The following is a 115,343-nucleotide window of genomic DNA, read 5'->3' as shown; positions in this document are numbered from 1 at the left end:
TGACAAGCACAATTTCACCCTGGTGTGCCGCGACCTGTCCGAGATTGCCACCTATGCGCGCATCGACAACCAGGACTACCGACTGCTGAAATCCCTGACGCCCGGACCCTATACCTTTATCTATCAGGCCACCAAGCAGGTGCCGCGCCGTCTGCTACACCCCAAGCGCAAGGCGATCGGCATCCGGGTACCGGACACCCCTATCTGCCGCGCCCTGCTCAGCGCGCTCGACGAGCCGATTTTAAGCACGACGCTCATCATGCCCGAGGATAGTGACCCCCTGACCGATCCTTACGAGATGCGCGAGATGCTCGGGCACTGTGTGGATTTGATCATCGACGGCGGCTTCTGCGGCACCGAACCGACTACAGTGGTAGACATGACCGGCGATACGCCCGCAATCCTTCGGGCGGGCAAGGGACCGGCTGAGGCGCTTGGTTTGTGACTTCAAGCAACAAACGAAATCGCGCCCATTTTGCCCAAGCCTCCAACTCTTGAAGATCAGCAAACTATCAGTAGCCACAATGCTTGGGGTTTGGGTCGGGTAACGTGCGCGGGGGTCTCGGCGGCAGGACGCCGCCGGGAAGCCTACAGGGATGTATTCACGGCGTCCCCCGCGCGCGTTACCCGACCCAAACCTGGCCCGACCCCATCGGTCACTGACACGAAGATCGATAGCTTATTCGTGCACAACAGCGAGAAGCATTAGCCAGAAACTGAGCCGGTTTGCATTCCCGTCGCCTGCTCCACAAAAACCCGAGTCTCGTCAATCAACTCCGCGAGCAATGCCGGCGGCAGCGCATCGCCGCTGTGCGCGAGCGACAGGGCGCGGGTCAGCAACGCCCCTTCGGCGGCGGACAAAACCCCGCTTGGCAACACCTCGGTATGCAACCAGACGCCGGCAGTCTGGGCGGTGGGCGCCTCCTCGCGGCCCGTGCGCAGACAGGCGGCTGCCAGCAGGGATTTCATCAGCAATTCCATCGCGGTAGCCATGCGGCCATGCTCAGCCAACACGCCAGATGCCTCGAGGTTGTCGCGCGCGCGCTTGACCAGAAGGGCACTGGCCGCATTCGGCTGTGATTGCGGCGGGGGCTCATAGAGCGGCTCGCTGTCGGCGACCGGCGAGGCGTCGCCCAGGCGATTTAAGCTGGCGAGCGTGCGTTTATCGATCAGTGCCACCGGCACCGCAGCCGGCAGTTCGGTCGTGATCTCGGCAGCAAGACGATCATCCTCGGCACTGACCTGATCGAGCACCAGCAGCAGGCCGCCGGCCAGCCCCTGACGCGGGCGGGTGCCGAGAATGCGCTCAATGCGAATGCCAAAACGCTGCTGCAAGCCGAGCACCGCCTGGCGCACCGCCTCGTTGTGCGCGGCATTCTCGCCGCTGCGTTGGCCTTGCGCCAAGTTCGGGGGTGCAGAATCTGCCAACTCGGCGGGTGCCTCGGGGGCCTGCTCCCCGGCTGTTTCCGCAGCTGATTCCGGACGCACATCCGGGTCGGCCTCCGCCGTGGTGGCCAAATCCTCGGCCAGTACCTCGGCCAGGCGCTTGGAGACACCAACCACTTCCTCGGTCGCGTCCGGATCGACCACATTGTCGAACAGATGGCGTTTGCCCTGCACCAGCGACAGCACATGCTCCTCATAAGAACCCGCCGCCACCAACAGCAGAATCTGAACCTTTTGCGTCTGACCGAGACGATGCACCCGGGCGATGCGCTGATCGAGCACGGCTGGGTTCCAGGGGATATCGAGATTCACCAGCACGGCGGCATTCTGAAGATTTAGCCCCACGCCGCCAGCGTCGGTCGAAAGGAACACCTGGACGCTATCATCCTCACGGAAGGCGTCCATCAGGGCACCGCGTTTCACCGTAGGCACACCGCCATGCAGGCGGACCGTACCCAGCCCCAGCGCGCGGGCGCGCCGCTCGGCCAGTGCAGTCATGCGTTCCCATTGCGAGAACACCACGGCTTTTAGGCCCGTGTTGACGCACAGCTCGGTCAAAATGGTTTCCAGCTCATCAAGCTTGGGCGAGCCGACACTGTGCTCATCCACTAGCTCCGCCGCATCGCAGGCCATGCGCGCACGCTGCAATGCGGCCATCATGCGGTTCTGTTCCGAGGGCGTCAGCGGCCGGCGCTTCATGATCTGCGCCAGACGCGCGGCGGCACTGACCGCATCATCATGAATGTCCTGCTGGGCTGCGGTCAGCTCCAGATCGATGCGGGTTTCGATGCGCTCCGGTAGCTGATCACGCACCAGGGTGCGGTCGCGGCGCAACATGACGGACTTGAGCCGCCGGCGCAGCTCGGAGAGATTGCGGTAGCCGAGCACCTTGCCGCGCTCGTCGGTGATGTGAAAATCCACCATGTAGCGCCAAAGAGGGCCTAGCACGCGCGCGTCAATCGCCTGCATCAGGCTGTAGAGATCCTCGAGCCGGTTCTCAAGCGGGGTGCCGGTCAGCACGAAGGCATAGCGCGAGCCGACACGCTTCACCGCCGAGGCGATCTTGGTGCGCCAATTCTTGATGCGCTGCGCCTCGTCGAGAATCAGCAGGTCCGGGCGCAGGCGCTCGTTGATGACGGTGAGGTCGCGCATGACCAGCTCATAGTTGACGACGAAAAAGCCGCGCCCGCCGCTATATTGAACCTGGCGCGAGCCGATTGGCCCCTGGATGATCCGCGCGCGCTCGCCAGTGAATTTCTCGATCTCCCGCGCCCATTGCAGCTTGAGCGAGGCAGGACAAACGATCAGCACCCGCTCGACCTGCTCGTGGCGATGCAGCCAATAGGCGGCGGCAATGGCCTGCAAGGTCTTGCCCAGACCCATGTCATCGGCCAGCAGCGCGCGTCCGTGGCCGGCCAGAAAGGCCACACCCTCAACTTGGTAGGGATAGAGCCGCGCCCGCACACCCGGCAGCTGGCCGCCACCGGCGCGAATCTGCTCACCGATCGCCCGCGCGCGCACCTCACGGCTAGCATCCTCGGCCAGGCGGCGCGCATAGCCGGCGGCATCATCGCCAATCAGTAAATCCGGGCGCTCACCCAAGCGCGCGGCAAAACGCGGAAAGTCTTCCGCCGGGCGGCCGCGAAAGTCGCCGCTGGCATCGAAATAGTCATCAAGCAGCGGCTCGAGTGCCGGATCGGTCGCCGCGCCCCGATGCAGGCGAATGCGCGGCGCGCGCTCTGCCTCCCAATCCAGATACACATAGCCCACCGGCGGCGGCTGGCGCTTGAGCTCATCGATACGCGGATGCAGCTTGTCGATGCGATGCACCACCGCCTCGATATGCTTGCAGGTGCCAAGCTGGTTGGTGGCAAAATCCGGGCAGGTGCAATAGTTGGCTCGCGCCGCGAGCGAGCGCACATGGACCCGGTAGCTGACCGGAAAGTGAGTGGTCGACTGCACCGAGCGCGCGCTCCAGGTGCCATAGACGGGAACCTCATCGAGCAGCTCCGCAGTCAGGGGCGCGACCTGTACCTCGGCGCGGCCACGTGCGATGCGTTCCTCCAATGCGGCAACCTGGGCATCGCGCACCAGCTGACCATCGACAGGCTCCTTGGCATGGTCGATCAGCAGCGCGAGGGCATGGACGCAGAGGCTGGACTCTTCGCCGCCCGGAGCCCCATCGGTCTCCTCGTGACCAGACACGCAATCGCAGGCGCTGGTCAGACCGGCATCGGCATCCCAGTGCAGCTCGACGCAATAAAGTTCGTCATCGGTTTCGTCCTCCACCTCCCCTTGCAGACTGGCCCCATCTCGCAGATTGGAGACCACCCGATGCGCATTAGCGTAACGCACCGCATTGCGCAGGGCCTTGCCCGAAGACAGGGCGGCAAGTTGGTCGTGATCGAGTAAAAATGGATCGCTGGGTTTCATGGCAAAGAATGCATCAGCGGCAATGAATTGGCATTGAGAGGAAACAGATAAAAACAGCAAGCCCGCGCCAGCGCTGCAACCATTTGCTGCAATCACAGACGCGAGCCAGCCGGTGGCAGTTCAACTCGCTATCTCACAAGACCAAAGCCCAACCTCATCGGACAATCCATTGGCGAGCCCCGATCAAGCCGAGAGGGTTTAGAGCCACCCCGCAAATTACATGGAACCTGGCTGCAGGCTGACCAAGGACGGGATCAACAACGCAGCCACAACACTGGCCAAACCCAAAACCAGAGCGATCAGCAGCAGAATGCCAAAAATCTTGAAGTAAGTCGCCAGCCGCTCGAGCGCCCCTTGCAATGCGGCCTCGCTGCCAAGGCGCTCGGCCTCGCCGATCTGGTCGCTCGCTTTGTACAGCAGCAATCCCATCCAGATTGGGAGCCAGGCGACCAAAATGCCCACGATGGACAAAGCCGTTATTCCTCCCTGAATCATCAGCAACACCCCAGCAAACTTCATCCAGCCGCGCGCCTTGGAAAGCGGCCCCACCAGGTGCATGATCACTTTCTCTGTCATGTCTTAAGCTCCTGTTATTCTCTGTGGAAATTGCAAACTCACGGGCTGGCGGTTACCCGGACCAACCTGCGTCAGTCGGTGTCGATAAGGTTTTCGCTCGGGATCAACACGAATCCGGCACCAGCATTAAAGGTAACCCTTCGCCGGAGTTCGTGCCGACATTTTTCCGCTCACGCCTGTTCGCTCCCGGTTACAGCGCCCGACCTGCGCCGCCAAGCATTTGCATCAAGGCATCCAGCACCCCGACCAGGCTTTCACCCGCCACCAGTCCGGCGGCGGCAACGATCAGGAAGCGTCGCTGCCAGTCAGGCGCCAGCGCACGGGCCAACACACCAAGCAGCGCACCCAGACAGAGCGCCAGGCTGATTGAGGCCGGAATCACAAAGGCAAAGCCGAGCGCTGGGGCGCTCGGCACCCAGTGGCGGCGTTCGGCCGGCACCAGCGCCTCGGCCACAGCCAAGGCAATACCTGCCAGAGCGGCGACTGCCATGGCCGCCACCGTGCCCTCGGGCAAAGTACTCAGACCGGCGGCCAGTACCTCAGCCACGGCTTTCCAGGTCGCCACCGCCGGCGCCGGCCATTCAGCAGTCAGCAGCATGGCCTGGGGATCGGGAATTAAAACCAAATAGGCTGCGCTGCCAGCCAGCGCGCCGGAGAGGATGCCAAAGACCTGCGCGATGCTTTGCAGGCGCAGCCGGGCACCGATCAGCTGGCCGGTTTTCAGGTCATGGAGCAGGTCGGAGCACTGCCCGGCCGCACCGCCGGTAACATTGGCCGCCATCAGATTAACCGTGGTATTGGCTGGCGCCAGCACGCCGAAGGTGACTTGGGTGATCTTGCCCAACGCGCCGATCGGCGGAATGCCAGTCTCGCCCGACACCCGCGCTGCCACAATGGCCAAGACAAAGGTCAAAAGCACCGCCAGCAGACCCAGACCAATGGGAATGGCAAAAATGGCATGCTGCGCCCAGATGGAGATCACCAACGCGATCGCCAGTCCGCCCCAGAACCAGCTCCAGGGGATGCTCAGGCGCGGGTCTTCGGCCTCGGGTGCATCGCGCTGTGGCCCGCGCCCTTGCGCCACCCAGCGCCGTGCCAGGCGAAACAGAGAAAAGCCAAAGGAGGTCAGGGACGCGACCAACATCAGCGTCACCCCAGGCCACAACAGCCAGTCGAGCAGTGGCGCGAACCAGGACGCTGTAGGGTCGGCCGGCCCCGGAGAAATCCATCCCTGGGCCACCACCCAGGGTCCAAGCCAGCCCCATGCAAGCAGCGCGCCGGCGAACATCGACAACCCCACGCGCGCGCCGACAATGGCGCCGAAGCCAATCATCATCAGCGAGGGCTCTAGCACAAAGCCCAGGTTTCGCAGACTAAGCTGGGTGACACCCTGAGCCGCCAGCCCCCAGGCCGCCGCCAAATCGACGCCCCAAGGGAAAGTGAGCGCCGGCAGTCGATGCCAGAAGGCATCCACCGCCTTGAGCCCACCAGCGGCCAGACCCGCACCGAGCAGCCAAGCGATGCGGGTCATGGCCTCGCGCCCGCGACCATAGATTTCGCGCAGAGTCTCGGCCGCCGCCACACCATTGGGAAAGGGCAGCTGCTCTTCGACGAGCATCTGCCGGCGCAGCCCGATGGCCATGACGATGCCGGTGAAGCTGACGGTAAACACCCACAGGGCCAGCAGCGGAAAGGCCAGCTCGCGCCCGGTGAGCAGGGTCAATGCCGGGATGGGCGCCACCAGACCGGCGGAGATGATCGACGCGGCCGATGAAGCCGTGGTCTGGTTGATGTTGTTCTCGAGCATCCCCCAGGGCCGCGCCAGCCCCAGGCGATGCAGGCCCGCCCAGAATCCGTAGCTCAACAGCGCCGCAGCAATGGACATATTGAACGACCAGCCGATCTTGAGCCCGCTGTAGATGTTGCAGGGCGCAAGCAAAGCGCCGAGCACAAAGCCCGTCAGCACGGCGCGCAGCGTCAGTTGTGGCGGGGAAGGTGCGGTCAAATGAATGGGCTCCTATAGCCGTCGGGATATCCTGTGTTTATTCTATTCCAATCATCCGTTTCAGTAATCGCTGGAGCAAGCAGTCCCGCTGCCAACGCCGGTGGTCGTGGATGCTTTGGTTAAAGAAGCGGGGCAACGCCTTTTATTCGGGTCAAATCAGATGCCAATACAGAATCCACAATTGCAACTGGCCCAGGCATTTGTCCGCGACACCAACCGTAGCATTTTTCTGACTGGCAAGGCCGGGACCGGCAAGACCACCTTTCTGCACAGCCTCAAGGCGGACCTGCCCAAGCGCATGGTGGTCACCGCGCCGACCGGGGTGGCGGCTATCAACGCCGGGGGCGTGACTCTGCATTCCTTCTTTCAGCTGCCATTTGGGCCTTTCGTGCCCGGCAGCGAGGCCCAGCGCCAGGCGGCGGAGCGGCGCTTTAACCGGCAAAAGCGCGACATCATCGCCAGCCTCGATCTGCTGATTATCGACGAGATCAGCATGGTGCGCGCCGACCTGCTCGACGCGGTCGACTTCATGCTGCGGCGTGAGCGGGCAACCGATGCGCCCTTCGGCGGCGTGCAACTGCTGATGATCGGCGATCTGCACCAGCTCGCGCCCGTGGTGCCAGATCAGGACTGGGCTATTTTGCGGGACTTCTACAGCTCCGGGTATTTTTTCAGCAGCCGGGCACTGGCGGCAATGGATGTGGTGCCCATCGAGCTTACGCACATCTATCGCCAATCCGATGCCGACTTTATCGCGCTGCTCAATGCCGTGCGCGACAACCGACTCGATGAGGCCGCGATGGCGCAGCTCAATGCCCGCTACCAGCCTGACTTCACGCCCAGGGAGGCGGATGGCTATATCACCCTGACCACGCACAACCGCGCCGCCGACCAGATCAACGACACCCGGCTGCGCGCCCTCGCCGCCAAGCCGCGCGAGTTCGAGGCGGAGATCGAGGACGACTACCCGGCCCACAGTTACCCAACCGCCGCCACCTTGACGCTGAAACAGGGCGCGCAAGTGATGTTTGTGCGCAACGACAGCGGCGAAGACAAGCGCTACTTCAACGGCAAAATCGGCACCGTCACTCGGCTCGAGCGCGAGCGCATCCTGGTGCGCTGCCCTGGCGATGATGGCGACATCACCGTCGAGCCCGCCACCTGGGAGAACATCCGCTACAACATCGACCCCGACACCAAGGCCATCACCGAGGAGGTCATCGGCAAGTTCACCCAATACCCGCTGCGCCTGGCTTGGGCCATCACCATTCACAAAAGCCAGGGCCTGACCTTCGAGCGCGCCATCATCGACGCCGCCGCGGCCTTCTCCCATGGCCAGGTCTATGTCGGCCTCAGCCGCTGCAAGACGCTCGAGGGTCTGGTGCTGAGCGCGCCCATCCCGCGCCACGCGGTCAAGACTGACCAGCGCGTCTCTCACTATGTCGACGAGGCCACCCGGCAACCGCCCACCCAGGGCCAGCTCGATGCCGCGCGCATCGACTACCAGCAGCGGCTGCTGCGCGAGTGCTGGGATTTCGACCAGCTCGGTGCTCGGCTGCGGCGGCTGCTTGGCCTGCTGCGCAGCAATCACAGAGTCATCGATCTGCGCTGCGATGGCGACGCCCAAGCCATTGAGTCGATCGACGCGCTGGAGCAGCAGACCATGGAAGAGGTCGTCACCGTCAGCACCAAATTCCGGCGTGAACTGCAAGCCCGTTTTCGCGCCGATCAGATTCCCGAGGATGATCCAGACTTGCAGGAACGTCTGCGCAAAGCCTCGGCCTATTTCTTCGGGAAGCTCGCCGAGGGACTCAGCCCCTGGCTCGAAGCTTTTGAGTTCGAGACCGACAACAAGGCCCTGCGCAAGACCCTCGGCCAGGCACTTGAGGAGCTGCGCAAGCTGCTGACCATCAAGACCGCCTGCATCGCAAGCTGCCGGGAAGGCTTCTCGGCCAAAACCTATCTGGCAGCGCTGGCCAAGGCAAAAATCGACGAACCTCATCTCAGGTCGCGACCAAAGAAGGGCTCAGGCGCGCAGACCGGGCATGGCAAGAACGACCCACTGCTTGAAGCCCTGCGCCACTGGCGCGAGCAGAAACAAGCCGACGAAGAGCGCACCGGCGAAACCCGCTATCGCATCCTGACCCGTGCCGTGCTGCGCGAGATCGCCGCCACCCGCCCCGACAGCCTGGATGCGCTGGCGGCCATCCGAGGCATCGGCATGCGCACCGCCGAGCGTTATGGCGCCGAGATCCTCCAGCTTGTCGCCCAGCATCCGCCCCCGGTTGCGCATCAGGGTCCATCAGGGGCCGACCCCAAGACCAAAGTCCAGCCCGGCGACAGTCGCCGGCTCAGCTATCGCCTCTACAGCGAGGGCCTGGGCATCGCCGAGATCGCCGCCGAGCGGTCCCTGAAAACCACCACCATCGAAGGCCATCTGGCCCACTTCATTGGCACCGGAGAGCTGGCAGTCACCGATTTTGTCGACCAGGACAAGCTCGCGCGCATCACCACCGTCTTCGCCGAGATGGGCACCGAAGCGCTGACGCCAGTCAAGGAGCACCTCGGCGATGACGTTTCTTACGGCGAACTCAAAATGGTGCAGGCGCATCTGACTTGCGAGCATGGCGGGCAGTCAAATCCGGTAGGAGCGACTGATCGCAACGCACCAAGCCGGTGATGTCGACAGGCTGGCGGCGCGAAAGCGGCGCGCGAACCAGCCGCTCTTGGTCATTGTGGACCACGGGAATGTTTCAACAGCAACCCCAAAAAAAGTGGTTCCTCATCAACCGCAGCACTTCTTGTATTTCTTGCCGCTACCGCAGGGGCGGAGACGAGCTTCACCAGCAATGGATAGGCGGCGCGTTCGCGAAATTGCGCAAGCAGGAACATCGCGTACAACGGCAGCAGCGAGTTATCGGTATCCACGAAACCCTGCGGATCATCCGCAGCGCGCTGCAAGCACTCCAACAATACGGGCGTGATCGCCTCGCGCTGCGCCATCGCCGCGCGCACTGCGGCCTCGGGAAATTTACGCTCGAAAGTCTCGAGTTTCTGTTTGATCTCATCAACATTCGTTGGTGGACTCCGTCACAAGATAGGAATTAATGGAGCCTGAATTAATGGAGCCTGGATCGGATTGTTGAGTCAGACGCTCGAGCATGGCGTCGAGGCCGGTGCGGAAGCGGCGCTCGACGTGCGGGCGGCGCAGTTCGGCGACAGAGATGGTCAGAGTCTGGCTGGGGGGGGGATGCCGTCGAAGCAGAAGGCCCAGCTTTCCTCGTCGCTCCAGTTGACAGTCGGGATCACTCGGCAACCACGCTCTTGCCAGAAGCGCGCAACCCAGCGGGCGCGGTAGGTCTGCCAGAGCTGCATCACCCTCGGCCAGGACGGGTAAAGGCTGAAGTCCGGGGTGCAGGTCGCCCAGTATTCGCTGACATGGCGCCAGCCGACCTCCGGGCGATTCCAGGTGGTCTCGAAACGGTAGTCGTCGAGGTAGAAGTGGCAGATGTCGCGGGCGCGGTCGAGCCGATCGATGCGGGAGCGGTAGGGGCGCAGGCGCGGGGTGCCGGGGAGGTCGAAGGTTTGGGGTGCGAGATCGGGGATGCCGAACGGGGAGCTGGCGGGGAAACGCCGGGCGGTGTTGAGCGGGTCAAAGCTGCCCGGCTTGGTGAGCCAGTTGCGGGAGCTGCGGGTCAAGAGTTGGGTTCGTCGTTGCCGCGGCCGCCGGTGGGGTGTTCGTGCATGGCGCGTCTCCGTTGGGTGGGCTTGACCGAAGTTTAGCGCAGGGTGGCGGATGTGGCGACCTTGTGAGCAGCATCGGGCGCTTTGCTCGATGCAAATGCGATGACGCCAGCATCAGTCGGCGCGCAATTCCTAAGAAATAAATCGAACCTGGACCCTTTAATTTTTCCATCTCAACCTCCTCGCTTCGAAAAGGGGCCGAGGATAGTGGATCGTGGTCCTGCGTCGCTTCCTGCCAGGGGTGGCCGAATGACCGTGGAATCAGTGGCCTGATGCCTCTGGAATGGGTGGCCGGATCAGCGTGGAATCAGTGGCCGGATAATCCTGGAATCGGTGGCCGGATGGGCGTGGAATCCGCAATCTGAACCCGCCACCGGGATTTTTAAGAGAAAGGGAGCCAGCCTGACTGGCAAAACCGATATCCCAAGCAGTACCATACCGTCATGCTCTTCCACACCTTTGCTCGCCGCGCCAACCGCTGCCGCGCCAAGCGCGAGCAGCTCCAAGCCCTGACTTGGCCGGCGGAACTGACCGCCGAGCGCGACGAATTGGACCAGCTACTGGGGAAATACCGCTTCAAGGACGCGGAGCATCTGATCGAGCGTGTGCACCAACAATTAACGGGGTAAAGGATGCTCAACCTGCGCAGACTTTCAATCACATGGGTGCTCGTCGCGCTCATCCTTATAACCATTCTGGTCTACGAGCTTGTCTCCGCCACCGTCGGTAAGAGGACGGAGCAACAGGCTGCGGAGCGCATCGCGAAGAAACAAGTCGAAGCCCTGTCCCTGGTGGTTGCTCAACACATTGAGGCGCGCATTCAGCTTGATCAAGAGACCAAAGGGCTCGGCACCTATATTACCGAGCTCGAGCAACTCCGCGATGGTCTTGAGATTCGCGTGTATCGCTCGGCATCGATCATCGAGCTATTTGGTAACGGTCACGAGCATTATCATCCGGGCGAAGGTTCCGAGGATGTGCAACGGGTCTTCAGCACCGGCGAAGCAGAATTTTCCCAGACCGAGCAGCTGCTTCGCATGGCCAGACCGCTGAAAGCCACCGCCGCCTGCCTGCGCTGTCATCACAACGCCCAAGTTGGCGAGGTACTGGGTGTCGTGACTGTCGCCTCCGTGGCACAGACGATGCGCGAAGCCATCAAGGCGCTTCAGCACAACATCCATCTCACCCACGACTTGATTTCCCTATTCTCGCTTCTGGTCGGATTCGTGCTTGTCGAGCGACTGCTTGTGCGACCGATTCGGCGACTCAACCTCAAGTTATCCGAGAGCCGAGAGGTAAGCGACTATCGTTATCACCTCCACCCAGATGTCCCGCTGTGTCGCGAAATGCATGAACTCAACAGCGGCTTTGCCGGACTCATGGCGCGGCTGCGTGAGCGCTATCTGCACATGCATGAGATGGCCCATCGCGACGCATTGACCGGGCTGCTCAATCGTCGCGGCTTTGTCCCCGAATTTCAGGCGGAACTGCGCAAAGCCGAGCGTTATGGGCAGCGTATCGCACTGATTGCCATCGATTTGAATGGTTTCAAGGCGATCAACGACGCCTGTGGTCATGCCGCCGGCGATCAGTGCTTGGCGAGCGTTGCCGAGGCAATCAACGAGGTGCTACGCGAAGAGGTCCTCTTCGCCCGCGTTGGCGGCGACGAGTTTCAGCTGCTGGTGCCCAATCTGGCCGCACACGATAGGGCCGAAGCAATCGTGCACCGCATCGAGCAGGCAGTGGCCGGCATCACTGTCGACTGCGGGTCCAGCGCGGACAAGCGCTCGGTCACCACCAGCATTGGCGTGGCCATCTATCCAACGGACGCGGTGGAGATGGCGGCGTTGGAGCAGATCGCCGATCAGCGCATGTACGATGCCAAAGCGCTGAAACGCCCAGGTGCATGAGCATCAGGAGCATACATCATGGACGCCCAATCCCCCCGGAGTTCCGCCGCGCAACATCGCCACGGTGCTGGCCGCCCTGCTCACGGTGCTCGGCAGTTGGCAGCAGCGGCGGGGATGGATGCGGCGCGCTAGGGCATCAGGTTAGTCTCGAGCACGCTGCGGCCGGGCGCTCATCGCAGCATCCGGCAACGTCGGCTCATGGCCGATACCCGCCTTCTGACTTGGTCCGCATCATCGTCTTCGACCGTCATAGACGCTTGGTCGGTATCGAGTCCGGCCCAGAGAGTGCGCGGCATTTGCGCGCATGCGGCGGGTGGGCGAGTTTAGGCCTGTAAGAACGCACCGCACCCAATGAGCGCGGCGCAGCGCGCGCGGAGTGTCGGGCTTGCTCCATGACTTTAAGCTGGCACGCTGGCCGCGACGAGTCCCACCCGGAGCGCGTGTGCCGGAGCATTGGAGCCGGTGGAGCGAGAGCGACACGGGCGGAGATGCGCATGCGCCGCGCGCAGTGGTGGGCGAGGAGCGGCATTCTGGACTCTCAGCACCCAATGAGCGCGAGTGCTAGGCGGAGGAGCGCGGGGACGCGTGGTTTGCGTGCCCGCGCGGGGGAGCATGGCGCCGCGCGGTGCTGAGGGCCGCGTGCCGAGCGTGCCGCTGCGCCCTGGCGCGCGAGGAGTCCCACCCAGAGCGGGCCGAACGGAGCGGGCGGGCTTCGCACGCCCGCGCAGTGAGGCGCGCGGCGGGAGGGCGACGAGCGCGCTCGACGGACTCTCAGCACCCAATGAGCGCGAGTGCGCCGCGCGGTGCCGCGGGTCGCGCGCTGAACTCGCCGCAGCGGGCGGACAAGTCTCGCAACCACTGGCCTTGCAGGATTGGCAGGGACTGGCCGCTGGCACTCTTTCTCGCTGCGCGCGCGGTGCTTGAGGGTTGCGCGGAGCTCGCTGCGCGCGCGGGACAGGTCTCCCTTTCTTTTGTGGCGATGGATTGAGTGGCGGCTCGTGGACTTGGCTCGCGTGCTGGGGGTTGGGCTTCGTCGCAACAACAGGAGCTGCAGCAGGGCTAGGGGCCGGCAGGAGCGCAGTAGCGGGAGTGGCAGGCGTGGCGGGAGTGCTGTGCGGTGGCGGGATGCGGGGCTGCGGACGTGCGGCGGTGATGAGTTTGCCGGTTTGCGTGGGATTGGCAGCGGCGGCGTGCGCCAGGACGGCGCGCGTCTTCGGGCTGGGATGCCCTGTCCCCCTCGGGGCGCGCGGGCGGCGCGCTATTCGCGCGCGGCCCGTGCGGTGGGGGATCAAAAGCAGGTCCGGGCGGCCCGCTATTCGCGGGCGGCCCGGCTCTGATTCAGTGCCAGGGTTGGCCAATTCCCCCGGGGGGTGGGTGCCCGGCGGCACGCGGAAGGTGGGGCGATGCTTTGGGGTTGGCGGTGAGCTGGCCGCTGTAATTAAATGGGGCCTGTAATTAAATGGGGCCTGGATCGAATTGTTTTTCCAGATTTTTAATTGAACCTTCTCAATCGTCCTTGGATTGCTCCCAGCGCAAGAGTTTTGTTTTTGCTCTACCCGATCGGCGAAGTATTGCGTTCGGCGGGACATAGCTGAAATTGCTATTATGCCAACCATATCGATGTTCTACGGGCTTATCATTCGGATGTATTACGCTCCTAGCGAACATCCGCCTCCGCATTTTCAATGCTATCCGGAAGAACTCGGCAGTAAGCGGTTTCCCCTTGACCTCACAAAGTGAGACTCTTAAGTCGTGGCAAGCGGTCGCTGAAGTTCAGAAATTCTGGCGGATTAGGCAGCGACTTTGAACGCCTGTGCAATCAAATAGACAGCTATGCTTCGCGTAAGGCATCAATGAAAACAGATGCAGACAGGGTGTCGAACACATCGTGGCGTGCGTGCACGGCATTCACCCAGTCTCGGCAGGTTTCGATTGAGAGCTCCGTTCCCCCTTCTTCTCCGAGCCCAGGCGGTAGGAGCTGATGGTAGTGATCGCGCAGTGCCGTGACGGCATAGGCCAAGTGCTCTCGTCGCTCACGAGCATCATCAGGCAAGGTATTGAAAGACGAAACGACCCAGGCACAGCCGTCGATAAATGCTTGAACGGCGCCGGACCATTGGGGTTGAATTCGCTCGACATAGCTTTGCAGCACCCTGCCGTCAACCCCCTCGATTTCGGTCAATTGTAGCCAGTCGGATAGATGATCGGTCATGGCCTTGAAGGCGCTGATGGCCTCTGTGAATCGCTTGGCAGCAGCGATTTCGGCCGTATCCCAGCATGAGACTCCAGTGGCGGCCCAATCCTCTTCGGTCACGGGACGCCAGACCTGATCCAGCCATCGAAGCTCGGAACTCGATCCATCGAGGGTCAGCCGGTACATCGGCATCGTCCGGACCTGGCGATCCAGACTGCGCCCTTTGAAGGTCGACAGGATGACGATGTGCTCCCATTGGTGTTCCAATGTCCTAGTTTGAGACTCGCTGATTCCAGCCTCTTGGATCGCTTGTCGCAACAGCGGATGCGCAAGTGATATCGCCGTCAGCATGTGCTCAGGCGTTGTGCTATCCATCCGGATCCAAAGCGCTGGAGCCTCGTTCCAAATTGCTGGCTTCGCCATGAGAGAACATTGGACGCCCTGGGTTTCCAGGGCGCGCAGCTGGCACTCAATGCGCTTCGGTATCGCAAGCACCGAGGTCATGAAGCCTATCGTCGCCCGGGATTTCCCAACGTCCAACCCAGTCGCTCACCTCCGCGATCGCGGCCCAATCCGGATGCGTGGTCGGCGGTCTTGGAGGATCCCTCCGTTTGGTCAACCATTCCCGAGCCGGTACCGTGGCCAACGACTTGGGTGGCTGGCGATCCAGTACCGACTGCATCTGAGCCTTGCCCTCGGCAGGAATCGCATTGAGGTCTTTCCAGACCGCCGTCCCATGGAGGGGATTGAGGTCGGCGAGATCCAGATCGAGCATCATGTTCCACGCCGAGCCGTGCTGGCGCCGGATTTCCTCGACCATGCCTGCGATCTGCTCGACATACTGTTGGACACCCCACCAGAGCAAGACGCGCAGCACGGCGCCGAAGACCTGCCAGGTTGGCGGTTGCCAGCCATCGAGGTACAGGGTCATTCCTGGCATCGCTTGGGCATGGCGAGAGGCGAGATGCAGCAGGAAGACCTCGACATCGGTATCGGGGATCAGCTCAATACAGGCTTGAGCGAGTTCGAGCACATCGAAGCTCATCCCATCACAGAGGAGGATGTCCGTGAGCAGTCGGGAGCGAACAGGATGCAAACCATCCAGCAAAAGCCCCTGCTCCAGGGAGCGGATCAGGTATTCACGCTCCAATCGCTCGACGAGGAAGCCGAGATCCGCATCTGGGAAGCGCTTCCGCAAGGCGATCACCTCAAGTCGTCCTCCGAGTGCCGAGGCGAAAGCGACGAGTGCCAGTAGGCGAAGCTCCACGCGAGAGCCGTCTCCGCGATGAATATCCGTCCGGATTCGCTTGACCTGAGCCAATAGCTTCTCGCGGAGGGACTCGGATCGATTGACCAGATAGACGAATTCCAACAAAGGTCCTTCGCCATCATTACCACCGAGGAATCGAGCCCAGGCTTCATCGAAGGAGAGAAACTGCCCTGGCGTCTCCGGTCGAGAGAGTTGGTCATAGATGGCCTGAGCTTCAGCTCGATCCAAGCTCAGTGAGATGTCCTCGAATCCAACATCCGCCCGGGAAAGGGTCGCCCGGCGCCAATCCTCTTCCCGAACCGTTACCAACACGCGGATCTGGGGAATACGCGCCAGCTCTTCGACGATCAGCGTCCAGCCCTGGTCGTGGGGGCGAACGTCGATATAAATGACGATGGGTGCGCCAACCGCTTGAGCATGCGCGGACAGGGTCGCGGCGATCTGCAATGCCTCCCGCCGGTTCTCGATGAGCTTGATGTGCAGGCGCCACGAGGATGGCGTTTCCATGTTCAGCCGCTAACACGAGAGGGCTGTTTGCGGCTCGATCAGTCGAGATAGGGTATAGAGAATCTGCAACCGAAAGCCGCGGAGCGCTGGACCGGCAGAATCGATTGGATCGCGTTCCATGCGCCGAGGGATCAGGGACGCGGCGAGGGTAGATTCTCGCGCATGCCGCGCAAGGACTTTAGTAGCGACGGCAGATCATCCCGGATGATGCTCCAGACGGTGTCGTCATCGATTCCCAAATAGCCGTGGATCAAACGATTCCTTGTCGCGATGATGAGGCGCCAAGGGATTTGAGGGTTGGCCGAACGCACATCATCGGGAATATGCGTCGCGGCCTCGCCAATCAGCTCAAGGTTTCGTATCGTGGCGTCGTAGACGATTGAGTTGCCGACGAATGTCTGTTGGTCCAGCCCTTGTGAATAGGCCGATACCTTCTCTCCAAATGCGACCATGTCGTCGAGGTAGAAGGTCCACTCTCGCTTGCGGTCGGATGGCTCAGACATGAATCGCCTCGCGTTCGACATAAGGCGCTAGCTCTCGACGCAGTGCCTTGCGAGTGACTAGATCAACCGGGCGACCGAGGAGGTCTTCGAGATAGAACTGCACGCCGAAGTAGCGCTGCGAGGTCGAGGACCCATCGAAGGACACGAGGATGTCGATGTCGCTGTCCACTCGCTCATCGCCACGAACGGTTGACCCAAAGAGCGCCAGTTCGGAAACACCAAATAATCGAGAAAGATCCTTCTTGTGCTCGGTTAGAATCTTCAGCGTTTGGTCACGGTTCACGTTTGCACCCTGCAGTAAGATTAAAAGCCCGATTTCGCGCTTCAAGAACGGTGATTGGATCGAAATGTGCTGCAGCAAGCCTAGCATGGGATGCTATGCGTCGCGATGAGCTGAGATGAACCCGATCTGGATTGCAGGAATCCGAAGCCATTTCGCTTGACCGGCTGGTCGAAGGGGCTAGAGTGCACTTGCGCAGGCGGCAGGCATCGATCAGCAGACTCGCCATGACCAACACGTCGCCATCCTCGGTGCTGCCAGACTCGTCGGTATAGGTGAACTCCATGATCAGAAATGCCCTTAGGTTGCGCGCAGGAAGGCTCTGAGCTGTTTAAGTTTTTCCAGAATTAAATGGGGCCTGGCTCGAATTGTTGTTCCAGATTTTTAATTGAACCTTCTCAATCGCCCTTGGATTGCTCCCAGCGCAAGAGTTTTGTTTTTGCTCTACCCGCTCGGCGAAGTATTGCGTTCGGCGGGACATAGCTGAAATTGCTATTATGCCAACCATATCGATGTTCTACGGGCTTATCATTCGGATGTATTACGCTCCTAGCGAACATCCGCCTCCGCATTTTCATGTTTATTACGGAGAACACAAAGCCATCGTCGACATTCGCACCTGCGAGATCACCGACGGCGGTCTTCCAAGGAAGCAATCGAAACTGGCTTTGGCGTGGGCTGAACCACATTAGGACGAGCTGTTGGCCGACTGGACTCTGGTAATGAATGGTGAAGAACCTTTCAGAATTTCACCGCTGCAATCATGGGGAGTCTTATGTGCCCATCTACAAAACGCGTCAGGCACCTAAGGGATTACGTCATATTTTTGGAGTTTGACAATGATGAGAAGGGCCAATTGGACATGAAGCCGTTTTTGAATTTTGGTGTCTTCCGGAAGCTTCAAGATCCTGAATTGTTTGTTCAAGTTCGGGTTGCGTTTGATACAGTCGAATGGCCAAACGGAGTTGACCTTGACCCGGCATTTGTATACGAGAAGTGCGAAAAGGTGACTTGACGACCTGAACAAACGGCCGGGGAAATACGGGAACGGGCCACGTTAATTTTCTGACGTGGTGCTCCAGCCAAAGACGGTTTTGCTCTCGCTTAAGCCGCTCGGCTGAGCTTGTCGTTCGGACGAGAGACTATCTCTCACCTTGGAGTAATTGTAGAATGGCAAGTATGAAAGACACACGCAACCAAGAAAGGCTATTAAAATCGCATGACATTGACGACTCGGCGTCAGTTCTGTCGCAAGAAGAACTTCTTGCTAGCGTCTGGGAATTATCGGAAGAAACATGACTCGCTAGCAGGCACCTACGATACTCAATCAAGACTACAAAGAAATATTGTTCTTATTAATGGAGAAGGAAGTTGAACTCGTATTGGTGGGAGCTTATGCTATTGAAATTCGGAGAAACCATTGCCATCTGTGTTTTGGCCTGAGACCAAAATTGGTAAGCAAAAGAGGTGAGAAATGAAAAAAGCCGCGTTTCTTGTGATTGGTTTTCTGTGTTTATCTTCAGCGTCCTTTGCCCAATTCACAGGGCCGGTGGCAAGCGGTCAGGCTAGTACGGTCGAGGCCGCGCGCAAGGCTCCTGTTGATACCTATGTGACTGTGACTGGCAACATCCTTGCCCACCTTCGAGAGGATTACTATACCTTTCGGGATGAGACAGGCGAGGTTCGGGTGGAAATTGAGCCACCGGTCTGGCGAAACCGGAAGGTTGGTCCGGACACCAAAGTCCGGTTGATTGCTGAAGTTGATCGAAATGCAGCTGGGACCATCTATCTCTGGGTTGAATCACTCGAGATTGCGGAATAGCTCTGCCTGACGTTCATGGCCCCGGCCAGCCCGATAAATAGAACTGCTGTTTCCCGGTAAGCTGTCAGGCAATGGCACCCCGGTCCTTAGTGCTCCAGCCGCCGCAGGTAGCGCTCACCACCAAGCTGGCGCATCTGCTGGCGGATCCAGCGTGCGCGCTGTCGTACTTTTGTTGATGGCTGATCGAGCTGATAAATGTTCGGGTTTGGCAACACCGCAGCCATGCGCGCGGCCTGCTCGGGAGCGATGGCGATGGCCGGGCGGTCGAAGTAGCGCCAGCTCGCGGCTCCTACGCCGTAGGTGTTGGGGCTGAACTGGGCAATGTTCAGGTAGAGTTCCAGAATGCGCGCTTTTGGCAGCAGGGTTTCAAGCAGCAGGCTGAACCAGGCTTCAAGCAGCTTGCGGACATAGTCCCGACCGCCCCAAAGAAACAGGTTCTTGGCAGTCTGCTGGGTGATGGTACTGGCACCGCGCAGGCGCTCGCCATGGCTAAAACGCTCCAAGGCAGCCTGGAGTTCAATCAGGTCAAAGCCGCGATGGTTCGGGAAGCGTTGATCCTCCGCCGCCATCACCGCCAGCTTGAGCGACGGGGAAATGGCGTCCCAGTCGGCCCATTCATGATAGAGCCTGAACTTGGTCGGTGCGTCTCCGGCCAAGCGCTCCGCGATCCAATGCTGCATCATAATGGCCGACGTGGGCGGGTTGACCCAACGCAGGGCACCGACTGCCAGAATGGAAAGCAGCAGCAGGAAAGCGACCAGTAGCGACAACCCGCGCACCAGGCGGGAGAACAGGGACGAGCTTTTCATCCGCGAATTCGCTGACAATGGATGAGCCTGTGGCGATCAATCTGGTGCGGCGAATTCATTGGCTTATTGGGGGTTGGCATGCTGGTCCAGGATGTTCGCAAAAGCACCTTAACAAGCTGTAATCTTTTCGCATGGTCATGTTAAGACGCCTGCACTTAGGCTTTATGGTCCGGACTGGTTGCTCGCCCTCAAGCCTGTTACCGTGAAACATTAGTTCCATGCTCCGAGGTACTGCCCCGCCATGAGAGTTAGCGTGAAACAACGGCTCTATCCTACGAGGTGGTGCCTCGCGAGGGGGCCACTTCAGTGCGCCGGATCTGGATATCGAACGGAGATTTTGCATGACAGCCACTCAAACACCAAGACCCAGCGCTCCGGCGTCCCCAGCCGTGGCCGCCGCAACCCCGCCAGCAGCGGTCGCCGAGACCGCCGCTGCCTTCGCCGAGCTGCGCACCCAACTGGCCACGCGCATCGTGGGGCAGGACGCACTGATCGAGCGGCTGCTGATCGCGCTGCTCGCCTCCGGGCACCTACTGGTTGAGGGCGCACCCGGACTGGCCAAGACCTCGGCCATTCAGGCACTGGCCGAGCGCATCGAGGGCAATTTTCAGCGCGTGCAGTTCACCCCTGATCTGCTGCCGGGCGACCTCACTGGCACCGACATCTACCGCCCCGAAACCGGGGAGTTTCACTTTCAGCCTGGGCCGCTGTTTCACAATTTGGTGCTGGCCGACGAGGTCAACCGTGCGCCGGCCAAGGTGCAATCGGCACTGCTCGAGGCCATGGGCGAACGCCAGATCACCGTCGGCGGGCGCACTTATCCGCTGGCAGAGCCCTTTTTGGTGATGGCGACCCAAAACCCCATCGAGCAGGAAGGCACCTATCCGCTGCCCGAGGCGCAGCTTGATCGTTTTCTGATGCACGTGCGGGTGGATTACCCGGACCCGCGTGCCGAACGCCGGATTTTAGCCATCGCGCGAGCCGAGATGCGCGGGCGCGCGACGGGCGGACCAGCGCCGGCGACCCTGGTCAGTCAGGCGCAGATATTCGCCGCGCGCGACCAGTCCATGGACTTGCACATGGCGGAGAATCTTGAGGAGTATCTGGTGCAACTGGTGCTCGCCACTCGCGACCCGGCGCCCTACGACAGCGACCTGGCGCGCCTGGTCGACTACGGCGCCAGCCCGCGTGCCACCATCGCGCTCGACCGTTGCGCCCGCGCCCGCGCCTGGCTGCGCGGAGCCGATTTCGTCACCCCGGAAGACATCCACGCCGTGGTCTTCGACGTGATGCGCCACCGCGTGCTGATGAGCTACGCCGCCGAGGCCGAGGGCATGACGGTTGATCGCTTCGTCGCAGAACTCATCAAGCGCGTACCCCTGATTTGAGGCAACCCATGACCCGAATCGCGCCCGATGCCGACTGGCGCGTCGACGCTGGTGACTTGATCGCCCAGCGCGCGCTGGCGACCCGCTTCAGCCAGACGCCACGCCACAGATCGCGCTCAATCTTAACCGGCCAGCACCGCTCACGCCTGCGCGGGCGCGGCATGGACTATCGCGAATCGCGTCATTACCAGGCCGGCGATGACATTCGCAACATGGACTGGCGCATCACCGCTCGTGCCGGCCATGCCCATGTCAAGGTCTTCGACGAGGAGCGCGAGCGGCCGGTCATGGTGGTCGCCGACTTTGGCCCTGGCATGTTCTTCGCCAGTCGCGGCGCTTTCAAATCCGTGATGGCCGCGCGCCTGGCGGCTCTGATTGGCTGGGCGGCCATCAGCCATGGGGATCGCATCGGCGCTCTGTTGTTCGACGGTGAGCATCGCGAACTCCAGCCCAGCGGTGGCCGACGCGGCCAGATGCGCCTGATCCGCGCCCTGGTCGCCGCCGGTGATCCGGGGCCAGGGCTGGCAGCTAGCACCCACGCCAGTGAACTCAACCGCGCACTCGCGCGCCTGCGCCAAGTGATCCGGCCCGGCACCCTGGTGTGGCTACTGTCGGACTTTACCCATGCCGATGCCGAGACAGAGCGCCATCTGAGCCAACTGATCAGACACAACAGCCTGCTGGCCATCGAGATTCTCGATCCCCTGGAGCTGGCACCGCCACCGCCCGGGCGTTACCGCATCAGCGACGGTCAGCGCAACGGCCTGCTCGATACCCTGACCGGTCGCAGACGCGGGGATTATCAGCGCCTGCTGGAGACCCATCGCGCCCAAGCACGCGCCCACATCGAAGGCTGCGGTATTCCCTACGAACGCTGTCTGACCCCAGATGACCCGGCAGTCGTGCTCAGACGCGCCCTGTCCCTGTCGGCGCGACGCCCGCCAGCGCATTCGTCCCCAAGTCCAAACCAGCGTCCAGGCCAGCGCCAGAGCGAGACAGCGGCATGAAGGTCGATCCCGCGCAACTCGCCGCGCTAGACCTGCGCGATATCCACGAGCCCGCCCTGCCATCTCTGTGGCCGCCGGCGCCCGGCTGGTGGGTGCTTGGTCTGCTGCTGCTCGCGCTGCTTGGGTGGCTCGTGCGTCTGGGTTTGCGCGCTTGGCAACGCCGGCGCCTGCGCCAGCGGGTGCTGCAAGAGTTGGCCGCGTTGCCGGCCACCGATGACTGTGCGGCGCTCATTGCCGGAGTATCAGCCCTGTTCAAGCGGGTCGCGCTGCGCCGCTTTGCACGCGACCAGGTTGCTGAACTCACAGGCTCGGCTTGGCTCGAGTTTCTTGATCAAACCGGCGGCGGCGGGCAATTCGCCCAGGGTCCCGGGCGGGTGCTGGACCAAGGGCCTTACGCCCCGGCCCCCAACTGCGATGCTCCGGCCCTGCGCGCCCTCGCCCGCGCCTGGCTCGCAAAGAACCTATGAACAAGACAAAACCAGAAAAACAGACAGCCAACCTATGACCTTCAGCTTCGCCCACTGGTGGGCCTTTCTTGCCCTGCCGCTGCCCCTGCTGGCCTATCTGGCGCTGCCACGCGCGCCGGCGCTGGCAGGAGCCGCGCTGCGCGTGCCTTTCTATGCGCTGGCCATGCGCGGCCGCGTTACCCAGAGCGCGCGCCCGGCCGGGCTGATGCTATTTCTGGCGTTATTGGTCTGGCTGCTGCTGGTCACCGCTGCCGCGCGCCCGCAATGGATCGGCGATCCCTTACCGCTGCCGCTGGCAGGGCGCGATCTGATGCTGGCGGTGGACATTTCCGGCTCCATGGTGGAAGAGGACATGGTCATAGGCGCGCGCGTGACAGATCGCCTGACGGCGGTCAAAGCCGTAGCTGGGGACTTCATCGAGCGCCGCGCGGGTGACCGAATCGGGCTGATTTTGTTCGGCCAACAGGCCTATTTGCAGGCGCCGCTGACCTTTGATCGGGAAACCGTGCGCACCCTGCTGTTTGAGTCCGCCATCGGCCTGGCCGGGCGCGAGACGGCCATTGGCGATGCCATCGGCCTCTCGGTCAAGCGCCTGCGCGACCAGCCTGCCGAGCAGCGGGTGCTGATCCTGCTGACCGATGGCGCCAATACTGCCGGTGCCATTTCGCCAGACAAGGCGGCAGAACTGGCGGCCGAGGCTGGCGTGCGTATTTACACTATTGGCATCGGCGCCGATCCGCGCGGCCCCTTCGGCATGTCGCTCGGGCGCAATCCGCTTGATGAACGCACCCTCAAGGCCATCGCCAAGCAGACCGGCGGGCGCTACTTCCGCGCCCGCGACCTGCGCGAGTTGCAGTCCATTTACGCCCTGCTCGATGAATTGGAACCGGTCGATACCGAGGAGGAGGGCTTCCGTCCGGTCATAGAGCTATTCGCCTGGCCGCTGGGGATGGCGCTTATCTTAAGCGCGCTCGCCGCTGCCGCGCGGCTTGTGGGAGCGAACATTTTTGCCCATGAATCTTGAAATCATCGCCGCAAACTAACCGCGTAGCTGGTCAATGCAATCGGGGCGAATGAATCCGCCCCAATCATTGAACATCTCAAGCAACAACGAAAATCGCGAGCAACAACGGCGATTGACCACCAAAACCCGATGATGGCAACACAGACATGCTAAGCGACTTTCATTTTTTACATCCCTGGTGGCTACTTGCTTTACTGCCACTGGTGCCAATTCTCTGGCTTGGCGCAACCAACCAGGGCAACGCCAGCAGTGCCTGGCGGCGAGTGATTGACGCCCGCCTGTTGCCAGTTCTGACTCTTCAGCCCGCAAAGATCGATCCGCTGGCCGCGCGCCTGCCGCTCATGCTGCTCGCGCTCGGCTGGTTGGTTGCCGTGTTGGCACTGGCCAATCCGACCTTCGAGCGCAAGCCGGTGCCAACTTACAGCGGCGGTCGGGATCGCGTGGTGGTGCTAGACCTGTCCCGCTCTATGGAGGCCGCTGACCTGACACCCAGCCGTCTGGCGCGCGCGCGTTACAAGGTGGCCGATATTCTCGCCCGGGTGCGCGACGGGCGCGTGGGGCTGATCGCCTTCGCCGGCGATGCCTTTACGGTGGCGCCTCTCACCCAAGACAGTGACACCATCCTGGCCATGCTCGAGGCCCTGCAACCCGATATCATGCCGGTACCCGGCAGCCGCCCCGATCTGGCCCTGGAGCGCGCCGACGCCCTGCTCGAACAAGCGGGCGCGACCAGCGGCGAGGTGGTACTGATCACCGACGACGCCGGTGATGAACGCGCCCGCGCCGCCACCGAGGCACTGAAAGCCCAGGGCCACCGGCTGGCAGTGATCGGCGTTGGCACTGCCGAGGGCGCGCCCGTGCCCGGGGTGCGTCGTGCCGATGGGCCGGTCATCACTAGCCTGGACGCCGACGCCCTGCGCGCCTTGGCACGCGCTGGCGGTGGTGCCTATGCGAAGCTCACCTCAGATGATCGCGATCTCGATGCCGTGCTGAGCACTGCCACCGCTGGTCGCAACCTGCCGGCAGAACTGACCGATAGCCAAATCCAGGCATGGTATCCGCTCGGCCCCTGGATCGCGCTGGCGCTGCTGCCGCTCGCCGCCCTGGCTTTTCGTCGTGGCTGGCTGCTGGTCACTTTGCCACTGCTGATCGGCCCCATGCTGATCGTGGCACCCGCACCGGCCCAGGCCCTCGGTTGGAATGATCTGTGGCAGCGCCGTGACCAACAAGCCGCGCAGGCCCTGGCGCAAGGGGAAGCCAAACGCGCGCGCGAATTGGCACCCGATCCCCAGCTGCGCGCCACCGCCGCCTATCGCGCCGGCGACTATCAAGCCGCCGCCCAGGACTTTGCCGCTGGCGAGACGGCCACCGACCACTACAATCGCGGCAATGCGTTAGCCCGCGCCGGCGCGCTCGAGGATGCTCTGACGGCTTATGAAGAGGCCCTGGCACTGGAGGAAGGACACGAGGACGCGCGCTACAATCGGGATCAGGTCAAAGAATTGCTAGAACAGCAACAAGAGCAAGAACAAGAGCAAGAGCAACAAGAACAGCAGCAGGACCAGGATTCCAAGTCAGGCGAGGACTCCTCTGATCAGAACCAGGATGGACAGTCTGGTGAAGAATCTGGTGAGAAACCCTCTGATCAGGACCAGGAGCAGGAGCAGGACCAAAGCCAGAACCAGTCCGAGCAAAGCCAGGACAACGAATCTCAGGATGGCGACTCCTCGGATGACGGCTCGGCGCAAAATGCGCAATCCGAGCCCTCATCATCGGACAGTCCGTCGCCCGAAAAGGGCGAACAGGAGTCCCAGTCGCCCCAGGACTCCCAGGCATCCGAGCAAGAACAGCCGCAACCATCCAGTGACGGCGGCCAGACAGACAACAACAATCAGCAGGCGAGCGAAGACCAGATCGAACCCGGGCGAGATCAGCAAGCCGAGCAACAAGCCGCCGAGGACTATCGCGAGGCCGCCGAGGCCGCACAAGCAGCGGAAGCCGAAGCAGAGGATGAGCAGGACAGCCAGCAAGCAGCTGCGGCCAGCCAGGCCGACGAGGGAACCCCGGAGGAACAGGAAGCCCGCGCCGCCGCCGAGCAATGGCTCAGACGCATTCCGGATGACCCGGCCGGGCTGCTGCGGCGCAAGTTCCTTTACCAATACAGCCAGCGCGCCGGACCGGAACAGAGTGTCGCCGCTGGCAAGCCTTGGTAAGCGGCAGGCATGACGATTGGATTGAAGAGCATCCTTCGCTCAGACATCGAAACGCGACTTTGCAGAGAGCGACACTATGATTGCCGGATTGAATAGACCAGGTTTCAAGATTACAAGGCGGTTGTTGGGTGCTAACCGGCTCATCCCGATTGCCATGTTGCTGTTGCTTGTTTGGCCATTGTTGGCCAGCGCCGCCGTCACCACCACGCTTGACCGCCAGCAACTTTACGAAGGCGATGTGCTGAACCTCACCATCGAGTCGAGCGGGCAGAGGCAGGGCGCCGAGCCAGATCTGACCCCGCTGGAGCAGGATTTCGACATCCTTGGTACCAGTCGCGGGTCGCAGATCAGCATCATCAATGGCCGCGCCAGTAGCAGCCAGCAATGGCGTATTAGCCTCAAGCCCAAGCGGCTGGGTGAGTTAAACATTCCGGTACTCGCTATCGGCGATGAATCCACCCAGCCCATGCAGGTCCAAGTGAGCGAACTACCCGCGAGCGCGCTTGGCAGCCCGGGTGACGATGTCTTCGTCGAGTTGGAGCTAGAGCGTCCCGCCGGCACGGCGGCCGATGAACCCGTGATGGTGCAGCAGCAGCTCCCGCTCGTCGTGCGCCTTTATAGTGCCCTGCCGCTGCGCGGCGGCACCCTGACCGAGCCGCGTGCCGAGGGCGCAGTGCTTGAACGTCTGGGGGGGGATCAGCGCTACAGCGCCAATCGCAACGGGCGTGAGTATCAGGTCATCGAGCGGCGCTACAGCCTGAGCCCGGAGCGCAGCGGCGAGTTGCGCATCCCGCCGGTGGTCTTCGAAGGCGAGCTGACGCCCGGAGCTTCCGGTGGCACGGGCGGCGCACGCCAGCGCTCGCGTCTTGATCGCATGTTCGAGGACTTCCCCTTCGCAAACGACTTTGCGACCTCTCCGCTGGCGATGCTTGAACCCGGCCAGCCGGTGCGAGCGCAGAGCCGGGCGCTGGCGCTGGAGGTGACCGCGCGCCCGGAGGCCTTCGCCGGTGGCAACTGGCTACCGGCCGAGGCGCTGAGCGTGGCTGACTCCTGGGCGGCATCGCCACCCAGTCTGCGCGTCGGCGAGCCGGTCACCCGCACCCTGACCCTGACGGCCAAGGGGCTGGTTGGCAGCCAGATTGCCGATGTCGATATGCAGGTGCCCGATGATGTGCGCGCCTATCGCGAGCCGACCGAGAACGAAACCCAAACCGATGGCCAGGGGGTTTATGCCGTCAGCCGCCAGTCCATGACCCTGATCCCGACCCGCGCCGGCACCCTGGAATTGCCGGAGCTGCGCGTGCGCTGGTGGGATATCACCGCCCAGCGCGAGCGCGAGACGCTGGTGCCGGCGCTGAGCCTTGCGGTAGCGGCGGCAGCTGGCCAGCAAGCGCCGGATGGTGAAGCGCTCGAGGCTCAGCCGGATATTGAGGCTCTCGAGGCTCAGCCGGATTCGCCAGCGCGCGAGGATCAAGGACTCGAGACCATGGACCAGGCCGCCACGCCCTCCGAGAAGACAGAGAACGAAACCGATCAGAGAGTGAGCCTGCTGGTGGCCGCCCTGCTGGCCTTACTGGCACTGGTCGCAGCCGGAGTGCTGGCCATGATGGCCATGCGCAAGCGCGGGCTAACGGGTGCGGCGGCTTCATCTGGCCAGACCAGCGCATCTGGCCCGGCCAAGGCCAAACCCGCGCCGCCGCGCCTTGGCGCGCTGCGCGAGGCGGTGCGTCAGGCCGCCGAGCAGCATCAGCCGCAGGCCACGGCCGAGGCGCTGCTGGCGCTGGGGCGGACTACCTGGCCGGATGATCCTCCGCTCAACCTCAGCATGCTGGCGCGGCGCCTGACCGAGCGCACCGAGGCGCGAGAGACCGATACCTCTGCGGCAGCGGCCATCACCGAACTGGAACGCGCGCTTTACGCGCCCCCCGGAGCAGGCTGGTCAGGGGATGGCTTTTGGGACTTGGTGCGCCCGGCTTTGGGTTCGGCGGATGCGCCGGTGAAGGACGCGCAAGGCGAGCTGCCGCCCCTGTATCCTGATCGGTAACTGGAGCGACATCCTATCGCTCATGGTCACGGCCACCCCAGCGGATGAAGCCCGTTGTTTCACGGTAAGGGTTAGCCGCAATGGCGACCCTTAGTTGGCAGTGTTGACCTGGTGGTCAACAGGAGGCGACCCGAAGGTCGCCCCCATCAGTTCAAGAATCAGCTCGCGGCTAGGGGGGCCGCAGCTATTCCGTTGGACCTAGATTGGCCCCTTCGGTCATCTTTTTCAGCTCGGCGAGTTCCTGCACCGAGAGCACATGGTTGATGGCGAGGATGATCACAAAGACATCCTCCACCCGGCCCATGGCCTGGATGAAATCCGTGCTGATATCCGAGCCGAAGGTGGGCGCCGGGCGGACGTCCTCGCTCGGAATATCGAGGATATTCTTGACCTCGTCGACCAGCATGCCAAATACATAGCTGCTGCGATTAGACTCGACCTCCACCACCACCACGCAGCTGCGCTTAGACAGAGTTGCCGCACCGCGGTTGAGTCGGGCCGCCAAGTCGACGATGGGCACCACATTACCTCTGAGGTTGATGACACCGCGAATGTGTTCTGGCGTCATGGGAACCTTGGTGATCTGGGGCGTTTCGATAATCTCCTGCACCGCATCGATGGGCATCGCGAGACGTTCCTCGGCGACCGAAAATGTCAGATACTGATTCGCCTCGTCACCGCTGTCGGTCCCGGCTTTGCCTGGCTGTTTAGATGCTGTTGCCTCTGTCATCGGGGTCTCCGCCTAAAAGCGTTCGAAGTCTAGTGAAGTTGGGTCCGCGTCATCCTGATCATCGGCAAGCTTTCCCTGTTGTGGGCGCTGTTGCGGGCGCGCGGCAGGCTTGGGCCGCGACGCCTGAGCGGACTTGCCGTGGGATACTTTGAAGAAGGCCATGGTTTCTTGCAACTGCGCGGCCTGGCCGCTGAGTTCCTCGGCGGTGGCGGCCAACTCCTCGGAGGAGGAGGCATTCTGCTGAGTGGCCTTATCAAGCTGCCCCATGGCCTCGTTGATCTGCCCAATGCCTGAGGCCTGTTCGCCCGAGGCGGCGGTGATCTCCTCAATCAACTCAGCCGTCTTGACGATATTGGGCACCATGTGCTCAAGCACGCGCCCGGCATCCTCGGCAATGGACAGGCTATTGGTGGCCAGCTGATTAATTTCCTGCGCAGTCACGCCGCTGTTCTCGGCCAGTTTGCGCACCTCGGCCGCCACCACGGTAAAGCCTTTGCCATGGTCGCCAGCGCGGGCCGCCTCAATGGCGGCGTTGAGTGCGAGCAGATTGGTCTTGTAGGCAATCTCCTCAATCATACCGATTTTACTGGCAATTTCCTTCATCGCGGAGACGGTGCGGTTGACCGCCTCGCCGCCCTGGCGGGCCTCCTCCGCCGAACTCTTGGCGATGCCATTGGTGACCCGCGCATTCTCGGTATTCTGCTGCACCGAAGAATTAAGCTGCTCGATGCTGGCAGTGGTTTCCTCGACGCTCGCAGCCTGTTCGGTGGCGCCCTGGCTCAACGCCTGGGCGGTAGAGCTCACCTCACTTGAGGCCGAACTGAGATTGTCAGCCCCGACCAGCACTTCGCCGACAATCTCGCGCAGTTGCTCGACCAGCCTATGCATGGCGCTGAGCAATTCGCCAATCTCGTCTTTGCGATCCGTGACCAGATTGGTGCGCAGATCGCCATCGGCCACCAGGCGCGCGACGCCAACGGCCTCGACCAGGGGTTTGCTCAGACTGCGCGCAAAAATCACGGCAATCAGCACCACCAGCAGGGTAAAAAAGCCGGTGATCATGGCCGTATTGCGCACCAGTTGCCAGACCGGCGCCATGACCTCGGCACGGTCTATTTCTGCCACCAGCGCCCAGGTGATCTTGCCAACCTTGACTGGCGTGAAGCTCGACAGCACCGGATTACCATTGTAGTCGGTAATGATGCGGGTGCCGGTTTCGCCGGCCAGAGCCGCGCGGGTGGCCGCAGTATCCACGCCATTGTCGGCGACAGTGCCAGCAAAGGAGGCTTGCACCGAGCGATTGTCAGGGTCGAGGAAGGAGTCCGAGCGCATGCGCTTGTCCGGTCCGACCAGGTAGGTTTCGCCGGTATCGCCCATGCCATCGCGCTGCTGCATGATGGCGTTGATGGTCTCCAACGGCATTTGCAGGGCCACAACCATCTCCACCTTGCCCTCGTGCAGCAGAGGCTGCGCGATGAAAGCGGCCGCAGCGCCAGCGGATGGGGCGTAGGAGGCGAAGTCCGCCACCCCCAGAGCGCGCGTGCGCACCACCTCGCGCACCAGCTCGGCCAGATTGGAGTCGCGGAATTCACCGTCGATCAGATTGGTCAGATAATCGGCCTCTTTGGCGACGGTGTAGAAGACCTCGCCACCGGGATGAATCAGGAACAGATCGTAGTAGCCGTATTGCTCTGTGTAGCGGGCGAACAGCGTCTTCTCCTCGCCCGGCGCCTTTTCGGTCAGCGCCTCTTCAAGGTTGCGCTTACTGATAATGGCCCAGTTAAGCCCCGCAATGGGCAGCGGGCTAGCCACCACCAGCACCAGTTTGCCGCTGCTGTCGGTGAAAATGCCGCTCACGGGCTGCCCGCGCAGCGCGTCCTGAATATAGGGCGTGGAGATAGGCGCGCCCATCACGTAGGCGCCATCGCCCATGGTCAGCATGTCGCTGCGAAAAGCGATCTGGCCATCGATTTGCCCGACCAGATAGCTCTCGCCGCTCTCGCCCATGCCGTTGCGGGCTTGCACGATAGCGTTCAGATCGGCGGCGGAGATTGGCTTGGCCAGGTAGCCGTCAGCGCCCGCGCCCTTGACTGGCGCGACCAGATAGCCGATCTGCACGCCGTCAGCGGCGGGGTCGGGACGGACGTCCGCCAGCGCCACGGCCAATTCAGGATCGGCGCGGAGCTGTTCGATGCCAGCTGCCAACGTCCCCTCAGCCGGGCGACCAACCCGCTCGGGACTGGCACTGGCATAGAGCGCCGTCCCCTTGTTATCGAGCAAAATCAGATCTGTCCAGCCGAGCTCTTCGGCTTCCCCGTTTAAGTAGACGCGTTCTTTCTCGGCGCGGTATGCCGGTGCCTCGCTCACCCCGGCGAAGGCCGCCCCCTCGCCCGCCGGTTGCCCCTGATCCAGATCGCCGGCCAGCACCCGCAGCGCGCTGCCCAGACGTTCCTGCTCGGCCAGCGCAGCGACTTCCCGTTGCCAGCGATCAAACAGGCGTTCGATGCGGTCTTTTTGTTCTTGATGTAAAGCCGCCAGGCTCTGATTGGCGTCGGCCTGGATGCGACGCACAATGTCGGCAAGAACACCGATATCGCCCTCACGCTCGGCAAAGTAGCGTTCGATCTGCCCCTGCTTAATGCCACGCACCGACTCCAATCGGGCATTGGCATCCTGCATCAGCGCATCGCGCGCCGAGAGGGTGCTCCAGGCGGCAACAACCAGCAAGGGCACCAGACTGCTCAGCAGCATCAGGGCGATGAGCTTGGGTTGCAGACGGATATTTTTGAGATTGAACATTAGTATTGTGTCCTGTTCCGCGATCTCTTCAGTGGTTTGGCCTGTGTCTTGGCCAGTGGTGTGAAAGCCTCTGGCTATGGTTCCCGGTCACCGGCACCTTCTCAGTGCCCAGTGATTCTCGGTGATACCTGTTTTTATTGCCGGTACATTCTGTTTTTATGGTATGACGCTTGGCGCCTGAGACGATATCCAGACGCGGAAAACTGGCATCGGCCCAAGCTGCATCGGGCAAAATACGCCTGCCATTGCTTCAAGCCTAGCAAACAGCGGCAGCGTGGTTTGAAATAATCAGGCGGAGCGCGCTGATTTCCCCTCGCCGGCCCGGCGTCTTGCAGCAGATGATCGCGCCGTCTTGACCACTTCATCCATGGGTTATACAATTGCCGGTTTCCATCGGCTGCTTGCTGATCGCGCGCGCCTGTCGCTTCGCCGACCATTCAGCCTGCCCCAATCATTTGGTTTCCCCGAGGTCAGCCGCCATGTCTCGAGTCTGTCAGGTCACCGGCAAACGCCCGCTGGCCGGTAACAATGTTTCCCACGCCCATAACAAAACCCGCCGCCGGTTTCTCCCCAACCTGCGCTACCACAGATTCTGGGTTGAGCCAGAAAAGCGCTGGGTGCGCCTGCGTGTCAGCAGCAACGGCATGCGCATTATCGACAAGAAGGGTATTGAGGTCGTGGTGGCCGAGTTGCGCGCACGCGGCGAAAAGGTCTAAAGACGCAAGACCGAGGATTCAACACTCTCTCAGAGTCTCGTTTTAGTCCGGGTTTTCGTGTGAATCACACGGATTCATTACCCTGGGTGGTCGGGACCATGAACCTTACTGTGAATCACACGGATTCATTATCCGGGGTGGTCGGGACCATGAACCTCAGGCCGGTTTCGGCACCACCCCAACAGATTCGTCTTCAGGTCGCCAGCGCGATCAGCAGCCAGGGACAGAGGTCCCGATCAGGAGATACAGCATGGCCAAAGCCGCTCGAGATAAAATTCGCCTCAATTCCAGCGCCGACACTGGTCACTTTTACACGACCACCAAGAATAAGCGCAATCAACCGGGCAAGATGGAGATCAAGAAATACGATCCCGTCGTGCGCAAGCATGTGATGTACAAGGAAGGCAAGATCAAATAGGTTCGGGTCATACGGCCAAGGCGCAAGCCACCAAGGGCCAAACTGGCCGCGCCTAACGCTCATGGTCACGGCCACCCCGGCGGATGAAGCCCGTTGTTTCACGGTAATACGCCCCAGCGCCCCAATTCCCGCTCCACTTGCCTCCTCCCCAAGTTCATTCAGGCGCATTCAGGCTCAGACTGCCGATCCAGGCCCCTAAGCCTGGCGCCGCCCAGGCAGTCACCACCTCACCTTCGCCCTCAAGCCACATTTACAGCGTCGCTGTCGACGCAGAGCAAGTGCGGTCTCGTGGATCAACCCCGCCCGCCCCGGCTCACCTTGCGCAGCAGAGCGTCGAGTGCCCAAGTGGGCAACAGGCGCCGCAATGCACCGAGCAGATGGGTTGGCAGGGTGACCGCATAGCGGGCCTTGGGTGTTGGGCTCTCGAGTGCCAGGATGAGCTTTTTCATCACCGCATCGGCTGGCAGAGTGAAAGGCTGCACTGCACCCTCCTGCTCCAAACGCTCGGCCATGCATTGGTAAGCCTCGGCATGGGGGCTGCCCGCAGGATCGACATAGGTCTGAAATGCCGCCCTGGCATTCTCCCGAAAGCGGCTCTCGATGGGGCCGGGCTCAATCAGAATTACCTGAATGCCGCTGCCGGCCAGCTCCAGACGCAGGGTATCGGTTAGCCCCTCGAGCGCGAACTTGCTTGCCACATAAGCACCGCGAAACGGCAGCGCCACCAGCCCAAGCACCGAACTGTTTTGAATGATGCGACCACTGCCCTGGGCGCGCATCAGCGGGATGACCCGCCGGGTGAGGTCGTGCCAGCCGAAAAGGTTGGTCTCGAACTGGGCGCGCAGCGCCTCGGGGGTTAGATCTTCCACCGCGCCCGGCAGGCCAAAGGCGCCGTTGTTAAAGAGCGCATCCAGGCGCCCATTGGTGAGTTGCAGCGCCGCATCAAGACCGCTGGCGATGCTGTCTGAGTCCGCCAGATCAATGCGCACCGCTGGCAATCCGGCCTGTTTGAGCGCCGCCACATCCGCAGCCCGACGCGCGCTGGCAACCACCTGATAGCCGCGCTCGAGCAGCCCCAAGGCGCAGGCGCGCCCAATTCCGCTGGAGCAGCCAGTGATAAGCACCCGGCGCGGTTCAATCTCGTCCATTCAAGGCATCTCCTGAAAAAGTCGCAGGCTCGGCTGTCGCCGGGCGGACTTGGTGAAAAAATCACGTCAGTTCCACTTGCGTTTAGCGCGCCACAACCCCATATTGCGCGGGTTAAACTTTGCGTTAAACCGAGGACCCCGACCATGCCCATTTACGAATACCGTTGCGAAGCCTGCGGCCATGAGATGGACGCCCTACAAAAAATCAGTGCTGCGCCGCTGACCGACTGTCCGGAATGTGGCGCATCGGCGCTGAAAAAGAAAATTTCCGCCGCTGCCTTTCGACTGAAAGGCTCCGGCTGGTATGAAACGGATTTTAAAAAGGATGGCCGCAAGAATGTCGTCGATGCGGGCGATAAGGCCGGCGATAAATCCACCGGCGACAAATCCAAAGGTGATGTTAAGAAACCGGCTAAGAAAGAGACCACCGCCGAAAAGCCAGCCGCGAAGGATACGGGCAAAGCGTCCGCCAGCAGCAAGTCGAGCACCAACAAGGCCGCCTGACCTCTGGCGCATTCAATTCAGCCCCATCTAGCCCCATCCCCAGCCAGGGCAAGCCGTCGCCTCAGCGCGACGGCTGCATGGCGCCGAGATGACGACCGACGGCAAACCAGCTGCCGAGAATGCCAAGCGCCGTGCCACCGCCAACCAGCACCAGCGAGGCCAGGGGGTCGAGCGCGTGCAGCAGAAAGACACTCTGATAGCTCTCCGCCAGTCGGTCTGCCGGGACTTGCATGGCCAGGACCATCAGCCACACCATCCCCCAGGCGGCCAGACCGCTTAGCAGCCCGTACCAGGCTCCGCTGTAGAGAAACGGCCGACGAATAAAGCCGGTGGTGGCCCCCACCAGGTGCATCACTTCGATTTCATCGCGTCGATTCTCGATTTCCAGTCGGATGGTGTTGCCCACTACCAGCAACACCCCGAGCGCCAGCGCCAGACTGAGCAGCCAGAGCGCGCGCTCTAGGAGTTCCACCAGCGCTTGCAGGCGATGCGCCCACTCGGTATCCAGCCGGGTGAAATTGACGTCGGTGAGTTGCTCGAGCCCGGCCACGAGCTGCTCGAGCGCCTTTTTTCCGCTCAGCTGCGGTGCCGGAAACACCGAAATCACTACCGGCAAGGGGTTCTCAGTGAGCTGATCGAGCGCCGCTCCCAGGCCGCTGTATTCGCGAAACTCTGCCAGGCCCTGCTCGCGCGTGATCACGCCTACGCGGGCGATATCGCTGCGCGCCTGCCATTGTCGCGCGAGCGCCTGGGCCGCCGCTTCATCGACACCGGGCTCGAGAAAGACGGAAATGGCCGCCGAGCCGTCCCAGTAGCCGCCAAGCACCTTGAGGTTTCCGGTCAGCACGTAGAGCGAGGCCGGCAACATCAGGGCCACTGCCATGGCGGCGACTGTCATGCCAGCCGCAAAAGGCGCGGCAGCCAGCCGCAGCAAGGTCACCAGCGCACTTTCGCGATGATGTGCGAGCCAGGCCTCGAAACGGGCGGAGAACGGGCGCCGCTGACGGCGCATGCGCTGTTTCATCGGGGTTTCACCAGCTGCCACCACTGTCTGCGTCCAACCGCCCCTCATGCAGGCGGATGATGCGGTGCTGCATGAAGCTGACAATGTCGATGTTGTGCGTGGCGATTAGCAGGGTGACGCCGACATCGTGAAAACGCTCAAACAGACCAAAAATCTCGCGCGACAGGTCCGGGTCCAGATTGCCTGTGGGCTCGTCGGCCAGAATCACCGGCGGGCGCGCCACCACGGCGCGGGCGATGCCAACGCGCTGCTGTTCACCGCCGGACAGGGTGATGGGCAGTGCGCGCTCAAAACGCAGCAGGCCGACCTGATCGAGTGCCGCGCGCACCCGCTTGCCGATTTCCTTGCGCGTCATGCCAGAGACGATCAGCGGCAGGGCGACATTGTCAAACACCGTGCGATTTTGTAGTAGCCGGTGATCCTGAAAAATCATGCCGATCTGGCGGCGGTAGTAGGGCAATTTGCGCGCTGGCAATTCGCTGATATTCATCCGATTGACCAGAATCTGCCCGCGGCTCGGACGATCCATCAGGCCGATCAGCCGCAGCAGGGTGCTCTTGCCGGCGCCCGAGTGGCCGGTCAGAAAGGCCATCTCGCCACTGGCCAACTCGAAGCTCAAATCCTTGAGTGCATCGCCACGTTCCGGGAACCTTTTCCACACACGCTCAAAGCGAATCATGGCTGTTTGCCCCCTAAAGGCAGATGCTGCGGGGATGCAGAGAACATGAACACCGAGCAACTGACCACTCGCGCAAGCGCCGCCATAGGGCGAATCAATTCGCCCCTGCGACTGGTCCACCGCTCAAGCATCCTAAGGCGATAACAGCGCATTGAGAAATTCATCCGGCTCAAAATAGCGCAGGTCGTCGATCTGTTCACCCATGCCGATGAAGCGGATGGGGATGCGCACCTGATCAGCCAGCGCGAACAGAATACCGCCCTTGGCGGTGCCATCGAGCTTGGTCAGGGCGATGCCGGTCAGCGGGATGGCGCGGTGGAACTCTTGCGCTTGATGCAGGGCGTTCTGGCCGGTCGTCGCGTCCACGACCAACATCACCTCGTGCGGCGCTTCCGGGTCGATCTTTCGCATGACCCGGGCGATCTTCTTGAGTTCCTCCATCAGGTTGCTTTTGGTGTGCAGTCGCCCGGCGGTGTCGGCGATCAGCACATCGATGCCGCGCGCGGTCGCGGCTTGCAGGGCATCGTAAATCACCGAGGCCGAATCCGCGCCCTTACCCTGGCTGATCACCGGCACCTGGTTGCGCTCACCCCAAGTCTGGAGTTGTTCGACCGCCGCAGCGCGGAAGGTGTCGCCTGCGGCGAGCATGATGGAGTTGCCCTCGGCCTGGAGCTTTTTGGCCAGCTTGCCGATGGTGGTGGTCTTGCCCACGCCATTGACGCCGACCATAAGGATGACCTGCGGGCGCCCAGGCGCGGGCTGGCGCACCGGGGCGGCACTGGCGCTGAGAATAGTGTTCAGCTCCGCGCGCAAGGCGGCGACCAGGGCCGCGGGCTTGGACAACTCATGCCGGCGCACGCGGCCGGATAGGTCCTCGATGATGCGGGTGGTGGCGGGCACGCCGACATCGGCGGTCAGCAGCAGGGTTTCGAGTTCCTCGAGCAGGTCCTCGTCGATTTCCTTGCGACCGCTGACCAGATCGCCGATATCGGCATTGAGGATGGCGCGGGTGCGGCTGAGCCCGGTTTTCAGCCGCGCGAGCATGCCACGACGCTCCTCGGCGGCGGCCGCTTCTGCCTCCGCTGCGGCAGCCGCAAGCAGGCTGGCGCGGGTGGCTTCGGATTCAGGTCCGGACTCGGTTGCGAGTTCGGTTTCGGGCTTGGAATCAGGCCCCGGTGTCGGCGTCGGTGTCGGCATCGGTGCGACTGGCCTGGTCTGCTTTGATACTGCGACTGTAGCTGGCGCCAGCGACGGCGTTTCTACCCGCCTCTGCGCAGCCGCCGGCGGCTTGACTGGCATTGGTCTCTTGCGCTTGGGTTTGCCGGCAGCCCCGTCATCCGTCGTCACCCCCTCACCTGGGTGATCGCTGCCCTGGCCGCGCAGGCGGGCAAAAAAACCGCCCTTCTTGCCGCCTTTGGCGTCTGACTTGCCCTTGTCGGCATCCTGCTCGGCTGCGGCCTGGCCCTTGCCCACAGGAATCGAGCCGGCTGGCTGCGACCGCCCTGTTGCTGAAGGGACAGACGCTGAAGGGACGGGTGCCGGCCGAGCCGGTGCTAAATCAACCGGTGCCGAATCAGCAGGCGCTAAATCGGCCGGTGTTGCCTGGCGGGAGGGCGCGGGTTTTGGCCTGGTCGCTTTGGTTGCAACCGGCGGGCTGGCGGCTTGGGCGGCCGTGCGGGCAGTCGGCAGTGGAAAGGACGCACCGGGCCGGGTGGTATCGGCTGCACGCCCTGCTTCGAGCCCGGACAGGGCGCCATGATCAGCTGCGGCCTTGGCCCTGGCCTCGGCGGCCGCTTGCAGCGCCGATTCATGCGCGGCTTGATCCTGCTTGTGTTTCTTTTTCCCAAATCCAAACATGGCTTGTGCGTGTTTCCGGCAAACTGGGGGCCGTCTGGAACGCAGCGCGCGCGCTTTGGCCCGCGCTGCCGGCTCCAGACACTATCTTGATGCCCCAGTATGCTAGCAGAAGGCGCCGAGCGAGTCCGGTCCCGCTGCCCGGCCCGAACCAAGCCGAAAGTCCATGTCCGCCGGGAATACCTGGAGTTTCCCTGATCCTGTCCCCATACTGAAGCGGACATTTCATCCAAACTGCCTGCTTAACCTGACTGCCGCCAAGGAGCTTCGCCAGAGTGCTATGAAGATTCCAATTTCTTACCCCAGACATCTCTTGCTTGGGCTACTCGCCAGCTCCCTGTCGCTCGGCGCGAGCGCAAGCCCTGCGCCGGCGGACAACGCGGCTACCGTCAAGCCCTCACCCGCAGCGGCTGAGTCGTCCCCGGGGGCTGAGCAAGTGTTCGAGAGAGTCCTGGATAACGGATTGAAGATACTGGTCAAGCCGGACAGACGCGCGCCCATTGTCACCTCTCAAGTCTGGTACAAGGTCGGCTCCAGCTTTGAGCACGGCGGCATTACCGGCATCTCCCACCTGCTTGAGCACATGATGTTTAAAGGGACGGAGAATCTGGCCCCAGGCGAGTTCTCGCGCATCATCGCGGCCAATGGCGGCGATGAGAACGCATTTACTAGCCGCGACTACACGGCCTATTTCCAGACGATGGCTGCGGACCGGCTGGAGATTTCTTTTGAGCTGGAGGCCGAGCGCATGCGCCGACTGGCACTGCCGGAAGAAGAGTTCTTGAAAGAACTGGAGGTGGTCAAGGAAGAGCGCCGCCTGCGCACCGACGATGACCCCGAGTCCCTGACCTTCGAGCGCTTCAATGCCACCGCCTATGATGCCTCGCCCTATCGCATCCCGGTGATCGGCTGGGCGAGCGATCTGGAATCCGTTCAAGTCGAGGATCTGCGCGCCTGGTACCGGCTCTGGTATGCGCCCAACAATGCCACCCTGGTGGTGGTCGGGGATGTCGAGCCGGAGGCGGTCTTTGCCCTAGCCGAGAAGCACTTCGGCCCCTTACAGCCAGAGCCCATCGCCGCACTCAAACCGCGCACCGAGCCCGAACAGCTTGGCGCCAAGACCTTGACCGTTGCCGCACCAGCCAAGGAGCCCTACCTACTGTTTGGCTACAAAACCCCGGCGCTGCGCGATCTTGGTCCGGACAGCGAGCTTGCCTGGAAGGCCTATGCGCTGGAGATGCTGACCGCCGTGCTCGACGACGGCGCCAGCTCACGTTTTAGTCGCAACCTGGTGCGCGGTCAGCAGGTCGCAGCGGCGGTTGATGCCAGCTACAGTGCCTTCGGGCGCCTGTCCGGCATGCTGCTGTTCGACGGCACTCCGGCCAAGGGCAAGAGTATCGCCGAGCTGGAAAAGGCCATGCTGACGGAAATCGAGCAGCTGCGCGAGGAGCCAGTCAGTGCCGAAGAACTTGAGCGGATTCGCACCGGCCTGATTGCCGGCAAAATCTACGAGAAGGACTCGGTCTTCTACCAGGCCATGCTGCTCGGTCAGCTCGAGAGTGTCGGCCTGGGTTGGGAACTGGCCGATGATTACGTCGCCCATCTGGCCGCCGTGACGCCTGAGCAGATTCAGGCCGTCGCCCGCGAATACATCCGCCCCGACAACCGCACTCGCGCCGAACTGGACCCTCTCCCGCTCGACGGAGCTGACCAACAGGCAAGCGCCTCGCCGATCCAAGGAGGGCAAGGTCATGTTCGCTAAAATGTTACAACGCTTGCCCGTCGCCGGCGCCCTGCTCGCTCTGCTGGTCTCGACCCAAGCCGCGCTGGCAGCACCGGAGATCCAGGCCTGGCAGACCGACGCTGGTGCCAAGGTGCTCTTTGTCGAGGCCCCCGACCTGCCGATCCTCGACATTCGCGTCGCCCTCGATGCCGGTAGCGGACGCGATGGCGCCCGCCCGGGCATCGCCTCCCTGACCGCCAGCCTGCTCACCCAGGGCGCCGGCGACTGGGATGCCGACACCATCGCCAAGCGGGTCGAGTCCATCGGTGCCCAGCTCAGCGCCAGCACGGATCGCGACATGACCACCGCCAGCCTGCGCACCCTGACTGATCCGCCGACGCTCGAGACCGCTGTCGAGACCCTGACGCAGGTCCTGAGCAGGCCACGCTTTGCCCCAGAGGATGTCGAGCGCATGCGCCGCAACCGTCTGACCGCCCTGCGTCAGGCCGAGCAGGACCCTGGCACCGTTGGCAGCAAGGCACTCTATCGTGCCGTCTTTGGCGATCATCCCTACGCCAGCGATCCATCCGGCACGGCAGAGAGCGTCGAACAACTCGAGCAAGAGGACTTCAAGCGCTTCCACCAGGATTACTATCGCGCGAGCGGTGCGACCATCGCCATGGTGGGCGCCATTGATCGCGCTCAGGCCGAGGCCATCGCCGAGGCGATCAGCTCTGGCCTGCCAACAGGCAAGGCACCGCCGCCGCTGCCGCCGGTGGCGGGTCTCGACCAGGGCCAGATCCAGACCATCAATTTCCCATCCAGCCAGACACATCTCTACGCTGGCCTGCCCGGCATGAAGCGCGGTGATCCGGATTATTTCCCGCTCTATGTCGGCAACCATATTCTTGGTGGCAGCGGGCTGGTGTCTCTATTGATGGAACAAGTGCGCGAGAAACGCGGCCTGTCCTACAGCGTTTATAGCTACTTTCTGCCGCTGGCGCAGCCTGGGCCCTTTGTGCTCGGCCTGCAAACCAAGAACGCTCAGGCCGAGCAGGCGCGCAGGGTGCTGCTGGATACGCTGCGACAGTATGTCAGCGAAGGCCCGAGTGAAGAGCAGCTCGCCGATGCGGTCAAAAACATCACCGGCGGCTTTCCGCTGCGCATCGCAAGCAACGGCAAGATCGTCTCCTACCTGGCGGTCATGGGCTTCTACAATCTGCCGCTCGATCACCTGGAACGCTTCAACGAGCGCGTTCGCGCCGTCACCCGAGAGCAGATCCGCGATGCCTTTGCCCGCCGGGTGAAGCCCGATCAATTGCAGATTGTGATGGTTGGCCAGCCCGAGACCGAAGAAACGCAGGTCGCCCCTGAGCAAACTCCAAGCCCTGAAAACACGGAAACCAACGCTGGCAACCTCTAAGCGGACACCAGGGCGCAAGTCTCCAACGGGCAAACTACGCCTGATTGGCGGTCGCTTCGGCGGCCGCCGCCTGCCCATTCCTGATCAACCCGGCCTGCGCCCCACTGCTGAGCGCACCCGCGAAACCCTGTTTAACTGGCTGCAACCCGTCATCGCCGGCAGTCGCTGCCTGGATGCCTTCGCCGGCAGCGGCGCCCTGGGCTTCGAGGCTCTGTCACGCGGTGCCGCGCAGGTGGTGATGCTAGAGCGCAATGCCGCCGTAGCACGTCAACTGCAATCCAATGCGAGAACCCTGGCAGCGGAAAATGCGTGCATCCATGCAGCCGACAGCTTGCACTGGCTGGCAACCGTCAACCCAACACCCTTCGACATCGTCTTTCTCGACCCACCCTTCGCCGAACATCTGCTCCCGGCCAGCCTGGACGCACTCAGCACCCGCCCCTGGCTGGCAGCCGGCGCGCGTATCTATCTCGAAACCGATGCCCGCGAGCCCTTCCCCAACCTGCCTTCCGGATGGTCATGGCTGCGCGAGAAAACCGCCGGACAGGTGCGCTTTGGGCTGGCACTGGCGGGAGTCGCGGACTGATGCGCGCCCTTCGTCGCCTTTATCCTGAGGATGATCCAGGATACGGTGACCGCCGCCCCCAAGTTCGCCCTCAAGTCACCCCCCCCAAGTCACCCCCCAAGTCGGCGAACTCCTGGCAGAAGATCCATCGTAAACGAATCGTTCAAGCGAATGGCGTGCAGATGGTCGCCATCGAACGGATCCGCTTCGCCAGCCATGGCAGCACACACACCATCCGGTAATTCGGCAAGTGCCGCAACCCAGCGAGCGGAATTGCCCGGATCAGGCGCGACCGCGATATCGATATCCGTCGTCATACGCACGTAGCCGTGGGCAGCCAAGGCATAGCCGCCGACTAGGATGTAGCGAACTCCAGCGCGGTTGAGCAGCCGCACCGTCGTGATGACATCCTGCCATGTCGCGGGGCGTGTATATTCAAGATCATTGTCACCGCCAGCATCAGGACTGCTCTCACTCGCCCGGCCCGCGTCTTTTCCTAGCCATTTCCGCCACCAGCTCAGCATGCCATCGCTCCCAGTCCGCATTTGCCTCTTCCATTGTGGCATAGCGGAAAATACCCTTGGGAACCCGCGTTTCCCGCACGGCCATGGTCTCAGACCACCTCTGTGCAGCCGGTGTTGGCGCGCCTAGCTTGCCGACCGGACGTTCCTGCCGACGCCCAATCACGCGACGAATGGGTTGTTGATCCATGCAAACCTACCTGTCAAGCCGCTGCATGTAATTGTGGAAGACGATGGTCAAGGTCATTCTGATAAAGATCGATGATCGGAAAGCAAAGGTCGTAATCGCCCTTTAGCGCGCGAGCCGGTAGCGCCCGCCCTCAAGTTGCAGCAGGCCGAGTGATTCTAGGGTGGCGAGGATTTCTGCGATCTTGGGAGCGGTTCTCTTTGGGTCAGAAAATTCCTCTGTCAGTTCCTCCAGCCTGCGCGCTTGTTTGCCGAGAGCGGAGATGTTCGCTAATTTTCCGTGTTCTTCAGCCGAGGCGAAGCTGCGGCATAGAGCCTTGTCATTACATCGACAGCCTTTGCGATGGCGCCGTCCCAGGTGTAGTTTCTCTCCTCTATCCACGAACCACCGCCGGAAATTCCCCCCACTGCACCACCGGTGAAACGGCGAACCGGTGGAGCAAAGCGGCGCGCCTGGGCCACGCGCTTTCTCACAGCCTTCCCCGCCCGGGCAAGTGCGCGCGGATGCGCCACACTGAGCAGAGGGATCACTGCAACAGAAGTGGCCCGTCCAGTTCACCGCTGGACGGGCCGGAGGCCGGTGCAACTGCGCTTTGCATACCGAGGCACCGGCGAGGAGTACGTTAGCGCCAAAGGCTGGGAGCAGACAACGCTCAAGCGCTGTCCCTTGCATCCCCAGGGTGGCTGCCACTTCGCCCGTCATGGCACCTACGCACGTATCTCCCCGCCGGGAACGCTGATTTGCCGCTACTACTGCCCGGAGGGCCATCGCACCTTCAGCCTGCTGCCGGACTGCTATGCCGCGCAGCTCACCGGTCAGCTCAGCGAGGTCGAGGACGTGGTCAAGGCGGTGGAGAACGCCCCCAGCCAAGCCGTCGCCTGCGAACAGTTGCGCCCGGACATTGAGCTCCCGGGCGTGCAGCGCTGGGTGGGACGCCGAGTCGGTGCCGTGCGCCTGGCCCTGCATCTGCTCAAAGGTCTGCTCCCGGAGCGTTTCGCTGACTGTGCCGCCACCCTGAGCGCCTTTGCCCTCACGCTCGGGCTCCTTGACGGCTGTGGTGTGCTGGTGGTGCTGCGCGGGATCGCCGAGCCTTGGTTGCAACAACTTCCCGCCCCGCTCGGATTCCGTCCCCGGCATCGGGTGGTTGGCGGGCGGCGCGCCGCCCGCCAACACCCGACGGGGGCGGACCCCCCGGGGAAGAATCGTTAGGGTCGCAAGGGCAGGCACTGGGCCTGCGCTGTGAGGAACCGACCCATGACTGATTGTGATTCCGACGCCGAACGGCGCCAGCAGATCGCCTTGTTTCGCCACCAGGTGATTGGCGAGCTCGTGCATTTTCCCGAGGGCCACAAGGGGCTGTATGCGCTGATTGAGCAGAAAGCCGCGCGTGACTATGTCATCCCCGGCAGCCAACGCACCCGGGTGGCGGCCGAGACCATCCGTGATTGGCTCAAGGCCTATCGCCGCGGTGGCTTTGATGCCCTGTTACCCAAGCCACGCGCTGATCGCGGCCAATCCCGGCGCTTGCCAGCCGAGGTGGTGGAGACGCTGCTGGCGATCAAGGAGGCCAACCCGAAACTCTCCGTCCAGCTGGTCATCCGCGCAGCCCGTGAGCGCCCCGAGGTGCCCGAGGCACTGCCCCTGCCGCCCTCGACCGTGCATCGGCTGCTCGCCCGCCATGGGTTGATGGAGCCACCCAAGGAGACGCCGGTCGATCAGGACCGGCGCCGTTTCGCCTTTGCCCAGGCCGGGGAGCTGTGGATGAGCGATGTGATGCACGGCCCCAGCGTGGTGGTGGGCGGGCGAGTGAAGCGCAAGACCTATTTGATCGCCTTCATCGATGACGCCACCCGGGTGATCCCGCATGCGGCCTTCGCGCTTTCGGAGAATACGCGGGCGTTCTTGCCGGTGCTGAAAACGGCGGTGGCCAAGCGCGGGCTGCCGGCTCGGCTGTATGTCGACAATGGCGCCAATTACCGCTCCCAGCAGTTGGCGCTGGTGTGCGCCAAGCTGGGGATCGCCTTGATTCACGCCCGTCCCTATCGCCCTCAGGGCAAGGGCAAGATCGAGCGTTGGTTCAAGACGGTACGGGCGCAGTTGCTCACCCGGCTGACCTCGGAGGATACCGCCAGCCTGGAGGCGCTCAATCGCCGGCTGGCGACCTGGGTCGAGGGGGAGTATCACCTCAGTCCCCATCGCGCCCTGGAGGGGCTCACACCGCTGGAGCGGTGGGCGCAAAGCGCCGAGGCGCTGCGTTATCCCGAGCCGTCCTTGGATCTGGCCGATGTGTTTTTGTTCGAGGCCCAGCGCAAGGTGCAGAAGGATCGTACCGTGAGTCTCAACGGGGTGGTCTATGAGGTCGATGCGCTCTTGGTGGGAGAGACGGTGACCTTGCGCTTCGATCCCGAGGCGCCGCCGGAGCGTGGGGTGCAGGTGTGCCATCACGGCAAACGCATCGAAGTGGCGCGTCCGGTGCAGACCTATGCCAATTGTTTTGTCCGTCGTGAGCGTCCGTCCTCGACCCTGCACAGCGACACCCCGGCGGCGGAGCCAGCGCCCTCGGCGCTGCGCCTGCGTGAGCTACCCGATGACGGGGAGGTGCGCTGATGTATCAGAAGCATTTCGCACTCACGGCTTTTCCCTTTGATGTCACGCCGGAGCCGGATGCGCTCTTTGCCTCCAGTTCCCTGGCCGAGGCCGAGGCGCGGTTGAAGCACTTGCTCGAGTTGCGCGGCATTGGCCTGGTCACCGGCGAGGCGGGATCGGGGAAAACCACGGTGTGCCGCAAGGTGGCGGCGGAGCTGCATCCGGGCTTGTATCGGGTGTTCTATGTGCCGCTCTCGACGGGTAATGTGATGGATATGTACAAGTCGGTGGCCTGGGAGTTGGGACTGCCGACGGAGCGCAATCGCGCGGCGGCCTTTCGGGTGATTCGCACGGAGATTTCGCGTTTGACCCTGGAGGCGAGGCAGTGCCCGGTGCTGATCGTCGATGAGGCGCATCACTTGCGCAATGATGTCTTGGAGGATTTGCGCTTGCTGACCAATTACCGCATGGATGCGGAGAATCGCTTGTGTCTACTGCTGGTGGGACTGACGGAGTTGCGCCGGCGCTTGGCGATGGCGGTGCATGAGTCGTTGGCGCAGCGCGTTGTGGTGCGTCATCACTTGAGCGGCCTGACGCGCGAGGAGGTGCCTGGGTATTTGACCCATCGCCTGCGCTTGGCGGGATGTGAGCTTGAGGTGTTCGAGCCGGCGGCGGTGGAGGCTTTGTTTCAGGCGACTCAGGGGATGCCACGCAAGCTCAATCGGCTGGCGCATTATGCGTTGATCAGCGCGGCGAGCGAGAAGGCGCGCACGGTGAGCATTGATCACGTGCAGCTGGCACGTGAGGAGGTGGGGCCATGAGTGCGCGGCACGAATCGGAATCCTTGTCCGTGACCTTGCCAAGCCATTGGACTGGGGAGCAGGCGGCAGCGGTCTATACCTTGCTGTGCGAGCTGACCCACCTCGTCGAGGCGCGTTACCACCATCAGTTACAGACGTGGTTTGTTGGGGAGGAACCGGGCGAGCAGTTGGATCTGTTCGGCTTTGATGATCCGATGCCGTTCTGAACCCTCAACCGGCGGCGGGTGATACGGCCCACCGCTCCATCAACCCGGGCCGGGCGTGCGTCGCACCCCGGCCTTTTTTGTTGTCCGCTCTTCGTCGATCAGGGTCCGTCCGTGCCCTGGTGAGCGTCTCGGGCTCTTCCATCTGCTCCCTTTTTTTCACCGGGTGGATCAAAGCGGCAAATGTCTGTCTTTTCGTCTCGATACAGTTTGGAAAATTGCCGGTGGACTAAATTGAGAGCTAACACATGGAGACTCCCCGGGGTCCGAGGCCGTATCGAGCCTTACATTGAGAGCACGTGGTAACCAGGGAGATCCAACAGCCGGTCTGCGGGAGGTGGGCACCGATGAACAAGTCTAATCAACGAGGACATCGGCGGTGGTTGCTGGAAGTCGGAGCCACTCGTATGAGCGATGACGCCCGGTAATGCGGGTCGAGCAAAGGAGTGGCGGTTTGGGAGATTGCATTGGTCTAACACGCCCCTACACCGAGAGGACTCTGCGCGTGAAAACGAGAGCCGATGCGATTCACACCAATGGAGCCAAGCGCGAGAAACATGGGTGGTCTGATGGAAGGAGGGCTTTCTGTGTTGATGGGTTGAGACAGCCCATTCCTTGGTGAATGACCTGAACTGGGAGCCGGATGGTGTAACACTCCAAGTCCGGTTCTGCGAGGAGCCGGGTAACGAAGCTGCGCACGGTCATAATATTGTGGCACCGCCGGGAAACCAGGCGGAAACAGAGAAAACAAACCTTGACCTAAACGCGGACAAGTTCCCGGCTTACTCTCCGTGCGGCCTGGCAAGGCCGCGTGCTCTAGCGGGTTAGAGTCCCGCCCGGGTAATCGTGAGCCGCGAGCCCGGTATCAAGCCTTACGGCGCGAAGGGTAACTGACGCGTCGGTGCGTAGGCATGAAAACAGGCGAGGTGCAAAGGTAGCGGGTGAAGCCGCCCCTGAAGGTGTAGAGCCCCGAAAAGAATTTGTCGGAGAGTGCCGACGGGTTTGTCCCCCCGGCAGGCAACACTCCATGTCGCGTCAAGGTCAGTGGCATGGAGACTCCCCGGGGTCCGAGGCCGTATCGAGCCTTACATTGAGAGCACGTGGTAACCAGGGAGATCCAACAGCCGGTCTGCGGGAGGTGGGCACCGATGAACAAGTCTAATCAACGAGGACATCGGCGGTGGTTGCTGGAAGTCGGAGCCACTCGTATGAGCGATGACGCCCGGTAATGCGGGTCGAGCAAAGGAGTGGCGGTTTGGGAGATTGCATTGGTCTAACACGCCCCTACACCGAGAGGACTCTGCGCGTGAAAACGAGAGCCGATGCGATTCACACCAATGGAGCCAAGCGCGAGAAACATGGGTGGTCTGATGGAAGGAGGGCTTTCTGTGTTGATGGGTTGAGACAGCCCATTCCTTGGTGAATGACCTGAACTGGGAGCCGGATGGTGTAACACTCCAAGTCCGGTTCTGCGAGGAGCCGGGTAACGAAGCTGCGCACGGTCATAATATTGTGGCACCGCCGGGAAACCAGGCGGAAACAGAGAAAACAAACCTTGACCTAAACGCGGACAAGTTCCCGGCTTACTCTCCGTGCGGCCTGGCAAGGCCGCGTGCTCTAGCGGGTTAGAGTCCCGCCCGGGTAATCGTGAGCCGCGAGCCCGGTATCAAGCCTTACGGCGCGAAGGGTAACTGACGCGTCGGTGCGTAGGCATGAAAACAGGCGAGGTGCAAAGGTAGCGGGTGAAGCCGCCCCTGAAGGTGTAGAGCCCCGAAAAGAATTTGTCGGAGAGTGCCGACGGGTTTGTCCCCCCGGCAGGCAACACTCCATGTCGCGTCAAGGTCAGTGGCATGGAGACTCCCCGGGGTCCGAGGCCGTATCGAGCCTTACATTGAGAGCACGTGGTAACCAGGGAGATCCAACAGCCGGTCTGCGGGAGGTGGGCACCGATGAACAAGTCTAATCAACGAGGACATCGGCGGTGGTTGTTGGAAGTCGGAGCCGCTCATAAGAGCGATGACGCCCGGTAATGCGGGTCGAGCAAAGGAGTGGCAGTTTGGGATATTGCGACGGTATAACACGCCCCTACACCGAGAGGATCAATGCGCGTGACAACGAGAGCCGAAGCGATTCACATCAATGGAGCCAAGAGCGAGAAGCATGGATGGTCTGATGGAAGGAGGGCCTTCTGTGTTGATGGACGAGAGTCTATCCCTTGGTGAATGCCCCGAACTAGGAGCCGGATGGTGTAACACTCCAAGTCCGGTTCTGCGAGGAGCCGGGTAACGAAGCTGCGCACGGTCATAATATTGTGGCACCGCCGGGAAACCAGGCGGAAACAGAGAAAACAAACCTTGACCTAAACGCGGACAAGTTCCCGGCTTACTCTCCGTATACTTAATTCTAGACGAAGAACGCCAAATGGGGTTACAGTCTTATTAAGGCGTTCGTGACGGGTGAGAAATTGACCGAACAATGGCAAGACTCCCGAGAGTGGTGGTTCCGGGGTTACCGCATCATGTAACGCAGCGCGGCAATCGGCGGCAGCAGACGTTTTTTAGCGATGACGACTATGCGGAGTATCGTCGTTTGTTATCGCTTTCTTGTCGTGCCTGCGAAACGCGGGTGTTGGCCTACTGCTTCATGCCCAATCATGTGCATCTGATTCTGGTGCCGGCGACGGAGTTTGGTTTGCGGGATGCCTTGGGTGAAGCCCATCGGCGCTACACCCGGATGATCAATTTTCGCCATGGCTGGCGCGGTCACCTGTGGCAGGAACGGTTCCACTCGTTCGTCATGGATGAGCGGCATTTGATCGCCGCTGCCCGATATGTGGAGCTGAATCCCGTGCGCGCGCCTGTGCCAACGACCGGAGGATTGGGAGTGGTCGAGTGCGCGCGCGCATTTGGCGGGAGCGGATGATGCGCTTGTCCAAGTCGGGCCGCTATTGGAGCTGATTTCGGACTGGTGCCGTTTCCTTGGCGAGCCGGAGGACGGGGACACCGTCGAAGCATTGCACGCCCATGCCCGCACCGGGCGCCCGCTCGGCGGGGATGATTTTGTCGAAGCCCTGGAGCAGCGCCTCGGTCGTGCGCTCAAGCGACAAAAGCCTGGACCAAAGCCACGCCAACGGGAGACTGACACGCGGGATCTGTTCGACAATGACGCTTAAACCGGCCCGAACCCTATGGCGCGATTTTCCGCCAGTGGTGATTCACAGCCCTGAAATCGCGGTCAAGCGGCATCCCGACTATCGAGCGGCAAAATCCGGGGATGTGCAAGCGGCGTTTTCGCTGGTCAAAGCGACCATCGCCGAGCCGGCGGTGCTGAAGATTCGCGAACTTGTTGCTGGGCGTCAAGTTATCCTCGCCTCGGCACATGCCGTTGAGCGTGACGGGGTGAACGCGATTCCGGAAGCCTTGGCGGATGAACTCAGTGCTCGTCTCAGTCTGCCGGTTGATGAAGGCTTGGTGCAGATCAACATTGTCGGTCATACGGGCGCGAATGGATTTGCTCGCCTGGCCAGACCGGCCGCATTCGATGGCGAAGTCATTTCCGGAGCCTCTTACTTTCTGGTGGATGATTTTGTCGGACAAGGTGGAACGCTTGCAAACCTAAAGGGGCATATCGAATCGAATGGCGGCGTCGTCATCGGTGCAACGGTACTCGCCGGCAAACCCTTTTCCGCCGTTCTGTCGCCAACACGAGAGCAGCTCACTGCGCTGAGGGAGAAACATGGACAAACACTTGAAACCTGGTGGCACGAGCGTTTCGGTTATGGGTTCGATTGCCTTACTCAATCAGAAGCTCGTTACCTCGAACGTTCCCCGGATGCTGACACCATCCGAAGTCGCCTTATTGAGGAAGAGTAAGCAGGAAATCGCCGAGCATTATCGAGCTTCGAGGAGATAGACTCTAGTTTTGACAAAAGCGATAGCAATCGCCGCCTTTACACGGAAGAGAATCAAAGGAATCAAAGAAGGAATCAAAGAAGGAATCAAAGGGGCCGTGGTCGAAATTTAATCAAAGGGGCCAGTGCGGCCTGGCAAGGCCGCGTGTTCTAGCGGGTGAGAGTCCCGCCTGGGTAATCGTGAGCCGCGAGCCCGGTATCGAGCCTTGTTGTGTCAAGTTAAATCCAGATCCTTGGAATCGGACTGGAAGCCGTGAAATTGGATTCTGTTACCCAGTGGGTGAGGGGCGACCTAATTCCCACGAGAGGCGGTTAACCACCGCGCTCTGTAGCGAACCTGCGTGCATATTTCCGCAAGGGTATGTATGAAGCCAGGTGTAGCGAGTGTGCAGGCCGCGTGACTGAGTCCCGAAAAGATAGTTGTTGTGGTCCATGAGGATAACCGCGCGCAAGCACGCGAAAGCCGACGGTTTCAAGGCACCGGAAGGCTGTGGTCTTTGGCGCGTTAAGGTGAGCGGCGAAGACACCACCGGGATCGCCGAGCGGGGCATGTAGACACAAGTATGCAAGATTGTAAGCGGCGTCACCTCGCCGATACTAACCTGCGCATAAGGGTGAAGTCGAGGAAGCCGAGAAAGCGACGGTCGCGGGTGTCCCGATGCGTCAGCCACCGACCCGCTGGCAGCGGACGGCGCTCTGAAGGGATCACTCAGAACGGATCATCGTTGAAGGAAGGCCAAAGCGGTAACGGCAGCTGACGCGCATCGGCGAGTTGGTTCTGATAGCGCTGCTCACGGGCCTCGGCGATGGCGAGGCCATGGACGTCATAGATTCCTTCGCAGAGCATCTCCATCCATTCAACGACCGCCATGGCCTGCTGGGGCCACCAGTCAGAGGGAATCATCGGGGGTGGATACATCCTCACCTCCTGACTGCGAACTCGGCTTCGACCAAGGCGTAAGCGCCAGCATTCACGCGGTCGCCGCGCCGGTGCACTGGTAAGGCGCTGACTTCAACTCCAGCCAGGCTGCCTTTGCCCAAGCCCTCGCCGCCGTATCCGGCAGCAACGCGCAACTGTTCGATGATAGCTTTGTCGACTTTGCCGCCCGCGACGACCAGCCTGAGCTTGATTTCATCGGCGTGCATGGCATCTGGAGCTGGATCAGCGATGCGATGACTGGCACCCGATGCACTTCGCCACCCTGGCCGACTGGCTCAAAGACGCCAAGCTCAGCAACGTCTGCTCTGCGCATGCACTCGACGCCATCGACCCAATCAACCGCAGCAGCGAACAGCAGACGCTGCTCAATGCCATCCCCGACCCACTGTTCTGTCAGTCAATGTGCCCCCGCTCACCTTGGCACGCGGTAGCAGCGACGTGCAGTACCTCGCCAGCCCGGTCACCGGCGGCGGCGTCAACCGCTTCGAGCAACTGTTCCTGCTCGCCCAGCGCCAAGGCCACAAAACACGCTCGGACTGGGCGCGCATTACCTGGCAGGTGCGACAAAGCCAGGGCCAGCGCCAGCTCAAAGACGGCCGGCCGATGGAATCGGCCGAGGACAACCTCGCGGAGCTGACGCGCGAGGCCGAGACCTTTGCTGAGAAGAGGCTGGCGATATTGCAGGCGTTGGGGATGGTGTGAACGTCGTGGGATGGCCAATGACATCCTCTGGCAAGCCCGGCCGGTCTTCATCGCCGTGGCGGTGGTGGTGGTGAATCTGCATACCCGCGCTCGAGCTAGGCGGCATCGCCCCACACCAGCGCATGATGGCGCGGGCTCCCCGTCGAGATCGGCGGGTTCTGCGTGTGCTGCGCGCGGCGAGCCAATGGCCATCGGGTTTATGAACTTGGGACCTAGGACAGACTCTACCATCCCGCTCTGGCAGAGTGTCCGGTCAGGACGCATATTCTCACCGGCGACGAGCCGCTGTAGCCGGGGCACCGCAGCGAGCAAGTGCCTTGCCTACTTGATGCGCAGGACCAGTGGATGCTAGGGGAAGGCTGTCGGACATGTGTTTTTGTAACCACCGAACCCATTGTGCTAATAGCATCCAGTGGTTTTTTATGCCAGTATAAGCCACAGATGATAACAATGATTGGGTTGCGGTGCTGATCATTGAAAGCGATGCCGAGCTTGGAATTGTGCCTCACCGCGAACCTGGATAGGTCCGCACCTGCGCGCAAGTGACCACTTGCGACTTTTCGTCAAAGCAGTGGAATGCCGATGCTATTGCCGGTCAACCCTGAATTGCTTTTGCTAGTGGGCGTAATTTCAGGGTGTAGAACATCTCGAGGTAGCGGGAGGTCTCGGCGCGTTCAAGGTCGGTGACGTATTTCCAGAAACCGTAGACTCTGGAGAGTGTCATCATGCGCTCGGCGTAGCGGCGCCAGGTGTAGCGCTCCTGTACGCGCGCCATGGCGGCAGTGGAGAAGGTTTGCCAGTGGGCGGGATTCTGGCTGCAAGCGTCGAAGAACTCGAGGATGAGGGCTGCGGCCTGGTCGCCATGGTTAGGGTCGATGTGAAAGCCAGAGAGGCCGTGCTCGATGATCTCGGATGGGCCGCCATAGCAGGTGGCGAAGGTGGGTAGGCCGCAGCTCATGGCCTCGACCACCGTGAGTCCGAATGCCTCGAACAGGGCCGGCTGCACGAAGGCGCCTTGGTGATCAGCGATGCAACGGTAGAATTCGCCGGCAAGGAATTTGTCGAGATGCACCCCGAGCCAGCGCACCTGTCCGTCCAGGCCGTGGGTGTTCATCAAATAGTGGATGTAGTCAATTTGCTCGCGTTCTTCGTCGTCGCCCGAGGCATTGCCATCGACATGGCCGGCGACAACGACCAGATTGACCCGGTTGCGCAGTTCAGGGGCGCGGGCGTACCAGTCGACCAGACCGCCAATATTTTTGATGCGGTCCAGGCGTGCCATGGAAAATAGCAGGGGTTTGTCGCGGTCCTGCAATTGGCCGCGAGATTGGCCCGGCACTGGCTCGCCGAAAATAAGCTGCTCGATTTCCCCATGCAGATGCGCAAGTCGGCGCTCGGTCTCGGTGAAGGGAAAATAGATCTCCTCGTCGGCACCGGGCGAGACGATGTTGAACTTGGGATCATAAACATCGACGCCAGCCACCACGCGGTAGAGGCCAGGCATGGTGAAATTCATGTAGCTTTCGTATTGGCCCAGGCTTTCGTCGGTGCCGGCAATCTCCTGATAGGTGCTGGTGATGATGAAATCCGCTGTGTTCATTGCAATCAGATCAGCGGTGAACTGGCAGGAGAAATGGTAGCGATCTTCGTTATCGCGCCAATAAAGATCGGAGAACAGGTACTTGGTTTTCTCCAACGCATGGGCGATGTTGCACTGGCTGACCCCGAGCCGGCGCGACATCAGGGAGGCGACCAGATTGCCGTCGGAGTAGTTGCCAATGATCAGGTCCGGGCGGTCGCCGAGCTCGGCCAGCAGCTCAGTTTCGGCATCCAGCGCGAAGCGCTCCAGGTAGGGCCAGATGTGGAAGCGTGAGATCCAGTGCGGCAGGATATCGCCGTTTTCGTTCCGGAAGGGCACGCGCAAAATGCGCGCGTTCTGGGTTCCGGCAATGGGCTCGATGCGCTGATCCGAGGTGGTGCCTTCGGATTCAGGGATGAGCCGGGTGATGACGATGACTTCCGGATCGATATCGATGCCCTGCTCGGCGAGGCGCGCGCGCATTTCGCGCTCAAGCGCGCGCACCTGATCAAGGATGTAGACCACCTGCCCGCCGGTGTCGGGGCGGCCGAGCACATTGGACTGCCCGAACCAACCGTGCGGTGAGAGGATAGCGATGGAGAAGATCATCGGGATGCGCCCGAGGAATTCCTCGATCGTCTGGGGAGAGGGCGCTTCGAGAATATCCAGTAGTAACCCCATGGTGTTGCGCACCCGCGCGGCATCACAGCCCCAGCCGGGCTCAAATCCCAGCGGGCGCAGGTCTGGTGCCAGCTCTTCGTAGGGGGTGCTGGCGGCGCGCCGCCGCAACGGCAGCAGGGCCTGGCGTAGCGCATTGCGCAGTCCGGCCACATCGGTGATGGTGTCATTGAGCATGAGCACCTGACCGCGATGACTGTGCATGCGCAGAAAGTTGAGCAATCGGCGATCACCCTTGCCGAGTTCCTCGAACAAGCGGCTGGATAGGCGCCGGTTCAGAAACTCAACCCCGCGCCCGATGGAGCCCTCCTCGCGCAGCTTGAATTGGTCGCGATAGAAGGGCGACATGTCGATTTCCAGCCCCCAGGGATCTTCGGGTCCGCCGGTGGCGGTGCGCTCCTTGAACGCCAGGTACTCGGCCACGCTGACCGGCTGGGCGTCCATGGTCTCGATATGCAGGCGCACAAACTCCCAGCGTGCGACGCGTCGGCGCAGGGCGAGATAGATCCATGACGGCGTCAGGGTGACTTCCTGGCATTGCTCGAGCGCGCGGGCCAGCACCGTGGGGCCCAGCTCGGGGTCGTCCCGGCACAGGTGCGCGAGCGCGTCAGCAACATCGCTGTGCAGCAGGAAAGGCCGTTGCAGGCCGATTAGCCAGTGAAAAACGCGATGGGTTAGATTGCGTTGTTCGCGCACAAAGGCGATGAGCTCTGGGACCAGCGAGCCGGTGGATTGCTCCTGACGTTGTTCGAGAAAGATCTCGCTCATGGCTGGCTCCACTGCTCGCTGAAGGCTCGATAGAAAGCAGGATCGCGGCTGGTGGCACCGCGCTGGCCGACGATGGCGCTGGCAAAGGTCTGGGCGCGTTCGAGCGTCTGTTGTAGCGGCCAGTCGTGCAACAGGCCAAGGATGAGCACCGAGGCGAAGCCATCGCCGGCACCAACGGCATCAACAAAGCGCTCCACTCGGGGTGGGCCGAGCCGCAAGTACTCGCCGTTAGCACTCACTGCCAGCGCTCCCTCGGCACCGAGCGTGATAAAGGTGGCGGTGAGGCCTTTGCTGGCAATCAGAGCCTGGGCGCGCGCTTCGAGCGAATGGCCCGGCGGAGCCAGAATCGCCAACTCATCGGCGTTGAGCTTGATGTAGGTGGCACCTTCGATCAGGGACGAGACCTGCTCGGGCGTCCACCAGGGCGCGCGCAGGTTGACATCGACAAAGACCGCCAGCTCTCCGCTGTCGCGCAACTGCTGCAAAGCCGCTGCGGAGACCCGATGACGGGCGGCCAGAGTGCCGTGATACAGCAGGGTGCCGGGCGCCGCCTTGGGCAGGAGCGCTGAGTCGATGAAGTCGTAGGCCCGCTCGGCGACAATGTCGTAGCTCGGCTCGCCCCGTTGCAGGCTGACCTCGACGGTGCCGGTTGGGTGGGTAGCGTCCTGCTGCACCAGTGACGAGTCCATGTCCTGCTCAGCCATGGCTTGGAGAATGCGCGTGCCGAGTGGGTCGCGGCCGACACGACTGATCAAGCGCGGCAGCCGCCCCTGAGGTTGTTGCGGCCCTTGATCTGGTGTTTGGGCAAACGCGTGCAGATGCCAGGCGACATTGAAGGGCGCGCCTCCTAGCACCTCGGTCACCTGCCCGCTAGCCTCCTCGGTAAAGCGGTCGAACAGGACCTCGCCGAAGACGAGCGGTCGCTGTAAGGAATCGAGTGCCATCATGCATCTGCCTGCGCTGGTGTTGCCCTGACCCGGTGGACGGGACCTGCGATGGAAACGGAGCGCCGGTGAGCGCGGGAGTCAGTGCCGGCTCGCCGTCAGTCGACTGGCAGTTAACCGGCTGGCTTGCGGAAATGCAAGATACCCCAGTCAAGATAACCGTTGCGACCGGCTTCGACCCAATGTCCCAAGCCGGTGATCATGCGCTCGATATAGGCATCGGAGACCTTGCCGGCAAGGTCATCGCGGCTGGATTCAAGCACCTCGCGTACCCGGCCGTAGTGGCTGATCAGATGCTCGACCATGGGCTCGACGCCGACCTCTTGCAAGCCATTGGCGGCGGCGGTTTCGCGATAAAAGCCGATGGAGCCGAGGCTGGCAAGATGGATGCGATCCAGCACCGGCTGCAGCACGCCTTCGGGGCAGTCGTCGGCCTGCATCGGGTCGGTGAAGATCAAATCGCCACCGGCACGCAGCACGCGTGCCGCCTCGGCGATGACCTGCGCGCGCCGGCCGCTGTGCAGGATGGCATCTTGCGACCAAACCAGATCGAAGCTGCCGTCAGGTGCCGGGACTTCCTCGAAGCTGCCGTCAATGACCGTGATCAGTTGATCGAGCCCGCGCTCGCGGTTCATCTCCCGGTCGCGCTCGTTCTCGGTCTCGCTCAAATTCAGTGCTGTGACCTGGCAGCCAAAGGTCTCGGCGAGATAGCGCGCGGCACCGCCATAGCCGGCGCCCATGTCGAGCACGCGGGACTCGGGTCCGAGCCCGGCCACCTTAGCCGCCATGCGCTCGACCGTGCGGTGGCTGGCATCGCGAATGGCCTCGCCCGGGTGCTGATAGAGGCCGATGTGGATGTCCTCACCGCCCCAAACATGAAAATAGAACTGATCGGCATCCTCGCTGTTGTAATAATTCCTTGCCGTTTCAACAACCTCTGTGTAGCCTAAGCTCATTCTTCTTCTCCTCCTTCCAGGTATCGTTTTTCTGCCACATGGATAAAGAAATCCGGCTCGGCGTCGCGGTAGGTTTCCTGGAAGTCGCCATAGGTGGTGACGTGCTGAAAGCCAACCTCGCGCAACAAGCGGCGGACGTATTTCTTGCGCAGCGGAAACATGTTCAGGTGAAAGACTTCATCATCCGGAAATTCGTAGCGGAAACGCGCCAGGGACTCGTCAACATGCTCGGGCGTGGCGCGGACATTGTCTCCGCAATAGTAAAAGTTGTGTGTGGGCTCGACTTTATGATCGAGCAGGGCATCGTAGTTACGCTGATCGATAATCAGGATGCCGTCGTGCTTCAGGGTGGCGTAGAACTCGGCCAAGGCTTTACGCCTGTCGTTGTCGTCGTGTAGGTGAGTAAAGGAGTTGCCCAGGCAGATCACGGCGTCGTAATAGTCATGAATGTCGCGGTTTAGCCAGCGCCAGTCGGCTTGGGCGGTGCGCAGCAAATAGTCGCGCTTGCGCGCATTCTCGAACGCCTTGGCCAGCATGGTCGGGCTGCCATCCGCGCTGGTCACCTCGAAGCCGGCGCGCAGCAGACGCACAGAATGGAAGCCAGTCCCGGTGGCGACGTCCAGCACTTTTTTTACCCCATGCTCGCGCAGGGCGCTGATGAAGAAATCCCCCTCCGCCTCGGCGCGACCGTCCCAGTCGATGAGCTGATCCCAGCGTTCGACAAAAGGGTGGATATATTCGGATTTGTAATGATTCGTATCGCGAACCTCTAGCGGGTCCGATCCGTAGTTCTGTTGTGTGGACTTTTCTTGACTTTGAAGATTCATCGCGGTTCCTCGAGCGGATGCGGGGCGACCCGCAACGCGGGCGCCGTGTGGGCGACGAGCGCGAAGGCACGCCAGCGAGTTTTCGTGGAGCTGGCCTGAGGCCAGTGATTTGCAGTACTTGTGTGCAAATGGCTTGCAGTACTGGCTTTTAGTAACGGCTTGCGGTTAAGGCGCGAGCCGGGCCAGCCAATTTGAACCCCGCTGTATGTGCGGGGCAGCGCGTCGCCTTTCGCGTCACCCTTACGCAGACACCAGGCCACCAAGCGGGCCGATCCGATGAATGCACTTCGATTAGATGAACAACAATAGGACGCGACTAGCGATGACCGCCTGATGGTGGCGGCCGGATGAGATGGCAATGCAGCAAACGAGCCGCTAAGGTGGCACTCGTGACGTGCGATTGCCGAAAAGCAGCCTAAATGATCAGGCTGAAGCGCGCATTATAACGGAAACTGGCGTCGAATTCACCCAAGGCTTCTCAACCCTTTCCGGAGAAGGCTTTTTTATTCAATTGAATCAATAGGGTATGCAAACCCAAAAAAACCATTTTCCGCAAAAAAGTGCCATGTAAAGGCGCTTTTGTTGGGGATTGCGGAGAATGGACCACGCCAACTTCGGTGGAATTCACGGTAAACGCGGAGTCGCGATTGGCTGCGGATGAGGGAGGTCGGCTTAGGATACCTGCGCGTGGATTGAGCCAGACGTCTAGCCGGCCTGTTCTGTTCGGGTGCTGAGTGTTCGAGAGGAGGGGCCTTAAGCGGATTGATAGTGGGAGCGTTCCTGCATTGCCAGGTTCAGCCGGCGGCTTCGGCGTCCTTGTCGCGTTCGATCATGGCGTAAGCTGAGTGATTGTGGATGGACTCGAAATTCTCAGATTCCACCACATAGGCGGCGATGCGCTCATCCTGGTTCAACAGCCCGGCGATGTCGCGCACGGTGTCCTCAACAAACTTGGGATTATCATAAGCGTGCTCTGTGACGAATTTCTCATCGGCGCGTTTGAGCAACCCGAATAGCTCGCACGAGGCCTGGGATTCGACCAGGTCGATCAACTCCTCCAGCCACAAAAATCCCCGCGTGCGCACGGTCACTGTCACATGCGAGCGCTGATTGTGGGCGCCGTAGGCCGAGATTTGTTTAGAGCAGGGGCATAGGCTGGTCACGGGCACTACCACCCGGATCGACAAGCTTGGCTGCCCCTGTTTGACCTCGCCAATAAAGGTGACATCGTAATCCAGCAGGCTGGCCACTCCGGTCACAGGCGCGAGTTTGTTAATGAAAAAGGGGAAGCGCATTTCGATGTGACCGGCTTCGGACTCAAGCCGCTCGGCCATCTCCCTGAGCATGTCCTTGAAGGTGCGGACGCTGATTTCTGGTTGGTGGTTGTTCAAGATGGCCACGAAGCGCGACATGTGCGTGCCCTTGAAGTCATGCGGCAGATGCACGTACATATTGAAGGTGGCAACAGTGTGTTGCTCTAAGCCGCTACGATCCTGAATGCGCACCGGATGGCGAATGTCCTTGATGCCAACGCGGTCGATGGCAATTCGCCGGCTATCGGCGCTAGCCTGGACGTCGGCCATCGTCTGTCGCGAAGGGGTGTTCTGCGATGCGGCTTGTGGCGAGGGTGCCGCTGCTGCTGCGGCAGTACTCCGCAGGGTCGATTCCATTGAATGAAAACCTCTTAATCGACGATTAAATCGCCGAGGGTGACGGATGCAACTGCCCAAGCCCCCTGCGACTGTCATGAAATGGTTATATATTGGCGCCGGTGTGAAAGGGAAGGTGGTCGGAGAAGACTCGGGCAGAAAGCGGCGCTGCGGCTGTGATGCCTGGCTAGCCTCGCTGCCTGGCTTGGATTCCCGGTGGGACCGTCGGGCAAGTTAATGATCGCGGGCGATGATGTAGTCCGCAATCCAACGCAGCGGATCGGCACCGCTGTCGAAGCCGCTGAGACAGCGATGCGCTTCCTCGATCAGGCGAGCGGCTTCTTTGTGCGCGGCGTCGATACCAAGCAGCGACGGATAGGTGGCTTTGTGGTGCGCCGCGTCCTGACCGCTCTGCTTGCCGAGCACCTCGGTCTGGCCCTCCACGTCGAGCAGATCGTCCTGGATCTGAAATGCCAGCCCAATGCAGCGGGCGTAACCATCGAGCGCGCTGGCTTGCTCGCCGGTTGTCTCTGGCTTGACCAGGGCGGCCATGTTGACGCTCGCCTGGATGAGTGCGCCCGTCTTGTGCAGATGAATGTTCTCGAGGGCAGCGCGGTCGAGTGCCTGGCCCTCGCTGGCCAGATCCAGTGCCTGGCCGGCGACCATGCCGCGCGAGCCTGCGGCACGGGCGAGCACTTCGATCATGCGGATGCGGGCGTCGACGGTGTTGGCAGAATCCGTGGCCAGCCACTGAAATGCGAGGGTCTGTAAAGCATCGCCGGCGAGAATGGCGGTTGCCTCGTCGAACGCCTTATGGCAAGTGGGTTGTCCACGGCGCAGATCGTCATCATCCATGGCGGGCAGATCATCGTGGATGAGCGAATAGGTATGGATGAGTTCGAGCGCACAGGCTGCTGCGTCGATCTGCTCACGGGTTACACCGACTGCGCTGGCCGCTGCGTAGGCGAGCGTTGGGCGCAGCCGCTTGCCGCCGCCAAGCGCGCCATGGCGCATGGCTTGATGCAGACGCGCGGGCTCTTGGTCGACGCTTGGCAGGCGCATCTCGAAGGCGCGTTCAACCCGGGCTTGGCAGATCTTGAGATATTGTTTCAGCGGCTTGTTGGCCATTGTCGGAATGTCTTGGTCTCTGTCGTGGTTTGCGGTCGCCGCCTGTGTGTCTTTGTTCCCTCAACCCCCAGCACCTCAGGGCCGGATCATCGGGGCTCAAAGGGTATCGGCTTGGCCGAGGATTCGGATGCAGCCTCGTTTGACGTATCGGTCAGAATACGCACGCGCTGCTCGGCGGTGTCGAGCGCCTGTTGGCAACTGCGGCTGAGATGCACGCCGCGCTCGAAGGTGGCAAGGGATTCCTCAAGCGAGAGATCGCCCTGCTCAAGGCGGTCCACCAGCGCTTCAAGCTCCGCCAGGGATTGTTCGAAGCGGGCCGGATCCGCGTTAGCCTCGCCCGTGCTTGCGTCTTGGCTGCTCGGTGCGCTGGTATCAGGGCTCCTAATAGAGCTCTGGTCAGGGCTCTGGTCAGGCGGCGCATCGGCGTCGATTGAGGACGCAGCAGGCGCTTCGGTCTGGGTGGCGGCAGTGGATGTTTTCTCAGTTTTGGCCAAACGTTGTGGTCTTCCGCTGGATTGTTATTTTGACTTTTAAGCGCACTACGGTAGCTTACAGCGGTTTTGCGGTCAATCGATTCGGGCGGTGGTATCTGGCAGCCAGCCAGCGCCAGGTGCCTGACCCGACCCTGGATTGAATCTAAGGAGTTTCAGCAGTGACCAACGGCGGCTATGACGCCTCAGCCATCGAGGTTTTGAGTGGCCTCGACCCGGTGCGCAAACGACCGGGGATGTACACAGATACAGCAGGCCCAAATCATCTTGTTCAGGAGGTTGTTGACAACAGTGTCGACGAGGCGATTGCCGGACATGCGCGCCGCATCGCGGTGGAGCTGTTCGCCGATGGCTCGGTTCAGGTCGACGACGATGGGCGTGGGATGCCGGTCGACCAGCATCCGCAGATGAAACTGCCCGGCATTGAGGTGATTCTGACCAAGCTGCACGCCGGCGGGAAGTTCTCCTCCGGCAGCTATCGCTTCAGCGGTGGTCTGCATGGTGTGGGTGTGTCCGTGGTCAATGCGCTCTCAAGGCGGCTCGATGCCTGGGTCAAGCGCGATGGTAAGGAGTACCACATCGCCTTCGAGCAGGGCGAGAAGGTCTCGGAGTTGACCGAGACGGGGCCCGTCAAGCCCCGGGATACCGGCACCCGACTGCGGTTTTCTCCCGAGGCGCGGTATTTCGACACCACCAAAATTAGCGTGCGCTCCTTGAAGCATTTGCTCCGGGCCAAGGCGGTGCTCTGCCCAGGGCTCGAGGTGTCCTTTGCTGACGAGGCCAGTGGCGAGCAGGAGACCTGGTGCTATCAGGATGGTCTGTTGGACTATCTCAGCCAGGCGCTCGGTGACTCGCCCATGCTGCCCGATGCGCCCTTTTTCGGTGAGATGGAAAGCGCCGCTGAATCGGCCAGCTGGGCGCTGGCCTGGCTGCCGGAGCAGGGTGATTTGATCACCGAGAGCTATGTGAACCTGATCCCGACCGTGCAGGGTGGTACGCATGTGAATGGCTTGCGCACCGGTTTGACCGAAGCCTTGCGCGAGTTCTGCGAGTTCCGCAATCTGCTGCCGCGCGGGGTGCGCCTGGCACCCGAGGATGTCTGGGGACGGGTCAGCTACATCTTATCGGTCAAGCTGCTCAATCCGCAGTTCTCCGGGCAGACCAAAGAACGGCTGTCTTCGCGCGAATCAGCAGCTTTCGTCTCTGGCGTGGTCAAGGACTCTTTCAGCCTGTGGCTCAACCAGCATGTCGCCGATGCCGAGCGCATCGCCGAACTGGTGATTACTGCCGCCCAGACGCGCCTGCGCGCCGGGCGCAAGGTGGCACGAAAAAAGGTCACCCAGGGGCCGGCCCTACCCGGCAAGTTGGCTGACTGCACCTCCACCGACCCGACCCGCAGTGAGCTGTTTTTGGTGGAGGGCGACTCGGCTGGCGGCTCCGCCAAGCAGGCGCGAGATCGGGAATTTCAGGCCATCATGCCGCTGCGTGGCAAAATCCTGAACACTTGGGAGGTGGACCCGGCCGATGTGCTGGCCTCCCAGGAGGTGCATGATATTGCCGTGGCAGTTGGGGTTGATCCGGGCAGTGAGGATCTCTCGCGCCTGCGCTTTGGCAAGATCTGCATTTTGGCCGATGCGGACTCCGATGGCGCGCATATCGCCACCTTGTTGTGCGCTCTTTTTCTCAAGCATTTTCCCAGCCTGGTGACCGGTGGTCATGTTTATGTGGCGATGCCGCCGCTGTATCGTATCGATATCGGCAAGCAGGTGTTTTATGCCCTGGACAACAGCGAAAAACAGGGGGTGCTTGATCGTATCGCCGCCGAGAAGCTCAAGGGCAAGATCAGCGTGCAGCGCTTTAAGGGCCTGGGCGAGATGAATCCGCGCCAGTTGCGCGAGACCACCATCGACCCGGATACCCGGCGCCTGGTGCAGCTCACGGTTGAAGACCCGGAACAGGGCGAGCATCTGATGGACATGCTGCTTGCAAAAAAACGCGCCGCTGACCGTCGCGCCTGGTTGCAACAAAAGGGCGATCTGGCCGAGATCTGAGCAGGCGCCCGGCCCACCGCAAAAGGAGAGCCCGATGACCCCATTCCGCCATACCCATGTCAGCGGCGAGGACTGGCGCCAGATCCTCGCCCAAGCCGCAGCCGAGTTGCGCGGGGCCACAGGCAATCTTGGTTTTGTCTATGTGACCGAGCCGCTCAGCCCGAACCTTGATGAGGTTCTAGACGCCCTGCGCCTGGCCACCAAGGTTGAGCACTGGTGCGGGGCCGTCGCCGGTGGCATCTGCGCGACCGGGGTTGAGTCCTACGAGCGCCCGGCGCTGGCCGCTATGGTGGCCGATCTGCCGACGGATGCATTTCGCGTGTTTCCACCGATTGTGAGCGACCTTAAGGCTTTTGATGCCGAACAGAAGTCTTGGCTGGGTAATCAGCTGCCCTACACCGCGCTGGTGCATGCAGATCCCGGCAACGGACAGACGAAGGCACTGATCGAGCAACTGGCCGCGCGCACGGCAACCGGCTTTCTGGTGGGGGGGCTCTCTAGCGCCACGGCCGGCAAGGAAACGCGTCTGATTGCCGATGAACCCTGCGGTGGCGGGCTCTCTGGTGTTCTACTGAGTGATGCCGTGGCAGTTCAGACCGGACTGAGCCAGGGCTGCACGCCCATTGGGCCGCAGCGGCGCATCACCGAAGCGCAGCGCAATGTGATTGTGCAGCTTGACGGTCGCCCGGCCTTGGATGTGTTCCGTGAAGACATTGGCGCCGAGCTGGCGCGCGATCTCAATCAGGTGGGCGGATTGATTTTCGCCGGGCTGCCGATTCGCGGCAGCGACACCGGCGATTATCTGGTGCGCAATCTGATCGGCATTGACACCAACAAGCGCCTGCTGGCCATCGCCGAACTGGTTGAGCATGGGCAGGACCTCATGTTCTGCCGCCGCGATCTCGACAGCGCTCGTGAGGACATGGTGCGCATGCTGCGACATCTGAAAGGGCGCCTGAAACAACCCCCGAGCGGCGGGATTTACGTCTCCTGTCTGGGGCGCGGTGCCAGTCTGTTTGGCGAGGACGCCGAGGAGCTGAAGTTGATTCAGGAGCACCTCGGCGAGGTGCCGCTGGTGGGCTTTTTCGCCAATGGGGAAATTTTTCAGGATCGGATGTACGGATACACCGGGGTCTTGACGCTATTCACTGGCTGAGGGCGCGACGCCTTTACTGTGAATCACACGGATTCATTACCCTGGGTGGTCGGGACCATGAACCTTAGCCGGCGAGTTTGTTTTTGAGTAGCTGATTCACCACCCCCGGGTTGGCCTTGCCCTGGCTTTGCTTCATCACCTGGCCGACAAAGAAGCCAAACACCTTGTCCTTGCCGGCGCGGTATTGTTCCACCTGCTGCGGATTGGCGGCGATCACGGCATCAACAATGCCCTCGATTGCGCCAGTGTCTGTGATTTGCTTCAGCCCGCGCGCGGCGATGATCTGATCGGTATCGCCCTCGCCTGCCCAGAGACCATCGAACACCTGCTTGGCGATCTTGCCGGAGATGCTGTTGTCCTGAATACGCTTGAGCAGGCCAACCAGCCCGGCTGGACTGACCGGGCTTGAACCAATATCGAGATCGGTTTTGTTCAGCGCTGCGGCCAGCGCGCCAGTGATCCAGTTCGCGGCCAAGCGAGGGTCGCCGCAGCCGGCGGCGGTCTGCTCGAAAAAATCCGCCATGGCCAGAGAGCCCGTCAATAGGCTGGCGTCGGCGGCGCCTAGACCATACTGTTCGGCAAAGCGGGTGCGCATGGCGTCCGGCAGCTCGGGCAGGTCGGCCGTGGTGGCGGCGATGAACTCATCATCAATGGCTAGCGGCAGCAGGTCGGGGTCAGGAAAATAGCGGTAGTCGTTGGCTTCTTCCTTGGAGCGCATGGAGCGGGTTTCGTCCTGATCGGCATCGTAGAGGCGGGTTTCCTGCACGATGCTGCCGCCATCTTCCAGGATGTCCCGCTGGCGTTCGATCTCGAACTCCAGCGCCTTCTGTAAAAAGCGGAAGGAGTTGATGTTCTTGATCTCCGCGCGGGTGCCAAGGCGGTCGGAACCAGCCGGGCGCAGGGAGATGTTGGCATCGACGCGGAAGGAGCCCTCCTGCATGTTGCCATCGCTAATGCCAATCCAGCGCACCAGCTGGTGAATTTTGCGCGCGTAGGTGACGGCCTCTTGGGGCGAGCGCAGGTCGGGTTCGGAAACGATTTCCAGCAGTGGAGTGCCGGCGCGGTTGAGGTCGATGCCGCTGAAGCGTGCGTTGCTCCCAGCGTCCCCCAAAGCGTCTTCATGCACCGATTTTCCAGCGTCTTCTTCGAGATGGGCGCGGGTGACGCCGATGGTCTTCAGGCTGCCGTTTTCGAGCAGTATGTCCACCTGACCGCGTCCGACCACGGGAAGCTCGTACTGGCTGATCTGATACCCCTTGGGCAGGTCGGGATAGAAATAATTCTTGCGCGCGAATACCGAGCGCGGGGCGATCTCGGCGCCGATGGCGGTGCCGAAGCGCACGGCATGGCGCACCGCCTCGGCGTTGAGCACCGGCAGCACGCCGGGCAGGCCGAGATCAATGGCGCAGGCCTGACGATTGGGCTCGGCGCCGAAGGCGGTGGCGGCGCCGGAGAAGATTTTTGATGCCGTCTTGAGTTGGGTATGAATCTCAAGGCCGATCACGGTTTCCCATGGCATGTTCGCTGTCTTCCTCAATGTCGGAAAAGGTCAATGCGCGATGCAGTCGCTCTTACCGGTGGGTTCTAATGCGCTTGCTCTGGTCGCGCCAGATGCCAGTCGCTCACCTGCTGCAACTGGTGGGCGACATTCAACAGGCGGGCTTCGGCGAAATAGTCGCCAATCAGCTGCAAGCCGACCGGCAGGCCGCCCACAGGCGCGATAGGCACCGACATGCCCGGCAGACCGGCCAGATTGGCCGAAATGGTGTAGATGTCGTTTAAATACATGGCCACCGGATCGGCGGTCTTGGCGCCAAGGGCAAAGGCCGTGGTGGGTGCGGTCGGGCCGAGGATGACATCCACCTCGGCGAAGGCACGCTGAAAGTCTTGCTTGATCAGGCGACGAATCTGCTGGGCCTTGCGATAATAGGCATCGTAGTAGCCGGCGGAGAGGACATAGGTGCCGATCATGATCCGCCGCTTGACCTCGGGGCCAAAACCTTCGCCGCGACTGCGTTTATAGAGGTCGTCGAGATCGGCAGGATCGGCCGCGCGGTGGCCGTAGCGTACACCATCGAAGCGCGCCAAGTTGGACGAGCATTCCGCCGGCGCGACCACATAATAGGCCGGCACCGAGAGCGCGCTATTGGGCAGGCTGATCTCCTTGAGTTGCGCGCCCTGCTGGCGCAACAGCTTGATGGCGTCCTCGACTGCTGCGGCGATGCGCGTGTCGAGTTCCGGGTTCATGAACTCCTTGGGCAGGCCGATGCGCAGTCCTTGCAGGGGGGCATTGAGATCGGCCTGGTAGTCAGGCACCGGCTCATCGGCGCTGGTTGAGTCATAGGGGTCGAACCCGGCCATGGCCCGCAGGATAAGCGCGGCATCGGCGGCGTTGCGCGCCAGCACGCCAGCCTGATCCAGACTGGAGGCGAAAGCGATCATACCCCAGCGCGAGCAACGCCCGTAGGTGGGCTTGATGCCGGTCAGGCCGCAGAAGGCCGCTGGCTGGCGAATGGAGCCGCCGGTGTCGGTACCAGTGGCCGCCATGCACAGGCCAGCTGCCACTGCAGCCGCCGAGCCGCCGGAGGAGCCGCCGGGCACGCGGGTCGGGTCCCAAGGGTTTTTCACCGGACCGTACCAACTGGTTTCGTTAGACGAGCCCATGGCGAACTCGTCCATGTTGGTTTTGCCAAGGCTGATCGCGCCGGCGTCTTGCAGTCGGTTGACAACAGTTGCGTTGTAAGGGGCGATGAAATCGTTCAACATGCGCGATGCGCAACTGGTGCGCACGCCCTTGGTGCAGAAGATGTCCTTATGCGCAATCGGGACACCGGTGAGTGGGCCGCCTGCGTCACGCGCCAATTGCTGATCGGCAGCATCGGCGGCGGCCAGGGCGGTTTCGGGCGTGACCGTGATAAAGCTGTTCAGCAAGGGCTCATGGCGCTCGATGCGCGCGAGAAACTCCGCAGTCAGTTCGCGGCTGGAGAACTCGCGGCGGCGCAGGCGCGCGGCCAATTCGGCAATGGGCTCGCCGAGCGTCTGGTCGATCATGGTGCTGCAGTCCTAATGCTGGCGGTCAAAAAACTGGGCTGAGGGGCTGGGTCAATCGGAGCCGGAACGGATGTTCCGCTGGACAATGGTCTGGGCGGAGGGGCTGGGCAGAGAGTTTGGCGAGGCAGGTCCCCGCCCTGCCCCGGAGTCGCAGACATGTCTACTCGATGACCCGGGGTACCAGATAAAAGCCATCTTTAGTCATGGGCGCGATACTCTGGAAGAGTTCGCGCCTGTCCGGCTCGGTGGCATCATCCGGGCGCAGACGCTGAGTGAGTTCGAGTGGGTGTGCGAGTGGCTCGATCGCGCTGGTGTCGCAGGCGTTCATGTCCGCGACCATGGCGAAGATGTCGGTCAACTCGCTGGCATATTGATCGAGTTCGCTGGCATCGGCGGCGAGTTTGGCAAGATTGGCGATTTGCGCGACGTCGGATGATTGCATGGTTCCTGGACCCGGATCAGGTGCGATCCTGAAAAGCAGGATGCGCGGCGGAGTCGAAACAGCGCGCGGCAAGGCGCGTTTGGGATTAAGCTTGGCAAAAGTCCTGCCTGCGGCAGCGAGTGGCAAGCTACCACAAGAAGGCTCGCCTTGGAATTGGCCCGAAAAAGCGCCTGGCGATTTTGCTCGGGATTTTGCGCATTTGCTGCTGTGCGCAGTCGGATTGCCCGGCATGTTGGCGCGGAAATCGCTGAACTTGCCAAGCTGTTACCACTGGGTGTCTTGCCGAGGAGGCCCGAGATTGCTAGATTAGGCACCTAATCTGGCGTGCGGCAGTCCGCGCGGAACCGTCAAACAACCGCTTCATATTCCGGGGTGGCCGGGACTATGAGCGTTACCGTCAAACAACCGCTTCATATTCCGGGGTGGCCGGGACTATGAGCGTTACCGTCAAACAACCGCTTCATATTCGGGGTCGCCGGGACTATGAGCGTTAGGAAGAAAATCGATGCTTTTTAGACGCATTCGGGGCATGTTCTCCAATGATCTGTCGATCGACCTGGGCACCGCGAATACGCTCATTTATGTGCGTGGCAAAGGTGTGGTGCTCAATGAACCTTCGGTGGTTGCTATTCGACAGGACCATGACGGGGGACGAAAAACCGTGGCCGCCGTCGGCGAAGAAGCCAAGGCCATGCTCGGGCGCACGCCGCAAAATATCACCGCTATCCGCCCGATGAAAGATGGGGTGATTGCCGACTTCACCGTCACCGAGAAGATGCTCCAGTACTTTATCCACAAGGTACATGAGAGCCGGATCATTCGTCCGAGTCCGCGAGTTTTGGTGTGTGTTCCCTGCGGTTCGACCCAGGTTGAGCGGCGCGCTATCAAAGAGTCTGCTGCGGGTGCCGGGGCACGCGAAGTTTTTCTGGTTGAAGAACCCATGGCGGCGGCTATTGGTGCCGGCCTGCCAGTCGGGGAAGCACGCGGTTCCATGGTGCTCGACATTGGTGGCGGCACCTCGGAGGTCGGCATCATCTCACTCAATGGTATTGTTTATTCTCAGTCGGCGCGTATCGGTGGCGACACCTTCGATGAATCCATCATTAACTACGTGCGACGTAATTACGGGACGTTTATTGGTGAGGCGACCGCCGAGCGGATCAAGCACACCATTGGCTCGGCCTTCCCCGGCAGCGAAGTGCGCGAGGTCGAAGTCAAAGGCCGCAATCTGGCCGAGGGCATGCCCCGCAGTTTTACGCTGAACAGCAACGAGATTCTCGAGGCCCTGCAGGAGCCGCTTTCGGGTATTGTCAGCGCAGTTAAAATTGCGTTGGAGCAAACTCCACCCGAACTTGGCTCCGATGTTGCCGAGCGGGGCATCGTGGTCACCGGCGGTGGCGCGCTGCTGCGCGATTTCGACCGGCTGCTCGCCGAGGAAACCGGCCTGCCCGTGATTATCGCCGATGATCCACTGACCTGTGTGGCACGCGGGGGTGGCATGGCGCTCGATATGATCGACCAAAGGGGTGTTGACTTTTTCGTGGGCGAGTAGGTCGGTGGCGCATTGATCGGAATTCACACCCGCGCTAACCCTCTGATTTCGGTCGATTGATCCAGATCGGGCAATCTTCTGCAAACTTGGCATGAAGCCTCTGTTCAACCATGGACCCTCTGCTGCCGTGCGCATGGTGATTGCGCTGGCGCTGGCGTTCGCCCTCATTATTGCCGATCTGCATTATCGCCAGCTCGATGTCCTGCGCTCCAGCTTGGCCGTCACCGTCTATCCGCTGCATTTTCTTGCTGCCTTGCCAGCGCGCATCGCGCGCGATGTGGAAAACCAGGTGGTAAGCAACATGGAGTTGCGAGCCGAGAACGACCGCCTGCATCGGGAGAACCTGTCCCTGCGCGCGCGGTTGCAGCGGTTCGCGTCCCTTGAATCGGAGAACGAACGGCTGCGTAATCTGCTCGGCTCGGCGTTCAAGGTGGGCGAACGGGTGCTGATTGCCGAACTGCTGGAGGTGGACCTGGACCCTTACCGCCAGCAGGTATTGGTCGACAAAGGCGCGCTGTCCGGGGTCTTTGTTGGCCAGCCGGTACTGGATGCCAATGCGGTCATGGGGCAGGTGGTGCGCACCAACCCTCTGACTTCCACGGTGCTGCTGATTACCGATGCCCGCCACTCGCTGCCGGTTAAAATCAACCGCAACGGGCTGAGGTCGATTGCTATCGGGTCTGGACTGGTGGATCAGCTCAACCTGCTGCACGTGCCCAAAAAGGCCGACGTGCGGGTGGGCGATCTGCTGGTAACATCCGGACTTGGTGGCACCTACCCCCCTGGGTATCCTGTCGCGCGGGTGACCGAGGTGCGCATCGAGCCCGGCAAGCGGTTTGCCACCGTGAGCGCGGAACCCACGGCGCGACTTGATCGTAGCCATGAGGTTCTGCTGGTCTGGTCATTGCCGAAACTGATGGAAAGCGGGGCTATGACCAAAACAGATGGCGAGCATGCTGCCGCGATCAACTCGAATCTGGAGCCCTGAGCCATGCTGGCTGGCCGAACCCCGTGGGTGATTGTGCTGACCCTTGGCGCGGCCGGGTTTCTGAGCATTGTGCACATGCCCGACTGGGCCGTTGATTATCGCCCGCAGTGGACGGCGATGACGGTGATATTCTGGATCACCACCTTGCCTGATCGGGTCGGTGTCTTCTGGGCCTTTTTTGCCGGCCTGATGATGGACGTTGTGACCGGGTCTCTCTTGGGCCAGCACGCACTGAGCTTCTCGGTTATGGGGTATCTCACCGTTGAACTCGAGCAGCGCATCGCGCTTTTTCGCGCCTGGCAACAGGCAGTGTCGATCTGGCTGATTCTGACCGTGGAGCGCCTGCTATCGCTCTGGGTGCTGAGTGCCACCAACCAGCCAACACCCTCTCTGTCCTACTGGACCACCACCTTTGTCAGCATGCTGCTGTGGCCCTGGTTTGCCGCCGCGCTGCGAGGTCTTGTTCGGCGTCTGGATCTGGCTTAGCCTGAGCGCATGGTCGATTCATCGTTCAATAAGCCACGCAGTGGTGCGCGCATTTTCACCGGCCGCATCATTCTGGCCGGCGTACTGGTGGTAGTCTGCCTTGCCACCGTCGTGGCGCGGCTGGTGTATTTGCAGGTTTACAACAACGACCATTTCCGCACGCTGTCCGAGGATAATCGCGTTCGAGTGGAACCTTTGCCGCCGATGCGCGGGCTGATCTACGACCGAAATGGGGTGCTGCTTGCCGATAATGTCCCGTCCTACTCGCTGCAGATCATTCCTGGCCGAGTCGATAACCTTGCGGATACCATCGCCGAACTGAGTGAGATCATCCCGATCAGCGATCTGGATCGCCAACGCTTCGAACGTTTGCGCCGTCAGCACCGCCGTTTCGACGGGGTGCCGATCCGACTGGACCTGAACGATGTCGAGCGTGCGCGGTTCGCTGTGCAGGGGCATCGCTTTCCGGGTGTGCAGATACACGCGGAGTTGCTGCGCCATTATCCCTTCTCGTTCGATACTGCGCATGTGCTTGGCTATGTTGGGCGCATCAACGAAGAAGAGATGCAGCGAATCGACACCTCGGCCTACGCTGGCTCCAGCCATATCGGTAAGGTTGGTCTTGAGAAAGCCTATGAGGACAGCCTGCACGGAAGCGTTGGTTACCAGCAGGTTGAGGTGAATGCGCGCGGTCGGGTGCTGCGCACATTGGAGGAACAACTGCCAACATCTGGGGATGACTTGGTGCTGTTTCTCGATATCGACCTGCAGCGCGATGCCATGGCGACCATGGCTGGAAAGCGGGGCGCGGTGGTGGCCATTGATCCCAACACCGGCGGTGTGCTGGCGATGGCCAGCACACCTGGCTTCGACGCTAATCTGTTTGTCGATGGAATCAGCGTCGAGGACTATGCCGCGCTGCGCGACTCTATCGACAAGCCCCTTTACAACCGGGCGGTGCGCGGTCAGTATCCGCCAGCTTCGACCATCAAGCCCTTCATCGGGCTTGGCGGGTTGGCAGCGGGTTCCATCAGTTTTAGCGATGGCAAATACTGCGGTGGCTCTTTTCAGCTCCCGGGGCACGGTCATCGCTATCGCTGCTGGCGTCGCGGCGGTCATGGCACCCTGACGGTGAAGGATGCCGTGGTGCAGTCCTGCGATGTGTATTTCTACCGTCTCGCGCACGACATGGGCATCGAACGGCTCGATCGCTTCCTTGCCGATTTCGGCTTCGGCTCCAAGACCGGCATCGACTTTGCCGACGAACTCGGCGGCTTGCTGCCGACGCCCGAATGGAAGGAGCGCGTGCGTGGTCGGCCCTGGTATCCCGGCGAGACGCTGATCGTTGGTATCGGCCAAGGGGCCTTTCTGGTTACACCGCTGCAACTCGCCGCCGCGACCGCAGCCATGGCCAATCATGGCACTTACTTCCAGCCGCGCATGGTGCGGGCGGTGCGTGAACCGGGCTCTGGCATTCTGCAGCCAACCGCGCCGGTCAGCCATCGCATCGCGGTCGATAGCGAGGCCAAGTGGGAGGGGATGGTCGATGCCATGGCACAGGTCGTGGAAGGGGCGCGTGGCACGGCCCGGCGCATCCGCAGCCCGAACTTCCGTATCGCCGGTAAGACCGGGACCGCACAGGTCTTCACCATCGGGCAGAACGAGCGCTACAACGAGGCGCAAGTCGCTGAGCGCATGCGCGATCATGCGCTTTTTATTGCATTCGCGCCGGTTGAGGCGCCGCAGATCGCGGTGGCTGTGATCGTGGAGAACGGTCGCCACGGCAGCTCGACCGCTGCGCCCATTGCGCGTCAGATCATCGACAGCTACCTGTTGAAAAAGCGGGTCAGGCCGGCCGAGCCGGCGACTGGCACGCCTGACCAGTCGGTAGATCAGATCGACGAGGATTAAGCAACGGTGGCAATGTTTTCAGACATTCTGGCTGGAGGCGATGATCGCGGCCTGTTTGCGCGTTTGCACATCGACCTACCGTTGCTGCTCGGACTGCTGGTTCTCTGTGGCTGTGGGCTGGCGATTTTGTTTAGCGCCACCGAGCAGTCCAGCGGTCAGGTCGAGCGCCAGCTGCTCCGGCTTGGCCTGGCCTTGGGGGTGATGATGGGGATGGCGCAGATTCATCCCGATTATCTGCGCCGATTGTCGCTGCCGCTCTTTGTTTTTGGCGTGGCCATGCTGGTTGCGGTGGCTGTGACCGGGGAGATTGGCAAGGGTGCGCAGCGCTGGCTTGATCTCGGCCTGTTTCGCTTTCAGCCATCTGAGTTGCTCAAGCTGGCGGTCCCCATGATGCTGGCCTGGTTTCTCTCGGGCGCGGCCTTGCCGCCCAGTCTGGGGCGCATCCTGGTGGCTGTGATCATCACCGCCGTGCCGGTGCTGCTGATTGCCCGGCAGCCGGATTTGGGCACCGCTTTAATGGTAACCAGCGCCGCAGTCATGGTGCTTTTCATGGCTGGGCTGAGTTGGCGTCTGATCGGGCTGCTTGGCGCGTTGGCAGCTGGTGCGGCGCCGATATTGTGGTTTTTAATGCACGATTACCAACGCCAGCGCGTGCTGACGTTTCTCGACCCGCAATCTGACCCGCTCGGCTCCGGTTATCACATCATTCAGTCGCAAATTGCAATTGGCTCGGGCGGAATCCATGGCAAAGGCTGGTTCCACGGCACCCAGTCGCATCTGGAGTTTCTGCCGGAGCGCTCGACGGATTTTATTTTCGCGGTGCTTGGCGAGGAGTTTGGGCTGATCGGCATTCTCGCGTTGCTACTGGTCTATCTGTTTATTATTTTTCGCGGGCTTTATATCGCAGCACGCGCGCCGAACAGCTACTCGCGGCTGCTCGGCGGGGCCATCAGCATGGTGTTTTTTACCTATCTGTTTGTCAACACAGGCATGGTGGTCGGGCTGTTGCCGGTGGTGGGAGTGCCTCTGCCGCTGGTCAGTTATGGGGGAACCTCCCTGGTGACCATCATGGCGGGTTTTGGCATCCTGATGTCGATTCACACATCAAAATATTCCTAGTCCAGATAAGATGTTTGTGGCTATAATGAAAGCAGTTTGTTAGGAAGGAGCTACGATGAACGCGCGTCTTTTCCCTTGCTGGCTGACATCTGGCGCCCTGGTTTTTCTGCTTGTTTTCCTGCTCGCCGGCTGTGGTGGCGGCACCGCAACTCGCTCGGATGAGGATCAGACCTTTGGTCCACCAGACGCGGTTCCTAAGGTCGAGCCCAAATCCAAACACGGAAACATGTCGTCCTATGTTGTGATGGGGCGTCGCTATGAAACCAAAGATAGCAGCAAGGGCTATGTTGAGCGCGGACAGGCCTCCTGGTACGGCAATAAGTTCCACGGTCGGCGCACCTCCAGTGGGGAGGTGTACGATATGCATCAAATGACGGCGGCTCACAAGACGCTGCCGCTGCCGAGTTATGTGCAGGTGACCAACCTGGAAAACGGTCGCGTGGCCGTGGTGCGTGTCAATGATCGCGGTCCCTTCCATGGCGGGCGCATCATTGACCTGTCCTACGCGGCGGCGAGAAAGCTCGGTGTCGTGGCTGCCGGCACGGCCAAAGTGGAGGTGCGCTCAATTGATCCGCGCGATCACGGCGGCCTAGTGAAAGCCCCGCCACCGGCCCGGCTCGAGCATCAGCAGCGGGCTGCTGGTCCGTTTGAAGATCCAGTTCTCGCAGCCGACGATCAGCTCTATCTGCAGGTCGGTGCTTTCGACCAGCTTGCCAATGCCGAGGAGTTGCGCCAGCGGTTGCTGGCCCATGTTCCAGAGCCGGTCAACATCCGACCCGGTGCTGAAGCCGAGGTGGCGCCCTACAAAGTGCGCGTCGGTCCGCTCGGCTCCCGCGCCGAGGCAGAGGCAGTTTCGCAGCGCCTAGCCAGCCTGGGGCTCGCGCAAGGGATGGTGATCGGTCGCTGACAGGCGGATGCCAACAGCGCAACCGGGAGTCAACCTGACATCCGCCGATGGGTTACAATTTTCCTATTCGGCGGTCCTGCGCCGCGCTTTCTTCGCTGGTAACTATCTAACATGTTTTCTTTGGCAAGATTCCCCCATCTGGCCGCGTTGCTAGACCGCCTCCTGATCGTCGGGCTGCTGGGCGCAGTGCTGGTGGCTCCAGTGGCCGCCGATGCCCCGGTCGTGCCCGAGCCACCGCAGCTAGAAGCCGGCGGCTATGTGCTGATGGACTTCGCAAGTGGCAAAGTTCTGGTCGAACTCAATGCCGATGAGCGGCTCGCGCCGGCCAGTCTGACCAAAATCATGACGGCTTATGTGGTCTTTGGTGAATTGGCTGCCGGGCATCTGGCGCTCACCGACGATGTGCTCATCAGCGAAAAGGCTTGGCGTACCGGCGGGTCCAAGATGTTCGTCGAGGTTGGCAAGCGCGTCGGTGTCGAAGACTTGCTTCAGGGCATGATCGTGCAGTCCGGTAATGATGCCAGCGTTGCTCTTGCCGAACACATTGCCGGTAGCGAGTCAGCCTTCGCGGACATGATGAATGCGGCAGCGGCACGCCTCGGGATGACCGGCTCGCATTTCACCAACGCGCCGGGGCTACCAGACCCCCTGCACTACAGCACGCCACGGGATATCGCGATTCTGGCCCGGGCAATGATTCGCGACTTCCCCGACTACTACGGCTGGTACTCGCAGGAGGAGTTTACCTACAACGATATCCGCCAGTACAACCGCAATACGCTGCTGCGTCAGGACCCGAGCGTCGATGGCGTCAAGACTGGTCACACTGAGGAGGCGGGCTACTGTCTGGTCGCCTCGGCAAAGCGCGACGCGCAGCGCATGATCTCGGTGGTCATGAAAACCGGGAGCACCAAAGCGCGCGCTCGCGACAGCCTGGCGCTGCTGAATTACGGTTTCCGCTTCTATGAAACTATCGAACTCTTCCCAGCCAACAAGCCAGTGGAGAATCTGCGGGTATGGAAGGGAGAGACGAAGACGTTGCCGGTTGGGCCGGCAACTGATCTGTCGATCAGCATCCCGCGCGGTAGCTACGAGAATGTCGTCACCCGGCTCGAGGCAGCGGCAGACATCACTGCGCCCATCGGGCAGGGTGAGCGTGTTGGGGATATTGTCGTCAGCCTAAACGACGAGGAACTTCAGCGGGTGCCGCTGGTGGCATTGGAGACAATCCCGCTCGGTGGGCTGCTGCGGCGTGCCACCGATATTGTTTTGCTGTGGTTCCAGTGACGAGCATTACGGGAATGAAGACCGACCAGCAGAGCGCGGTTCACCTCGGCACGGTTTACCTCAATGGTCATTTCATGCCCCTGGCCGAGGCGCGGGTGCCGGTGCTTGATCGGGGTTTTCTGTTTGGCGATGGCGTGTATGAGGTCATTCCTGCCTATGATCGCAAACCCCTGCGGCTGCATGCCCACCTTGATCGGCTTGAGCGCAGTCTGGCCGGTATTCGCCTTGCCAATCCACTGTCGCGCGCTGATTGGGAAGGCATTTTCGCGCACCTGCTGCGCTCCCATGAAGCGGCCAATCAGGCCCTTTATTTGCAGGTGACGCGCGGAGCCCCGGATGGACGCGATCATCGCTTTCCGGAAAACACCAGCCCAACAGTCTTTGTCATGACAAAAGCCCTGGCGCCGCGCAACCCGCGCATTGCCGAGCAGGGAGTTTCTGCGGTGCTGTGTGAGGATACCCGCTGGCAGCGCTGCGACATTAAGTCCATCTCCCTTGTCGCCGCTGTGCTGCTGCGCCAGGAAGCGGCCGATCAAGGCGCAGAGGAAGCCCTGCTGGTGCGCGATGGCCGCGTGGTGGAAGGCTCGACCAGCAATCTTTTTGTCATACGCGATCGCTACGTGACTACGCCGCCCACTGGTCCCGAGTTGCTCTCCGGGATTACCCGCGATCTGATTATTGAGTTGGCCGGGCGCGAGCGCCTGCCGCTCACCGAACAGCCAGTATCGGTAGAGGATTGTCGCAGCGCCGATGAGCTGTGGATTTGCAGCTCCACGCGCGAGCTTGTGCCGGTCACCCGGCTTGATGGTGAACCTGTGGGTGATGGTCGGGTCGGTCCGCTGTGGCAACAGCTCGATGCCGCCTATCAGGCCTGCAAGGCCGAGCTTGGGCAAAGCGGCCATGACTGAGGCACATGGCACTGTCAGCGTCGATCCGCACGCCAGCGACGCGCCTGAATCAGGCGAGACCCTGCTGGAATTCCCCTCCCAGTTCCCCATCAAGGCGATGGGGCTGGCTGAGCAGGATATTGCCACCCTAGTGCTCGAGATTCTCGCGCGCCACACTGACGGGGTTGCTCCAGAGCAGGTGCGTCACCGCCCGAGCACCAATGGCAAGTGGCTGTCGGTAACGGTCGTGTTCGAGGCCCAAAGCAAAGCGCAGCTTGATGCTATTTATCGCGAGTTGACGGCGCACGAAGCAATTGTCTATGCCTTGTGATGGCGGCTGTGTGGTGCGCCAGCTTGGGCGCCGCGCCTATTCCGACACGCTTGCGCAAATGGTTGCCTTCACCGATGGGCGCGATGCCAACACTCCGGATGAACTCTGGGTGGTCGAGCATGACTCGGTCTTTACCCTGGGCCAGGCTGGCCGGCGCGAACACCTGCTGAATCCGGGTGACATTCCCGTCATCCAAAGTGATCGAGGTGGCCAGGTCACCTATCACGGACCCGGCCAGGTTGTGGTCTATGTCCTGCTCGACTTGCGCCGCCTCGGGCTTGGCGTGCGACAACTGGTCAACCTGCTCGAGCAGGCAGTGGTTGTCGTGCTCGATGCTCAGGGGATTGCGGCGGCCACCCGGGCCGGAGCCCCCGGTGTCTATGTGGGAGCGGCGAAAATCGCGGCGCTCGGTCTGCGCGTGCGCCGCAGTTGTAGTTACCATGGCCTCGCGCTCAATGTGGCGATGGACCTGGCACCCTTCTCGCGCATCCATCCCTGCGGCTATCCTGGGCTAAAAGTTACCCAAATGGCCGATCTTGGTTGTCTTCTCCCGCCTGCCGCTGTCGCTGCGGTTCTGGTCGATGAGCTGGGTATCTCGCTTCAATCCGCCTGAGCTTGGTTTGGCGTGCGAAACAGTGCCAGCGGAAAGGTTTCGGTAATCAGGATCACCGGCTCGCTGCCGATGATAATCCGATAGGTCCGGAACAGGCTGTCGCCTTGCGGGCTTTGCCCCGCATCCGCAGTTCCCGGATTGACGCCGACCTCCATCACCTCGCGGTAGCTTTCGAGTCCGCTGTCGCGGATCAGGGCGCCAATGCCGATTTCGCGGTCGATCAGACGTTGGCGGAAATGATCGGGAACCCGTTCGGAGCGAACCACCGAGTCGGCACGCGCATACTCAAGGCCGGAATCGCCGCCGCGCAGACGAACCCGTCGCGCCAGGGCGCGGTCGCCCGGACGGATCTCAACCCAGGGAATGGCCGCTTCAGCTGTTGTGAATTCCTGATACAGGGTATCGACCATTACCGGTTCCCAAAAAAACGCCTCGAGAATCTTGGTGACCGTGCCATCGGTGACCAGCAGTGCGCGCAGAAAAGCCGGCAGGGACTGAATGGCGCGGCGGCTGCCATCAAGGCAGGCAATGGTGCCATCGCGCACAAACCCTTGGCAGCGAAAGGGATTGGCCTCGGCGGAGGTGTCCGCTGCGCGGGCGTTGGGGTAGAACTGCTTCATTCGGAAACTGATGTCCTGATTGTTTGACCGGCTGCGCGGATGCTGGCTTCATCGGGCAAGGGTAAGATGAAACGCGGGCGCCAGAGTCTTGTTGTCGGCACAAAAATGGGCGGGAAGGCAGAATCTGATGCTTGGGGCTCGAATTTTTCTCAGACTGTGGTATAACAAGCGCGCCATAAGGCAACAGTTATTTACGGAGAAGATGCTATGACTAAGCGTACGAAACTCGCCTCTCTGTCCATCGCCGCCGTGCTGAGCGCCGGTATGCTGGGCGGTTGTGCTACCGATCAGGAAGCACGTGACATGGCTGCCGCAGCCATGGATTCAGCCAATGCAGCCCAGGCGTGCTGCAATGCGAACGAAGAGCGCATTAACCGCATGTATCAGAAGATCATGTCCAAGTAATGCCAGCTGGCTGATTCTTGCCGGCCGCCCACCACGGTGGGTAGGCCGGTATTTTTCTGAACAACCTGTCTGACCTGATCCCAGTTGATCGCCACCCCCGGCGCCTGCTTGATGGATGCCGGAATCACATCTTCCACGCTCACGCTGGCACGCTGTTCGTCAGTCGCGTTTGCTTCCAGATAAAGCTCATCGCCCAGCCAGCCCGCCTTGTAGGGCTGATCCACAATTGTCACCGGTGTTCCAACCGGAACCCTGCCAAACAGACTCTCGATATCCTCAGGAAACATGCGGGTGCAGCCGTGGCTCACAGGCATGCCAACGCCCCAGGGCTTGTTGGTGCCATGGATCAGGTAACTGCGATTGCTCAGGCGCATCGCATAGGCCCCCAGCGGATTGTCCGGTCCGGCAGGCACCACGGCGGGCAGAATATCGCCCTTGGCCGCATGTTCGGCGCGGATGGATGCCGGTGGCGTCCAGGTTGGGCCCTTAATCTTCTCGACAATGCTGTAGCGACCAACTGGCGTCTCCCAGCCCTCACGCCCGGTGCCAACCGAATAGGTCTCGACCTCCTGTGCTGAGCGGAAGTAATAGAGTCGCTTCTCGGCGGTGTTTAGCACCAGGCCGTTTCGTGGCGCGTCTGGCAACACCTGGCGCGCTGGAATCAGCACATCGGCACCATCTGCGGGCACCCACATATCGACATTCGGATTGGCCTGCTCCATCTCATCGAAGCCTAGGCCGTTATGACGGCCGATATCGAGCAGCGTCTGGCGCGAGTCGGCCTTGACATAGAAAGGCGTGCCAATGACATCATCATTGGGGCTCGTGAGTCTGTATGGCTCTGATGCCAGCCCGACTCCCGAGGCCAGAGCCAATAGCCACAGACCGCCCGTCAGCCAGAATGCGGCGTTTTTGCGGCGCCTACTGATTCGGGGCTTGATTTGTGCCATCAATGGCCAGGATGATGCGCGACATCCTTCCAGATTACTTGCTTGAAAGCTCAGGCTGCTGTTGTGACTTGTCATACCCACAAACTCCAGTGCGTGCGAAATATCGGCGTTGCCGCCCATGTCGATGCCGGCAAAACCACCCTGACCGAGCGCATTTTGTTCTATACCGGCGCTTTGCACAAAATTGGTGAAGTGCATGAAGGCGCCGCCCACATGGACTGGATGGCCGAGGAACAGGAACACGGCATCACCATCACCGCTGCGGTGACACGTGCGCCCTGGCGCGAGCACCTGCTGCAAATCATCGATACTCCGGGCCATGTCGATTTCACTATTGAGGTGGAGCGCGCCATGCGCGTTCTCGACGGCGTAATCCTGGTGCTCGATGGCGTGCGTGGGGTCGAGCCCCAGACCGAAACCGTATGGCGCCAACGTTGCCATTTTCAGCTCCCGACGCTGTTTTTTATTAACAAGATGGACCGACCGGGGGCCGATTTCACCCAGGCCATGGCTGATATTGCCACACGGCTCGGCGTTGCGCCGGTAGCGGTTACCTTACCACTGCCTGAGCGCAACGCGGTGATTGATCTGATCCATGGGGAGTTGATTGAGTTCCATGGCGAGCAGGGGGAGGCGCCCCGACGTGCGCTCTGTCCCGATGCGCTCTGGAAATCGGTGGCCGGGCTGCGCGAGTCCTTACTGCTCGCGCTGGCCGAAGTCGACGATGCCCTGGCCGAGCCGGTGCTGGCCGGCGAGTCTGTGGCGCCTGATGCGCTTCTCGCTGCCCTGCGCCAGGGAACCTTGAGCGGTCGGCTATTTCCCTGCTTTGGCGGCAGTGCGCTGCGCAATCTTGGGGTGCAGCCGCTGCTCGACGCGGTGGTCGAGTTGCTGCCGGCGCCGACAGATCGCCCGCCGATGCCCGCGCAGCGCCTCCCGGCAAGAGCAGACACTCCCGAGTCAGGCGGCCAACCAGCAACCGAGTCCATTGTTATAGGCGGCGACGGGCCGCTTGTTGCTCTGGTGTTCAAGGTGCAGCTCTGGGATGGGCGCCGGCATTGCTTCACGCGCATTTATCGCAATCGCATCCGTCCTGGCGACGCTGTGGCCTTCATCGGCGCCGATGGCCAGATTGTCAAAGAGCATGTCGCGCGCATTTTCGACATCGACGCCGGCAAAAAAACTAAGCTTGAGGAGGCTGGCCCCGGGCAGATCGTCCTGCTGGCCGGCCTGCGTCATGCCGCAACCGGCGATACTCTGTGCCATCCCGAGCATGTTGTCAGCCTCGAGCGCATCGACACCCGCACCCCGGTGCTCAGTCTGGCCATCGAGCCGGGCAGCAGTGCCGATGAAGACAAGCTGCTCGAAGCCCTGGACAAGGTGGTGCAGGAAGACCCGACGCTGCGAGTGGAAGAAGACCCGGACACCGGTCAGCGTCTGCTGCGCGGCATGGGCGAGTTGCACTTGCAGATTGTGCTGGAGCGCCTGGCGCGCGAGTTCCAGCTGCAAGTGCGCAGCGGGCGACCGGCGGTAGCGGTGCGCGAGAGTATCGGCGGCGAGGTGACAGTTGCCGAACTCTATCAGCATCCCGCCTCACCCGATGGCAAGCATCCGGAGGCTCGCGCCGCGGTCGAGCTGCACCTGACACCGGGCGCACGTGGCTCGGGTGTGCGGGTGATCGGGGAGCCGCAGGTGCAGCCCCTGGGTGCCGAGTTGAACGATGCCCAGCGCCAGGCTCTGCACGCGGGCTTGCAGCTGATTTTAAGCAGCGGCCCGCTACAGGGGGCGCCCCTAGAGGACGTGATTGTCGAGCTGCGCCAGGTGGAGCTTTTCGGGCAGGCCAGCCCGCCCGAGGCGCTGAGCGCAGCCGCAGCCAAGGCACTGCGCAAGGGGCTGAGCCAGGCCGGCCCGGTGATTTTGCATCCGCTGATGCGCGTCGACCTAGTGGTGCCGGAGGATCATCTGGGCCAGGTGTTAGGCGATCTGCAAGCCCGACATGCGAGCATTCGCTCAACCTCGCTGCATGAAGGCGGTGGCGAAGGCGAGGCGCGCGTGCAGTGCGCCGTGGCGCTTGAATCTCTGCTCGGCTACGCGACCGAACTGCGCAGCCTGACCCAGGGGCGCGGTCAATTCAGCATGCAGTTCGAGCGCTTCGACGCCATCTAACCTATTCCCTTCCCGTGCTCCCAAGGCCCGCTAACGCGGCTCAGGGCACAAGAATGTCTGTCGCAATGGTGCTGACTCTTGACACACCCCTTGACATAGAGCGAGTCGGGACTATTATTAGCACTCGCTACTGATGAGTGCTAACAACCCCCGTCTGCGGACCGGGCTGAGCGGCGCTCGACCACTCACACCACATTGAGGGGACTCAAACAATGAATATCCGTCCTTTGCACGACCGCGTCGTTATCCGTCGCATGGAAGAAGAGCGCACCACCGCTGGTGGCATCGTCATTCCAGACAGCGCTGCTGAAAAGCCAATCCGTGGCGAAGTCATGGCTGTTGGCAACGGCAAGATCATGGACAGCGGCGACTCCCGCCCGCTCGACGTCAAGGTCGGCGACAAGGTGCTGTTCGGCAAGTACTCGGGCACCGAGGTCAAGGTCGATGGCGAAGATCTTCTCGTGATGCGCGAGGAAGACATCATGGGTGTCATCGAGGGCTAAGCCTTCGCGCACCCTGACCCACAAGCAATTTCGTTCGCGTCACCCTGTCGCGAGACCAGTTTAGATCACGGGAGCAAACTCCAATGAGTGCAAAAGAAGTTAAGTTTGGATCTGATGCGCGCGCGCGCATGATGGATGGCGTCAATGTCCTGGCCAACGCCGTCAAAGTTACCCTGGGCCCGAAAGGCCGCAACGTCGTGCTGGAGAAGTCCTTCGGCTCACCCACCGTCACTAAAGATGGTGTCTCTGTGGCCAAGGAAATCGAACTGAAAGACAAGTTCGAGAACATGGGCGCCCAGATGGTCAAGGAAGTCGCTTCCCAGACCTCCGACGTCGCCGGTGACGGCACCACGACCGCTACCGTGCTGGCTCAGGCCATGGTGCGCGAAGGCCTGAAGGCCGTCGCCGCTGGCATGAACCCGATGGACCTGAAGCGCGGCATGGACAAAGCCGTCGAGAGCGCCGTCGAGCAGTTGCGCGCCCTGTCGCGTCCTTGCTCCGATAACAAGGAAATCGCCCAGGTCGGCACCATCTCAGCCAACTCCGATGACAGCATTGGCGAGATTATCGCCGAGGCGATGGAGAAGGTCGGCAAGGAAGGCGTCATCACCGTTGAAGAAGGCAAGTCGCTGCACAATGAGCTGGATGTCGTCGAAGGCATGCAGTTCGACCGTGGCTATCTGTCGCCCTACTTCATCAACAACCAGCAGAGCCAGACCGCTGAACTGGAAGACCCCTACATCCTGCTGCACGACAAGAAGATTTCCAACATCCGCGACCTGCTGCCGGTGCTCGAGGGCGTGGCCAAATCCGGCAAGCCGCTGATGATCGTCGCCGAGGATATCGAAGGCGAGGCTCTGGCCACTCTGGTGGTCAACTCCATCCGTGGCATCATTAAGGTCTGCGCAGTCAAGGCTCCTGGCTTCGGTGACCGTCGCAAGGCCATGTTGCAGGATATCGCCATCCTGACCGGCGCCACCGTGATCTCCGAGGAAGTTGGTCTGTCGCTTGAGAAAGCCACCCTGAATGAACTCGGCCAAGCCAAGAAGATCCAGGTCAGCAAGGAAGAAACCACCATCATCGACGGCTCCGGTTCCGATGTCGACATCAAGGGCCGCTGCGAGCAGATTCGCGCCCAGGTCGAGGAGACTACCTCCGACTACGACCGCGAGAAGCTCCAGGAGCGTCTGGCCAAGCTGGCCGGCGGCGTGGCCGTCATCAAGGTGGGCGCCGCGACCGAAGTCGAGATGAAGGAAAAGAAAGCCCGTGTCGAGGATGCCCTGCACGCCACCCGCGCGGCAGTCGAGGAAGGCATTGTGCCCGGCGGTGGTGTGGCACTGGTGCGCGCGCTCAACGGCGTGCGTGGCCTCAAGGGCAATAACCACGACCAGGATGTCGGTGTTGGTATCGCCCTGCGCGCGATGGAAGAGCCGCTGCGCCAGATTGTGCATAACGCCGGCGCCGAGGCCTCAGTTGTGCTGCAGAAAGTTGCCGAAGGCGAAGGCAATTACGGCTACAACGCCGCTAGCGGCGAGTATGGCGATTTGGTCAGCATGGGTATTCTCGACCCGACCAAAGTGTCCCGCACCGCGCTGCAGAACGCCTGCTCCATCGCCGGTCTGATGATTACCACCGAGGCCATGGTGGCCGAGGAGCCCAAGGACGATGCACCTGCCGGTGGCGGCATGGGCGGCGGCATGGGTGGTATGGGCGACATGGGCGGCATGGGCATGATGTAAGCCTGGCCCCTGTAGCCTTAGCCCGGCAACCGGCGTGTCACGCCGGTTGCCGTTTCTTTGGCAGTGACCCGATAACGCCCTCAGCAACGCATCTTTGCTGAGGGCGTTTTTTTTTGGCCACAACCGATTTTCGGCAACTGAGAAGACTGGGGAGAAGCAAGCATGCGTCCAACCGGGATATTTTTTGGCTACATGCTCGGCTGCCTGTTGCTCGCGGCGCTGCTCAGCATCCCGCTGCTCGATAGCGACCTGCTGGCCGATGAAGACCCTCAGCGGGTACTGGGGCGCCTAGCGCAAGTCTTGATGCTCCTAGGCCTGTGGCCCTTCCTGCGTGCGCTCGGACTGGCGCGTCGTGCGGCTCTGGGGTACAACAGCTTGCCGTTCCAGGACTTCCGCCGCGACGCATTCCGCGGTTGGTTGTTCGGCAGCCTAATGATGGCCGCCATCGTCATCCTGCTGGTTGTGAGCGGTGCTCGGGCACTCGAGGTATGGTCCTTTGGCTGGCTGCTGGAGTTGCTCAAAACTGCCCTGCGCGCCTTGATCGTCGGGTTATTGATCGCTGTGCTGGAGGAGACTTTTTTTCGCGGCGCGCTCTTTACCGCAATTCGCCGCCGCGATGGTCTGGTGCAAGCCGCTGGTTGGTCCGCCGCGCTCTACGCGGTGGTGCATTTCATGAAGCCGCACGGTTTGCCGGCGGACATGGCGCCAGACGCGCTTGGCATTGCCTGGATGGTCGCTAGCGTATTCGCAGGGTTGTTGGAATGGCGCAATCTGGATTCTCTCGTCGCGCTTTGGCTCGCCGGAGTGTTGCTAGCACTGTTGCGCGAGCGTACTGGCAGCATTGCTTTCGGCATCGGCGTGCATGCGGCTTGGGTGTTCGTCATCCAGACCAGCCGCCGCCTGACTGATGGGGTCGACCAGGCCGGCTGGGCCTGGCTTGCGGGTGACTATGACGGCATCATCGGCTGGCTGGCCGTCGCCGTTCTGGCCATGACCATCACGGCCGAAAGGCTCAGCGTGCGGATGCACCGGGGCAGTGCCCGCAACGAGCAGAGTTCAATCGGCCCCTGACGGATCTTCCAGACCTTTGCCCTAACGCAATGCTGGGATCAATCCGTCATGGCGGGGCCGTCTGAAGCAGCCTTGAGGCAAGTCAGACCCTGAAGGGTGGATCGGATACTGGTACGCCAATCACTCATTGTGCTGGTGAACCTTATAGCCTTCGCGATTGCATAGTGCATCGCGCTCAGCTTCTTTCAGATCCTCGCGCATCATTTCCGCCACTAATTGCTCGAAGCGTATTTCTGGCTGCCAGCCGAGCTTTTCCTTGGCTTTGCTTGGATCGCCCAGCAGAGTTTCAACCTCAGTCGGGCGGAAATAGCGTGGATCGACTTCGATCAGGCAGGCGCCGCTGCTCTGGTCATAGCCTTTTTCGTCGACGGCCTGGCCTTCCCAGCGCAGATGGATGCCGATTTCGCGTGCGGCGATCTCGACAAAGTCGCGCACTGAGTATTGCTTGCCGGTGGCGATGACGAAATCCTCGGGCTGCTCCTGCTGCAACATCATCCATTGCATGCGCACATAATCCTTGGCGTGACCCCAGTCGCGTTTGGCGTCCATGTTGCCTAAGTAAATCTGCTCCTGCAGGCCAAGTTTGATTCGCGCCAGTCCCCGGGTGATTTTGCGGGTGACGAAGGTTTCGCCACGGATGGGGCTTTCGTGGTTGAACAGGATGCCATTGCAGGCGTAGATGCCATAGGCCTCGCGATAGTTCACCGTGATCCAATAGGCGTAGAGCTTGGCCACCGCATAGGGCGAGCGCGGGTAGAAGGGCGTGGTTTCGCGCTGTGGGACTTCCTGCACCTGACCGTAAAGCTCGGAGGTGGAGGCCTGGTAAAAGCGGGTTTTCTTCTCCAGCCCGAGGATGCGGATGGCCTCTAGCAGCCGCAGCGCGCCGAGACCGTCGGAATCCGCCGTGTATTCAGGCTCCTCGAACGAAACAGCCACATGGCTCTGCGCGGCCAGGTTGTAGATTTCATCCGGCTGCACCTGCTGCATGATGCGAATCAGGCTTGAGCTGTCCGTCATGTCTCCGTGGTGCAGCACAAAGCGGCGGCCGGACTGATGGGGGTCCTGATAGAGATGGTCGATACGGTCGGTATTGAACAGCGAGCTGCGTCGCTTGATGCCGTGCACGATATAGCCTTTATCGAGCAGGAATTCTGCCAAGTAGGCTCCATCCTGGCCGGTGATGCCGGTAATGAGTGCGGTTGTCATTGGAGGGGCAGGTACTCTATTGAACGAAAAATGCCAATCATCATCCACGCAGGGCGATGGCAGGATGCCTGGGGAAGCATCACGGGCGTCCGGATTGCACGCTTTGATGGAGCTGCAGAAGTACCGTGCTTTCCCCCTTTTCTGCGGGCTCCTTCACCCTGGAGCCGCACCTCCATAGCCGCTGTCGCGCAGCGCCAGCTCGACCTCGCCCAAGATGGCTGGATCATCAATGGTGGCGGGCGCTCGGTAGGGGGTGCCTTCGGCGATGCTCTTCATGGTGCCGCGCAGGATCTTGCCTGAGCGGGTCTTGGGCAGGCGCTCGACGATGATTACTGTCTTGAAGGCCGCCACTGGACCAATTTGCTCGCGTACCAGATTGATCAGCTCTTTTTGCAGGGCCTCGGGCGCCGTGTCGATACCCGACTTGAGGACCACCAGACCGACTGGCAGCTCGCCTTTGAGCGTGTCGGCGACGCCAATCACGGCGCATTCGGCCACCGCCGGATGATTGGCCAGCACGCCCTCCATGGCGCCGGTCGAGAGCCGGTGGCCGGCGACATTGATGATGTCGTCGATGCGACTCATCACGAACAGATAGCCATCTTCGTCGAAGTAACCGGCATCGCCACTTAAGTAATAACCCGGCTGGGCAGACAGATAGGACTGCACGAAGCGTTCGTCGTTACCCCACAGGGTCGGCAAGCAGCCGGGTGGCAGCGGCAGGCGGATCATGATGCGCCCGATGGTGTCGGGCGCGACCGACTCGCCGTTATCATCGAGTACTTGCACGTCAAAGCCTGGCACAGGTCGGGTCGGGGAGCCGGGTTTGACCGGGAGCTGTTCGATACCGAGGCAGTTTGCGGCAATGGCCCAACCGGTTTCGGTCTGCCACCAGTGGTCGATGACGGGCACCTTCAACTTATCCTGTGCCCACTCCAGGGTGTTCGGGTCGCAGCGCTCGCCGGCGAGGAAGAGCGTGCGCAATTTGTCCAGCCGGTAGTGCTTGAGTTGTTCGGCATTGGGATCATCGCGCTTGATGGCGCGGAAAGCTGTGGGCGCGGTGAAGAGCACCGAGACGCCGTATTCTTCAATCACCCGCCAGAAAGCACCGGCATCCGGGGTGCCGACTGGTTTGCCCTCGTAGAGCACAGTGGTGCAGCCATGCAGCAGGGGCGCGTAGACGATGTAAGAATGCCCGACCACCCAGCCAACGTCGGACGCGGCCCAGTAGACCTCGCCCGGTTCGACGCCATAGACATGGCGCATGCTCCAGCACATGGCCACCGCATGGCCGCCGTTATCGCGCACCACGCCTTTGGGAATGCCCGTGGTGCCAGAGGTATAGAGAATGTAAAGCGGGTCGGTTGCGGCGACCGGCACGCAGTCGGCCGGGCTAGCAGCGGCGATTGTCTCGGCCCAGTCCAGATCCCGCCCCGGCAGCAATTCGGCCGGTGCTTGCGCGCGTTGTAAAATCACGCAATGCTCTGGCTTGTGGCTGCTCGCCTCGATAGCCGCATCGAGTAGCGGCTTGTAGGCAACGATGCGGCTGGGCTCAATACCACAGGAGCCGGCGAGTATGACTTTGGGCTTGGCGTCCTCGATGCGGGTGGCCAACTCGTGCGAGGAAAAACCGCCGAAGACTACCGAATGCACGGCGCCGATACGTGCGCAGGCGAGCATGCCGATGACCGTCTCCGGCACCATGGGCATATAAATGATGACCCGGTCGCCCTTGACGACCCCAAGATCGCGCAGCATGCCGGCGCAGCGCGCGACCTGGTCTTGCAGTTGCGCATAGCTGATGCGTGCTTTGGTGCCGGTGACCGGGCTGTCGTAGAGGATGGCGGCCTGCTCGCCACGGCCGGCTGCGACATGGCGGTCGACGGCGTTGTAACAAGTATTGAGCATGCCGCCGGCAAACCAGCGGTAAAAGGGCGGGTTGCTGTCATCGAGCACCCGTTCCCAGGGCTGGTCCCAGTCGATGGCCGCCGCCGCCTCGCCCCAGAAGTGCTCCGCGTCCTTTGCTGCGGCGTACGTCTGCTGATAATTCAATGTCTACTCCTCCCCGTTGTTGTTCCGGCCGATGGCCGTGCTTGTTATAGCTGTCGCAAATGCGTTTTCTGTTTTAGGCCCTGAAGCCCTCATGGATGGGTTCAGGGTCTCCCCCTGACCGCTGTCCGATCCGAAACCCGGAACCGAAACATAGCCAAAGCCCATGTCCGTTCCGGATAGATGCAGGAGAAGGTAGCCCAAGCGCGCGCGGATTACAAAACCCTGACGTTGCCGGGCCCGCCTGGGCGCGGATTAAGTTTCGGCTTTGGTGTCGGAATCCCGCATAATGGGCCACAACTTTACCAGCCGGCGCGTTCTGGTCCGGGTGGTCATCGCTCGCGATTTTTTCACAGTCGCATGTCGGAAGTCGCGATTTTCGTCGCGCAAGCTTTGCCGCAGGATCTTTTAAGCATGCACCATCTCGAACTGACCGATTCTCTCCGCCCGCTTCTCGACGCCCGGCATGCTGATCCTTTCAGCGTGCTTGGCCGTCACCCATCGCCCGAGGGAGTGGTGGTGCGTGCTTTCCTCCCTGGCGCTGAGGAAGCGCGCATTGTCGATTGCAAGCAACCCATGACCCGGATTGAGGGCACGGATTTGTTCGTCTGGGCGGGGCCGGCGAGCTTTGTGCCTGAGCGCTACCAGCTTGCATGGCGGATGGCGCCTAAAGCACCCGCAGATGAGGACAGCGCGACGGAACACCTTGGAAGCGCAACCGAGGCCAGCGAGCATCAGGCTTACGATCCTTACTGCTTCCCCTGTCAGCTCGCGGATTTCGACCTGCATCTGTTCGGTGAGGGCAAGCACTGGCATGCCTACCGCTTGCTCGGCGCGCGCGAGCATCGGGCCGATGATGTCGATGGTGTGCTTTTCTCGGTCTGGGCGCCCAATGCCGAGCGGGTCAGCGTAGTCGGCAATTTCAACGGCTGGGACGGGCGCCGGTATCCGATGCGGGTGCATGGCAATGGCGTTTGGGAGCTGTTCATTCCGGGCTTGGAGGCAGGAGAGCTCTACAAGTACGAGGTCCGCGCGCGTGGCGGCTCCATCGGCTTGAAGACCGATCCCTATGGGCGCTTTTTCGAGGTGCGCCCGCAGACAGCCGCCGTGATCACCCCAGCTGATACCTTCGATTGGCAGGATAAGGACTGGATCGCCCGGCGCGCGAAGCACGACTGGATGCGCACCCCCATGGCCATCTACGAGGTGCACCTTGGCTCCTGGCAGCACGGTGCCAATGGCGAATTGCTCAATTACCGCGAGCTTGCGCGCCGGCTGGTTGATCATGTCAAGGACATGGGTTTTAACTACATTGAACTCTTGCCCATTACCGAGCATCCTTTCGATCTATCTTGGGGCTATCAGGCCACCGGCTACTATGCGCCGACCAGCCGTTTTGGCACCCCGGACGATTTCCGCTGGTTTGTTGATCACTGCCATGCCAATGGCATTGGTGTCATCCTCGACTGGGTGCCGGCACATTTCCCGAAAGATGCCCATGCTCTGGCGCGCTTCGATGGCACGGCGCTCTATGAGCATGAAGACCCGCGCTTGGGCGAGCATCTCGACTGGTCCACCCTGATCTTTAACTTCGGCCGTAATGAGGTGAAGAACTTCCTCATCTCAAGCGCGCTCTTTTGGCTTGAGGAATATCACATTGATGGGCTGCGGGTGGATGCGGTGGCCTCCATGCTCTATCTGGATTATTCCCGCACCGACTGGGTGCCGAACCGCCACGGCGGGCGCGAGAATCTCGAGGCCATAGATTTCCTGCGCGAACTCAATGTCATCACCCATGATCAGGTGCCGGGTGCCCTGGTCATGGCCGAGGAGTCGACCTCCTGGCCGCAGGTGACGCGCCCGACCTATCTGGGTGGCCTGGGCTTTGATCTGAAATGGAACATGGGCTGGATGAACGACACCCTGCGCTATTTTGGCGAGGATCCCGTCCATCGCAAATACCATCAGGACAGCCTGACCTTCAGCATGCTCTATGCTTTTACCGAGAACTTCCTGCTGCCCTTCTCGCATGATGAGGTCACGCACGGCAAGCACTCGCTGCTTTATCGCATGCCAGGGGATGAATGGCAGCGCTTTGGCAATTTGCGCCTGCTCTACACCTACATGTATACCCATCCGGGTAAGAAATTGCTTTTCCAGGGCTGCGAATTCGGTCAGGGCGAGGAATGGGATTGCACCAAGGTGCTCGACTGGTATGTGCGTGAGTATCCTCTGCATCAGGGCATCAGCGATCAGATTCGCGCGCTTAACCGCCTGTATCTGGAGCATGCTCCGCTGCACAGCCAAGACTTCGACTGGCAGGGCTTCGAGTGGATCGACTGCCATGATGCCGAGAATTCGGTGCTCATTTACCAGCGTAAAAGCGGCGGAGAGCCGAAAGACCCGGGTGCCGAGCATCTGGTGGTGGCCTTGAACTTCACTCCGGTGCCGCGCGATGGTTACCGCATCGGCGTGCCGGTGCTGGGTCGCTACCGGGTGCTGTTTAACTCGGATTCTTCGGCTTATGGTGGCTCGGATTACTGGAATGCGCCCGAGTCCATTCAGGCCGAGGCCCTGCCCTGGATGAATCGCCCAGCCTCGCTGGTGGTCTCCCTGCCGCCGTTGGCTGGGATGATTCTGCAACCCGAGTCCCCGTCGGCATCCGCCGCTACGCCTGCCAGCGGCGAAACGCAACGAGCGACTGGCGAGCGCTGAAATGAGTTGATTCGGACAAAGGGTGCCGGTGGTGATCCCACCGGGCCCGCGACGCATTGCGCAACAGACTTAACGATTCAGGACAGCAGTCATGGCAAGAAAGGCGAGCCCCAAGTCATCGAACGCCCGTGGGGTGAATGCGGGCAAGGAGACGGTTAAGGATTTGGACAAGGATCCGGAGGCCTCCGCTGCCAGTCAGGACGCGGCAAGCGCAGTGACCCCTGCTGAGCCGGCTGGCACCCAGTCTGGCGCCACCAAGCCCAACAAGAAAATAGCCGCCGGAGCCAAGACACCATCCGCGCCTGTCGCGCGAGGAGCCCGATCTCAAGCTGCGCCTGCAGCTAAGCCAGTGCCTAAGTCAGCATCTGAACCGGCATCTGGGCAGGCCAGATCTGCTCGCGCAGCAACCAGATCATCGAAGGCTGATCAAGCCGAAACGGCGCCTGCAAGCACCGCGTCAAAAGGGACTGGGTCAAAAGAGGCGGGGGCGCGAAAAGACTTCCAGTTGGCTGATCGCGACCAGTCGGTGGCGACCATAGCCGCAACCGGATCACCTGCCGCTCAGCCCCCAAAGACCGAGGCGAAAGCGCCGCCGGTGGTCGAGTCACAAAAGTCGCCGCAACCCTTGGGGCCAATAGTTGAGTCAACACCGCAGTCAACACCTCAGTCAACGTCTGAGCCAGCATCCAATCCTAGTCCGGCTTCTGAGCCTTTGTCCGCGCCGCCCGCGCAGCGACAGCCTGAACCCGAGCCGATACCCGAGCCCGAGAAACCTGAGCCTTATTACCCGCCACGCCAAAGCCTATTCATTGTCCATATCACGCCCGAGATGGCGCCGGTCGCCAAGGTTGGCGGGCTCGCCGATGTGGTCTTTGGTCTGTCCCGCGAACTGGCTATTCGCGGCAACCATGTCGAAATCATCTTGCCGAAGTACGACAACCTGCGTTACGACCATATTTTTGAGCTCCATCGGGTGTTTGATGATCTGTGGGTGCCCTGGTATGAGGGGGCCATTCATTGCACGGTGTATTTTGGTTTTGTGCATTCGCGCAAATGCTTTTTCATTGAGCCGCATTCAAGCGACAATTTCTTTAATCGCGGCAGCATCTACGGCTTTAACGATGACATTCTGCGTTATGCCTTTTTCTCGCGCGCGGCCATTGAGTTTTTGTGGCAATCAGGCAAGCACCCCGACATCATTCACTGCCATGATTGGCAGACCGCCCTGGTGCCGGTGTATCTCTACGAGTTTTATCAGCAACTTGGCATGATGCACCCGCGTGCCTGCCTGACCATTCATAACTTCAAGCATCAAGGTGTCACCGGCGCCGAGTTGCTTCGCGCTAGCGGGTTACATCGACCAGAGCACTTTTTTGATCGCCTGCGCTTGGGTGATGACCATTACCCTAATGCCCTGAACATGCTTAAGGGCGGGGTGGTCTACTCCAACTTCGTTACGACCGTCTCGCCACGCTACGCCTTTGAGACCAAGGATCAGGGTCAGGGTTTTGGGTTGGAGTCGATCCTCCATAGCCATCACATGAAATATGGCGGGGTGGTCAACGGTATCGACTACGATGTCTGGAACCCGGAGGTTGATCCTCATATTCCGGTGCGTTATGGCATTGAAACCCTGGACGGTAAATACGACAACAAACGTGCCCTGCGTCATCGGCTGATGCTGGCCGACAATGAAAAGCCCATTGTCGCCTTCATCGGCCGGCTCGATCCGCAAAAAGGGCTGGAGCTGGTGCGCCATGCCATTTTCTATGCGCTTGAGCGCGGTGCGCAGTTTGTCTTGCTGGGGTCCAGCCCGGATCATGCCATCAATAACGATTTCTGGGGCCTGAAGCACATGCTAAACGACAGCCCCGACTGTCATCTGGAGATCGGTTTTGATGAAGAACTCGCACACCTGATCTACGCCGGCGCTGACATGATGCTGGTGCCAAGCCAGTTCGAACCCTGCGGTCTGACGCAACTCATCAGCCTGCGCTATGGCACCATCCCCGTGGTGCGCGCCGTCGGCGGTCTGGCTGATACTGTGTTTGACAAGGATCATTCTGATCGTCCGCTGCACGAGCGCAACGGCTACAGTTTCGACAACTACGACACACTGGGACTTGAATCGGCCTTCGGTCGCGCCCTGGCCTGCTACTACGGCTTTCCCGAGCACTTCCGGGATCTGATCAAGAACGCCATGCGCAGTGATTACTCCTGGAACCGCCCGGGGCAGGACTATCTGAACATCTACGACTTTATCCGCAATCACTGACCATTGGGTTCAACCGAGCCTGCGTCTCAAGCCGCCGGGTTGAGATCATGCCCAGCAGGGCTGATAATGCGCGGATTTTTGCAAGCGTTCTCCAGAGATCGATAACATTTCCATGAACATCGGAATTCCAGCCGAATCCCTTTCCGGCGAGAATCGTGTCGCCAGCACGCCAGAGGTGGTCAAAAAGCTCGTGGGCAAGGGTTTTGCCGTGCGCGTCGAGCAGGGTGCCGGCACCGCCGCCAGCTATCCGGATGCAGCTTATCAGGATGCCGGTGCCGAGATCGTCGATGCCGCCCAGTGCTTTGCCGCCGAATTGTTGCTGAAAGTTCGCCGGCCGAGCCGGGAGGAGGCGGACCGGCTGCAACCCGGCGCCACCCTGATTAGCCTGATCGAGAGTTGTGGCTCGGTGGGATCTGGGGATGAGCTGGCCGAGCAGACGGTTGCGCGCGGCGTGCATCTGCTGGCCATGGAGCGCATTCCGCGTATCTCGCGCGCTCAGTCGATGGACGCACTCTCCTCGCAAAGCAACATTGCCGGCTATCGCGCGGTCATTGAGGCCGCCGCCCACTTCGGCCGCTTTCTGCCGCCGATGATGACGGCCGCAGGTTCCGCTAAGCCGGCGCGACTGGTGGTGCTTGGTGCCGGCGTTGCTGGCCTGCAAGCGATTGCCACCGCTCGGCGTTTGGGCGCTGACGTGCATGCCTATGATGTGCGCCCGGAGACCAAAGAGCAGATTCGCTCACTCGGTGCCAAGGCGATTGAACTCGACATTGGCGAAGATGGCTCCGGCGAAGGCGGGTACGCCAAGGAGCTGTCGGAGGAGGCCAAAGCGCGCCAACAGCAGGCCCTAGCCGATGAGCTGGCGAAAGCCCAGGTCATTATTACCACTGCACTGATTCCCTGCCGGCCGGCACCCGAGCTGATCACGCCTGAGGTCGTCGAGCGCCTGCGCCCCGGCTCGGTGATTGTTGATCTGGCTGCGGCCAACGGCGGCAATTGCAAGCTGACCCAGCCTGACCAGGTCGTTGAGCACCATGGAGTGCGGCTGATCGGCCACACCAATTACCCGTCCATGGTCGCAACCGACGCCAGCGCCTTCTATGCGCGCAATCTGCTCAATTTGCTCGAAATCATGGTCGAGCAGGGTGAATCCGGCCCGACGCTCAAGGATTTCGAGGCCGATGAGATCACTCAGGCGATGCGGATAACGGGAGGCTGAGCATGGTTAACCATTACACAGCGGTTGTTAAGCAGTCTGGTCCCTGGTGGATTGGTTGGATTGAAGAAGTCCCAGGCGTTAACTGTCAGGAAGCGACAAGAGAGGAATTGCTGGCATCCTTGCGCGACACCTTGAAAGAAGCCATCGAACTGAACAGAGCAGACGCCTTAAAGGATGCTGGTGAGCAATTCTTTGAAGAGTGCATCGCGGTTTGAAGCGTTCGGATTTGATCCGCCATCTCAGACGTTATGGGTGCCTGCTGATTCGCGAAGGTAGCAACCATTCTTGGTGGCAAAATCCTTTGACTGGAGCACGTTCGGCTGTTCCGCGCCATCAAGAAATTGACAACCACCTTGCACGTCGGATTTGTCACCAGCTGAAAATCGAGTCTTGCTGCTGAGACTGCTAAAGCGAACCAAGTTAAGCCATTTCTAAATCTGGAGCCCGATCGGATGTCCGAATCCATTCTCGCCCTTTATGTCTTCGTCCTTGCCTGCGTGATTGGCTATTACGTCATCTGGGGCGTGACACCATCTCTGCATACGCCGCTGGTGGCGCTGACCAATGCCATCTCCGGCATTGTGCTGGTGGGCGCCCTACTGGTTACCGGGTCAGAAAGCGCGGGCTGGTTTGCCAAGTCGGTTGGCTTTCTCGCCGTGCTGCTGGTCAGTATCAATGTCTTCGGCGGCTTTCTGGTGACGCACCGGATGCTGTCTATGTTCAAGAAGAAGAAATAAGGACACCCCGCAATGGATTTCCTGCTGCAACTCAAGCAGATGGCCGCTGGCCTGTTCAGCACCGGACTGTCCCATGACGGCCAGGCGCTGGCCTATCTGGTCTCTGCGGTGCTCTTCATCTTCGCGCTCAAGGGCCTGACCCATCCGGCCACGGCCCGGCGCGGCAATCTCTATGGCATGCTCGGCATGCTGATCGCCATTGTCGCCACTCTGGCGGGTGCTGAGGTGATGTCTTACTGGCTGATCGGGGTCGCGGTGGTCATGGGCGCGGTGATCGGTATTGTGATCGCGCTGCGCATCCAGATGACCGCCATGCCGCAACTGGTCGCTGCGCTGCACAGCTTTGTTGGTCTGGCGGCGGTGCTGGTGGCCATCGGCACCTTCCTGAACAAACGTGCGAGCGGGGATTTGAATACCCTGCTAATGGGCGAGTTGTCCGCCGGCATTGTGATTGGCGCCATTACCTTCACCGGTTCGGTTATCGCCTTTGGCAAATTGCAGGGGCTGATCAGCGGCAAGCCGGTCAAATTCTTCGGCCAGCATCTGCTCAATGCGCTGATCGCCAGTGCCACCATTGCGCTCGCTGTGCATTTTGCCAGCACAGGCGCCATCTGGTCGCTGCTGCTGATGACGCTGCTGGCGTTCGTGCTTGGCGGGACGCTCATCATCCCCATCGGCGGTGCCGACATGCCAGTGGTCATCTCCATGCTGAACAGCTACTCTGGCTGGGCGGCGGCGGCGACCGGTTTCACGCTGCACAATAATCTGCTCATTATCGTCGGTGCCCTGGTTGGTTTCTCCGGCGCCATCCTGTCCTTCATCATGTGCCGGGCGATGAACCGCAGCATCATCAATGTCATCTTCGGCGGCTTTGGCTCCGATGACAGCGGCGGTGACAGCGCCGGTGCGGTGGCGGCGCAAAAGGGTGTCAAATCCGCGTCCGTGGATGACGCTGTCTACTGGATGGAAGATGCCGGCAAGGTCATCATCGTGCCCGGCTATGGCATGGCGGTGGCCCAGGCGCAACATTCGCTGAAGGACATGATGGAACTGCTGCAAGCGCGGGGCGTGGAGGTGAAATTCGCCATCCATCCGGTCGCCGGGCGCATGCCAGGCCACATGAACGTCCTGCTCGCCGAGGCCGATATCCCCTACGACCTGGTCTTGGAGATGGACGAGATCAATCCTGAGTTCCAGAGCGCCGATGTCGCCTTGGTGGTCGGCGCCAACGACGTGGTCAATCCGGCGGCCAAGCAAGACAGCTCCAGCCCCATCTACGGCATGCCAATTCTCGAAGCCGGCAAGGCGCGCCAGGTCTACTTCCTCAAGCGCTCCATGCGCCCCGGCTACTCGGGCGTCGATAATCTGCTCTTCTATCAGGACAACACCTCGCTGATCTTTGGCGACGCCAAAGACACCATCGAGGGCATCGTCGGCGCGCTCAAGGGCGGCGGACATTGACCACTTAAAAATAGGGTGAATGCGGGTACTCCACTCTTTTTGGTTGCCCGAGCCTGTTAATTCCTTTGTGCAGAGCCGCGCCTTCTGGCTGTGAGGGAGGACCCTGCCGCCTGCCTGCACCGGTTCTAATCGGTCTTCGTGCATAAGATGGTCACCCTGGATAGTGATCCCTTCCTGCTGTTGGAATTGCGGGGGCTTGCGCGCGAGCGCTTGCACAGTGCGCTGAGCGCCAGACCTCTGGGGCAGGCACTGGTGTCCATGGCGGACGCGCGAACCGAGGCACCGGAGTTGGTGGAGTCCTTCTTTACTCGACCTAAGCCGGCCGTTGCGATGCCTGACTATCGGGATTTCTGTAACGGTGGAAAACGGCTGCCAAGGGAAATCGAGCCGGCCACCCCGCCGGTGGTGTCGGGCATCCTGGTGAGAAAGGCTGGGGACTTCCCTCGCTTTTCGGAGCGGGACAATTCCTTTATCGAGCTGATGGAGGAACTGTATGAGCGGGTGCGGGGGAAGAGCAAAGGGATGTTTTGAGCAGGTTCCGAGTTACTCTGGCTGCCAAGAACCTTTATGGAGCGGGGCAATGAGTCTTTATGACACTGATTTCTTTGCGTGGGCACAACAGCAAGCCCAACTGCTTCGTGCTGGTCAGCTTGCGGATGCCGATATCGAGCACATAATCGAGGAGATCGATAGCATGGGCCGTCGTGAAAAGCGCGAACTGCTGAGTCGCCTGGCCGTGCTTTTGATGCATTTGCTCAAGTGGCAGGCGCAACCGATGTTGAGGGGCAATTCCTGGCGAGCCACCATTCAGGTTCAGCGCCGCGAGATCAAACGCCATCTGGCGGACAATCCAAGCTTGAAGGCGAAGCTGCCAGAGATTCTTGCGGATGCTTATGGTGACGCCAAATTGTTGGCTTCACGAGAAACCGGGCTTGAAGAATCGAGCTTTGCAGTCGCCTTGCCCTGGTCTTTCGAGCAGGCCATGGATGACGAGTTTTGGACGGAGAGCCATGCAACTGACCGCCTGATTTAGCGGGCCTCTCAATATTCCAGCTTTAAGCGTCCAATTGGTTACCGCCATCTGAAGTCATTCTATGCAAGACCCAAGCACCGATTCTTCTGACCAATCGTCTCCAACCAAGCCTCCTTCCATCAAGCTGGATTTGCCACCCCTCGCCACCCACGGCCCGCGTCGCGCGCGGGCGTTGATGATTCAGGGTACGGCGTCGGATGTCGGCAAGAGCATGATGGTGGCCGGGTTGTGCCGGGCTTATGCGCGGCGCGGACTGGTTGTGCGCCCCTTCAAAGCGCAGAACATGAGCAACAATGCGGCGGTGACCCAAGACTCCGACGCCGCTCCCGGCCCCGATGGCGAGCGCCCGCGCGGTGAGATCGGTCGCGCGCAAGCCTTGCAGGCGCGTGCCTGCGGGGTGGCGCCGTCAATTCACATGAACCCGGTTCTGCTGAAACCCCAGACCAACATCGGCTCCCAAGTGGTGCTGCGCGGGCGGGTGCTTGGCAACTGCCCGGCACGGGTGTATCACGAAATGCGCCAAGGGCTGATGCCGGCGGTGCTCGACTCCTTCGAGCGTCTGTGCGCCGAGGCCGATCTGGTGCTGGTGGAAGGAGCGGGAAGCGGTGCCGAGATCTATCTGCGCCACTGCGACATCACCAACATGCACTTCGCCGAGCGCGCTGGCGTGCCCGTGGTGGTGGTGGGTGATCTCGACAAGGGTGGCACCATGGCCTCCCTGGTTGGCACCTGGCTGCTGCTCGATCAGGCTGACCGCGACCGGGTGGTTGGCTATCTGGTCAACAAATTTCGCGGCGATTTCTCGCTGTTTGAGCCCGCCTGCGAGACCATCACCGCCCACACCGGCTGGCCCTTTCTTGGCGTGCTGCGCTGGTTCGAGGGGGCCTCCCGTCTGCCGGCTGAGGATTCGCTCGCGCTCGAACGCCCGGCTTCGCTGAACTGGTCTGGTGCGGGGACGCTCAAAATCGCCGTGCCGCGCCTGTCGCGGGTGGCCAATTTCGACGATCTTGACCCGCTCGCGGCCGAGCCCGGAGTGGATCTGCGCTGGCTGCAATCCGGCCAGCCCCTGCCGGCCGATACCGATGTGGTCATATTGCCCGGCTCCAAGGCCACGCGCGCCGATCTCGACACCCTGCGCCGCGAGGGCTGGGATATCGATATCCTCGCCCATGTCCGCCGCGGTGGGCGGGTGCTCGGACTCTGCGCCGGCTTCCAGATGCTCGGCACCCTGGTGCGCGACCCCGAGGGTCTCGAAGGCGAGCCCGGCGACACGCCCGGGCTTGGCCTGCTCGACATGGTCACCGAGATTGGTCCAGAGAAGCGCCTGCTTGACATCGACGCCACCGAGCTGACCAGCGGCTGCGCCATCAGCGGCTACGAGATGCACATGGGCCGCACCACAGGGCCAGCGCTCAAACGCCCATGGCTGCGGCTTGGCAATAGCGAGGTGAGTGGCAGCGGAGTGGGCCGCCCCGAAGGCGCCATCTCAGCGGATGGGCGGGTCATGGGCGGCTATCTGCACGGTATTTTCTCAAGCGATGCTTTTCGTGCCCACTGGCTCGCGCAGGTCGGCGCTCAGGCGTCAGCGCTAGATTTCATCGCCCGCACCGAGGCCGCGCTAGACGAACTGGCCGATCATTGCGAGGCCAATCTCGATCTCGACGCCCTGCTGGCGCTGGCGCGCTAAAAAAGCGCCTCAGCTTGGTGCTGGCATGCCAAGCATGATGCAGGTGCGATCCTCTGCATCGCTGGTTTCCATCTGTAATTCAAAACCCACGATGTTCGCCACGAGTTTGGCCGAATAGGTGCCCAGCCCGGTGCCGCCCGACTTGCCCTCGGTGCGATATTTATCAAAGAAATGCGTGCGCATCGGCACTGCCGCGGACAGGGTTCTTACCGCGTGAGCAAAATTCGTCCTTCTTTGATAAAGATCACAAAACGGCAATATAATCCTGCCGTTACGATAAAAAATGTGTTTGTATACGCCTATCGTTTCCCTCGCTTAAAACGGATTGCCCAGGGCGAATCTTGCGCCTGAGGGCTACCCTGGGATCCCCAGTCGTCGACCTTGAAATGGCACTGAGTCCAGCAGGATGAGAGGAGTCTGCAAATGAAAGACAACATCATTAGCGGTAACAGCCGCCTGGCGTGTGGCTGCATCGAAACGGACGATCCCATTATTTTTGAGGCAACGTCGCGGCCCTGGGAAGTGCTGTCCGAGCCTCTCGGGACGCAGAGCTTCTACAACCTTAAGCATTATGTGGCGACTGAATCGGTGGTGCTGTATCGCGAGTATTTTTCGGCGCCAACGCGTTTGCGGGGCATCTCGCCGCCGGGCATGCTGGTGGTGGTCGTCCCGCTGCAGCTCGGAGAAGGCACCCGCTTCTTTGGGCGTGATCCTCAGTCATCGGTGATTAACTTCAGCGCTCCAGGGCCGCTCGATGCCGTTGTGGATGCCCATAATGCGCATTTCATCCTGCTGATGGGGGTCGAGTTCCTGCAACGCGAACTGGGTGAGGAGGCGACACTGCTGCTTGAAACCGCCGTCCAACGCCGCAGCCTGGCGGTGGAGCCGGAGGATTTCGCCGCTTTCTGCGACTGGTTGGATCACATCCTCGCCACAGCGGGCCCGCGGAGTGCGCGCGGACAGGTCAGACGCAGGATCATCAGAAAAGCCAGGCCGAATCCTGAGAAGGCCGAGCAACTCACTGCGGTGTTGGAGCACCAGATGCCGCGACGTCTGCTCGCCCTCTGTCGGGCTCCGGGCAGAAAGTTGCTCCGCCCTCGCGTTGGGAAATCGCGCTCAGCAGTTATCAGTCGGGCACTCGACTATTTGACCAACGGCCCGTCGTCAATGCCTAGCGTGGGCGAGCTGTGCCAGGTGGCCGGTGCCAAGCAGCGCACGCTCGAATATGCCTTTGAGGAGCGCTTTGGTTTGAGTCCACTGCGTTTCGTCAAAGTGTATCGGTTGCATCAGGTGCGGCGCGATTTGGCCGCAGCCAAGCCCAGATCAACTCGGGTAGCGGACGTGGCGGCCGCACACGGATTTCGACACCTGAGCCGTTTTTCTCTGGAGTACAAAGAACTCTTTGATGAGTTGCCATCGAAAACGCTTGCCCGCAAGCCCCGGGTGGTTTCCGCCGCGCCCCTGATTTGCTCAAGCGATTTTCCGCTCAAGCAATCCCCACTTCGCTCGTCGGGCGTCAACGCGGGTACAGCTTAGCACGAAACAGCAGGTTTATTCCCCGGGGTGGCCGGGGCTGTGAACTTCAGGTATCAGAACCGCTCGCCAATCATGTCGTTGATTTCGCAGACCGCTTTTGCCATCAACCTCTGCGCGCGCTCGGGCTCCGGAGGTGCGTCCTGCCAACGAAGCTCGTTAAACAGGATGATAATGTCGTCATCATCCTCACCGGTGCGGAACCAGTAGTCACGCGCATCCTCATGGGTGGGGTTCTCTTCGAGCAGGCTTTCGGTCGGTGGGGGCGGCGGGTCGGCGATGAGCGACCAGCGCGCCTGGAACGCGGGTGTTCCCGCAAAGCTCAAAATGCCCCCATCGGGGCGATCCTGCCGGATCAGCCATCTGCACATCGTCTTCTACTCCCAGGTGTCGAGAAGCAGCGGCCAGCTTGCACGCTGAAAGCCGTCATCGTCGGGGTAGTGCTTGGGACGGCGCGTCAGAGTTTGCAAGTGATTTGCGAAGCGACTTGGGTTGCCAGGCGATGCCGTGAGGCTGCGACAAGAGGACCAACCCGCGCTTCGTTGAGTCAAGAATAGCTTGGTACCAGTGCTCGCGTTGGGAGTCCTATCACAAATTCGCAATTTTTATAGGGATATTTCGGCAGCGCAAGCATCCTCTGGGTGAGGCTGGTGACCAGCAGCAGCGCCCAGATGAGTGAGTTGACCGAGCGCCAGGCAACGATAACGAAAAGCGCCAGCAGGCGAATCATTGTGACGCCCCCGTGACAGATGGCCGTCACATCAGAGATGAAATCTCCGGGCAGGGTCGCTATGCTGTTGGCATAGGTTAAGGGGTGTTCGGCAATCTCCGCCAGTTCGGGCTCAATGATGCCGCCGAACCCAGGATTTGCGCTTTTCACGAGGATGTTTCCAATGGCTTGCAGCGGCTGCGAACAACTCCCTGTTCTACCCGATGGGGCCGGACGCCTGCTGTTGGCGTTGCCGCTGGCGCATTCCCGGCAGAAGTTGCTGGAATCCCTCAAGGCGACAGCCTGGGTATCGCGGCTGGAGCTGGCCGATCTGGTGATGATCGAATGCGCGGACGGGCACCTCGGCGAACTGCTCACCCAACTCGGCGACTGGCTGAGCCTGACCGAACAGGCGCACACTAAGGCGCTCTTCCTGCCGGAAGGCAAGCAGGCGGATATCAGTCTGCTGGCGGCGGTCGAGCCACTGTCGCACTGGATCGGGCTCGCGCGCGGCCAATGGTTGGCGGAGATGATCGAACAGGATCGCCTGACCACTCACTTTCAGCCCATCGTGCATGCGGCTGCGCCCGAACGCGCCTATGCCCATGAGTGCCTGCTGCGTGGCCTGGATACACAGGGAAACCTGGTCTCGCCAGGCGCTTTGTTTGATGCCGCGCGCGCGGCCGACATGCTGTTTCATCTTGATCGCGCGGCGCGGCTGAAAGCAATTGAAACCGCCTGTCAGCTCGGTCTGGAAACACCGATTTTCATCAACTTCACGCCCACGTCCATTTATGACCCGGCCTTCTGTCTGCGCACTACCATTGCCACAGCGCGCGCGACCGGTTGGCCACCTGAGCGCTTTGTTTTTGAAGTCATAGAGACCGAGGAACTGGCCGATACCCGCGATCTGGTCGGCATTCTGGCTGAGTATCGTGCCGCCGGTTTTCGCGTCGCGCTCGATGATCTTGGCGCTGGCTATGGCTCGCTCACGCTGCTGGAGCGACTGCGCCCGGATATCGTCAAGTTCGACCGCGATTTGATTACCGACATCGACCGCACCCCATCGAAGCAGGCCATTGTGTCTGGCCTCATCGATATGGCCGCGAAGCTGGGTATCGACACCGTGGGCGAGGGAATTGAAAGGCGCGCCGAGTGGGAATGGCTGCGCGAAGCGGGCGTCGATTACCTACAGGGCTTTTTGTTCGCGCGGCCCGGCCATCCGCCACCGCAGCCGGTCACACCGGCGCATTGAGCAGGCACCTCGGAGGTGCGGCCTCCAGGTCGCGCAAAACCCATTGACCAGGCAAGCGGCGAAACAAGCGAGAACGGTCGATACCGCCCCAGAATGGTTGTTATTTCTCTGCAGCCCACCGGTCCAGCACCACCCGCAGGGCCTGTGCGTCAACCGGCTTGGCCAGGTAGTCGTCCATGCCAGCCGCGAGACAGGTCTCCCGATCGCCCTTCAGGGCATGGGCCGTCATGGCGATGATGGTGACCGAGGGATCGATGTCGCCGTTGCGGTTCTCCCGGATGTGCCGGGTGGCCGCGATGCCATCCATCTCGGGCATCTGCACGTCCATGAACACCAGGTCAAACGCCTGCTTCGACAAGCCTTCGAGTGCCTGGAGGCCATTGAAGGCTGTGCAGACGCGATGCCCCCAGCGCTCCAGCAACATCGCCATGATCTGCGAGCTGGTCGGGTCGTCCTCGACGATCATGATGCGCAGACGCTTGGTCGAGGACGGCTCCGCGCTCTGGGGCGTTGCCTGGGCCAGCCCTGGGATGGTCGGCTCGGTGGTGACCGACTCTGTGATGTTCGCCTCGGTGATGGCCGGCTCGCGGGCGGTCGGTTCTGCGGCGAGCATGCCCACCGCGATATCGAACCGCACGGTGGTTCCCTGGCCCAGGGTGCTTTCAATGGCGACCTGCCCGTCCATCAGGCCGACCAGTCGTTTGACGATGGATAGACCCAGACCCGTTCCCTGGAAACGCCGAATGGAGGAGCTATCGACCTGGGTGAAGGGCTCGAACAGCTCGTCGATCCTGTCCGCAGCGATGCCGACGCCCGTATCGGTCACGGCGAATTGCAGACGCAGGCGCCCGGCATCGCTCGGCTCCAGCATCCGGGCGTCCAAGCGCACCAGTCCCTTGTCGGTGAACTTGACGGCGTTGCCGACCAGGTTGAATAGCACTTGGCGCAGCCGCGCGGCATCGCCGATCAATTCCGCGGGCACCTCGCGGGCGATGTGGCAGTGCAGCGCGATGCCCTTGGCCGCGACCTGCGGCCTAAAGGCCGCTTTGATCTGTTCCAAGAGGGCGTCCAAGGTAAAAGGTTCGCGCGCGATAGTCAACATGCCGGCCTCGATCTTGGAAAAGTCGAGGATGTCGTTGATCACGGTCAGCAAGCTCTGGGAGGACGCCTTTGCCGATTTCACATATCCGGCCATTTCCTCATCCAGATTCGACATCTCCATGACCTGGAGATAGCCCATGACGCCGTTGAGGGGCGTGCGGACTTCGTGGCTCATGTTGGCCAGGAACTCGGACTTGGCCCGACTGGCGGCCTCGGCCCGCTCCTTGGCGTCGATCAGCTCCGCTTGTGTCTGGTTGCGCGCTGCCTCGGCCTGATAGCGCAGCTCGATATCCATCACGGCGCCCAGCTCGCTCGCCGATGCCAGTTCCTCGTCGCTCCAGCGCCAGCTATGCAAATGCACCGTCTGCGTCCAGGCCGCGAATGACTTGCGCGGACTAATGCGACCATCCGTCTCGATGGTGACCGGCTTGTTGGGATCGCCGCCCCAGCTGAGGTGGCGCACCTGCTCGGCGCGAAACCAGAGCAGCGCGAGATCCGGTGCCGAGGTCAAGCGCAGGAAGACCAGTCCGGCCGCCGTGGCACCTAGGTCTTGAGTGTCAGGGAGGTGGTCACTCAGACAATCGGTGGCGAAGACCGGGGCCTTGTCAGCGCTGGTGCGCGCGCACAGCTCGGCAGCCAGCGCGGCGATGCGCGCAGCATCCGGTGTCTCGCCGCCGGTGTGAACCTGCTGGCCAACGATGAGTGCGACACCTTCGGCTCCGACCGCGCCGAGCAGGTCAGACTGATGCGGATACTCAAGCAAGGCGGAGAGCCGTGCACCCTGGCGCATAGCGGCAACCACGTGCTCGCGGCAGGTTTTCAGGTCATGTTCCGCGCGGCGATGGCAAGCGTCTTCGGCGAGCTGGATCTGCGTCTCCAGATCTTGCGCCATCCAGTCCATGACCCGGCGGAGCTTCTCTGAGACCAGATAGGGCGTCTGATGGTGGCAGGCGATCAGTCCCCATAGCTGATCTTCGCGGTAGAGGGATAGCGTCAAGGTGGCGCGCACGCCCATGTTGCGCAGATATTCCACATGCACCGGCGAGACGCTGCGCAGCAGGCTGTGCGAGAGGTCGAGTGGCTGGCCGCTGACGGGATTGAGCGCCGGCGTGAGCGGCACTGGGACATAGTCGATATCGACGATCGCCCGGGTGCGGTTGATCAAATACAGCTGCCGGGCCTGCACCGGAATGTCGGAGGCCGGATAGTGCAGCCCCAGATAGGGCTCCAGGGCGTCCCGACGCGATTCGGCGACCACCTCGCCATGCCAATCCACCGGGTCGAGACGGTAGATCATCACCCGGTCGTAGCCGGTCAGATCACGCAACAAGGCCGCAGCGCTGTGCAGCTTTGCCGTCAGGTCTTTTTGCGCGCGGATCGGGTTGAGCCCGCGCACGGCCAGGGCGAGCAGATCCTCGGGGACGGCACCGGCGGGCGGTTCCGGCTCCAATTCCAGCAGCACCAGAGCGTCGGACTCGTGCACATAGCCGGTCAGGGCGCGGGCATCCAGCGGCGAGGGCCACTGAAACGAATAGGGGGCGCTAGGTTGTGCCTGGTAACCCGCCAAGGCGTCTTGCACGGCGCTGACCAGCGCTGCGCCCAGGGCTTGTTCCAGCCTTTGCTCGAGCAGATCCTCTGCGGCGATGCCGAGCAACTCGCGGCAGGTGGCGGTGGTCTGGACAATCCGCCAATCTGGCCCGCGCAGGGCGAGCAGGACCCCATGCGGCTGAATGGCGCCCGAGAGATGAATCGGCTCGGCCTCGCATTGGCTGAGGTCGGGAAGCGCAGGCGTGGCGTTAGGATTTGCAGCCATGACAAACCTTTTGATCTTTGAGTACTCAGTGTTGGTGGCGAAGCCTCAAGAATCGAAGGCTAGAATAACAAAAAAGCACAATCTTGCTTTGCGATGTGCGGTGGTCGCTTCTGACAGATAGGTAAGGTGCGAGTTCAGCCTGTCAGTGACAGCGACGGCGACGGCCGTCCAATCAGGTATCCCTGAGCGTGGGTGAAACCGGCGGTGCGGCCAAGGTCCGTCAGGGTCTCCGTCTCGACCCCTTCGGCCACCACGCGAAACTGGGCCGGGGTGGCCCGTTTCGTTCACAATGGCGCTGAGATGGGTGTCAAAGTCACTGCCGCGAATCTGCTGACCAGAGAGGTTAACCGTGATGCGCCCGAATTTGAGCTCGCGGTCGAGCCACTGCCGGGCCCGGCGGCAGGCAGGTCGCAGAACCCAGTCGCCGATGGCATTGATCAGGCCGTTGCGCTCAGCAATATCGATGATGCGCTCCGGGGGAAGCTCGCCCAGTTCATCGCAACCGGACAGCTTCCACGCCTGCTCAGCGAGTCGGTGGCGCCATGAATTCCGGCCCCACGGGGTCGGTGACATGCTCCCGCACGATTTGGTCGATGGCATCGAGCGCCTGACGGTCGAGGCTCCAGCCGTCGATGATGTTGACCGGGTCCATCTGCTCGGGGCTGCGCCCGCCCCAGAGGGCGACGCTGTGACCGGGTTGGTCGAGCAGCCAACGCAGGGCCAGTGCCATGACGTCTTTGTCGTAGTGCTCGCGGGCGAAATGCTCAAGCGCCGCGACCGCGGCCAGGTACTGATCGAAGCGCGGCTGTTGGAATTTCGGGTCGTTCCGGCGCAGATCGTCGCCGCCGAATTGGCGCTCGCGCGTCATCTTCCCACTGAGCAGGCCACGGCAGAGCGCGCCGTAGGTGAGGGTGCCGATGTCGTGGCGCGCGCAATAGGGCAGCACGGCATCGCCCGCTTCGCGTTCAAAGAGATTGTAAGGGGGTTGATTCGCGTGCAGTGGGGCGGACGCGCGGAAGGCGTCCATCTGCTCAGGAGAGAAATTGGAGACGCCGATTGCGCGGATCTTGCCGGCGCGCAAGAGGTCGTCCATGGCGCGCGCGGTCTCTTCCATGGGCGTTTTCGCATCCGGCCAATGGATCTGATAGAGGTCGATGCGGTCGGTGCCCAGGCGGCGCAGTGAGTCTTCGACTTCGCGCTCAATGCGCGCGCGCGTGGCCTCGCGCCAGACCTTGGTCTCGTCGTCGGACCAGTTCAGCGCGCATTTGGTCGCCAGCACCACCTGATCGCGCAGTCCGTGGCGGGCGATGGCCTTGCCGACGATTTCTTCTGAGCGACCCATGCCGTAGACCGGCGCGGTGTCGATCAAGGTCACGCCGAGCTCGACGGCATGGCGGATGGTTTCGATGGAGGTGTCCTCGTCCGTGCCGCCCCACATCCAGCCGCCGATGGCCCAGGTGCCCAGTCCGATTCGAGAGACGGTCAGATCGCTGCTGCCTAATTTGGTGTATTCCATGCTTGCTCCTGCGTGTCACGCGTTGTCAGCTATGAGGATTGTCAGCCGATGATCGGGCGCTCGCTTGATGCGGTGATCAGGTAGCGGAGCGCCCGGCTCAGACGGGGGGAGTGCCGCTAACAGCACCAGCGCCTTCCCGACGCAATGACTCAGCCTCGATGAAGATGCGTTTGATCTCCGGATGGCGCTCTCTAATGCCGCGCTCCAGTCGGTCCACCACGCCCATGATGGTCTCAGACGACAGGCCGGAGCGGAACCGGACATCCAGATTCAGCAGAACCTCATCGGGTCCCAAATGCATGGTCAGCGGACGACCAGCCTCGACCACGTCCGCGTCTTCGCGGGCGAGTTGCCGAATGCTGTCGATAACCAATGGGTCCGCCGCTTCGCCGATCAACAGGCTACGGCTCTCGTAAGCGAGGATGAGCGCAACGCTGGCCAGGGTCAAACCAATCATCATGGAAGCGATGCCGTCCCAGATCGGGTTGCCCGTTCCGAAGGGATGCGCTTGGTCCGGCTTGTGCGCAGAGCGCTTCATGCCATGCAGCAGCAACCCCTCATTGGCGGTATCGACCAGCGAATGAATGCACTCCGAGAACATCGCCGAGCTGCCGGTAAAGAGGGCCGCAACGCCCTTGGCAACCGCGATCACACCGTTTGCCGCCATGGCGCCGTAGACGGCGATTGGGGGTTTGGGTTTGTCCGCAGCAGATGACGACGTCATGGTATTTCCTCCTAGGGCAGTGGGCTGCCGATTGGGTGCAATCCGCTCATTGCGCAAAGCGCGCCGCCTCGGATATTGGCTATCGGGTACAACCCTGAACATCCACGCCTGATGTCATGCAAACCTTTCTATGTCCAGTGTTGGCGTATCGGCTCAATAATCAGCCCATCGACCACCCATTCTATCGGTCAAGGTCGCGAAGGACACCTGGGTCTGGGCAAGGGACTTCGGTCAGCGCTGCCCTGCGCAGCAGGTGGCGCGCCCCTTGGTCGCCCTGCAAGCCTTGCAGGGCGGGGCCGAATGGGGCGCTGAAGCCGACGGGGTGGCCTTGTTGGCCTTCATAGACCGGGCGTGCGATGGCGGCACCTTCAGCTAAGGCGGTCGCGACGGCGGCGATGCTCTGCGACTGGACCCAAGGCATATCCGCGAGAGCAACCAGCCAGCCGTCGGCGTCATCGCTCGCCGCGACGCCGCAGGCGATACTGTGACCCATGCCATTGATGGCCGCCGGGCAGAGGATCACTTCGAGTCCCTCGGCGGCCAAGCGGTCTGCGACCTCGTCCGCTTCTCGCACCACGGCCAGCACTCGGGGTAGCGCGCGTTGCAGGGTGCGCGCGGAGCGCACCACCATGGGTGTGCCGTCCGGGAGCCGATGCAGCCGTTTGTCGCTGCCGAAACGTTGGCTGCTGCCTGCCGCAAGCAGGACGCCGACCGGCATGCGTCAGGCCTGGGCTGCTGTGCCAGCCGCCGCAGCCGCAGCTGAAGCCGTACCCGCAGACCCATCCCGATCCTTATCGGCAGGGTCTGGTTCGCGTTGTGCCAGTGGCGAGCCGTTGCGGACCGCGACCAGCTCGGCGATGGCGGAGATGGCGATCTCAGCCGGGGTGCGCCCGCCGATGCCTAAACCGATGGGGCCACGCAGGCGCGCCAATCGATGCTCGGGCACGCCGAGCGTGGCGAGTCGCTCGCGCCGCTGGGCGTTGCTGGCGCGGGAGCCGAGGGCGCCGACATAGCCGGTGTCGGCTTGCAGGGCTTCGAGCAGGGCCAGATCATCCAGGCGCGGATCATGCGCCAGGGTCATGACCGCGCTGCGGGGATCGGTCGCATGCGCCAGCACCGCATCGTCGGGCATGGTGGTCTCCAGCCGCACGCCGGGAAGCGACCAGCCCGCCGGGTCTTCGATGCGCGGATCGCAGAGGATCACCTCGATATCCAGCGCCTGTGCCATCTCCGCCACCAGCCGGGCAATGGCGCCGTCGCCGATCAGTAGTAGCCGCCACACGGGACCGAACAGCCGCAACACGGCGCCGTCCTCTCGTTGCACTGCCACCGTGTCGCGCGTGGCCGGTATCAAGCGGGTCGTGCCGTCTGCGAGGTCGATCCGCCGGGCGATGCGCCGACGCTCGGAGAGAGTGTCGAGGATGCTTTGCAGGGGGTGCGGATCGGTGAGTTGTTCGGCGAGCAGTTCGACCTGTCCGCCGCAGGGCAGCCCGAAGCGCCTTGCCTCATCAGCGGTGACGCCGTAGCGCAGGATCTCGGGCTGGGGCAGGGGGGCCGCTTCGCGCAGCCGCCGCGTCACTTCGTCCTCAAGGCAGCCACCCGAGATGGAGCCGACGCTGGCCCCGTCCTCGGCGAGCGCCCAGAGTGAGCCGACCGGTCGCGGCGAGGAGCCCCAGGTGCGTAGTACCATGATCAGATGGACGCTGCGACCGGCGCGCAGCCAGTCGACGGCGGCCTCCAGGATTGCTTGATCCGCCGGGATCATCACGCGGCCATGACCAGATCATCACCGGATCGGATCATCGCCGAATGGCGATCGTCACTGGATCGGATCATCACAGCCGAATCGGCAACCGGCGCACCGGCTTGCCGGTCAGCGCCAGCAAGGCATTGGCGACTGCCGGGGCAATCGGCGGCGTGCCCGGCTCGCCGACGCCGCCCGGCGAGGCGTCAGACTTGACGATATGCACCTCGACCGCCGGCATCTCGGCGATGTTGATCAGCGGATAGTCATCGAAGTTGCCCTGCTGAACGCGGCCATTGCCGATGGTGATCTCGCCGTTCAGGGTGGCGTTGAGGCCATAGGCGATGGCGCTCTCCATCTGCGCCTCGATGATGGCCGGATTGACGATCTGACCACAGTCGATGGCGCAGACCACGCGCTTGACCTTCACGGTCTTGTCCTCAAGCTCGACCTCGGCCACCTCAGCGCAGTAGCTGCCGAAGGCCTCGGCCACCGCGATGCCGCGCGCACGTCCTTCGGGCAGTGGCTCGCCCCAGCCGGCTTTCTCCGCCGCCAGTTTGAGGACACCGAGATGGCGGGGGTGATTGGCCAGCAGTTCAAGGCGCAGTTCGTAGGGGTCGCGACCGGCCGCGCGCGCCAGTTCGTCAAAAAAGGCCTCGGTAACAAAGGCATTCTGCGAGCTGCCGACCGAGCGCCAATAGCCGACTGGCACCGGCGGATTGACCATGGCATAGGTCACTTCCAGATTGTCGATGGCGTAGGGCAGGTTCTTAGCTCCCTCCACCGAGGAGCCGTCCATGCCACTCTCGCGCACCTGCTGCGAGTTGCGCGCGCGAATCGAAGGCCCGGCGATGCGATGACGCCAGGCCAGCGGCTTGCCCTCGCTGTCCAGCGCGGCGGCGAGCCGGTTGTAAGTCGCGGGGCGATAGTAGTCGTGCTGGATGTCGTCCTCGCGGCTCCAGATGACCTTGACCGGGCGCCCGGTCTGCTTGGCCAGACTGACCGCATCGCGCACAAAATCCTGCTCCGAGCGGCGCCCAAAACCACCGCCGAGAAAGAGCGTATGCACCCGCACCTTCTCTTGCGGCAGCCCGGTGATCTCCATCGCCGTCTGCTGGGTGCGGGTTTGCGCCTGGGTGCCGACCCAGACATCGCAGCCAGTGTCGCTAATCTCAGCGACACAGGTCATCGGCTCCATGCAGGCATGTGCCAGATAGGGCACCTCGTAGATCGCCTCCAGGGTTTTGGGCGCATCCTTGAGCGCCTGAGCGACATCGCCCTCACTGCGGGCGCTGATGCCGCTGTCCACCGCCTGCTCGAACTGGCGCGTAATGGTCGCGCTGGAAAGCGAACCATTGCCGGCGAAATCCCAGTCGATGCGCAGCTTGCCGCGCGCCTGCTGGGCCGGCCACCAGCCCTCGGCCACCACGGCTACTGCATCCTCGTGCAGCGGCAGCACATCCACCACTCCGGGGACTCGGCGCGCGCTCTCGGCGTCGAAACCCGTGCGCTTGCCACCGAATACCGGGCAACGTTGAACCACCGCCGTCAGCATCTTCGGGCGCTGGATGTCTTGGGCGAACACTGCGCTGCCATCGCACTTGGCCGGCGTATCCAGGCGCTTCTGTCGGGTGCCGAGCAAGGTGAAATCGCTGGGATCCTTGAGGAAGGCCGAGTTCGGCACGGGCTGTTTCGCGGCGTCCGTGGCTAGCGCGCCGTAACTGAGACGGCGCCCGCTCGCCTCATGGACAACTTCGCTGTTGCGGGCGGTGCAGGCATTTTCGTCGACACCCCAGCGCTTGGCCGCAGCCGCCAGCAGCATCATGCGCGCCGCCGCGCCCGCCTCACGCACCGGCGTCCAGAAGCCGCGCACCGCCGTGCTGCCACCCGTGAGCTGCTGGCCGATGATCGGGTTGGTGTAGGCCGCGTCAGCGGGGGCGAATTCGGCCCGCACCGCTTGCCAGTCGGCATCCAGCTCCTCGGCAAGCAGCATCGGAATAGCGGTCATCACGCCTTGGCCCATCTCGGAACTGCCGACCACGGCGGTGATCTTGCCGTCAGGAGCAATACGCACCCAGGCGTTGGGCGCAAACTCATCATCGGCCACCGGCGCGGTGGCGGCCTCAGCGGCGGGGATGCGGAAGCCAATCAGCAGACCGCCGCCGGCTAGGGCGCTGGCGTACAGACTGGTGCGCAGAAAAGTACGTCGTGTCATTTCCATGATCAGGCCTCCTCGCTCGCGATCTCAGCGGCACGCTTCACAGCGGCGCGGATGTCGTTATAGGTTCCGCAGCGGCACAGCACCCCGCCCATGCCTTGGTCGATCTCGGCGTCGGATGGTTTCGGGTTGTTCTCCAGCAGCGAGGCCGCAGCCATGATCTGACCGGACTGGCAAAAGCCACACTGAGGCACGTCCAGTTCCACCCAGGCCTGCTGCACCGGGTGATCGGCCTTCTCCGATAGGCCCTCAATGGTGACGATGTTACGCCCCGCCACGGCCGACACCGGCGTCGAGCAGGAGCGGGTCGCGACACCATCAACATGGACGGTGCAAGCCCCGCACTGGGCGATACCGCAGCTAAACTTGGTGCCGGTCAGCCCGAGGTGGTCGCGCAAGACCCACAACAGCGGTGTCTGCGGGTCCACGTCGATCTCTGTTTGCTTGCCATTGACAGTCAATTTGATCATGGTCGTTGCGTGGTCAGGTTGGTGGCAGAATTGGGGGATTCGAATCGGCGGCAATCCGGTTTCTCAGGCTCACACTAACGCGCCCAGTCGCGACAATCAATCGGGGAGATCAGCTAACCTGGCCGTGCGCTCCTTGCTGACAGCCTACTGTTGGTTGCGTACAATCGGCACCGTTACGGGTTCGCCGGAGTCAGATATGAACGAAACGGATATCGACGCCTTCATCTCCCGCTGGGGTGGTGGCGTCAGCCGTGGTGGCAACGAGCGCGCCAACCTACAGATGTTCCTCACCGAGCTCTGCACCCTGCTTGATCTGTCCCAGCCCGACCCGGCGAGCGCAGACAATGGCCAGAACGCCTACGTCTTTGAGCGATCCGTCACCGAGCGCCTTCCGGATGGCAGCACCACCCCGCGCTCGCTGGACCTCTACAAGCGTGGCTGCTTCGTGCTTGAAGGCAAGGATACCGGCAAGCAAACCGGCAGTGGCGGCTGGGACGCGGCCATCGTCAAGGCCCACAAGCAGGCCGAGAACTACGTCAAGGCACTGCCAGCCGCGGAAGGTCGACCGCCGTTCATCATTGTCGTCGATGTTGGGCGCACATTCGTGTTGTTTTCCGAATTCACCTGCACGGGCGGCAACTACGTCCCCTTCCCCGATCCGCGCAGCTACCGCATCGGCCTCGAGCAACTGCGCTCGGAGGAAATCCGCGAACGCTTGCGCGCGCTCTGGCTCGATCCGCTGAGCCTCGACCCCAGCCGTTACGCTGGCCGAGTCACCCGGCTCATCGCCGATACCCTCGCCCGCCTGGCGAAATCGCTCGAGGAGAGCGGGGCGGACGCCGAACGCGTCGCCGGCTTCCTGTCACGCTGCCTGTTTACCATGTTCGCCGAGGATGTCGGCCTGCTCCCGCCCGAAAGCTTTTCCAAGCTGCTGGTGCGACTGAAAGAACAGCCCGAGACCTTCCCGGATGCGCTAAAGAGCCTCTGGCAAAGCATGAACAAAGGTGACTTCTGTGGCGTCTTGATGACGCAAGTGCTGCGCTTCAACGGCGGTCTGTTCGAGGGCGCCGATCCCTTGCCGCTCACCGCCGAGCAAATCGGCCAGCTCATCGACGCCGCCCGCGCCGACTGGCGCCAGGTTGAGCCCGCCATCTTCGGCACCCTGCTCGAGCGTGCCCTCAACCCGCACGAGCGCCACAAGCTCGGCGCCCACTACACCCCGCGCGCCTATGTCGAGCGCCTGGTCATGCCCACGGTCATCGAGCCCCTGCGCGCCGCCTGGGAAGACGTCCAGGTCGCCGCGCAAAACCACGCGCGCCAGGGCAAAACCCAAGACGCCATCGCCGAGGTGCGCAATTTCCACGGCCGCCTGTGCCAGACCCGCGTGCTCGACCCCGCCTGCGGCAGCGGCAACTTCCTCTATGTCGCGCTCGAACACATGAAGCGACTGGAAGGCGAGGTGCTCGAGGTGCTTGGTCGTCTGCAGAAATCCGCGAGCTTTGAGCTCGAAGGTTTCACCGTCAACCCCAATCAATTTCTTGGGCTCGAGGTCAACCCCCGCGCCGCGCGCATCGCCGACATCGTGCTGTGGATCGGCTACCTGCAATGGCATTTTCGCACCTACGGCCATGTCAACCCGCCCGAGCCGGTGCTGCGCGACTTCCATAACATCGAGTGCCGCGATGCCCTGATCCAAGCTAAGGCGCGTGAGCCTTTGCTGGACGACCAAGGCCAGCCCGTGACCGTCTGGGATGGGCGCAGCGTCAAAGCCAGCCCCATTACCGGGGAAGATATCCCCGATGAGACCCAACGCCTTCAAGTTTACCGTTATCTCGAGCCGCGCCGGGCCGAGTGGCCGGAAGCGGACTTTATCGTCGGCAATCCCCCGTTTATTGGTGCCGCCAGCATGCGCCGCGCCCTCGGCGACGGCTATGTCGATGCCGTGCGCAAGGTCTACAGCGGGCTGGTGCCGGACTCGGCTGATTTCGTCATGTACTGGTGGCAGATCGCCGCCGAGAAAGTCAGGAAGGGCGAGGCGCGCCGCTTCGGCTTCATCACCACCAACAGCCTTCGCCAGACCTTCAACCGCCGCGTGCTCGAGCCACATCTGAACGATCCCAAGGCGCCCTTGTCGCTGGTGTTCGCGGTGCCTGATCACCCCTGGGTCGAGGCCAGCGACGGAGCGGCAGTGCGTATCGCCATGACGGTCGGCGTAGCCGGCGAGCATCCGGGGCTGCTACGCAAGGTTACTAGCGAGAGTGCCGGGGATGATGACGCGCGGGCGGTGGAATTGAGCGAGCGCGAGGGGAAGCTCTTCGCGGATTTGGCGATTGGGGCCGATGTGGCGGGAGCTCAAAAGCTGCAAGCGAATGTTGGATTAGCTTTTCGCGGTGTCACTCTGATGGGCAGCGGATTCTGGATCGAGCCAGGCGACCCTGTGATCAAGCAGGAGTTCGAAGCGATGACGCCGCTGCGCAACGGTAAGGACCTCACTGCCAGACCCAGAGGTGTGTTTGCAATAGACTTTTTCGGGTTAACGCTTGAACAAGCGCGAGAGCGGTTTCCGGCTTCCTTTCAACGTGTTCTCAATGGCGTGAAACCAGAAAGGGACCAATCCAAACGTGCCGCATACCGTGAAAAGTGGTGGCTGTTCGCGGAACCACGACCGGATTTGCGCTCAGCAAAAGCCGGACTTTCGCGTTTCTTAGTTACGCCGATGACAGCCAAACATCGCTTTTTCCAATTTCTCGATGGCGAAATACTGCCGGATCAAGGAATCGTCGCCATCACTGTCACCGATGCACATATTCTCGGGACGATCTCGACCAGGATCCACGTAACCTGGGCGCTGGCAACCGGTGGGCGTTTAGGGGTCGGTAATGACCCCAGATACAACCATTCCCGTTGCTTTGAGACTTTCCCTTTCCCTGCCGCCAACGATACCCAAATCACCACTATTCGCGATCTGGCCAAGCAAATCGACGCCCACCGCAAGCGCCAGCAGGCTCAGCATCCAGAGCTGACCCTGACAGGCATCTACAATGTCCTCGACGCCTTGCGCCGCGAAACGCCGCTCTCGGTCAGAGAAAAAACCATTCACGAACAGGGCCTGGTCACCCTGCTACGCGAACTCCACGACCAGCTCGACACCGCCGTCTTCGAAGCCTACGGCTGGCAGGATCTGGCCAAGCAACTGATCGGCCGCCCCGGCGCCACCTGCCCCTGGCCGGACAAGCCCGCCGACCAGCTCCAAGCCGAGGAAGAACTGCTCACCCGCCTGGTCGCCCTGAACGCCGAGCGCGCCGCCGAGGAAGCCCAAGGAACCATCCGCTGGCTGCGCCCCGACTACCAAAACCCGCAAGCGCCCGCCACCACCACCGGCGAGCAACAAACCGCCGACCTCGACACGCCCGCCACCGCGACCACCACCGCCAAGCCGAAAAAGGGGAAAATCAAATTCCCGACCGCGCGCGCCGGCATCCCGGAACAAGTCGCCGCAGTCAAGTCCGCGCTCGGCAAACAAGCCCGAAG

The 115,343-nt window shown here is 61.7% G+C and carries 98 protein-coding genes and 3 pseudogenes (2 of these 101 running past the window's edge); 57 read left to right on the top strand and 44 right to left on the bottom strand.

Going from position 1 to position 115,343, the window contains the following annotated elements; all coding sequences use genetic code 11:
• A protein-coding gene (locus Thiofri_RS02055) for an L-threonylcarbamoyladenylate synthase (RefSeq protein WP_009150070.1) crosses the window boundary here: on the top strand, positions 1-445 show its 3' portion. The gene continues 179 nt to the left of window position 1, outside the view; 445 of the gene's 624 nt are visible here — the last part of the coding sequence; its start codon lies off the left edge, out of view; it ends in the stop codon at positions 443-445.
• 260 nt (positions 446-705) lie between these two features.
• Here Thiofri_RS02055 and Thiofri_RS02050 read toward each other — a convergent pair whose 3' ends face one another.
• The 3 genes from Thiofri_RS02050 to Thiofri_RS02040 form a co-directional block, all read right to left on the bottom strand.
• Positions 706-3,879: a DEAD/DEAH box helicase gene (locus tag Thiofri_RS02050; protein ID WP_009150071.1), complete on the bottom strand. Its 3,174-nt coding sequence runs from the start codon at positions 3,877-3,879 to the stop codon at positions 706-708.
• Between the two features lie 216 nt (positions 3,880-4,095).
• A complete protein-coding gene (locus Thiofri_RS02045; protein WP_009150072.1) occupies positions 4,096-4,455 on the bottom strand; it encodes a DUF5362 domain-containing protein in 360 nt (119 codons plus the stop codon).
• 190 nt (positions 4,456-4,645) lie between these two features.
• Positions 4,646-6,460 carry an OPT family oligopeptide transporter gene (locus Thiofri_RS02040; RefSeq protein WP_009150073.1) on the bottom strand — a complete coding sequence of 605 codons (1,815 nt, stop codon included), beginning with the start codon at positions 6,458-6,460 and terminating at the stop codon, positions 4,646-4,648.
• A 160-nt stretch (positions 6,461-6,620) separates the two neighbouring features.
• Between Thiofri_RS02040 and Thiofri_RS02035 the strand changes: the two genes are divergently transcribed.
• Positions 6,621-9,140: a helix-turn-helix domain-containing protein gene (locus Thiofri_RS02035; RefSeq protein WP_009150074.1), complete on the top strand. Its 2,520-nt coding sequence runs from the start codon at positions 6,621-6,623 to the stop codon at positions 9,138-9,140.
• 50 nt (positions 9,141-9,190) lie between these two features.
• On the opposite strand, the gene Thiofri_RS24940 is transcribed toward Thiofri_RS02035, so the two are convergent.
• Entirely contained in the window at positions 9,191-9,475 is a 285-nt protein-coding gene (locus Thiofri_RS24940) for a DUF1186 domain-containing protein (protein WP_009150075.1), read from the bottom strand.
• Between the two features lie 213 nt (positions 9,476-9,688).
• Entirely contained in the window at positions 9,689-10,159 is a 471-nt protein-coding gene (locus Thiofri_RS02025; RefSeq protein WP_009150076.1) for a DUF4417 domain-containing protein, read from the bottom strand.
• 488 nt (positions 10,160-10,647) lie between these two features.
• On the opposite strand from Thiofri_RS02025, the gene Thiofri_RS02020 reads away from it, so the two are divergent.
• Both Thiofri_RS02020 and Thiofri_RS02015 read left to right on the top strand, forming a co-directional pair.
• The gene (locus Thiofri_RS02020) at positions 10,648-10,833 is read left to right on the top strand and encodes a hypothetical protein (protein WP_009150077.1); all 186 of its coding nucleotides are present in this window, start codon (positions 10,648-10,650) and stop codon (positions 10,831-10,833) included.
• 3 nt (positions 10,834-10,836) lie between these two features.
• Positions 10,837-12,114 (top strand): diguanylate cyclase domain-containing protein, encoded by a 1,278-nt coding sequence (locus Thiofri_RS02015; protein ID WP_009150078.1) that lies wholly within the window; start codon positions 10,837-10,839, stop codon positions 12,112-12,114.
• Positions 12,115-13,945: 1,831 nt separating this feature from the next.
• Here Thiofri_RS02015 and Thiofri_RS02010 read toward each other — a convergent pair.
• From Thiofri_RS02010 to Thiofri_RS01995, 4 genes are all read right to left on the bottom strand, one after another.
• The gene (locus Thiofri_RS02010; RefSeq protein ID WP_143741973.1) at positions 13,946-14,683 is read right to left on the bottom strand and encodes a hypothetical protein; all 738 of its coding nucleotides are present in this window, start codon (positions 14,681-14,683) and stop codon (positions 13,946-13,948) included.
• A gap of 94 nt (positions 14,684-14,777) precedes the next feature.
• Entirely contained in the window at positions 14,778-16,085 is a 1,308-nt protein-coding gene (locus tag Thiofri_RS02005) for a hypothetical protein (RefSeq protein WP_009150081.1), read from the bottom strand.
• Between the two features lie 131 nt (positions 16,086-16,216).
• Positions 16,217-16,588: a HepT-like ribonuclease domain-containing protein gene (locus tag Thiofri_RS02000; RefSeq protein WP_009150082.1), complete on the bottom strand. Its 372-nt coding sequence runs from the start codon at positions 16,586-16,588 to the stop codon at positions 16,217-16,219.
• A complete protein-coding gene (locus tag Thiofri_RS01995; RefSeq protein ID WP_040857810.1) occupies positions 16,581-16,871 on the bottom strand; it encodes a nucleotidyltransferase family protein in 291 nt (96 codons plus the stop codon). Before Thiofri_RS01995 ends, Thiofri_RS02000 begins: the two co-directional genes overlap by 8 nt.
• 494 nt (positions 16,872-17,365) lie before the next feature.
• On the opposite strand from Thiofri_RS01995, the gene Thiofri_RS01990 reads away from it, so the two are divergent.
• From Thiofri_RS01990 to Thiofri_RS01980, 3 genes are all read left to right on the top strand, one after another.
• Positions 17,366-17,560 carry a DUF4160 domain-containing protein gene (locus tag Thiofri_RS01990; RefSeq protein WP_323705825.1) on the top strand — a complete coding sequence of 65 codons (195 nt, stop codon included), beginning with the start codon at positions 17,366-17,368 and terminating at the stop codon, positions 17,558-17,560.
• Between the two features lie 71 nt (positions 17,561-17,631).
• On the top strand, positions 17,632-17,883 hold the full coding sequence (locus tag Thiofri_RS01985) for a DUF2442 domain-containing protein (protein ID WP_323705823.1): 252 nt from the start codon (positions 17,632-17,634) through the stop codon (positions 17,881-17,883).
• A gap of 459 nt (positions 17,884-18,342) precedes the next feature.
• Complete coding sequence (locus Thiofri_RS01980; protein WP_009150085.1) at positions 18,343-18,690, top strand: NirD/YgiW/YdeI family stress tolerance protein; 348 nt, start codon at positions 18,343-18,345, stop codon at positions 18,688-18,690.
• Positions 18,691-18,776: 86 nt separating this feature from the next.
• Here Thiofri_RS01980 and mtgA read toward each other — a convergent pair whose 3' ends face one another.
• Positions 18,777-19,499 (bottom strand): monofunctional biosynthetic peptidoglycan transglycosylase, encoded by a 723-nt coding sequence (gene mtgA, locus Thiofri_RS01975; protein ID WP_009150086.1) that lies wholly within the window; start codon positions 19,497-19,499, stop codon positions 18,777-18,779.
• A gap of 341 nt (positions 19,500-19,840) precedes the next feature.
• Here mtgA and Thiofri_RS01970 point away from each other — a divergent pair, with 341 nt between their 5' ends.
• From Thiofri_RS01970 to Thiofri_RS01945, 6 genes are all read left to right on the top strand, one after another.
• Positions 19,841-20,887, top strand: coding sequence for an AAA family ATPase (locus Thiofri_RS01970; RefSeq protein ID WP_009150087.1), 1,047 nt, complete (start codon positions 19,841-19,843; stop codon positions 20,885-20,887).
• Positions 20,888-20,895: 8 nt separating this feature from the next.
• Entirely contained in the window at positions 20,896-21,894 is a 999-nt protein-coding gene (locus Thiofri_RS01965; RefSeq protein WP_009150088.1) for a DUF58 domain-containing protein, read from the top strand.
• A complete protein-coding gene (locus Thiofri_RS01960; RefSeq protein WP_009150089.1) occupies positions 21,891-22,361 on the top strand; it encodes a DUF4381 domain-containing protein in 471 nt (156 codons plus the stop codon). The genes Thiofri_RS01965 and Thiofri_RS01960 overlap by 4 nt, the downstream gene beginning before the upstream one ends.
• 34 nt (positions 22,362-22,395) lie before the next feature.
• A complete protein-coding gene (locus tag Thiofri_RS01955) occupies positions 22,396-23,385 on the top strand; it encodes a vWA domain-containing protein (RefSeq protein ID WP_009150090.1) in 990 nt (329 codons plus the stop codon).
• Positions 23,386-23,531: 146 nt separating this feature from the next.
• The gene (locus tag Thiofri_RS01950; protein ID WP_009150091.1) at positions 23,532-25,598 is read left to right on the top strand and encodes a VWA domain-containing protein; all 2,067 of its coding nucleotides are present in this window, start codon (positions 23,532-23,534) and stop codon (positions 25,596-25,598) included.
• A gap of 154 nt (positions 25,599-25,752) precedes the next feature.
• Entirely contained in the window at positions 25,753-27,642 is a 1,890-nt protein-coding gene (locus Thiofri_RS01945) for a BatD family protein (protein ID WP_040857289.1), read from the top strand.
• Positions 27,643-27,826: 184 nt separating this feature from the next.
• Here the strand turns inward: Thiofri_RS01945 and Thiofri_RS01940 are convergent, their stop codons facing one another.
• Positions 27,827-28,372, bottom strand: a complete 546-nt coding sequence (locus Thiofri_RS01940; protein WP_009150093.1) for a chemotaxis protein CheW — start codon at positions 28,370-28,372, stop codon at positions 27,827-27,829.
• Between the two features lie 12 nt (positions 28,373-28,384).
• Positions 28,385-29,338 (bottom strand): annotated as a pseudogene (locus Thiofri_RS01935) (methyl-accepting chemotaxis protein); the annotation flags it as partial.
• 2,312 nt (positions 29,339-31,650) lie between these two features.
• On the opposite strand from Thiofri_RS01935, the gene rpmB reads away from it, so the two are divergent.
• Complete coding sequence (rpmB, locus tag Thiofri_RS01930; protein WP_009150095.1) at positions 31,651-31,887, top strand: 50S ribosomal protein L28; 237 nt, start codon at positions 31,651-31,653, stop codon at positions 31,885-31,887.
• Between the two features lie 250 nt (positions 31,888-32,137).
• A complete protein-coding gene (gene rpmG, locus Thiofri_RS01925) occupies positions 32,138-32,305 on the top strand; it encodes a 50S ribosomal protein L33 (RefSeq protein ID WP_009150096.1) in 168 nt (55 codons plus the stop codon).
• 293 nt (positions 32,306-32,598) lie between these two features.
• Here the strand turns inward: rpmG and Thiofri_RS01920 are convergent, their stop codons facing one another.
• Entirely contained in the window at positions 32,599-33,453 is an 855-nt protein-coding gene (locus Thiofri_RS01920; protein ID WP_009150097.1) for an SDR family NAD(P)-dependent oxidoreductase, read from the bottom strand.
• Between the two features lie 144 nt (positions 33,454-33,597).
• Between Thiofri_RS01920 and Thiofri_RS01915 the strand changes: the two genes are divergently transcribed.
• The gene (locus tag Thiofri_RS01915; protein WP_009150098.1) at positions 33,598-33,957 is read left to right on the top strand and encodes an FmdB family zinc ribbon protein; all 360 of its coding nucleotides are present in this window, start codon (positions 33,598-33,600) and stop codon (positions 33,955-33,957) included.
• Positions 33,958-34,018: 61 nt separating this feature from the next.
• Here Thiofri_RS01915 and ftsX read toward each other — a convergent pair whose 3' ends face one another.
• The 3 genes from ftsX to ftsY all read right to left on the bottom strand — a co-directional run bounded on the left by ftsX (position 34,019) and on the right by ftsY (position 37,517).
• Positions 34,019-34,981, bottom strand: a complete 963-nt coding sequence (gene ftsX, locus Thiofri_RS01910) for a permease-like cell division protein FtsX (RefSeq protein ID WP_051024013.1) — start codon at positions 34,979-34,981, stop codon at positions 34,019-34,021.
• 7 nt (positions 34,982-34,988) lie between these two features.
• Positions 34,989-35,660 carry a cell division ATP-binding protein FtsE gene (gene ftsE, locus Thiofri_RS01905; RefSeq protein WP_009150100.1) on the bottom strand — a complete coding sequence of 224 codons (672 nt, stop codon included), beginning with the start codon at positions 35,658-35,660 and terminating at the stop codon, positions 34,989-34,991.
• Positions 35,661-35,792: 132 nt separating this feature from the next.
• Positions 35,793-37,517, bottom strand: coding sequence for a signal recognition particle-docking protein FtsY (gene ftsY / locus Thiofri_RS24675; protein WP_009150101.1), 1,725 nt, complete (start codon positions 37,515-37,517; stop codon positions 35,793-35,795).
• A gap of 163 nt (positions 37,518-37,680) precedes the next feature.
• On the opposite strand from ftsY, the gene Thiofri_RS01895 reads away from it, so the two are divergent.
• From Thiofri_RS01895 to rsmD, 3 genes are read left to right on the top strand one after another with little or no spacing between them, the layout of a single operon-like run.
• Positions 37,681-39,276, top strand: coding sequence for a M16 family metallopeptidase (locus Thiofri_RS01895; protein ID WP_009150102.1), 1,596 nt, complete (start codon positions 37,681-37,683; stop codon positions 39,274-39,276).
• Positions 39,266-40,660, top strand: coding sequence for a M16 family metallopeptidase (locus Thiofri_RS01890; protein WP_009150103.1), 1,395 nt, complete (start codon positions 39,266-39,268; stop codon positions 40,658-40,660). Before Thiofri_RS01895 ends, Thiofri_RS01890 begins: the two co-directional genes overlap by 11 nt.
• A 43-nt stretch (positions 40,661-40,703) precedes the next feature.
• The gene (gene rsmD / locus Thiofri_RS01885; protein WP_009150104.1) at positions 40,704-41,246 is read left to right on the top strand and encodes a 16S rRNA (guanine(966)-N(2))-methyltransferase RsmD; all 543 of its coding nucleotides are present in this window, start codon (positions 40,704-40,706) and stop codon (positions 41,244-41,246) included.
• Between the two features lie 89 nt (positions 41,247-41,335).
• Here the strand turns inward: rsmD and Thiofri_RS01880 are convergent, their stop codons facing one another.
• Positions 41,336-41,749, bottom strand: coding sequence for a protein of unknown function (DUF1814) (locus tag Thiofri_RS01880; protein WP_009150105.1), 414 nt, complete (start codon positions 41,747-41,749; stop codon positions 41,336-41,338).
• Positions 41,750-42,512: 763 nt separating this feature from the next.
• Between Thiofri_RS01880 and Thiofri_RS01875 the strand changes: the two genes are divergently transcribed.
• The 6 genes and pseudogenes from Thiofri_RS01875 (at position 42,513) to Thiofri_RS01850 (ending at position 49,415) form a co-directional block, all read left to right on the top strand.
• Positions 42,513-43,142: a hypothetical protein gene (locus tag Thiofri_RS01875; protein WP_009150107.1), complete on the top strand. Its 630-nt coding sequence runs from the start codon at positions 42,513-42,515 to the stop codon at positions 43,140-43,142.
• A 45-nt stretch (positions 43,143-43,187) separates the two neighbouring features.
• A complete protein-coding gene (locus tag Thiofri_RS01870) occupies positions 43,188-44,540 on the top strand; it encodes a DDE-type integrase/transposase/recombinase (RefSeq protein ID WP_009150108.1) in 1,353 nt (450 codons plus the stop codon).
• Positions 44,540-45,340, top strand: a complete 801-nt coding sequence (locus Thiofri_RS01865) for an ExeA family protein (protein ID WP_009150109.1) — start codon at positions 44,540-44,542, stop codon at positions 45,338-45,340. The genes Thiofri_RS01870 and Thiofri_RS01865 overlap by 1 nt, the downstream gene beginning before the upstream one ends.
• The gene (locus tag Thiofri_RS01860) at positions 45,337-45,546 is read left to right on the top strand and encodes a hypothetical protein (protein WP_009149578.1); all 210 of its coding nucleotides are present in this window, start codon (positions 45,337-45,339) and stop codon (positions 45,544-45,546) included. The genes Thiofri_RS01865 and Thiofri_RS01860 overlap by 4 nt, the downstream gene beginning before the upstream one ends.
• A gap of 2,472 nt (positions 45,547-48,018) precedes the next feature.
• A pseudogene (locus Thiofri_RS01855) lies at positions 48,019-48,715 on the top strand (transposase).
• The gene (locus Thiofri_RS01850) at positions 48,705-49,415 is read left to right on the top strand and encodes a phosphoribosyltransferase (RefSeq protein ID WP_009150113.1); all 711 of its coding nucleotides are present in this window, start codon (positions 48,705-48,707) and stop codon (positions 49,413-49,415) included. The pseudogene Thiofri_RS01855 and the gene Thiofri_RS01850 overlap by 11 nt, the downstream one beginning before the upstream one ends.
• 747 nt (positions 49,416-50,162) lie before the next feature.
• Here Thiofri_RS01850 and Thiofri_RS01845 read toward each other — a convergent pair.
• The gene (locus tag Thiofri_RS01845; RefSeq protein ID WP_009150114.1) at positions 50,163-50,372 is read right to left on the bottom strand and encodes a hypothetical protein; all 210 of its coding nucleotides are present in this window, start codon (positions 50,370-50,372) and stop codon (positions 50,163-50,165) included.
• Positions 50,373-50,374: 2 nt separating this feature from the next.
• The gene (locus Thiofri_RS01840; protein ID WP_040857299.1) at positions 50,375-50,599 is read right to left on the bottom strand and encodes a hypothetical protein; all 225 of its coding nucleotides are present in this window, start codon (positions 50,597-50,599) and stop codon (positions 50,375-50,377) included.
• A gap of 41 nt (positions 50,600-50,640) precedes the next feature.
• Between Thiofri_RS01840 and Thiofri_RS01835 the strand changes: the two are divergent.
• Positions 50,641-50,733: pseudogene (locus tag Thiofri_RS01835) on the top strand (hypothetical protein); the annotation flags it as partial.
• Between the two features lie 62 nt (positions 50,734-50,795).
• Positions 50,796-51,095 carry a hypothetical protein gene (locus Thiofri_RS01830; protein ID WP_040857301.1) on the top strand — a complete coding sequence of 100 codons (300 nt, stop codon included), beginning with the start codon at positions 50,796-50,798 and terminating at the stop codon, positions 51,093-51,095.
• A 595-nt stretch (positions 51,096-51,690) separates the two neighbouring features.
• Here Thiofri_RS01830 and Thiofri_RS01825 read toward each other — a convergent pair.
• From Thiofri_RS01825 to Thiofri_RS01795, 7 genes are all read right to left on the bottom strand, one after another.
• Positions 51,691-54,120 carry a sucrose synthase gene (locus Thiofri_RS01825; protein WP_009150115.1) on the bottom strand — a complete coding sequence of 810 codons (2,430 nt, stop codon included), beginning with the start codon at positions 54,118-54,120 and terminating at the stop codon, positions 51,691-51,693.
• On the bottom strand, positions 54,117-55,067 hold the full coding sequence (locus Thiofri_RS01820; RefSeq protein ID WP_009150116.1) for a PfkB family carbohydrate kinase: 951 nt from the start codon (positions 55,065-55,067) through the stop codon (positions 54,117-54,119). Before Thiofri_RS01820 ends, Thiofri_RS01825 begins: the two co-directional genes overlap by 4 nt.
• A 110-nt stretch (positions 55,068-55,177) precedes the next feature.
• The gene (locus tag Thiofri_RS01815; RefSeq protein ID WP_009150117.1) at positions 55,178-56,020 is read right to left on the bottom strand and encodes an SAM-dependent methyltransferase; all 843 of its coding nucleotides are present in this window, start codon (positions 56,018-56,020) and stop codon (positions 55,178-55,180) included.
• Positions 56,017-56,847, bottom strand: coding sequence for a glycine/sarcosine N-methyltransferase (locus Thiofri_RS01810; protein ID WP_009150118.1), 831 nt, complete (start codon positions 56,845-56,847; stop codon positions 56,017-56,019). The genes Thiofri_RS01815 and Thiofri_RS01810 overlap by 4 nt, the downstream gene beginning before the upstream one ends.
• A gap of 794 nt (positions 56,848-57,641) precedes the next feature.
• Positions 57,642-58,430, bottom strand: a complete 789-nt coding sequence (gene folE2, locus Thiofri_RS01805) for a GTP cyclohydrolase FolE2 (RefSeq protein WP_051023935.1) — start codon at positions 58,428-58,430, stop codon at positions 57,642-57,644.
• A 300-nt stretch (positions 58,431-58,730) separates the two neighbouring features.
• On the bottom strand, positions 58,731-59,624 hold the full coding sequence (locus Thiofri_RS01800) for a polyprenyl synthetase family protein (protein ID WP_009150121.1): 894 nt from the start codon (positions 59,622-59,624) through the stop codon (positions 58,731-58,733).
• 86 nt (positions 59,625-59,710) lie between these two features.
• Entirely contained in the window at positions 59,711-59,923 is a 213-nt protein-coding gene (locus Thiofri_RS01795) for an exodeoxyribonuclease VII small subunit (protein ID WP_051024015.1), read from the bottom strand.
• A gap of 353 nt (positions 59,924-60,276) precedes the next feature.
• Here Thiofri_RS01795 and parE point away from each other — a divergent pair, with 353 nt between their 5' ends.
• Together parE and Thiofri_RS01785 are read left to right on the top strand one after the other, a co-directional pair.
• Positions 60,277-62,166: a DNA topoisomerase IV subunit B gene (gene parE / locus Thiofri_RS01790; RefSeq protein WP_009150123.1), complete on the top strand. Its 1,890-nt coding sequence runs from the start codon at positions 60,277-60,279 to the stop codon at positions 62,164-62,166.
• Positions 62,167-62,200: 34 nt separating this feature from the next.
• Positions 62,201-63,322: an FIST signal transduction protein gene (locus tag Thiofri_RS01785; protein ID WP_009150124.1), complete on the top strand. Its 1,122-nt coding sequence runs from the start codon at positions 62,201-62,203 to the stop codon at positions 63,320-63,322.
• Between the two features lie 64 nt (positions 63,323-63,386).
• On the opposite strand, the gene gatB is transcribed toward Thiofri_RS01785, so the two are convergent.
• The 3 genes from gatB to gatC all read right to left on the bottom strand — a co-directional run bounded on the left by gatB (position 63,387) and on the right by gatC (position 66,815).
• On the bottom strand, positions 63,387-64,841 hold the full coding sequence (gene gatB, locus Thiofri_RS01780) for an Asp-tRNA(Asn)/Glu-tRNA(Gln) amidotransferase subunit GatB (protein WP_009150125.1): 1,455 nt from the start codon (positions 64,839-64,841) through the stop codon (positions 63,387-63,389).
• A gap of 65 nt (positions 64,842-64,906) precedes the next feature.
• Complete coding sequence (gene gatA / locus Thiofri_RS01775) at positions 64,907-66,373, bottom strand: Asp-tRNA(Asn)/Glu-tRNA(Gln) amidotransferase subunit GatA (RefSeq protein ID WP_009150126.1); 1,467 nt, start codon at positions 66,371-66,373, stop codon at positions 64,907-64,909.
• 160 nt (positions 66,374-66,533) lie between these two features.
• The gene (gene gatC / locus Thiofri_RS01770; protein ID WP_009150127.1) at positions 66,534-66,815 is read right to left on the bottom strand and encodes an Asp-tRNA(Asn)/Glu-tRNA(Gln) amidotransferase subunit GatC; all 282 of its coding nucleotides are present in this window, start codon (positions 66,813-66,815) and stop codon (positions 66,534-66,536) included.
• Between the two features lie 505 nt (positions 66,816-67,320).
• Between gatC and Thiofri_RS01765 the strand changes: the two genes are divergently transcribed.
• From Thiofri_RS01765 to lipB, 10 genes are all read left to right on the top strand, one after another.
• Entirely contained in the window at positions 67,321-68,367 is a 1,047-nt protein-coding gene (locus tag Thiofri_RS01765; RefSeq protein ID WP_009150128.1) for a rod shape-determining protein, read from the top strand.
• 91 nt (positions 68,368-68,458) lie between these two features.
• Positions 68,459-69,355 (top strand): rod shape-determining protein MreC, encoded by an 897-nt coding sequence (gene mreC / locus Thiofri_RS01760; RefSeq protein WP_009150129.1) that lies wholly within the window; start codon positions 68,459-68,461, stop codon positions 69,353-69,355.
• Positions 69,356-69,358: 3 nt separating this feature from the next.
• Positions 69,359-69,841, top strand: coding sequence for a rod shape-determining protein MreD (mreD, locus tag Thiofri_RS01755; protein WP_009150130.1), 483 nt, complete (start codon positions 69,359-69,361; stop codon positions 69,839-69,841).
• Between the two features lie 9 nt (positions 69,842-69,850).
• Positions 69,851-71,752 (top strand): penicillin-binding protein 2, encoded by a 1,902-nt coding sequence (mrdA, locus tag Thiofri_RS01750; protein ID WP_009150131.1) that lies wholly within the window; start codon positions 69,851-69,853, stop codon positions 71,750-71,752.
• Positions 71,753-71,764: 12 nt separating this feature from the next.
• Positions 71,765-72,871, top strand: coding sequence for a rod shape-determining protein RodA (rodA, locus tag Thiofri_RS01745; RefSeq protein WP_009150132.1), 1,107 nt, complete (start codon positions 71,765-71,767; stop codon positions 72,869-72,871).
• 55 nt (positions 72,872-72,926) lie between these two features.
• Entirely contained in the window at positions 72,927-73,778 is an 852-nt protein-coding gene (locus tag Thiofri_RS01740; protein ID WP_009150133.1) for a septal ring lytic transglycosylase RlpA family protein, read from the top strand.
• Between the two features lie 111 nt (positions 73,779-73,889).
• Positions 73,890-75,065, top strand: coding sequence for a D-alanyl-D-alanine carboxypeptidase family protein (locus tag Thiofri_RS01735; RefSeq protein WP_009150134.1), 1,176 nt, complete (start codon positions 73,890-73,892; stop codon positions 75,063-75,065).
• Positions 75,066-75,079: 14 nt separating this feature from the next.
• Positions 75,080-75,973 carry a D-amino acid aminotransferase gene (locus tag Thiofri_RS01730; protein ID WP_009150135.1) on the top strand — a complete coding sequence of 298 codons (894 nt, stop codon included), beginning with the start codon at positions 75,080-75,082 and terminating at the stop codon, positions 75,971-75,973.
• Entirely contained in the window at positions 75,966-76,283 is a 318-nt protein-coding gene (locus tag Thiofri_RS01725; RefSeq protein WP_009150136.1) for a YbeD family protein, read from the top strand. The genes Thiofri_RS01730 and Thiofri_RS01725 overlap by 8 nt, the downstream gene beginning before the upstream one ends.
• Positions 76,273-76,896 (top strand): lipoyl(octanoyl) transferase LipB, encoded by a 624-nt coding sequence (gene lipB, locus Thiofri_RS01720; protein WP_009150137.1) that lies wholly within the window; start codon positions 76,273-76,275, stop codon positions 76,894-76,896. The genes Thiofri_RS01725 and lipB overlap by 11 nt, the downstream gene beginning before the upstream one ends.
• Here the strand turns inward: lipB and Thiofri_RS01715 are convergent.
• Positions 76,884-77,516, bottom strand: coding sequence for a chorismate--pyruvate lyase family protein (locus Thiofri_RS01715; protein ID WP_009150138.1), 633 nt, complete (start codon positions 77,514-77,516; stop codon positions 76,884-76,886). The genes lipB and Thiofri_RS01715 overlap by 13 nt on opposite strands.
• Before the next feature lie 207 nt (positions 77,517-77,723).
• Here Thiofri_RS01715 and Thiofri_RS01710 point away from each other — a divergent pair, with 207 nt between their 5' ends.
• A complete protein-coding gene (locus tag Thiofri_RS01710; protein WP_009150139.1) occupies positions 77,724-77,921 on the top strand; it encodes an alanine-zipper protein in 198 nt (65 codons plus the stop codon).
• Here Thiofri_RS01710 and Thiofri_RS01705 read toward each other — a convergent pair.
• On the bottom strand, positions 77,900-78,871 hold the full coding sequence (locus Thiofri_RS01705; RefSeq protein WP_009150140.1) for a L,D-transpeptidase family protein: 972 nt from the start codon (positions 78,869-78,871) through the stop codon (positions 77,900-77,902). The two genes, Thiofri_RS01710 and Thiofri_RS01705, sit on opposite strands and share 22 nt — an antisense overlap.
• Positions 78,872-78,934: 63 nt before the next feature.
• On the opposite strand from Thiofri_RS01705, the gene Thiofri_RS01700 reads away from it, so the two are divergent.
• From Thiofri_RS01700 to Thiofri_RS01685, 4 genes are all read left to right on the top strand, one after another.
• On the top strand, positions 78,935-81,034 hold the full coding sequence (locus tag Thiofri_RS01700; RefSeq protein ID WP_009150141.1) for an elongation factor G: 2,100 nt from the start codon (positions 78,935-78,937) through the stop codon (positions 81,032-81,034).
• A gap of 212 nt (positions 81,035-81,246) precedes the next feature.
• Complete coding sequence (gene groES, locus Thiofri_RS01695) at positions 81,247-81,537, top strand: co-chaperone GroES (RefSeq protein ID WP_009150142.1); 291 nt, start codon at positions 81,247-81,249, stop codon at positions 81,535-81,537.
• An 83-nt stretch (positions 81,538-81,620) separates the two neighbouring features.
• Positions 81,621-83,276, top strand: a complete 1,656-nt coding sequence (gene groL / locus Thiofri_RS01690) for a chaperonin GroEL (protein WP_009150143.1) — start codon at positions 81,621-81,623, stop codon at positions 83,274-83,276.
• Between the two features lie 162 nt (positions 83,277-83,438).
• Complete coding sequence (locus Thiofri_RS01685; RefSeq protein WP_009150144.1) at positions 83,439-84,347, top strand: CPBP family intramembrane glutamic endopeptidase; 909 nt, start codon at positions 83,439-83,441, stop codon at positions 84,345-84,347.
• Positions 84,348-84,467: 120 nt separating this feature from the next.
• On the opposite strand, the gene gmd is transcribed toward Thiofri_RS01685, so the two are convergent.
• Both gmd and Thiofri_RS01675 read right to left on the bottom strand, forming a co-directional pair.
• On the bottom strand, positions 84,468-85,553 hold the full coding sequence (gene gmd / locus Thiofri_RS01680) for a GDP-mannose 4,6-dehydratase (protein WP_009150145.1): 1,086 nt from the start codon (positions 85,551-85,553) through the stop codon (positions 84,468-84,470).
• 153 nt (positions 85,554-85,706) lie between these two features.
• The gene (locus Thiofri_RS01675; protein WP_009150146.1) at positions 85,707-87,605 is read right to left on the bottom strand and encodes a propionyl-CoA synthetase; all 1,899 of its coding nucleotides are present in this window, start codon (positions 87,603-87,605) and stop codon (positions 85,707-85,709) included.
• Positions 87,606-88,016: 411 nt separating this feature from the next.
• Between Thiofri_RS01675 and glgB the strand changes: the two genes are divergently transcribed.
• From glgB to Thiofri_RS01625, 10 genes are all read left to right on the top strand, one after another.
• On the top strand, positions 88,017-90,317 hold the full coding sequence (gene glgB, locus Thiofri_RS01670; protein ID WP_143741975.1) for a 1,4-alpha-glucan branching protein GlgB: 2,301 nt from the start codon (positions 88,017-88,019) through the stop codon (positions 90,315-90,317).
• 91 nt (positions 90,318-90,408) lie between these two features.
• Positions 90,409-92,592 carry a glycogen synthase gene (glgA, locus tag Thiofri_RS01665; protein ID WP_009150148.1) on the top strand — a complete coding sequence of 728 codons (2,184 nt, stop codon included), beginning with the start codon at positions 90,409-90,411 and terminating at the stop codon, positions 92,590-92,592.
• Positions 92,593-92,704: 112 nt separating this feature from the next.
• Entirely contained in the window at positions 92,705-93,811 is a 1,107-nt protein-coding gene (locus Thiofri_RS01660) for a Re/Si-specific NAD(P)(+) transhydrogenase subunit alpha (protein ID WP_009150149.1), read from the top strand.
• A gap of 2 nt (positions 93,812-93,813) precedes the next feature.
• Positions 93,814-94,026: a type II toxin-antitoxin system HicB family antitoxin gene (locus tag Thiofri_RS01655; protein ID WP_009150150.1), complete on the top strand. Its 213-nt coding sequence runs from the start codon at positions 93,814-93,816 to the stop codon at positions 94,024-94,026.
• Complete coding sequence (locus tag Thiofri_RS01650) at positions 94,011-94,211, top strand: type II toxin-antitoxin system HicA family toxin (RefSeq protein WP_223296794.1); 201 nt, start codon at positions 94,011-94,013, stop codon at positions 94,209-94,211. Before Thiofri_RS01655 ends, Thiofri_RS01650 begins: the two co-directional genes overlap by 16 nt.
• 52 nt (positions 94,212-94,263) lie before the next feature.
• Positions 94,264-94,548: a proton-translocating transhydrogenase family protein gene (locus tag Thiofri_RS01645; protein ID WP_009150152.1), complete on the top strand. Its 285-nt coding sequence runs from the start codon at positions 94,264-94,266 to the stop codon at positions 94,546-94,548.
• 12 nt (positions 94,549-94,560) lie between these two features.
• Positions 94,561-96,009, top strand: a complete 1,449-nt coding sequence (locus Thiofri_RS01640) for an NAD(P)(+) transhydrogenase (Re/Si-specific) subunit beta (protein WP_009150153.1) — start codon at positions 94,561-94,563, stop codon at positions 96,007-96,009.
• 138 nt (positions 96,010-96,147) lie between these two features.
• Positions 96,148-96,540, top strand: coding sequence for a hypothetical protein (locus tag Thiofri_RS01635; RefSeq protein ID WP_223296795.1), 393 nt, complete (start codon positions 96,148-96,150; stop codon positions 96,538-96,540).
• Positions 96,541-96,589: 49 nt separating this feature from the next.
• Positions 96,590-97,042 carry a DUF29 domain-containing protein gene (locus Thiofri_RS01630; protein WP_009150154.1) on the top strand — a complete coding sequence of 151 codons (453 nt, stop codon included), beginning with the start codon at positions 96,590-96,592 and terminating at the stop codon, positions 97,040-97,042.
• 61 nt (positions 97,043-97,103) lie between these two features.
• A complete protein-coding gene (locus Thiofri_RS01625; protein WP_009150155.1) occupies positions 97,104-98,729 on the top strand; it encodes a cobyric acid synthase in 1,626 nt (541 codons plus the stop codon).
• A gap of 9 nt (positions 98,730-98,738) precedes the next feature.
• On the opposite strand, the gene Thiofri_RS01620 is transcribed toward Thiofri_RS01625, so the two are convergent.
• Positions 98,739-98,912: a hypothetical protein gene (locus Thiofri_RS01620; RefSeq protein ID WP_190275837.1), complete on the bottom strand. Its 174-nt coding sequence runs from the start codon at positions 98,910-98,912 to the stop codon at positions 98,739-98,741.
• A gap of 240 nt (positions 98,913-99,152) precedes the next feature.
• Here Thiofri_RS01620 and Thiofri_RS01615 point away from each other — a divergent pair, with 240 nt between their 5' ends.
• A complete protein-coding gene (locus tag Thiofri_RS01615) occupies positions 99,153-100,265 on the top strand; it encodes a helix-turn-helix domain-containing protein (RefSeq protein WP_009150156.1) in 1,113 nt (370 codons plus the stop codon).
• Positions 100,266-100,318: 53 nt separating this feature from the next.
• On the opposite strand, the gene Thiofri_RS01610 is transcribed toward Thiofri_RS01615, so the two are convergent.
• Positions 100,319-100,633, bottom strand: a complete 315-nt coding sequence (locus Thiofri_RS01610; protein WP_009150157.1) for a hypothetical protein — start codon at positions 100,631-100,633, stop codon at positions 100,319-100,321.
• A gap of 176 nt (positions 100,634-100,809) precedes the next feature.
• Positions 100,810-101,142 carry a hypothetical protein gene (locus tag Thiofri_RS01605; RefSeq protein ID WP_009150158.1) on the bottom strand — a complete coding sequence of 111 codons (333 nt, stop codon included), beginning with the start codon at positions 101,140-101,142 and terminating at the stop codon, positions 100,810-100,812.
• 13 nt (positions 101,143-101,155) lie between these two features.
• Here Thiofri_RS01605 and Thiofri_RS01600 point away from each other — a divergent pair, with 13 nt between their 5' ends.
• Positions 101,156-102,226 (top strand): EAL domain-containing protein, encoded by a 1,071-nt coding sequence (locus Thiofri_RS01600; RefSeq protein ID WP_009150159.1) that lies wholly within the window; start codon positions 101,156-101,158, stop codon positions 102,224-102,226.
• A 100-nt stretch (positions 102,227-102,326) separates the two neighbouring features.
• Here the strand turns inward: Thiofri_RS01600 and Thiofri_RS01595 are convergent, their stop codons facing one another.
• From Thiofri_RS01595 to Thiofri_RS01560, 8 genes are all read right to left on the bottom strand, one after another.
• Positions 102,327-105,140, bottom strand: coding sequence for a response regulator (locus Thiofri_RS01595; RefSeq protein WP_009150160.1), 2,814 nt, complete (start codon positions 105,138-105,140; stop codon positions 102,327-102,329).
• Positions 105,141-105,185: 45 nt separating this feature from the next.
• Positions 105,186-105,713 carry an EAL domain-containing protein gene (locus Thiofri_RS24670; protein ID WP_223296796.1) on the bottom strand — a complete coding sequence of 176 codons (528 nt, stop codon included), beginning with the start codon at positions 105,711-105,713 and terminating at the stop codon, positions 105,186-105,188.
• The gene (locus Thiofri_RS01585; RefSeq protein WP_009150161.1) at positions 105,664-106,656 is read right to left on the bottom strand and encodes an aldo/keto reductase; all 993 of its coding nucleotides are present in this window, start codon (positions 106,654-106,656) and stop codon (positions 105,664-105,666) included. Before Thiofri_RS01585 ends, Thiofri_RS24670 begins: the two co-directional genes overlap by 50 nt.
• A gap of 97 nt (positions 106,657-106,753) precedes the next feature.
• Positions 106,754-107,380 carry a cation diffusion facilitator family transporter gene (locus Thiofri_RS01580; RefSeq protein WP_009150162.1) on the bottom strand — a complete coding sequence of 209 codons (627 nt, stop codon included), beginning with the start codon at positions 107,378-107,380 and terminating at the stop codon, positions 106,754-106,756.
• A gap of 181 nt (positions 107,381-107,561) precedes the next feature.
• The gene (locus Thiofri_RS01575) at positions 107,562-108,098 is read right to left on the bottom strand and encodes a nucleotidyltransferase family protein (protein ID WP_009150163.1); all 537 of its coding nucleotides are present in this window, start codon (positions 108,096-108,098) and stop codon (positions 107,562-107,564) included.
• A 3-nt stretch (positions 108,099-108,101) separates the two neighbouring features.
• Positions 108,102-109,145: an XdhC family protein gene (locus Thiofri_RS01570; RefSeq protein ID WP_009150164.1), complete on the bottom strand. Its 1,044-nt coding sequence runs from the start codon at positions 109,143-109,145 to the stop codon at positions 108,102-108,104.
• A gap of 70 nt (positions 109,146-109,215) precedes the next feature.
• Positions 109,216-111,345, bottom strand: coding sequence for a xanthine dehydrogenase family protein molybdopterin-binding subunit (locus Thiofri_RS01565; protein WP_009150165.1), 2,130 nt, complete (start codon positions 111,343-111,345; stop codon positions 109,216-109,218).
• A gap of 2 nt (positions 111,346-111,347) precedes the next feature.
• Positions 111,348-111,812 (bottom strand): (2Fe-2S)-binding protein, encoded by a 465-nt coding sequence (locus Thiofri_RS01560; RefSeq protein WP_009150166.1) that lies wholly within the window; start codon positions 111,810-111,812, stop codon positions 111,348-111,350.
• 196 nt (positions 111,813-112,008) lie between these two features.
• Between Thiofri_RS01560 and Thiofri_RS01555 the strand changes: the two genes are divergently transcribed.
• Positions 112,009-115,343: the 5' portion of a class I SAM-dependent DNA methyltransferase gene (locus tag Thiofri_RS01555; protein WP_009150167.1), read on the top strand. The gene runs 130 nt beyond the window's last position; only the first 3,335 of its 3,465 coding nucleotides appear in the window; its start codon is at positions 112,009-112,011; its stop codon lies off the right edge, out of view.

Origin of the sequence: Thiorhodovibrio frisius (assembly GCF_033954835.1) — a bacterium.
GTDB lineage: Bacteria > Pseudomonadota > Gammaproteobacteria > Chromatiales > Chromatiaceae > Thiorhodovibrio > Thiorhodovibrio frisius.
This window is presented reverse-complemented; position numbering and strand designations above follow the sequence as displayed.

Bases quoted from the DNA above. Each gene is read 5' to 3' on its own strand.
- mreD (WP_009150130.1), top strand. From the start codon at position 69,359: ATGCTGGCTGGCCGAACCCCGTGGGTGATTGTGCTGACCCTTGGCGCG.
- Thiofri_RS01710 (WP_009150139.1), top strand. From the start codon at position 77,724: ATGACTAAGCGTACGAAACTCGCCTCTCTGTCCATCGCCGCCGTGCTG.
- Thiofri_RS02035 (WP_009150074.1), top strand. From the start codon at position 6,621: ATGCCAATACAGAATCCACAATTGCAACTGGCCCAGGCATTTGTCCGC.
- Thiofri_RS01970 (WP_009150087.1), top strand. From the start codon at position 19,841: ATGACAGCCACTCAAACACCAAGACCCAGCGCTCCGGCGTCCCCAGCC.
- lipB (WP_009150137.1), top strand. From the start codon at position 76,273: ATGCCTTGTGATGGCGGCTGTGTGGTGCGCCAGCTTGGGCGCCGCGCC.
- Thiofri_RS01685 (WP_009150144.1), top strand. From the start codon at position 83,439: ATGCGTCCAACCGGGATATTTTTTGGCTACATGCTCGGCTGCCTGTTG.
- Thiofri_RS01580 (WP_009150162.1), bottom strand. From the start codon at position 107,380: ATGACGTCGTCATCTGCTGCGGACAAACCCAAACCCCCAATCGCCGTC.
- Thiofri_RS01865 (WP_009150109.1), top strand. From the start codon at position 44,540: ATGTATCAGAAGCATTTCGCACTCACGGCTTTTCCCTTTGATGTCACG.
- Thiofri_RS01575 (WP_009150163.1), bottom strand. From the start codon at position 108,098: ATGCCGGTCGGCGTCCTGCTTGCGGCAGGCAGCAGCCAACGTTTCGGC.
- Thiofri_RS01815 (WP_009150117.1), bottom strand. From the start codon at position 56,020: ATGAGCTTAGGCTACACAGAGGTTGTTGAAACGGCAAGGAATTATTAC.
- rpmG (WP_009150096.1), top strand. From the start codon at position 32,138: ATGGCCAAAGCCGCTCGAGATAAAATTCGCCTCAATTCCAGCGCCGAC.
- Thiofri_RS02045 (WP_009150072.1), bottom strand. From the start codon at position 4,455: ATGACAGAGAAAGTGATCATGCACCTGGTGGGGCCGCTTTCCAAGGCG.
- Thiofri_RS01705 (WP_009150140.1), bottom strand. From the start codon at position 78,871: ATGGCACAAATCAAGCCCCGAATCAGTAGGCGCCGCAAAAACGCCGCA.
- Thiofri_RS01985 (WP_323705823.1), top strand. From the start codon at position 17,632: ATGGGGAGTCTTATGTGCCCATCTACAAAACGCGTCAGGCACCTAAGG.
- mrdA (WP_009150131.1), top strand. From the start codon at position 69,851: ATGGTCGATTCATCGTTCAATAAGCCACGCAGTGGTGCGCGCATTTTC.
- Thiofri_RS01810 (WP_009150118.1), bottom strand. From the start codon at position 56,847: ATGAATCTTCAAAGTCAAGAAAAGTCCACACAACAGAACTACGGATCG.
- Thiofri_RS01740 (WP_009150133.1), top strand. From the start codon at position 72,927: ATGAACGCGCGTCTTTTCCCTTGCTGGCTGACATCTGGCGCCCTGGTT.
- Thiofri_RS01715 (WP_009150138.1), bottom strand. From the start codon at position 77,516: ATGAAGCAGTTCTACCCCAACGCCCGCGCAGCGGACACCTCCGCCGAG.
- Thiofri_RS24670 (WP_223296796.1), bottom strand. From the start codon at position 105,713: ATGTCACCGACCCCGTGGGGCCGGAATTCATGGCGCCACCGACTCGCT.
- Thiofri_RS01560 (WP_009150166.1), bottom strand. From the start codon at position 111,812: ATGATCAAATTGACTGTCAATGGCAAGCAAACAGAGATCGACGTGGAC.
- gatC (WP_009150127.1), bottom strand. From the start codon at position 66,815: ATGCAATCATCCGACGTCGCGCAAATCGCCAATCTTGCCAAACTCGCC.
- groES (WP_009150142.1), top strand. From the start codon at position 81,247: ATGAATATCCGTCCTTTGCACGACCGCGTCGTTATCCGTCGCATGGAA.
- Thiofri_RS01570 (WP_009150164.1), bottom strand. From the start codon at position 109,145: ATGATCCCGGCGGATCAAGCAATCCTGGAGGCCGCCGTCGACTGGCTG.
- Thiofri_RS01640 (WP_009150153.1), top strand. From the start codon at position 94,561: ATGGATTTCCTGCTGCAACTCAAGCAGATGGCCGCTGGCCTGTTCAGC.
- folE2 (WP_051023935.1), bottom strand. From the start codon at position 58,430: ATGGCCGACGTCCAGGCTAGCGCCGATAGCCGGCGAATTGCCATCGAC.
- Thiofri_RS01880 (WP_009150105.1), bottom strand. From the start codon at position 41,749: ATGCTGAGCTGGTGGCGGAAATGGCTAGGAAAAGACGCGGGCCGGGCG.
- rpmB (WP_009150095.1), top strand. From the start codon at position 31,651: ATGTCTCGAGTCTGTCAGGTCACCGGCAAACGCCCGCTGGCCGGTAAC.
- mreC (WP_009150129.1), top strand. From the start codon at position 68,459: ATGAAGCCTCTGTTCAACCATGGACCCTCTGCTGCCGTGCGCATGGTG.
- Thiofri_RS01895 (WP_009150102.1), top strand. From the start codon at position 37,681: ATGTCCGCCGGGAATACCTGGAGTTTCCCTGATCCTGTCCCCATACTG.
- Thiofri_RS01725 (WP_009150136.1), top strand. From the start codon at position 75,966: ATGACTGAGGCACATGGCACTGTCAGCGTCGATCCGCACGCCAGCGAC.
- mtgA (WP_009150086.1), bottom strand. From the start codon at position 19,499: ATGAAAAGCTCGTCCCTGTTCTCCCGCCTGGTGCGCGGGTTGTCGCTA.
- Thiofri_RS01860 (WP_009149578.1), top strand. From the start codon at position 45,337: ATGAGTGCGCGGCACGAATCGGAATCCTTGTCCGTGACCTTGCCAAGC.
- Thiofri_RS01615 (WP_009150156.1), top strand. From the start codon at position 99,153: ATGAAAGACAACATCATTAGCGGTAACAGCCGCCTGGCGTGTGGCTGC.
- ftsX (WP_051024013.1), bottom strand. From the start codon at position 34,981: ATGAAACAGCGCATGCGCCGTCAGCGGCGCCCGTTCTCCGCCCGTTTC.
- Thiofri_RS01765 (WP_009150128.1), top strand. From the start codon at position 67,321: ATGCTTTTTAGACGCATTCGGGGCATGTTCTCCAATGATCTGTCGATC.
- Thiofri_RS01850 (WP_009150113.1), top strand. From the start codon at position 48,705: ATGACGCTTAAACCGGCCCGAACCCTATGGCGCGATTTTCCGCCAGTG.
- Thiofri_RS01940 (WP_009150093.1), bottom strand. From the start codon at position 28,372: ATGACAGAGGCAACAGCATCTAAACAGCCAGGCAAAGCCGGGACCGAC.
- Thiofri_RS02010 (WP_143741973.1), bottom strand. From the start codon at position 14,683: ATGGATAGCACAACGCCTGAGCACATGCTGACGGCGATATCACTTGCG.
- gatB (WP_009150125.1), bottom strand. From the start codon at position 64,841: ATGCCATGGGAAACCGTGATCGGCCTTGAGATTCATACCCAACTCAAG.
- Thiofri_RS01820 (WP_009150116.1), bottom strand. From the start codon at position 55,067: ATGATGGCACTCGATTCCTTACAGCGACCGCTCGTCTTCGGCGAGGTC.
- Thiofri_RS01800 (WP_009150121.1), bottom strand. From the start codon at position 59,624: ATGGCCAACAAGCCGCTGAAACAATATCTCAAGATCTGCCAAGCCCGG.
- groL (WP_009150143.1), top strand. From the start codon at position 81,621: ATGAGTGCAAAAGAAGTTAAGTTTGGATCTGATGCGCGCGCGCGCATG.
- glgB (WP_143741975.1), top strand. From the start codon at position 88,017: ATGCACCATCTCGAACTGACCGATTCTCTCCGCCCGCTTCTCGACGCC.
- Thiofri_RS01785 (WP_009150124.1), top strand. From the start codon at position 62,201: ATGACCCCATTCCGCCATACCCATGTCAGCGGCGAGGACTGGCGCCAG.
- Thiofri_RS01890 (WP_009150103.1), top strand. From the start codon at position 39,266: ATGTTCGCTAAAATGTTACAACGCTTGCCCGTCGCCGGCGCCCTGCTC.
- Thiofri_RS01610 (WP_009150157.1), bottom strand. From the start codon at position 100,633: ATGTGCAGATGGCTGATCCGGCAGGATCGCCCCGATGGGGGCATTTTG.
- Thiofri_RS01625 (WP_009150155.1), top strand. From the start codon at position 97,104: ATGCAAGACCCAAGCACCGATTCTTCTGACCAATCGTCTCCAACCAAG.
- Thiofri_RS02000 (WP_009150082.1), bottom strand. From the start codon at position 16,588: ATGTCTGAGCCATCCGACCGCAAGCGAGAGTGGACCTTCTACCTCGAC.
- Thiofri_RS02020 (WP_009150077.1), top strand. From the start codon at position 10,648: ATGCTCTTCCACACCTTTGCTCGCCGCGCCAACCGCTGCCGCGCCAAG.
- ftsE (WP_009150100.1), bottom strand. From the start codon at position 35,660: ATGATTCGCTTTGAGCGTGTGTGGAAAAGGTTCCCGGAACGTGGCGAT.
- Thiofri_RS01660 (WP_009150149.1), top strand. From the start codon at position 92,705: ATGAACATCGGAATTCCAGCCGAATCCCTTTCCGGCGAGAATCGTGTC.
- Thiofri_RS01565 (WP_009150165.1), bottom strand. From the start codon at position 111,345: ATGGAAATGACACGACGTACTTTTCTGCGCACCAGTCTGTACGCCAGC.
- rodA (WP_009150132.1), top strand. From the start codon at position 71,765: ATGTTTTCAGACATTCTGGCTGGAGGCGATGATCGCGGCCTGTTTGCG.
- Thiofri_RS01730 (WP_009150135.1), top strand. From the start codon at position 75,080: ATGAAGACCGACCAGCAGAGCGCGGTTCACCTCGGCACGGTTTACCTC.
- Thiofri_RS01735 (WP_009150134.1), top strand. From the start codon at position 73,890: ATGTTTTCTTTGGCAAGATTCCCCCATCTGGCCGCGTTGCTAGACCGC.
- Thiofri_RS01585 (WP_009150161.1), bottom strand. From the start codon at position 106,656: ATGGAATACACCAAATTAGGCAGCAGCGATCTGACCGTCTCTCGAATC.
- glgA (WP_009150148.1), top strand. From the start codon at position 90,409: ATGGCAAGAAAGGCGAGCCCCAAGTCATCGAACGCCCGTGGGGTGAAT.
- Thiofri_RS01870 (WP_009150108.1), top strand. From the start codon at position 43,188: ATGACTGATTGTGATTCCGACGCCGAACGGCGCCAGCAGATCGCCTTG.
- Thiofri_RS01655 (WP_009150150.1), top strand. From the start codon at position 93,814: ATGGTTAACCATTACACAGCGGTTGTTAAGCAGTCTGGTCCCTGGTGG.
- Thiofri_RS01920 (WP_009150097.1), bottom strand. From the start codon at position 33,453: ATGGACGAGATTGAACCGCGCCGGGTGCTTATCACTGGCTGCTCCAGC.
- Thiofri_RS01595 (WP_009150160.1), bottom strand. From the start codon at position 105,140: ATGGCTGCAAATCCTAACGCCACGCCTGCGCTTCCCGACCTCAGCCAA.
- Thiofri_RS02005 (WP_009150081.1), bottom strand. From the start codon at position 16,085: ATGGAAACGCCATCCTCGTGGCGCCTGCACATCAAGCTCATCGAGAAC.
- Thiofri_RS02050 (WP_009150071.1), bottom strand. From the start codon at position 3,879: ATGAAACCCAGCGATCCATTTTTACTCGATCACGACCAACTTGCCGCC.
- Thiofri_RS01645 (WP_009150152.1), top strand. From the start codon at position 94,264: ATGTCCGAATCCATTCTCGCCCTTTATGTCTTCGTCCTTGCCTGCGTG.
- Thiofri_RS02015 (WP_009150078.1), top strand. From the start codon at position 10,837: ATGCTCAACCTGCGCAGACTTTCAATCACATGGGTGCTCGTCGCGCTC.
- gmd (WP_009150145.1), bottom strand. From the start codon at position 85,553: ATGACAACCGCACTCATTACCGGCATCACCGGCCAGGATGGAGCCTAC.
- Thiofri_RS01950 (WP_009150091.1), top strand. From the start codon at position 23,532: ATGCTAAGCGACTTTCATTTTTTACATCCCTGGTGGCTACTTGCTTTA.
- Thiofri_RS01945 (WP_040857289.1), top strand. From the start codon at position 25,753: ATGTTGCTGTTGCTTGTTTGGCCATTGTTGGCCAGCGCCGCCGTCACC.
- ftsY (WP_009150101.1), bottom strand. From the start codon at position 37,517: ATGTTTGGATTTGGGAAAAAGAAACACAAGCAGGATCAAGCCGCGCAT.
- Thiofri_RS01600 (WP_009150159.1), top strand. From the start codon at position 101,156: ATGGCTTGCAGCGGCTGCGAACAACTCCCTGTTCTACCCGATGGGGCC.
- Thiofri_RS01840 (WP_040857299.1), bottom strand. From the start codon at position 50,599: ATGCACGCCGATGAAATCAAGCTCAGGCTGGTCGTCGCGGGCGGCAAA.
- Thiofri_RS01825 (WP_009150115.1), bottom strand. From the start codon at position 54,120: ATGAGCGAGATCTTTCTCGAACAACGTCAGGAGCAATCCACCGGCTCG.
- Thiofri_RS01965 (WP_009150088.1), top strand. From the start codon at position 20,896: ATGACCCGAATCGCGCCCGATGCCGACTGGCGCGTCGACGCTGGTGAC.
- Thiofri_RS01620 (WP_190275837.1), bottom strand. From the start codon at position 98,912: ATGCGCACGCATTTCTTTGATAAATATCGCACCGAGGGCAAGTCGGGC.
- Thiofri_RS01845 (WP_009150114.1), bottom strand. From the start codon at position 50,372: ATGTATCCACCCCCGATGATTCCCTCTGACTGGTGGCCCCAGCAGGCC.
- Thiofri_RS01630 (WP_009150154.1), top strand. From the start codon at position 96,590: ATGAGTCTTTATGACACTGATTTCTTTGCGTGGGCACAACAGCAAGCC.
- Thiofri_RS01960 (WP_009150089.1), top strand. From the start codon at position 21,891: ATGAAGGTCGATCCCGCGCAACTCGCCGCGCTAGACCTGCGCGATATC.
- Thiofri_RS01915 (WP_009150098.1), top strand. From the start codon at position 33,598: ATGCCCATTTACGAATACCGTTGCGAAGCCTGCGGCCATGAGATGGAC.
- Thiofri_RS01990 (WP_323705825.1), top strand. From the start codon at position 17,366: ATGCCAACCATATCGATGTTCTACGGGCTTATCATTCGGATGTATTAC.
- gatA (WP_009150126.1), bottom strand. From the start codon at position 66,373: ATGATCGACCAGACGCTCGGCGAGCCCATTGCCGAATTGGCCGCGCGC.
- Thiofri_RS01955 (WP_009150090.1), top strand. From the start codon at position 22,396: ATGACCTTCAGCTTCGCCCACTGGTGGGCCTTTCTTGCCCTGCCGCTG.
- Thiofri_RS01980 (WP_009150085.1), top strand. From the start codon at position 18,343: ATGAAAAAAGCCGCGTTTCTTGTGATTGGTTTTCTGTGTTTATCTTCA.